Origin of the sequence: Bradyrhizobium sp. AZCC 2230 (assembly GCF_036924495.1) — a bacterium.
Lineage (GTDB): Bacteria > Pseudomonadota > Alphaproteobacteria > Rhizobiales > Xanthobacteraceae > Bradyrhizobium > Bradyrhizobium rifense.
Genome location: NZ_JAZHRS010000001.1, coordinates 5,917,088 through 6,032,430, shown reverse-complemented (window position 1 = coordinate 6,032,430; position 115,343 = coordinate 5,917,088). Strand labels below are relative to the sequence as shown.

Genomic DNA, 115,343 nt, shown 5'->3' with positions numbered 1-115,343 from the left:
GACTGATTATCCGGTGCCTTGCGGTGGATGGACGTCCCGTGAGAAGAGCAGCGCGAATTCCCTGACGGAGAAGGAAAGTGACCAAGAAGAAGAAAACACCCGACCAGCTCCGCAGCGCGCGCTGGTTCGCGCCCGACGATCTCCGCTCGTTCGGCCACCGCTCCCGCGCCATGCAGATGGGCTACGCCCCGGAAGAGTGGAAGGATCGGCCGTGCATCGCGATCATCAACACCTGGTCGGAAGCGCAGCCCTGTCACATGCACTTCAAGTCGCGCGTCGACGACGTCAAGCGCGGCATCCTGATGGCTGGCGGCCTGCCGGTGGAATTGCCGGCGCTGTCGCTGTCGGAGTCGCTGCTGAAGCCGACCACGATGCTCTATCGCAATCTCCTTGCGATGGAAGCCGAGGAGCTGCTGCGCAGCCATCCGGTTGACGGTGTGGTGCTGATGGGCGGCTGCGACAAGACCACGCCGGCGCTGCTGCTGGGTGCGACATCGATGAACATTCCGGCGATCTATCTGCCGGCGGGCCCGATGCTGCGCGGCAACTGGAAGGGCAAGACGCTCGGCTCCGGCTCGGACGGTTGGAAATACTGGGACGAGCGGCGCGCCGGGAAAATCTCCGACAAGGACTGGCTCGACATCGAGGCCGGCATCGCCCGCAGCTACGGCACCTGCATGACCATGGGCACGGCCTCGACCATGACGGCGATCGCCGAAGCGATCGGCATGACGCTGCCAGGCGCTTCCTCGATTCCCGCCGCCGACGCCAACCACATCCGCATGGCCTCCGAATGCGGCCGCCGCATCGTCGACATGGTCTGGGAGGATCTGACGCCGAAGACGATTCAGACCCGAAAAGCCTTCGAGAATGCGATTGCGGTCGCGATGGCGATGGGCTGCTCGACCAACGCGATCATCCATCTGATCGCGCAGGCCCGCCGCGCCGGCCAGGACATCGGGCTTGACGATTTCGAGATCGCGAGCCGCAAGGTACCCGTGATCGCGAATGTCCGCCCGAGCGGCGATGCCTATCTGATGGAAGATTTCTTCTATGCCGGCGGCCTGCCGGCGCTGATGGGCCAGATCAAGCCGCATCTGCATCTCGACTGCATCACGGTGAGCGGCAAGACCCTTGGCGAGAACATCGACGGTGCCGAGGTGCACAATGCCGATGTCATCCGCGGCGTGGACAATCCCATCTACAAGGAGGGCGCGCTCGCCGTGCTCAAGGGCAATCTCGCGCCCGACGGCTGCGTCATCAAGCCGTCCGCCTGCGCGCCACGTTTCCTCAAGCACACCGGGCCTGCGCTGGTGTTCGGCGACTATCCGTCGATGAAGAAGGCGGTGGACGATCCCAATTTGGATGTCACCGAAGACCACATCCTCATTCTGCGCAATGCGGGCCCGCAGGGCGGACCGGGCATGCCGGAATGGGGCATGCTGCCGATCCCGACAAAGCTGGTGAAGCAGGGCGTGCGCGACATGGTGCGCATCTCGGACGCGCGCATGAGCGGCACCAGCTACGGCGCCTGCATCCTGCACGTTTCACCGGAGTCCTATATCGGCGGCCCGCTGGCGCTGGTGCAGAACGGTGACCGCATCACGCTCGATGTCGCCGCACGCACCATCAATCTCGATGTGCCCGAGGCCGAGCTCAACAAGCGCCGCGCCGCCTGGAAGCAGCCCGAGCGCCGCTTCGAGCGTGGCTACGGCTGGATGTTCACCAAGCACATCAAGCAGGCCAACGACGGCTGCGACTTCGATTTCCTCGAGACCGATTTCGGCGCGCCGATCGGCGAGCCGTCGATTTACTGACACTGTCGTTCCGGGGCGATGCGCAGCATCGAGCCCGGAACCCATTTCACCACAGCGCTTGCGGCCCAATGGATTCTCAGGTGCGCAATTGCGCACCGTAGTTCGCGCTACGCGCGCCCCGGAATGACGAGAGAGAACACAATGACCAAACTCAGCGAAGCCACTCGCCACAAGCTCAAATCCGTCTCCACCGCCACCGTCGCGACCGCGCTGTTCAAGCGCGGCCTGCGCATCCAGATGATCCAGGATGTGCACCCCTTGGGCGCCGACCAGCCGACCATGGTCGGCGAGGCCTTCACGCTGCGCTATATGCCGGCGCGCGAGGATCTCAACACCATCGACGTCTTCAGGGATCACTCCCATCCGCAGCGCAAGGCGGTCGAGGATTGTCCGGCAGGCAGCGTGCTTGTGATGGACAGCCGCAAGGACGCGCGCGCGGCCTCGGCCGGCGCGATCCTGGTGACGCGGTTGATGAAGCGCGGTGTCGCCGGCGTCGTCACCGACGGCGGCTTTCGCGATTCCGCCGAGATCGCGAAGCTCGGCATTCCCGCCTACCATCATCGCCCTTCAGCGCCGACCAATTTGACGCTGCATCAGGCGATCGAGATCAACGTTCCCATCGGCTGCGGCGATGCGCCGGTGTTTCCAGGCGACATCATTCTGGGTGATGCCGACGGCGTCATCGTGATCCCCGCGCATCTGGCCGATGAGATCGCGAACGAAACCTTCGAGATGACCGCGTTCGAGGATTTCGTCACCGAGGAGGTCGGCAAGGGCCGCGGCATCTTTGGCCTGTATCCCGCGACCGATCCGCAGACGCTCACCGACTTCGCGGAATGGCGAAAGAAGAACGGCAGGTAGTTTCTTCGCCTCGCCCCGCTTGCGGGGAGAGGCCGGAATTCAAGCGCAGCTTGAATTCCGGGTGAGGGGGACTCTCCGCGAGCCTGACTCGCGCCGTTTACGCGGATACAGCCCCTCACCCCGACCCTCTCCCCGTAAGAACGGGGAGAGGGAGAAAATCACACCCCCGCCTCCGCCATCCCTGTCGCCCATAGCGCAAACGCATAAACGATCGCGACTTCGTCGAGTCGGTCGAAGCGCCCCGACGCGCCGCCGTGGCCGGCGCCCATGTTGGTGCGGAGCAGGACTGGACCGCCGCCCGTCATGGTCGCGCGCAGGCGGGCGATCCATTTGGCGGGCTCCCAGTAAGTGACTCGAGGATCAGTAAGCCCGCCCATCGCCAAAATCGCCGGATAGTCCTTGGCCGCGACATTGTCGTAAGGCGAGTAGGACAGGATGGTGCGAAAATCCTTTTCGCTCGCGATCGGGTTGCCCCATTCCGGCCACTCCGGCGGCGTCAGCGGCAGCGTATCGTCGAGCATGGTGTTGAGCACGTCGACGAACGGCACTTCGGCCACGATGCCGGCGAATAATTCGCCCGCGCGGTTCGCCACCGCGCCCATCAGCATGCCGCCGGCCGAACCGCCATGGCCGACGATGCGTTTGGCGCTGGTGTATTTCGCATCGATCAGCGCGCTGGCGCTGGCGGCGAAATCGTCGAACGAATTGGTCTTCTTCTCGCGCTTGCCGTCGAGATACCAGCCCCAGCCCTTGTCGGCGCCGCCGCGGATATGGGCGATGGCGTAGACGAAGCCGCGATCGACCAGCGACAGGCGGTTGGCGTTGAACGAGGCCGGCATCGCCATGCCGTAGGAGCCGTAGCCATAGAGCAGCAGCGGCGCAGCGCCGTCGAGTTTTAGTCCGCGGCGATAGAGGATCGAGACCGGCACCTCGGCGCCGTCACGGGCTTTCGCCATGATGCGCGTGGTGACGTAGTCGGCCGCATTGTGGCCGGACGGGATCTCCTGGCGCTTGCGCAAGGTGCGCGTGCGCTTGGCCATGTCGTAGTCGTAGACTTCCGACGGCGTCGTCATCGACGAATAGGCGAAGCGCAAATTCGGCGTGTCGAATTCGTAGGAGCCCATCGTGTCGAGCGAATAGGCGGCCTCGTCGAAGGCGATCGCGTGCTCTTCCTTGGTTGCGAGATCGCGGATCACGATCGCCGGCAGCGCGTTGGCGCGCTCCAGCCGCACCAGATGGCCGGCATAGAGATCGAGGTCGATGATGTAGATGCCGGGACGATAGGGGATCAGGTCGCGCCAGTTCTTCCGCTCGGGCTGGCTCAGCGGCGCGGTGACGATCTTGAAGTCGATGGCGTCGTCGGCATTGGTGAGGATGAAGAGCTCGTCGCCGCGATCGGCCAGCGAATATTGCACGCCCTCCTCGCGCGCTGCGACCAGACGCGGCGGCGCTTCGGGATGGGTGAGATCGATCAGCCGCTGCTCGGAGGTTTCGTGGTCGCCACCGGCGATCACGCAGAAGCGGCCACTGGTGCTCTCATGCAGATGGGTGAACCAGCCGGAGTCCGGCTCCTCGTAGACCAGCGTATCGTCGGCCTGTTTGGTGCCGAGCCTGTGCCGCCACACCTGCATCGGCCGGTGATTGTCATCGAGCTTCACATAGAAGAAGGATTTTGCATCCTTGCTCCAGACCACGCCGCCGTCGGTCTCCTCGACGACGTCGTCGAGGTCTTTAGCCGTAGCCCAGTCGCGGATGCGGATCGTGAAATATTCCGAGCCCTTGGTGTCGGCGCTCCAGGCCTGCAGTCTGTGATCGTCCGAGTGCCGGCTGCCGCCGAACTTGAAATATTTGTGGTCTTTTGCGAGCGCATCGCCGTCGAGCACGATATGGCCCTCGCCGCCGTCACGCGGCATGCGGCCGAACAGCTCGTGCTGGCCACCCTCGCGGAATTTGCGGAAATACGCGAACGGTCCGTCCGGCGACGGCACGCTGGAATCATCTTCCTTGATGCGGGCGCGCATCTCGCGCACCAGCGTCTTCTGCAGGCTCGCGGTGTGGCCGAGCAGGCTCTCGGTGTAGCCGTTCTCTTCATCCAGATATTTGCGGATGTCGGGATCGAGCACTTTGGGCTCGCGCAGCACCTCCTGCCATTTCGCGTCCTTCAGCCAGGCATAGTCATCGGTGACGGTGATGCCGTGATAGGTGAAGGAATGCGGCCGGCGCGGAGCGACGGGAGCGGTCGGGGTCGTGCTGGCGGATTTGGGCAAATCGATCCTCGATATAGGCGGAGTGTCTGGCCTCTATATCAGATCGAATGTGGGGGATTTAAAGAAGGCTGATGGGATGAGAACCGCTGTGGCCGCCTCATCCTCCGCCGTCGTCCCGGCGAAAGCCGGGACCCATATGTGGACGGCCCCCGTGGCACAAGAGCTTTGTGATGTTTGATCGGATCGCTTGCATCCATATGTCCGGCCTATTGATGCGGCTTGTCGGAGGACCGCTGGCCAAGATGGTTTTCGCGACACGAGTTCCAATCAACCACGCGACCTTGTTCGGCCAATGGGTCCCACGGATTTACTCGCATCTCGAACGATCGATCGCACCATCTCCTCTGCTCTTGCAGCTCCGGTTCGGCCGGTGGGCTAACCCGCCGGCCGGCCGAATCTCTCGATCACACGGCGGCGGCCGTTTGGGCCTCGGTTCGCGCCTCACGCCGCGCGCTGTCGTAGTGTTCTCCCGTCGTCATCAGCTTCCAGGCGATGCGGGCCATCTTGTTGGCTAGCGCCACCGCCGCCAGCTTCGGTGTCTTGCGCTTCAAAAGCTCGATCAGCCAGCTCGGCCCACGAGCTTTCGATTTGGCTATCTTGACCACCGAGGTTGCTCCAACCACCAGCAGCTGACGCAAGGTCTCATCGCCTGCACGGGTTATCTTGCCGAGCCTGGTCTTTCCCGCGGTGGAATGGTCCTTTGGGGTCAGGCCGAGCCAGGCGGCAAACAGCCGCCCCGAGCGGAAGGCATGTGGATCGGGCGCCTTCATCACCAGCGCTGCGGCGGTGACCGGACCAATCCCCGGGATCTGCGCCAGGCGCCGGCTCATGGCATCGGCACGGTGCCAGGAGAGAAGCTTAGCCTCGATGGCCTTCAGCTCGCCCTGCACCTGCTCATATTGGCGGGCAAGCATTGCAAACAGCTCCCGGGCCAGCGCCGGCACGCCTTTGTCCTGCCCGATCGCTGTCAGGAACGCGGCGAGCTTGTCCAGCCCCTTGGCCGCGATCAGACCGAACTCCGCCGCATGCCCGCGGATCATGTTGGAGAGTTGCGTGCGACGTGCGACCAATTGCTCTCGGACGCCCAGCAGCATCAGCGCGGCCTGCTGCTCGGCCGTCTTCACCGGCACATACCGCATCCGCGGCCGGCTTGCGGCCTCGCACAGCCCGTCCGCATCGCGCCCGTCGTTCTTGTTGCGCGGTATATAGGGCTTCACCAGCTGCGGTGCGATCAGCTTGACCGTGTGTCCCAGCTTGCCAAGCTCTCGCGCCAGGTGATGAGCCGCCCCGCAGGCCTCGATCACCACCACCGTCGGCGGCAGCTTGGCAAAGAAATCCAGCATCGCCTTGCGGCTAAGCCGCTTGCGCAACACGACCTGCTCAGACGCATCAACGCCATGCAGCTGAAAAATATACTTCGACGTATCCATCCCAATGCGGATAATCTGGTTCACGGACGGCTCCTGTGAATGAGTTTCTGACAACCTCATTCTGGCACACTGATGCCGTAGGGGGCCGTCCACACCATCAACCACAGGGAGTGGTTTGGCGAAGACTCGCAGTTAAGAGGACTTCCCGCGATACATTCACCGCGGGCAACCGATAGATCACGCGGTATGGGTCCCGGCTTTCGCCGGGACGACACTGAGTGTGTGGCGCGCAGCTGCGCCTCACGCCGCCACCTGCTCGCCGAGATACGCCACCGCCGCCTCGAGCCCGCCCTTGCCGTGCGGGATCTTCAGCGCGTTGAGGCTGACCTCGATCACCCCCAGCGTGCCGAGCAGCATCGGCGCGTTGACATGGCCCATATGGGCGATGCGGAACGCCTGTCCCGAGAGATCGCCGATGCCGGTGCCGAGCACGACGCCGCACTTCTCCTTGCAATAGCGCTGCAGCACTGCGGGATCGTGGCCGGTGGTCATCGTCACCGTGGTCACGGTGTTGGAGCGCTCGTGCGGTTCGGCAACGTTGAAGCCGAGCACCTGGCCCTCCGTCCATGCACCGACGGCGCGGCGCGTGGCCTCGCCGAGCAGGGCGTGGCGGCGGAACGCGTTCTCGAGCCCTTCCTCGTGAATGAGGTCGATGGCCTGGCGCAGCGCGAACAGCAGATGCACCGGCGCCGTGCCGGCATATTTGCGATAATTCTCGGTGCCCTCGCGCTCGCGCCAGCTCCAATAGGGCGTCGCCATGTTCGCTGTCTTGTTGACTTCCTGCGCGCGCGCGCCGGCAGCTACGAAGCCAAGACCGGGCGGTGTCATCAGGCCCTTTTGCGAGCCGGACATCGCGACGTCGACGCCCCATTTGTCCATCTCGAACGGCATGCAGCCGAGCGAGGCGACGGTGTCGACCATGTACAGTGCGGGATGGCCGGCGGCCTTGATCGCCTTGCCGATTGCCTCGATGTCGTTCTGCACGCCCGAGGCGGTATCGATCTGGACGACGACGACGGCCTTGATCTTGTGCTCGGTGTCGCGGCGCAGCCGCTCCTCGACCTCGTGCGGGCGCACCGCACGGCGCCAGTCGCCCTTGAGCACCTCGACCTCGGCGCCCATCAGCGCGGCCGCATTGCCCCAGCCGATCGCAAACCGTCCGCTCTCCAGCACCAGCACCTTGTCGCCGCGCGACAGCACGTTGCTCAGCGCGGCTTCCCAGGCGCCGTGGCCGTTGGCGATGTAGATGTAGGATTTGCCCTTGGTCGCGAACAGAGCAGAGATGTCGCGGAGCAGGCTTTCAGTCAGGTCGAGCATCTCCTTGGAGTAGATGTCGATCGCCGGACGATGCATCGCCTGCAGCACCGCGTCGGGCATATTGGTGGGCCCGGGGATGGCCAGAAATTCCCGGCCCGCGCGAACGGTCATTGCTAACTTCCTTGTGTCGTGAAGACGGTCTGGTGGGTTGCTTCGTTACGCTTTCTACGCGCCAGCGGCCTGCAAGAAAAGCGCGCAAAACGCAGGTCTGGGGCTCTTATCGCTTGGTCTCGCGGCATCCGGCGGCCTCGGCCTCCTCGACCGAGCAGAACCAGCGGGTGCCCTTGCTGATCTTCATCTTGATCTGGGTGTACCAGCGGCTGGTCGGGGTGTGATAGATGCACTCGCCGGCGGTATTGACGTTGCCCTTGATGGTGCAGTCCGGCGAGGGCGCGACCGGTCCCGAGGCCGAGGCGAGCAGCACCGAATGGGCGCCTTCGGGCGGCTTGGTGGCGCCCAAAATCGTCGTCTTCTTGTTGCGCACGCGCCAGTCCCAGGGCGCGATGAAGGCGCCCTGCCACATGCCGGCCTTGGCCTCACGCGCGGCGGCCTCGTCGGCATCGTAATCGTGGGAGACGCGGGTGTAGGACAGCGCCCAGCCGCTGCGCACCAGCCATTTCTGGATGTCCTCGCCGCCGACCTCGCAGCGCGCCACGGTGCGGCCGCGCCGGTCGATCGCGCGGGTATGGCAGACCCAGCTCTTGCCTTCGGTGTATTTGGCGAGCTCGTCGCGCGCGGCCGCACCGCAAGTCCAGCGCTCGGACTTGTTGTTGAGGCAGAGCTGGTCGCCCGACGGCGCGTCGATGCCGCCGAGCCGGATCCGCGTGCTGCCGATCACAACGGAATCGCCATCGCGGACCTTGGCGGTGCCGGTGATGTCGGCCGCCTGCGCCAGCGACGGGAGCGCGAGCAGAGACAGCGCAATCAGGAATTTTCGCAACATGCCGGTCCGCATTGTTGTCCGCATTGTCTTGGGAACACCTTGATAAGCCGCGCAATTGTGGTCGGCTTTGGGCCATGCGGCCAGCATATGCCTAACGGACAGGCTTTCAACTTCCCGTCATTGCGAGGGAGGTCTCGTAGGGTGGGCAAAGCGCAGCGTGCCCACCATAAGGAGATGGTGGGCACGGCGCGAAGCGCGCCTTTGCCCACCCTACGAGATCGTGTTCGGGGCATGCGACCTCACCGCCCCGCCATCGCCCGCTTCGCCACCGCCAGTCCCATCAACACGAACGCCGACGTCACCTCCGGGCCGCCGACCAAAATCCGCGTCGGGGTCTTCATCTTGTTCCATTCATAGGCGCGGAACGGGCCGCGGCGGCCGCCTTCGCCGATGGCATCGACGATCACGTTCAGTGCGGGTGCAAAGGCGCGCGGGTCGGCGCCGAGATGGCCGAGCGCGATCAGCGCCAGTGCCGCGTCGAACACGTTCATCTCCGCGGCCATCAGCTCGCCCTTGACGTAGGACAGCACGCGATGGCGGATGACATCGAAATCGCCGTCGGGATCGATCGCGGCCTGTGCTGCCAGCGGCAGCGCCAGGAAGGCCGCATAGCAGCGGCCGAAATAGGCGCTGTAGAGCTCCGGCAGATAATAGATGTGCGAGCGCGGATTGGCGAAGGCGCCGCTCGCGGCCAGCCGCTTCTGGAAGCCGATGATGCGATGCACGGTTGCGAGCCGCGCCGGCGTCTCCAGAATCTTCCAGCGCGCCAGGTTGCGAAAGCTCACCTCGAGAATGTCGAGATTGAGCGTCGGATCGAGATCGTTGCCGTAGGGCCGCTCGCCCTTGAGATTATCGATCCAGGTCGCAACCCCGCCGTCGTAGTCGATATTGTCGTTGAGCGGCACCGTCACGCGCGGCTCGTTGACACCGGCATGCACCTGATAGCCGCTGTAGAAATCCAGCAGCGGCTGATCGATGATCGCATCGGTGCAGCCGGCCTGCGTCGCCGCGGAAATCGAGCAGGCCGTCGTGTCGCAGTCGGGCACGTAGACGCCGAAGCCGAGGTCCTGCTTGATCTGCGCGAAATAGCGCGAAAAGCGCGGATGCGGCGGCGGCGCCAGCGCGGTGATGACGTTGAAGCGCTGACCGCCGATGCCCTCGACCTCCTCGCGGCTGATATTGACGCAAAAATCGACCATGTCGGCGATGGCGCGCTCGGCTGCGGTTTTGTCGGCCGGCGTAGCGAGCCCGGTCTCGACATAGCTGAGCAGTGCTTCGATGAAGAACGCGTCGTAATAGGCCGAGCGGTGGCGGATCTGCACCGGCTCCCACATCGGCTCGGCAATCCCGCGCCAGGGCGGATTGACCACCGCGCGCGCCGGCGAGCGCGCGATGAAGACGCGCGCGAGGTTGAACAGCAGTGACGAATTCTTGTAGCCGCGCGCGTTCAGCCCGGTGAGCGCCATGATCAGCTCGCGCCCGCGAAAATCGGGATCGCCGATCAGGTTGAAGGCGGCATAGGTCGGCAGGAAGCCGTTCTTGCGGTACGAGCCGAGCAGATGCTGCGCGCAATCGCGGATCACGCCGTCGATCTGCGATTGTGCCGGCATCGTGCCGACGAACCTGGCCGGCGGCGGTTTCGGATGATCGAGCGCGATGGTGTCGACGAGATCGGCGATGGGTTGGCCGACCGCCGCCCAGTCGGGTTCGGCATCGTCGCGGGCGCGGACCAAAGCTTCGCGCACCCGGGTCAGCCTGGCCTCGTCGCGCAGCTCGCTCAAGCCGGCGCGGCACAACAGCACCCGCAGCGCGGGATTGCCGAGCGCGGTCTTGTAGAATTTCGCCAGATGCGGATCGCCGCTGGCCTGGCCCGACAATACGGGATCGCAGACGTCATAAAGGGAGGGGCCGTCTTTCCGCGCCGTCAGTGCCCGGCACGTGGCTCCTGCGAAATAATGAAAGCTCATGAAATACCTGGGCGCGGGGGACTTATCCGGGGACCAGGTCGGTGACCCACCCCCGCAAGTCTTTGAAAAAGCTACCCGGATTCGCAGGAAATTCAAATGTGACTGAGGTCACGGAAAAACCCGGCACAAGGGCTGCATGATCGAACCCCGGAAGGCTACGGGGGAGCGAAAAAGGCGGAGATCTGGACAGGGGAATTAACCAACATATTCCGAGGCTTAGCTCAAATTTGGAGCGATCTATTGCCGGGCCGGCGATATCCGGTTAAGAGTTTGTTTGGTGCGGTGCCGCAAATTGCGCGCAATTCGGGGGCACTCCCCGGCCAATCCCTCAAACCTAAAGCGGCCATCGCGCTACTCAAACAGTGTGCGCGCGCTTGGCCGGTCTTTGGCAGTGACAGGAATGAAGCGAGATGAATGTTAGGCAGCTCGACATTTCCCGACGCTCGATTGCGCTCGTCGCCGCCCTCATCGGCACGGTGTCGCTGGCGATCGGCGCCCATGCTGCCCTCAACATGCGCGCGCTCGACGCTGCCAAGGCCGTCTCGACCGACCAGGTCACGGGCTCGCTGGGCCAGACCTCGCGTCTCGCGCTCGTCATCGGCAATGGTCATTATCCCGACGCGACCGCGCCGCTGACGCAGTCGATCAACGACGCGCGCGCGCTGTCCTCGTCGCTGCGCAAGAACGGTTTTGACGTCGACATGGTGGAGGACGCGAGCAAGGATGACATGGTCCGCGCCGTCAACCGCCTGAAGTCCCGCATCAAGCACGACACCGTCGTCATGCTGTTCTTCGGCGGCTACGGCGTGCAGGCCGGCCGCGAGAGCTACATGCTGCCGGTCGATGCCGTGATCTGGAAGGAAAGCGACGTCCGCCGCCAGGGCATCTCGATCGAGGGCGTGCTCAACATGATGAAGGAGCAGGGCGCCAAGGCCAAGCTCGTCGTCGTCGATGCGTCCCGCCGCAATCCCTATGAGCGCCGCTTCCGCTCCTATTCGCATGGTCTCGCGCCGATCGGCACGCCCGACAATGCGCTGATCCTCTCCTCGGCCTCGCCCGGCAAGGTCGTCGACGACGGCAAGGGTGAGCACTCGACGCTGGTCAGCGAGCTCCTCACCAATCTCAATGCGCAGGGCAGCGCCGAAAGCGTCTTCAACAAGACCCGCGTCGCCATCTCCCGCGCCTCCGAAGGCGACCAGGTCCCGACGGTTTCGTCCTCGCTGCTCGAGGATGTGCATTTCGACCAGGCCGGCGGCTAGTTTTTCTCGCGAAGTCTCGTGCCCCGGACGCGGCGCATCATGCAATGATGCGACGCTGAGCCGGGGCCCATTGTTTTGAGCTTCTCGTTCGGTGAGAGATGGGTCCCGGCTCTGCGCAGCAGCGTTGCACGCTGCAGCGCGTCCGGGACACAGGGACCGCTACTTCGCCGCTTCGCTCGCCATCACCGGGCGCACGGGATCGCCTTCGCGGAGCAGCGCGCCGGCGCGGGCGACGACGATATCGCCTTCGTTGAGGCCGTCGCGTACCTCGATATTGCCGCCCGACATCAACCCGGTCTCGACGCGCTTGGTCTCGACGCGATTGCGGCGGATCACCTGCACCACGGTGCCGGCGGATGAATATTGCACCGACGTCAGCGGCACCGCGACGTTGCAGCTCTGTCCGGACTTGATCAGCGCACGACCGCTCGCATTCAGCAGCAGCCGCTTCTGCGACGAGATCCCGATATAGACCATGCCCTGCTGGATGTTCGGCTCGACGGTCGGACCGATGCGGCGCACCTTGCCGTCGAGATCGCCGGCGCCGGCAATGCGCACGGTGGCCGGCTGATTGATCGCGAGCTTCCTGATATCGCTGGTCGCGACGAGGGCGACGAGGTCGTATTCGCTGCGCGCCACGATGGTGAACAGCGCCTCGCCCTTGGCCGAGGCGAGGTTGCCGATCTGTGCGGTCGAGGTGGCGATGACGCCGGCGACGGGAGCGGTGACCTGCAGCGTGCCGCCTTCGGGCAACGCCAGCCGTGCCATCACCTGGCCGGCCGTCGTGGTCTCGCCGGCTTCGGCCAGCACCTCCGTCACTTTCAGCCCCGGACGCTCGGGCCGCACCGAGGTTTCCTCGCGCGCGATGATCGAGCCGGTGGCCTCGACGATGTCGGAGAAGCAGGATTTTGCCGCCTTCAGCACCGTGACCGCCGGCCCCTTGGGCGCGTCGTCATCGGCAGCGCGCACGGGCTGGGCGGAGACCAGCGCCAGTCCGGCGAGGGCAACGAAGATCTGGGAAAAGGAACGCGCAGGCAATGAACGCATCGGTCATCCCGGTTGATCGCAAGAAGGCTTCAATCGATAGCAGAAGCGATTGCGGCGGGCCATGGGCTGACCGGATGAGAAATGCCACAGCGCAGGCGGCGCGATGCCGCCTGTTGATTTAGTCGCTACGACAGCAAAGAGGTTCGCCGCCTTTACCCTGCCCGGCAAGAGGGAGGGAACGAAGAGAGAGCGGGCCGCTCACATCCCGCGCTTCGGTCCGATCGCCTCGAAGGCGGCCTTCTGCTCGTCGCTCAGGTCCGCTTCGAAATCATCGAGCGCATCGCCGACACCGCTCGCCGCCTGCTGCATCCTCTCGAGCCGTACCTTCACGGCGGCGAGGCGGGCCTGCGGCGTTGCTGCCGATTTCGACGGACAGGGACTCAGCGTCTCCATGGTGCGCAGCGTGGTGTCCTGGAGCACGTCGAGCCGGGCGCGACCGGTGTCGTCGAGCTTGAGCATGGATGAGATGTCGGCGGCCGGCCATTGCTGCTGCACAAGCTGCTCATACTGGCGCTGGGCCTGCACATCGTAGCGGGGATCGTTGTTCGGATCGCAGGCTGAGGCGGCCTGCGCGTCCTTGTGCAGAGCCGACGCCAGCGCAGCGCGGCGTTCGTTGGCCAGCGAATCGAGCCTTGCTTTCTGGCCGTCATCGAGAAGGTCGACGAATTTGGCGAGCGGCGCCGTCAGCGCGTCCGTCGCCTTGATCATGGCATCAAGCCGGGCCCGCATCACGCCGAGGCGCTCTGGCGCCGTCATTGGCGCGCGCGCCGGGCACGCGGCGCGGATGGTATCGCGCGACGAGGCCCAGGCGGCGCTGAGATCGTCGAGCGCGGTGCGCTGCATCTCGTTCGGCTGCACCGTGGCGGCGATGCGGTCGACCGGCAAGCCGCCGGTGTCGCTGCCATTGCAGACCGCTTCCACCGACGGGACGCGTCGCGCACGACGTCCCTGCGGCGCGGTGTAGGCGGCGAGCTCCGGCGCCGCATAGGGCGCGAAGATCGCCGCATAGATATCGCCATAGCCATAGAGCGAGAGGCTGGTCGTATCGCCGAAGACGATTGCGGTGGTGAGATCGTCATGCGCGAACGGCCAGAACACGGGACCGATCCAGCCATAGCTGCCGTCGGGATGACGCCACCAGCCCTGCGGCCGCCGGCCGCCGTGCCAGCCTGACAGCGCAGCACCTGCCGTGAGCGCGGCACGCATCACGTAGGGATTGGCGGCTTGGCCCCGCTCGGCACCGCGAGGGTCCTGCGATCTCAACGCGGCGTCACGGGTGCGGCCGCTTCGCACCGCCATCCGCGCGTGGCGCAATCGCGACAGACCGATCACGTGGCCGACCGCGAAGCGCGCAACACCGAGCGGCCCGCCGCGTAGCCCGAACTGCGCTTCGGCCGTATTCGGCAACAGCACTGTCAGAAGCACCAGGACAGCGCCGGTAAGCGCCAGTCCCAGGCGTGATCTCGACATGACCACCGAGCCGATCACTTCTTGGCCCTCCTCCAGCGCCAAGCGCGCATCGCGTCGCAGGAAGAAGACGCGCAGGGGAACCAAATGTTCCGCGGCGAGACGGTCAAAGCGTCGCAGAGTGGTGGGGCATCATCGCGGCGCCTTTACCTCGCCCCGCTTCAGGCAGGGCAATCGCATATGGTGTGCACGGATGCGGCGGCATCGGCACTGGGCTCCCTCTCCCGCTTGCGGGGGAGGGCTGGGGTGGGGGTGTCTCCGCGTCGGGATTGTTGAGAATTGCGGAGGACGTCCCTGCGTGGCGAGAGCCCTCACCCGCCGCGCGCGGGACGATGCTTCGCATCGCCCGGGGCGCGTCGGCCTCTCCCGCAAGCGGGAGAGGCGAAGCAAGCCTCACTGCGCCTTTTGCGGCATGACAACAGTCTGCCCGGGATAGATCAAATTGGGATTGCGGATTTTTTCCCGGTTGGCGTTGAAGATCACCGCGTAACGGGCCCCGTCGCCGTAAGCGAGACGGCTGAGCGCCCAGAGGCTGTCGCCACGGGAGACCACCCGGCTGCCGCCGGCCTCCGCCGGTGTCGTGTTGAGGACGTCCGCGGGCGAGGCGGAAGCGACCGTCGCACCCGCCCCAGGCATCCTCGCCATGGACCTGGGCTTGGGCGTGCCCATCATGCGCGGCCGAGCTGCGGACCGATCCGGCGCCGAGGCCAGGCGCGGTGCCGGCAGGGACGCGACGACGTCGGATTTGTCGTCAGGCTTTGCTTCCTGCTTCGGCGACGCTGCGACGCGCGCAGGCGGCGGCGGGACTTCGGCCACCGTCACCGGCATGGTACGGCCGGATTGCGTGACGGTGCCGTCGGGCGCCTTGGCGCGCAGCGTCAGCTCATAGCTGCCGGCGGGAAGCTTTGGCGGGGTCATCACGAACTGGCCCGAGGCATCGGCAACCACGCTGTCGAGCGGCTGGCCATCACGCAGCAGTTCGACCTTCGAACCCGGCGCGGCCTGGCCGGCGATCACCGCGGCCTCGCCATGGTCGTCGACGCGGGCGACGTCGAAGCGGGGACCGGTGTCCGCAACGGATGGCTGCGGCTTGGCCGGCGCGATATCGGCCAGCGCCGCGACCTGCTTCTGGGTCTCGGCGAGCGCGCCCGCCTTCGGCGCTTCGGCCGGCGCCGGCGAGGCGGACGGCGCCGGTGGTGCAACCGCAGCGAGCTTCGGTTCTTCGGCCTTCTCGGTCTTGGCCTCGGCCTTCACCTCCGGCTTGCTCCCAGGCTTGGCGACGACCGCGACCTCGGTGCTTGTCCCGCCCGGCAGCAGACGGCGCAGCTCGGTCGGGCCGATCACCAGCACGGTGCCGGCCACCGCGAGCAGACAGAATGCAATGAAGGCCTTGGATGCGGTGATCATCAGTCCTCAAACCTCAGGTCGCAAATCAGCCCCGGCAAATTGCGCCGTTTTGGCTGCGGCAGCAAGACGGTCAATGGGATGAACCGAGTTACCCCCCTCCGCGTCAAATGGACGAGGCCGCACTGCCGCATTTTTTTAAGGACTTTCCTCGTGACCGCATTTCATCGCGCCGCGCCATGGCTGGTGCTTGCCCTGACGCTCGCCGCCGCCCCCGCGCTCGCCGCCTCCGGCCCGCCGGCGGGTTTCGTCCTCACCGACAATGCCGATCTCGCCTTCACCTCGCCCGACGGCGCCACCAGGCTCGAGCAGTACATGAAGGACGGCGGGGATTTCGACGTCAAATGGCAGGTCTGGGCCCGGCGCGGCGACCAGATGACCGAGCTGAAGCCGGAGCAGGGCTATGGCGCCGGCTTCCGCTTCACCAGCGACTCGCAATGGCTGGTGCGGATGCAGAAGACCGGCTCGGGCGAGCAGGATCTGTTTCTCTACCATGTCGAGAACGGCGCCTTCGCCAGCGCCACCAGGAAGTCGCTCAGCGATCTGGCCTGGGACTATTTTCACAGCCGGCCCGATACGAAGAACATGAAGCTCGACTACCACATCTCGGCCAATCTGATGAAAGGCACCGAGGATGCTTATCGCTGGCTCGGCGTCGACTGGCCCAACAATCGCTACCTCCTGATCTCGCTGTCGGGCGAAATGGACAAACACCCGAAGAACGTCGCCGTGAAGGGGCTGGCCGACTGGAAATGTCGCTATGACCTCAAGACCGGCAAGTTCGACGTGCCGGCGATGTTCGCCAAGGGCAACGCGGAAGCGCTGAACTGGGAGATCAAGCGGTGACGTTTCATCGCCTGTCGGCCGGGGAACCAACCCCCTGATTCCGCTCCGATTCACATTTCCCTAACCCTTACTGGTAACGGGGTCTTGTCGGTTTTGCTGCATCTTGCATCCCACGGGAGGACGGGATGGGCGCTTCAATCCGATGGACCGCGCGACTGCGCGCGCTGCTTCGCCAATGGCGGGGCGCGCCGCTGACGTGGCTGATCGTCGGCGGCTTCGTGCTGATGGCGGCAACCGCCATCGGCACCGGGCTCACCGTCGATCGCTTCCGCCAGAGCGCCATCGAGAGTGGCCGCGACAACCTCGAGAGCGCAGTCCGGCTGCTCGCCCGTCATTTCGACCGCGAATTCGCGGATTTCGCGGTGTTCCAGAAGAGCGTCATCGCGGAACTCGAAAGTCATGGCATCGCTTCCCCGGACGTCTTCCGCAGCGAGATGAGTACGCTCGCCATGCACGAAGAGCTGCGCGCGAAGGCGAGCGGCTGGTCCGACATCGCCGGCGCCAACGTGTTCGATTCCAATGGCGTGCTGATCAACTCGTCGCGGCGTTGGCCCGTCCCCGACGTCTCCGTCGCCGACCGCGGCTATTTCAACCGGCTCAAGAACGATCCGATCGCACAGGAAGAGATCGAGGTCGTGCCCGGCCGGCTCGGCAATGGCCCGGCGATCGTGATCGCGCGCCGCGTGTCCGGCCTGCATGGCGAATTCCTCGGCATGGTCACGCGGGCAATCACGCCGGAGCAGCTCGAATCGTACTTTGCTTCGACAGGGCTCGGCGAAGAGTCCTCGATCGCCATGCACCACCAGAACGGCCAGCTGCTCGCGCGCATTCCCCATGTCGACGACATGATCGGGCAGAACTACCGCACCGGCTCGCCCGAGCAGAGGGCCGTGTTCGAACGCACCTCCGTCACGACGCAGCTCGCAAGCCCGATCGACGGCAAGGACCGCATCGTCGCCTCGCGCCTCCTCACCGGCGAGCCGCTGGTCGTGGTCGCCACCAAATCGCTGGACGCGACGCTCGCCACCTGGCGCACCCAGACCAAATTCTTCGTCACTGTAGCCGTGCTGTCGATCGGCCTGCTCGTGCTGACGCTGTTCCTGATCTTCCGCCAGGTGACGCGCCGCGTCTCGCTGGAGAAGCAGCGGCTCGATACCGCGATGAACACGATGACGCAGGGCCTGCTCATGTTCGACCAGGACGAGCGGCTCATCGTCTGCAATCGCCGCTACATCGACATGTATGGGCTCTCGGCCGCGGTGGTGAAGCCCGGCGCCTATTTCCGCGACGTGATCCAGCATCGCGCCGACACCGGCTCGTTCGACGGCGACGTCGATTCCTATTGCGACGACATCCTGAACAGCGTCGGACGCATCCAGAGCAACATCGTCGAGACCTCCGACGGCCGCCTGATCGAGATCAAGAACCAGCCCGGCGCGGCCGGCGGCTGGCTCGCCACCCATGACGACGTCACCGAGCGCATCCGCGCCGACGAGCGCATCGCGCATATGGCGCATTACGACGCGCTGACCGACCTGCCCAACCGCGTGTTGATGCGCGGCCATCTGGAGCGGCGCGTGGCGGAGCTTGCCCAAGGCAAGCCGTTTGCGATCCTCTATATCGACGTCGATGAATTCAAGGGCGTCAACGATTCGCTCGGCCACGAGGTCGGCGACGAGTTGCTGCGCCAGGTCGCCAACCGCCTGCGCGCCTGCGTCAGCGGCAACGATCTGGTGGCGCGGCTCGGCGGCGACGAGTTCGCGATCATCAAGGCCGGCACCTGCGATCAGGCCGAGCTGAGTGCGCTCGCCGAACAGATCCTGACGTCGCTGCGCACGCCGGTGGACTGCAAGGGCCAGGAGATTGCGAGCGACGCCAGCATCGGCATCGCGATCGCGCCCGATCACGGCGACAATCTCGACGATCTGCTCAAGCGCGCCGATCTGGCGATGTATGCCGCGAAATCCGAGGGACGCGGCACCTTCCGCATCTTCGTGCCGGAATACGACGCCAAGGCCACGCTGCGCCGCCAGCTCGAGCTCGATCTGCGCCAGGCGCTCGCCCGCAGCGAATTCGAGGTGCACTACCAGCCGCTGGTCGATCTCTCCGCCAATGTCGTCACCGGCTGCGAGGCGCTGCTGCGCTGGCATCATCCGGAGCGCGGCATGGTCTCGCCCGCCGACTTCATTCCGGTCGCTGAGGACACCGGCCTGATCAGCGAGATCGGCGAATGGGTGCTGAGGCAGGCCTGCACGGAAGCCGCCTCCTGGCCCGGCGACATCCACATCGCGGTCAACGTCTCGCCGGTGCAGTTCCGGTCCAAGACGCTGGCGCTGAAGGTCGCCGCCGCGCTGGCCGAGTCAGGCCTCGCGCCCGGACGGCTCGAGCTCGAGATCACCGAAACCGTGCTGATCCGCGACGATTCGGAGGCGCTGACCATCCTGCAGCAGCTGCGCGAGCTCGGCGTGCGCATCGCGCTCGACGATTTCGGCACTGGCTATTCGTCGCTGAGCTACCTGCACCGCTTCCCGTTCGACAAGATCAAGATCGACCGCAGCTTCATCAGCGATATCGGCCAGTCCGAAGATTCCTCGCCGATCGTCCAGGCCGTGGTGCATATGGCCGCCGCGCGTCACATGGCAACGACGGCCGAAGGCGTCGAGACCGAGGCCCAGCGCGAGGTGCTGCGGCAGCTCGGATGCAGCCAGATGCAAGGCTGGCTGTTCAGCCCGGCGGTGCCGGCGGCGAAGCTGAAGCAATTGCTGTCGAAGCAGGCGGCCGCGGCGTAAGCGCACGCGAGCGTGCGATCAGGACTCGTCGGGATCGCCGACCAGCCCGCGAAGGTGCTCGAGATCGATCATCGGACCTTCGAAGGTTGAGACGACCGGCTCCAGCGAGCCGTCGTCGCCGAGAAGCTTCTCGACCGTGTTCAGGACGTCCGACGCGCTGCGCGCGACGACCGTCAGCGATCCGACTTTGACGAGGAAGGGCAAGCGCTACTCCGGCGTCCGCGGACCGGGCGAGGTCAGCCATTCGCTCATATGCGAACCGGTTTCGGCCTGTCGGGCCTTCCGCAACAGAGCCTCCCGCTCCAGGCCGAACGGCAAGGATTCCGCGTCCGCGCGCAAACGCTTTGCCTCTGCGGCCAAGCGCTCTTCCAGGGATTGGACTTGTCTAAACCGTCGTCGCTTCTGCATCGGGAGCTTTCCAAACTCCCTGCCCGCCACGACCATAGCCTACTCCGAATGCGATGTAACTCATTGTTTTTATGGAAGTATTTTACTCACAATCCCTCTTTCAGGGGGTTTGTGGAACTTTAGCGAAATGAGTAGATTGAGTAACCTACTAATCCGCCATCCCTCCCACTGCAGCGAGAAAGGCCATGCAGGACCTCCGCGGAGAACGTCTTCAAATCATGCTCACCCCGGAAGAGCTTTCGCTCGTTGACGATTTTCGGTTCGAGCACCGCATGCCGACCAGGGCGGCAGCGGTTCGAGAATTGCTGAAACTCGGACTCGCCGCCGAGCCGGTCCAGGCCGACGGCAGCCGCTCCAGCCATTACGGTCTGTTCGACCGCGGGCCGGATGGACACAAGCCAAGTGGCGAGGGCACCCAGGAGCCGGGTTAGTCCAACCAGGCACGATCATGCCGGGACGCGCGTTCAGCATCCGCTCATACAAAGGCTGTTACGTTCGTCCTGATCGTCCGCACCTTGTATTCGCGCGGCGTTTCCATATCTCACCGGCATGATGCAGCTCACACTCGTCCAGGACCAGGCGATACAGGCGTTGATGGCAGGTGCCGTCGGCGCCGAGACATTCGATCGCCTCTTTGCAGGCATCCGCTTCGACAAGCTCGACGGCACGATGCTCTATGCCTTCGCCAAGGACGAGGAGATCGCCTCCGACATCGAGGACGGCTATTCGATCTATATCGCCGGTGTCGCAGCGCGCGTGTTGAAGCGACAGGTCGATGTCGTCGTCGTGATGCCGAAGGTTCTGCAATAGAGGATGGTCTCCCTGCATGAGGGCGGCCCGGTGCGCGCCGGTGTCTTCAACTTGGGCTTCGGAGAGGCCGGAACGCGTCGCGAACCTCCCTGCTGAAAATCCCGGGCTGCTCCCACGCCGCGAAATGTCCGCCGGCCTCGGCCTGATGGAAGTAGATCAGCTTGTGATAAGCCTTCTCGGCCCAGCTCCGCGGTGCCACGAAACTCTCGGCGGGAAACGCGGTGACGGCGGCCGGTATCTCGACATTCGCCGGCAGATAGAGATTGGTCTTGTTCTCCCAGTACAGCCGCGCCGAAGAGATCGCGCTGTTGGTCAGCCAATACAGCGTGATGTTGTCCAGCACGTCGTCGCGTGTCAGCGCGCCTGCTGAATACCCGTTGATCGCGCGCCCGAGCACCGCGGCCTGCATCGCCGAGGCCGGCTGGGCATAACCGTCGCCGTGGTCGAGCAGCCAGGCCGCAAGACCGGCCGGCGAATCTGTCAGGGCTGCGAGCGTTTGCGGGCGCGTGCCCATGATCTGCGCGTAGGCGCGGCGTTTCGTGAATTGAACCATGAGCTGGGCGAAGGCGTCCTTCTCCTCATCCGACAGATTGGCCGGGGCAGGCTCGCCCGACGCCACGGCCTTGAGAATCTCCGGCGGAACGACGCCGGGCAGATTGACGTGGATGCCGATCAATTCCGGGGCGCCGAGCTTGGCCATCTCGTTCGAGACGGGCGAGCCCCAATCGCCGCCCTGTGCGACGAACTTCTCGTAGCCGAGACGCTTCATCAGCACGACCCAGGCGCGTGCGATCCTCTGCGGATCCCAGCCGGTCGTGGTCGGCTTGCCCGAGAATCCATAACCAGGCATCGAGGGGATCACGAGGTGGAAGGCATCATCCGCGCTGCCGCCATGCGCCGTCGGGTTGGTCAGGGGATCGACGATCTTCATCTGCTCGATGACCGAGCCGGGCCAGCCATGGGTCACGATCATCGGCAGGGCGTTTTGATGCCGGGAGCGAACATGGATGAAGTGGATGTCGAGACCGTCGATCTCGGTGATGAACTGCGGCAGCGCGTTCAGCCGCGCCTCGACCTTCCGCCAGTCGTAATCGGTTTGCCAGTAACGGACGAGATCCCGGAGCATCGCCTGCGGCACACCCTGGGAATCGTCGGTCACCGTCTCCTTGTCCGACCAACGGGTCGCCGCCAGACGCCGGCGAAGGTCGACAAGATCCGCCTCGGGAATATCGATGTGGAATGGACGGATCTCGCCGCCGGTGGCGGCCGGCGCCGGACCTCCCGAAAGGAGGCTCGCGGTACTCGCGGCAGCAAACCCGATGGCGGCGCCGATCAGCAGCTTGCGCCTGTCATTGTCGATCGTATCCCGATCAGATTCCGCAGCGGTGATGGCGGCTGGTGTGTTCGCATGCGTTTTCGTTGGACGGAAAAGCAGCGCGGTCTTGTCGCGCAGATAGCTGGTCTCGGACATTGTCACCTCCTTGAGCCGCCATGCGGCGGGGTGCATGGAATCTATTCGGGCAATTTCCGGCCGGTCCGTTCGCGGATGATGTGGTCGGCGTACCAGTCCGGCCAATTTGCATCGTGTTCGCCGCTCCGTCTTTCATGATCGCCGTGTGCCGTGGCGGCGCGCCGCAGCGCTGCCGGATGAAGAAAACGTGATGTAGCCCGTGAAGGACAATCTAGCTGACCGTTGCGTCGCGAAGAGCTGGTCGCCGAGCAGGCCCTCAAATACCGAGGGGAGCGGGAGGCGCGCTGGGAGGTATTCAAGGCAAACCGCTAGGCGAAATTCAGCCGGCGTGACCTCGCGATCAAACCACGCTACCCTCTTGGGACAAGAACAAGAGGAAACGCCAATCGTGTACGACTACATTATCGTGGGCGGCGGCTCGGCGGGGTCCGTGCTGGCCCACCGGCTCTCCGCCAGGAGCGCCAACAAGGTCCTGCTGTGCGAAGCCGGACAGGACACACCACCCGGCAACGAGCCGGCCGAAATCAGGGACAGCTATCCGGGCACCGCCTATTTCGATCCACGCTTCCACTGGACGGAATTGAAGGTCACGACCCAGGTCGTCAGCCACAACAATCCGAACGAAGCCCGTCCCCCGTTGCGCAAATACGAGCAGGCGCGCGTGCTCGGCGGCGGCTCCTCGATCAACGGCCAGATGGCCAATCGCGGCGCGCCGACCGATTACGACGAATGGGACGCGCGGGGCGCCGAGGGCTGGACGTGGAATGACGTGCTGCCGTTCTTCAAGAAGGTCGAGCGCGACCTCGATTTCGACGGACCGTATCACGGCAAGGATGGCCGGATCCCAGTCCGCCGCATTCCGCGCGAGCACTGGACCCGGCATTCGCAGGCTTTCGCCGACGCCTTCGATCAAGCCGGCCATCCCTTCGTCGCCGACCAGAACGGCGAGTTCGTCGACGGCTATTTCCCGGTGACGCATTCCAACCAGGCCGAGCAGCGCGTCTCGGCCGCGATGGGCTATCTCGATCGCGACACTCGCAAGCGTTCGAACCTGACGATCTCCACCAACACGCAGGTGAGAGAGCTGCTGTTCGAAGGCACGCAATGCGTCGGCGTGAAGGCTGTCGTCGACGGGCGCGAGCAGGAATTCCGCGGACGCGAGATCATTCTCTCCTCTGGCGCGATCCATTCGCCGGCGCATCTGCTGCGCGCCGGCATCGGCCCGGTCGGCCACCTCAAGGATATGGGCATTCCGGTGCTGATGGGGCTCGCGGGCGTCGGCCAGCGCCTGATGGATCATCCCTCGATCTCGCTGTCGTCGTTCGTCCGCCGCGGCGCGCGCATGAACGAGCATACCAGGCGCCACATGCAGCTTGGCCTGCGTTACTCGTCGGGGCTGCCGGGCGTGCCGAAGGGCGACATGTTCGTCATCGTGCTCAGCAAATCGGCCTGGCACGCGGTCGGCACGCAGATCGGCTCGCTGCTCACCTTCGTCAACAAGACCTATTCCGAGACCGGACAGGTCAGGCTCGCCTCGCGCGACCCGGGAGCCGAGCCGATCGTCGAGTTCAACCTGTTGTCCGACCGGCGCGACCTCGAGCGGCTGATGAGCGGCTTCCGCAAGATGGCGGCCATTCAGATGAGCGACATCGTGAAGGCGGTGACCGACAAGCCGTTCCCGGCCGCCTATACCGACAAGGTCCGCAAGATCGGCGTGGTCAACACCAGGAACAGGATTTTGACCCAGATCGCCGCGACCCTGATGGATGGACCGGCGGCGCTGCGCCACTACCTGATCGACAATTTCGTGGTCGAAGGCTTTACCTTCGATGACGTGATCAACGACGACGAAGCGCTGGAAGCCTTCGTGCGCAAGGCCACCATCGGCGTCTGGCACGCCTCATGCTCATGCCGCATGGGCTTGGCCAGCGATCCCATGGCGGTGGTCGATGCCCAGGGCCGCGTCAAAGGCATCCAGGGCCTGCGCGTCGTCGACGCCTCGATCTTCCCGGTGGTGCCGTGCGCCAACACCAATTTTCCGGTGTTGATGTCGGCGGAGAAGATCGCGGCCGCGATGATGCAGTAGTCCCGAACGACTACGCCGCCCGGAGATCGCCGACGAAGCGGTCGACGTCGCGCTTGAGATCGTCCGACAGGCGCGCCAGCATCTTGGCGGAATCCAGCACTTCGCCGGCGGCAGCACCCGTTTGCCCTGCGGCCTGCGACACGCCGGAGATGTGCCGCGAGACTTCGTTGGTGCCTTGCGAGGCCTGCTGCACGTTGCGCGCGATCTCGCGCGTTGCGGCGCCCTGCTCCTCGACGGCGGCGGCGATGGCAGCCGCGATCTCGTTGACGCGCTGGATGGTGGTGCCGATCGACTGGATCGCGGTCACCGACGATTTGGTCGCGCCCTGGATCGCAGCGACCTGACCGGTGATTTCCTCGGTCGCCTTCGCCGTTTGGGTGGCGAGGTTCTTCACCTCGGATGCGACCACCGCAAAACCACGACCGGCGTCGCCCGCGCGCGCCGCCTCGATGGTGGCGTTGAGCGCGAGCAGATTGGTCTGCTCGGCAATGCCCGTGATGAGCGCGACGACATCGCCGATGCGCTGGGCGGCATCGGCCAGCGCCTGCACCTCGGTATTGGTGCGATCGGCTTCACTGGCGGCGGCACCCGCAATGCTGGAAGATTCCGCGACCTGACGGCTGATCTCGGTGATCGAGGCCGACAGCTCTTCCGTGGCCGCCGCAACCGTCTGCACGTTGGAGGAGGCATCGCCCGACAGGCTCGCGACCGAGGCCGCCTTGGACGAGCCCTGCTCGGCGGTCGACGACATCGACTGCGCGGTGGCATTCAGCTCGCCGGAGGCCGAGGCCAGCGTGTGCAGCGATTCCGTGACGGTCTTCTCGAACTGTTGGATCAGCCCGTCGACGGCGAGCTGGCGCCGTTCTTTCCGGCCCTGCTCTGCCGATTGCTCCTCGGCGAGGCGATCGCCGGTCATCATGTTCTCCCTGAACACCGACACCGCGCGCGACATTTCCCCGATCTCGTCGCCGCGCTCGATGCCCGCGAGCTCGATCGCATAATCACGCTCGGCAAGCCGGCGCATCGCCTGCGTCAGCTTGCGGATCGGCGCGCTGACGCGGCGGTTCACCAGGATGAAGCCGAACAATGTGATGGCGAGCGCGACCAGCATCATCCCGCCATTGAGCGCCAGGCTCCATGTCGCCGACGTCATCTGCCGACCGGCGCGGGCGACCATTTCGGCAAGCGCGGCGTGGCCGGCCTCGACGTAGAAATTGAGGATGGCGGTATTGAGCTTGGCGAGCTCCACGCCCTTGATGTCGATCGTCTGGTTGTTGCTCAGTGCCTTGATGAGGCCCTGCTGGCGCTCGATCATGGCGGTGGCGTCGCTCTGCTTCGAGCGCGTGATCACGTCGATGAGGTTCGCGGGGGCATCAGTGCGGCCTGCCGCATCCAGCACCTGGCTCCAGGCTTGCCTGGCACGACCGGTATCCTCGGCCGCCCCGACAATGTCGACGGCAGTCCAGGGCTTTGCGGCGGCGCCCGCGGCTTCCAGGCGAATGGCGACGAGGCCGCCGAAATTGCGCGCGGCCCAGGCCGACTGCTTCACCCCGAGCAGGTGATCGACCACGGGATCGGTCAGTTTCAGTGCGTTCTCCAGCTCGGAGGTCAGCACGAACAGGGAGTCGAGATAGTCCTGCGCTGCTTTGCGAAACTCGTCGGCCGCCTTCGTATCGCGTGCCGCCTTCGGCTGGTGGATGAGGGCTTCGGCCTTCGTCCGCAGCGGCACAAGCGCATCATGGAGCGCAACGAGCTTGCTCAGGGCACCGGTCAGACGGGCATCGGATACACCATCGAGCCGTTCGAGCACGCTCTTATAGGCGGTTTCCGACAATTGCCGGTTGGTGGCGATCCGATCGTCGGCACTGGCGGCGGCCGGCTCTTCGGCAACCAGCGCCGACAGGAAGGTGCCGCGCTCGATGCGGAAGCCGAGCAGGGCCGTGAAAAGCTGCTGGTCGGTGCTGGCGAAGCGCTCGACCTTCTGTGCGGCGCCGTTGCGCTCGATCGCACCGAAAAGTCCGGTTGCGAGCTGCCCGATCAGGAATAGGCCAAGGACGCCGATAATGGCGCCGAGAACCGAGCGGATGGAGGGATTGCCGAACAATGCCATGGGGTGCGCCGGATCGCTGAAAAAGATGCCGAAAAATACCGGCTCGCCCCTAAGATTTGGTTCACCACATGCGCCCTCGGGCGCGTCCGGCGCGCGGCCCGGATCAGTTGAACTACGGTCGTGGAGCACTCAGGCGGCGGGGAGGCTCATTTGCCCTGCCGTGCGGCCTGGATCTCGACGAACTCGGCGTCCGGATGCGTGACGATGGTGGTGAACATGATACCGCTGATGATGAGCGACCAGGCGGTGTCCCAATAAATCCAAAACACTTCCAGCCTCCGTTTGCCAGCCACCGTTTCGGTGTCCTTCACCGGCGAGACCGGGGTAACGGCAGGGCGCGGCTGCCGTTCCCACGCGATCATGCGGCCCGGGTGCCTGCGGCTTGCGCAGGCGAAGCGCAACGTCTCCTGAGTTTGTCAGCAAGACCTTGCGATCGGTTTAACCGGTGTGGCGCTTTGCCACGACATCGCCATACCGAAGGTCCCTGTGAACGAGTTCATAGGGTCGTCGCCGTTTGCAGTGCACGATGGCCGAAGCTTCGACGGACGGATCTGGCCTGATGCGCAAACAACTGGTCGCCTGGACCATCCTGACCTCGGCTCTGGTGGCCGTCGCGGTCTGGACCTTGCTCGGTCCGCCCGACCATCCGGCCGGCACGCATCTGCCCTCGCGCGACCTGACCGCCGCGGTGCGGTAGCTCTCGCACCTGAACCGATACCATTTCAGCATCGATCAATCCCAATTGGAATTTGGTGCAAGGGAACACCAGCCGCTATCCTCCGCCGCAAAACGACAAGCCACACCGGCTCAAGGAGGACGGCCCATGATCAGACCGACACGCCCCGCACCCCGCGCGGCGATCGCCACCACACTCTTCACTGCTCTTGCCCTCATCCTGGGAGTCCGTGCCGGCATGGCCGAAACCTTCGCCTATGTCGGCAATGCCGACAGCAACGACATCAGCGTGTTCAAGCTCGCCGAGAGCGGCGAGATGACGCCGGTGCAGACCGCCGCCTTCACCGGCGTGGAAAAGCCGGGCTCCTCGACGCCGCTCGCGATCACGCCCGACCATCGCGTCCTGATCGCGGGCGTCCGCTCGCAGCCGTTCCTCGCGGTGAGCTTTGCGATCGATCCCAAAACGGGTCTCCTCAGCCATATCGGCAACGGGCCGCTCGCCGACAGCATGGCCAACATCGTCACCGATCGCGGCGGCAAGGTGCTGTTCAGCGCCTCCTATGGCGGCAACAAGGTCGCGCTGAATCCGCTGCAGGCGAACGGCGTTGTCGGCGAGCCGAAGCAGGTGATCCCGACCGGGCTGAACGCACACGCCTTCCTGCCCGCGCCCGACAACCGTTTTGTGTTCGCGACCAATCTCGGCTCCGACCAGGTGTTGAGCTTTGCGTTCGATGCGGCTTCGGGCACGCTGACGCCGAGCGATCCGCCGTCGATCAAGACGCCGGAGAAATCCGGGCCGCGGCACTTCGTGTTCCATCCCAACGGCAAGTTCGTCTATCTCATCCACGAGCTGAACGGCGACGTCGCAGCCTACAGCTATGAAGCCAGGAGCGGGGTGTGGTCCGAGATCCAGCGCACCACCGCGCTGCCTGAGGGTTTTTCCGGAAAAGACTCTGGTCAAAAGCCTTGGGCCGCCGACATCCACATCACCCCGGACGGCCGCTTCCTCTATGCCTCCGAGCGCACCACCAACACGCTCACCGCCTACAAGGTCGACGCATCAAGCGGCAAGCTGACCACGGTCGGCAGCGTGCCGACCGAGAAGCAGCCGCGCGGCTTCAACGTCGATCCGACCGGCCGCTACCTCGCCGCAGTCGGCGAGCTGTCCGACGGCATGACCGTCTACGCCATCGACCAGAGCAGCGGCGCACTCAGCAAGCTGAAATCCTACGCCACCGGCAAGAAGCCGAACTGGGTGGAGTTTTTGACCCTGCAGTGACGGGGCGCTTACCCCCCTTGCCGTGACCCGCAAGGGGGAGGGGCGCACCGCCGTTGTGGCGCTAGGTGAGTCTCATCCCGACACGCGCGAGAGCGCGATGGAGTCAGGTTCGATCGGCGTCCGGGTGAGGGGCCGCGGCACCCAGTGAGACCAGAACCCCTCACCCGGACCGCATCTTCGATGCGATCCGACCTCTCCCTACGGGAGAGGTGATCTGAGCTCTCGGTTCGCATCGATTCAACCAAAATACATTCCGCTTTAGCTGAAGAAATGCCCGCCGGAGGCCTGCGAATAGGCCTGCCACCGATGATCGAGCACGATCGTCTCGTGGCTGCCATGCTTATGGGACCTGAGCGGAATCGGCGGGATGGGCTAAGAGCGGCGGAGAGAAAAGCGATCTACCCGCACGCCCAGTCGAACTTCATGTCCCCAAAATCAAGCTGCGCATTGCCGCCGCCGAAATTGTAACCGCCAAAGTATTCCTCGAACTCGATGTAGAACGGGCTCATCTCCGGCACGGCCTGGCAGGGCCGCATGGTGCCGCCGAGATGATTTGGGGCGTGGTCCTTGCCCCAATCGTGCAGGCGGAAATTGTCGCGACTCGGCACGCCGCCGACATAGTAGTAAAGCGGCTGATAGCCGGTCGGCGCGTTGCGGCGGGTAGGTTCGTCCTGCGGACCTTTGCCGGCGTTGGGATCATCAGCGCGCGGCGCGAGCGCAATCGCGCGGTTCTCGGTAAGATCGGTGCGCGGCGGAGCGGTGAACATCTTCCTCGCGTAAGGCGCGGCGGCCTCGAAGAAGGCGCTGGCGCCGCCGACGTCGAGCCAGCGCGGCCGGTCGGCGGTGGCAAGTGCAAGCGGCGCCGGTGGCGTTGCAAACGCGCCGTCATATTCGCGTGCCGTCAGCAGCAGCGCGGCATATTCGTAATCGAGAATGTCGGTCATGCGGGACAGCCGCGGATGCGCGGGCCGTGCCGCCACCGCCTCGCGGATTTCGGGATCATCGGGCGCGCCGCCGTCATTGTGGTCGGGCGCGGTCGCAAAGAACGACACCGCGACGATGTCCTCGCCATGCACGCGGTAATCCTCCGGCAGGTTCAACGTAAAGCCGTGCATCAGCGGAAATCCGGTCACGGGATCGAGCGGCCATTGCTCGCTCGCGATGCCCGGCGGCAGGCCAAAGACCCAGCCATGGTCGCGCGCCCGCTCAGTGGGACGATCCAGCATCTGCAAATCATACGCACGCGAAGGCAAGCCAAACGCCACGGGTCTCTCCCATCCGAAGTCCGGCCTCGCCGTTGAGGCGAGGGTTAGTCGCGGGGAGGGGGGATGTGGTTCGTGGGAGGGTTGGAGGAATATCCTTCGAGGTCGACGGCAACGCCGTCGCCTCAAACTCCGTTGTCGTCCCGGCGAAGGCCGGGACCCATAACCCCAGGAAGAAATTTGGCGAAGACTCGTCGTTCGGTACCGTTACCTTCCGCAACCGAAAGATCACGCGGTATGGGTCCCGGCGTTCGCCGGGACGACCCCGGGGAGAATAAGTCCTCCACACTCCCCACCAAAGCCGCGCTTCGCTTCCCTCGCCTCATTTGCTAATGCAACCTCCGGCAAGCGCAAATCGAGGCAGGGAATGCTCACAGGCGAACTCCGTTCCAAAATCGACAATGTCTGGAACGCTTTCTGGGCAGGCGGCATCGCCAATCCGATCGAGGTGATCGAGCAAATCACCTATCTCCTCTTCATTCGCGGCCTCGACGAGGCGCATACCCGCGAGGAGAACAAGGCCAACCGCCTCGGCAAGCCAATGGAGCGGCGCATCTTCCCCAAAGGCAAGGATGATGTCGGCAAGGGCGGCGGTGTCGCCTATGAGGAAATGCGCTGGTCGCGGCTGAAGAACCAGGACCCCGCGACGATGTTTGCCATCGTCTCCGAGCATGTCTTCCCGTTCCTGCGCACCATGGCGGAGGAGGGCACCGCACACGCCACCCACATGAAGGGCGCGCGCTTTACCATTCCGACGCCGGCGCTGCTCGCCAAGGTCGTCGATCTCCTCGCCGATATCCCGATGGAGGACCGCGACACCAAGGGCGACCTCTACGAATACATGCTCGGCAAGATCGCGACCGCCGGCCAGAACGGCCAGTTCCGCACGCCGCGCCACATCATCGCGCTGATGGTGGAGATGACCGCGCCGACGCCGAAGGACGTGATCTGCGATCCCGCCTGCGGCACCTGCGGATTTCTGGTCTCGGCCGGCGAATACCTCCGCGACAACCATCCGAAGCTGTTTCACGATCAGGCAAGCCGCGACCATTTCAACAAGGAGATGTTCCACGGCTTCGATTTCGACGGCACGATGCTGCGCATCGGCTCGATGAACATGACACTGCATGGGGTTGATGATCCGGACATTCGCTACAAGGACTCGCTGTCGCAGGAGCATGCCGCCGACGAAGATCGCTATTCGCTGGTGCTTGCCAATCCGCCGTTTGCCGGCTCGTTGGATTATGAGACGACGGCCAAAGATCTGCTCGCGATTGTCAAGACCAAGAAGACTGAGCTTCTGTTCATGGCGCTGTTCCTGAAGCTGTTGAAGCCGGGCGGTCGCGCGGCCGTGATCGTGCCGGATGGCGTGCTGTTCGGGTCGTCCATTGCGCACAAGGCGATCCGAAAAATGCTGGTCGAGGACCACAGGCTCGATGGCATCGTGAAATTACCATCCGGTGTATTGCCGCAAGCGAAAGCGCGGGATCGAGCTGCTTGCCAACCTGTCGCAGTCGATATTTCTGGATATCTTTGGTAGCCCGGAAGCTAACCCCAAGGCTTGGAAACGGGGGCGGGTGGCCGATCTCCTCGATGATACTCAATACGGCACTAGCCAGAAAGCAGGTGAGAAGGGCAAGTACCCGATTTTGAGGATGGGAAATATAACCGACCGAGGAAGGATGGACTTTGAAGACCTCAAATACATCGATCTGAGCGAGCGGGACGTCGAAAAGTTTACGGTGAGGCGCGGCGATATACTTTTCAATCGGACCAACAGTGCGGAACTCGTTGGAAAAACTGCCGTCTATGAACGAGATGAGCCGTTCGCTTTTGCTGGCTATCTTGTCCGTGCGCGACCAAAGAGCGGCGTTAGTCCGCACTACATCTCCGGCTACCTAAACTCCAGCCATGGGAAGGCGACTCTTAGGGGGATGGCGAAAAGCATTGTCGGGATGGCAAACATCAATGCAAAGGAAATGGCAACGATTCCAATATTGCTGCCAGATTTCGGGACCCAAAGGCTCTATGATGAGACAATTTCGTTAATCGAAGGAAATCGTTCGGCGCTTGACCCAGCCGGCGCGCATCAGGAGATCGACCAGCGCGATCACGGTCCGCGTCTTGCCGGAGCCGGTCGCCATGACGAGAAGCGCCTTGCGCTCGCCATCCTCCTCGAAATGTTTGGCGATGGAGCGGATGGCCCGGTGCTGATAGGGCCGTTCGACGATTTTTCGGTTGATCGCCTCCGCGCCGAGCGATCTGCGGCTGGCGCGGCGCTGGATCAGAAGCTCCAGTTCGTCGCGCTTGTAGAACCCGCCGATCTGGCGCGGCGGATAGCGCGTGTCATCCCAAATCCAATGCTCGTATCCGTTCGAATAGAAGATCACCGGTCGCTGGCCGTACACCCCCACCCCAGCCCTCCCCCGCAAGCGGGAGAGGGAGCGCACTTCCTTCGTGACACGCAATCAGGATCACCGCACCGTTGGGCAAGACGATACCCCCTCCTCGTCAGCAGCCCGCCTAGTCGGAAGGCCTCATTGACTCGGGTATCGTTCCATCTGGCCGATCTGGATGCAACCCCTACGGGTTGATGACTTGCCTTCGCGCCATGGCCGTCCTCGGGACCGCTATTTGGCCGCGTCGATCCGCTCGATATCTTCCTTGAGGAGCGTGTTCACGAGGTCGTTCAGCGAGGTCCCCTGGGTGACGGCCAGGTCCGAGAGGTAGGCCAGGACGTCCGGCTCCAGATGGACGGGCGGCACGAGGCGCGCGCCCTTCCGGAAGAACTTGCCGCGCTCAGCGGTCGAGAAATCGTATTCGTCCTTCATCGGATCACCCATCTTCGTAAGATTTGATCTCGCGGCGGGTCGGGTGGCGCGCCGAGATGATGCGGATCAAGGCCCGGTCCGCGGAGAGTTCGACATAGGTATGTACCACAAGGAGCAGGTGGCCAGCCGGGTTCCGGCCCATGGTAACCCATCGTTCCTCCCCTTCGCCAGACTCTTTGTCGAGCAGCGACAGGGCCAGTGGATCGTCGAAAATGCCCATCGCCGACTCGAAGGCGACACCATGCTTGCGCCGATTGCTGTCCGCCTTCGCCGGGTCCCAATCGAACTCGAACTGCATGGTCAGAGCTGCCCGGAGAAGGCGCGGTGTTGGAGGGAGGAGAAAAGGGAATTAAGGGACATCAAGTGGCGTCCAACCCCGAACTGAAGGAGGCGAGCGCGGCGCGCTCGCTCTCCGAGCGCCTCTTCGCGGGACGGGTCGATCTGGTGCGGGCATTGGACGAGAAGCACGCCAAGGCGGGCGGCTTCGCCGCAGGCGAACAGGCTCCCTATGGGGCGGGCGACGAAGCGCCGCCGAGCGAACCGGACATTCGCGCGTCCGCCGCAAAGACGTTGCAAGACATTGTTGGCGGAATGAATGAAGACAATTTCATTGTACGTCAGCACCGCCGCTCCGTTGAGAAATTCCGTGAACCAAAGGCGTGGGAAGTCATCGACGAAGAGAAGCGCAAAGAGCTAGTCGACGAGGTCGCGCCGCTTCCCTCCGGCCACATGCTCGGCACCGAGGACGCCAAGCGCTTCGACCTCCTGATGTTCCAGCTCGAACTTGCGTTGCTCAAAGGTTCGAAGCGCTTCGACACGCTGCGCAAGCAGCTCCTCGAAATTGCGTCAGCGCTGGAAGAGCAGACAGCTATCCCAGCGATAGCGCAGCACGCGGAACTGATCGAGGAGATCCAGACCGACCAGTGGTGGGAGGGCGTCACGGTGCCTCTCCTGGAGCTCGTGCGCCTGCGCCTTCGCGATCTCGTTCAACACATCGAGAAGGGCAAGAAGGCGCTGGTCTATTCAAACTTCGCGGATGAGATCGGGGAGGGCATTGAACTCCAACTCCCGCAAGTCGGAGAAGCCGACTTCGCTCGCTTCAAGACCAAAGCGCGACACTTCCTGCGGGCGCATCAGAGCAACATCGTCCTGCACAAATTGAGGCAGGGCAAACCCCTGACGTCGTCTGACCTGAGCGAACTCGAAAAGCTACTTCTCGACGCAGGCGTTGGCGAAGCCGGCGACATCGAGCGAGCGCGCGAGACGAGCCACGGCTTCGGACGGTTTGTGCGCTCACTCATAGGACTTGATCGCGCTGCTGTCAGCGAGGCATTCGGTGGATTCATCGCCGCGGGCACCGCGACCGCCGCACAAATCGAATTCATCAACATGGTGGTAGAGCATCTGACTGACCAAGGCATGATGGACCCGTCGCTGTTGTACGAACCGCCCTTCACCGCCATCGCGCCGACAGGCCCCGAGCATCTGTTCGACGAAGCCAAGGTCGTCCGTCTCGTCAGCACGATTCGTGAGATCAACGACAGCGCAGTCGCTTGAGCGGGGCGGCAGCAACTCACAGATTCAAAACACATCAGAGCTTGGTGAGATCAGGCGCAAACGTCCGATGATGCCATCATGCCGGTGTTTTGCCCGACGTGTCAAAGGAAATTTCGCTAAATCCGCAAACGCGGAGAAATTTCGCCATGTCACCAGTGCCTTGGCTACCGTGCATGGGGTTGTTTTCGACGTTTGTGTCGGAGCTCACCCTCTCCGTCGGGCAGCAGAGGCGTCCACGACGCTCTCCTCGTCATCGCGCCACGACAAAATCTCCATCGCCAGCACGGGATGATTAAAACCCTTGAGCTGGAGATCGTCGAGTGCGCGGGCTTCGACGGATTGTTCGACCATGCCGTAGACGCGGCGGCTGACCACGATCTGGTTGGCCAGCGCCTCGCCGCAGAGGCGGGAGGCGAGGTTGGTGACGCTGCCGATCGCGGCGTATTCCAGCCGCTGCTCGAAGCCGACCTGGCCGAGCGTGGCGTAGCCGAGCGCGATGCCGATGCCGAAGCCCAGGCTATGCCCGCGGTTGCGCCACCGCTCGGTCAGCGGGCCGATCGTGTCGCGCATCTCCACCGCCATCTTCACCGCACGCGCGGTGTGGTCCTCGAACTGGATCGGCGCGTTGAACAGGATCATCACGCCGTCGCCGGCATATTTGTCGAGCGTGCCCTCGTATTTGAAGATCAGCTTGCCGAGCGCTGCGTGATATTCGCGCAGCACGTTCATTGCCTCTTCCGGCTCGGTCGCTTCCGTGAACGCGGTGAAGCCGCGCAAATCGCAGAACACCACCGTCACTTCGCGGCGCTGGCTGGTGAGCAGCCCCTCGGGGCTGTCGGAGGAGGCGATCAGCTGCGCCACCTGCGGCGCCAGGAATCGCTCGAGCTTGCGGATGCGCTCGATCTCACTGAGCTGGGTCTCGACGCGTTCCTCCAGCGACTTGTTCCAGTCCTTCAGCTGCTCGGTCTGCTCGCGCAGCTTGTCGGCCTGGGCGCGCACGGTCTCGTGCGCGGTCTCGAGCGCATGGCTCTTGTGGTCGACCTCGGTGAACAGGCGCGCGTTGCGCATCGCCAGCACCGCCTGGTTGGCGAAGGTGCGCATCAGGCCGGTGAGGCTGCCCTCGAACGCGCCGCTGGCACGGCGCAGCACCACCAGCGAGCCGAGCGTGCCCTGCTGGTCGACCAGCGGCACCACCAGCACCGAATGGAAGCCGGCATCGACCGCGACGTCGCGCAGCGGCTGTCCGGCGGCGTGATCGATATCGGCAATCGCGATCGGCTCGCCGCGCGCGGCGGCCTCGCTCAAAATGTTCTCGCCTTCGTCGATCGTGACGTGGGTGCCCTCGGCCGATTTGTCGATGCCGTCGGCCTCGACCAGATTGAAGCGATGTCGTTCGGCATCATAGCCGTAGATCAGCACCGCATCGGCGTGGCTGATCTCCAGCGCGCGGGCGGCGATGGTCGGCAGCACGGCATTGAGGTCGAGCGAGGAGGCGACCGCGCGGCCGACCTCTTCCAGCACCTTCAGCTCGTTGATCGACTGCGCGAGGTCGCGGGTGCGCGCTTCGACTTTCGTTTCGAGGTCCGTGTAGGTCTCCTGGAGCTGGCCGGCCATGCGGTTGAACTGGCCGGCGAGCTCTTCCAGCTCGTCGGAAGTGTGCACGTCGATGCGATGGCTGAAGTCGCCTTCGCCGAGCTTGTGTGCGCCGTCGCGCAGCGCCGTGATCGGGATGATCATGCGGCGCGCCAGCAGCGTGCCGGCGAGGATCGCGACCAGCAGGCCCATGCCGATCAACAGCGCGATGCGCACGAGCTGGTCGCGGATCGGCGTCAGCGCCTGCACGGTCGGCTGCTCGAACAGCACGCTCCAGCCGAGTTTTGGTACGGTGCTCGCGGCAGTCAAAACAGAATGGCCGTTGAAGTCGGTGCCTGATGTCTCGGGCTCGCGGCCGGGCGCGATCGCAGCCGCGACCTGCGGCAGCTTCGACAGATCCTTGCCGACATCGGGCCCCTTCGACGAGGCCGCCAGCACGCGACCGCGAGCGTCGACCGCATAGGCGAAGGCGGCCTTGCCGACCTGGGCGTCGGACAGGAGGTCGGAGAGGAAGCTGAGATCGATCTCGGCGACCGTGACGCCGGCATTGAAACCGGAATGCGCCACCGAGATCGACATCACCGGCTTCTGATCGACGAAGCTCGCCGCGGAATAGCTGACCCCGCGCGCCACCGCATCGGTGAAGCGCATGTCGCGGGCGAGGTCGGCATTGCTGCCGGTCGTGGTCGACTGGCGCGAGACGCGCAGCACCTCGTGGCCGTCGCCGTTGAGCTGGAACAGCTGGGAGACGACGGAGACCTGCTGCAGTAGCTGGGCGTAATCGGCGCGGCGCTTCTCCAGCGTGTCCCGGCTTGCCGTCGTCACCCAGCTGATCTGGCGTTCGAGCTCGGAGACGGATTGCTCCATGCGCCTTGCGGCGGCCTGCGCCTTGTCCTCGAGCCCGTCGGTCAGCGAGGTCTTGGTGGCGCGATAGGAGATCCAGGTCTCCATCGCGCCGTTGACGGCGAGCACGAACACGACGAGGCCGACGAGGGAGACGACATATTTGGCGAACAGGCCCTCGCGCAGAAACCAGGTCTTGTCTTTCGCTCCCGCCATCCGGATCCTCTCGCGCGGCGACCGACGCCGGCGCTACGGGCCGTACAGGCCCCGCGGCTGTTCTACCACAATTTGGGCCTTTGGACCGGCAGGGGGCCAGTCAAGGGGCGGGTGTGGTTACCCGCAGGGGACGTGGGTGGCGGCTGGCAGGGTGGTCAATCGTCGCAGCTGGCAGGCCGTCTCCTCCGTTCGGAGGAAGAACCGTGTGACGAGGCGGTGTAAGGCTGCGCGCGGAGTTCGCCGCCTTGGTCTGCCAATCACCGATTAAACAGCTGCCGCATTACGTCGTTCATCGGCTGGCTGTCCTGCTGCGCCTCGGGCGGGTCCTGGGTCGGAGGGGTCGGCGAAGCCTGGGGGGCCGGTGTGGCCGGGCTGCCTGGCAGGCTGCGGCTGCGGGCGGCGCCGTTTCCGGCGCCGCTCGAGAGCCCCTGCTGGATCAGATTGCCGATCGCCTCGCCAAGCTGGCCGCCGAGCGGATTGTTCGGCCCTTGTCCTTGCCCCGGCTGCTGGGCTTGCGGATTGGCATTGCCGGTCGCGTTGCCGCCACCGGGCGCGGCAGCGCCGCCGAGGCCAAAACTGTTCAGGATGTTGCCGAGCCCGGCGCCGTCAGGTCCGAACAGGCCCTTGCCCATCTCGCGCAGCTTCGCATAGGCGGCATCGGGATTGTCGAGCATGCCGGCCATGTCAGGATAGATCCGCGGCTGCGACCACGCGCCGGTAATCATCACGGGAATGCCGAAGCCGACGGGATCGGAGGTGCGGCCCTGGCCTTCGGTCGTCATCACCAGTTTCGGCTCGACGCGAAAACCCATCATCTTGGTGTCGAGCGCGATGGTGCCGGCGCCGGTGACGCGCACCAGCGGCCCGATCAGATTGAGATCGGTCGTCACCGCCTGGCCCTTGTCGATGCGGAAGGACGCCGAGAGCTGCGACAGGTCGGTGCTCTGCTCCTGGCTGCTGTTCTGGCTGTCCTGCCAGCCCGAGAGCGTGCCCGACGTCAGCGAGCGGATCATCTGCGCGACATTGATGCCGCGGATCGCGCCGTCCTGGAAACTGACGAAGGCCGTGCCCTGCATGTTCGCCATCAGCGCGCGCTGGCTGGTGCCGGCGCTGCGCAAAGCGAGCTTGGCTTGCAGCTTGCCGTCGATCCGGTCGAATTCGGCTAGGCCCTGCAGCAGCGGCAGCGCGCGCACGCCGAGGAGGTCGGAATGCATCGCAAAGCTCGGCGCACCGCTGGTCGCATCCAGAATCACCTCGCCCGAAACCTGGCCGCCATAGGCGCCGAGATTCGCGGTGCCCACCTTCAAGATACCGCCGGCGAGTTTTGCATCGAGCGCCAGTGGCGCAAGACGGGCGTCGCCGATGACGGCTTCGTTGGCCGAGATCCTGATCTGCGCGTCGACATAATTGAGTCCGGACACGTCGATCGGCGCATCGCTCCAGGGCTGTCCGGCCGCGCCGTCAGGCGATTTCGCCAGAGGGATCGCGAGCCGCTGGAAGTCGAGATCGACCTTCACCAGCGGCTTGCTCGCGATATCGACCGAGGCCCAGCCGTTGAAGGCGCCGTCGCCGAGCGTGCCGTTGACGCCGTTGACCATCACGACCGAGCCGTTGAGCCGCAGCTCGGCGTGGCCGGCGAGCTGAGACTTCAGCACGTCGGGCATATCGATGGCAAAATCCACCGGGATGGTCTGCCGCTCGACCGGCGTCGCCGGTGTGGTCGCCTTGATGTCGAACTTGGTCGGGTGCTCGCCGACGCGCGCGGTGCCGGCGACATTGACCTTGCGGTCGCGGCCCATGACGGCGTCGGCATTAATCGCGCCGATGCGGCCGTCGACGCGATCGCGCACCCGCGAGAATACGACTTCGCCGTTGATGATCTTGACGCGGTCGATGGTCGCGCCGTCCATGTCGAGCGCAAGCGGCTTCGGCGATGCATCGGCGTTCGGCAGGCGCTCGCGCAGCAGCGGCTGGTACAGCACCGGATGGGTGACGACGATCTCGCTGATCTTCGGGTGGCCCGACCACACGCTTGCGAGCGACATATCGGCCTGCACGCTGTCGATCGTCACGCGCGTGATGCCGCTGCGGTCCTTGGGGTCCTGGAGCGTGAGGTCGTTCAGCGTAACGTTCAGCGTCGGCCACAGGCTGATCTTGGTGGTGCCGTCGATCGACAGGCGATAGCCGCTGGCCTGCTCGACGCGCGAGGCAATCGTCGCAGTCAGGAAGCCCGAGGGGATCCCGATCACCAGCAGGAGTGCGATCACGACGATGACGGCGGCCAAAGCTGCGCCGGCGAATTTCACTGCTCTCATGTCGACCTTCCAACGACGGACGAGCGGCGTCGAATCCGGCAGATTGCCCGTCCTTCACGCCCGAGTTTATCCCGGGACGGGAAGCCGCTCCAAGCGGCTAAAAATAGTCGGGAGGTGCTGCAAAGTTATGTGACTTATGACACACTTCCCCGGCGCGGTTTTACGCGATTCTGACGACGATGCTTCCAAGCGATTTGCCCAGGAAATTGACGAGTAAATTCACAAGGACGTTGAAATGAGCAAGCAGGCCGAATTTGCGGTCATTCTGAAAATGAATGCCATGTTCGCCGATCTCGGGACGGACGAACTCCAGCGGTTGTCCAACCTCTGCCACACTCAGCATCTGGGGAATGGCGAGGTGCTGTTCCAGAAGGGTGATGCGGGCGACGCGCTGTACGGCGTGCGCCGCGGGCAGGTTCGCATCGAGACCGGCGCCTCAGACGGCAGCCGGCTGACGCTGAACTTCATGGGGCCGGGCGATCTGTTCGGCGAGGTCGCGGTGCTCGACGGCCAGAGCCGCACCGCGGACGCGACCGCCGGTGAGGTGAGCGAATTGTTCGTGCTGCGGCGCGAAGACTTCCTCGCCTTCCTCGAGCGCGAGCCCAAGGTCGCGATCAAGATCATCGCGCTCTTGTGCCAGCGCATCCGCTGGCAGAGCGAGCGCATGGAGGAATCCATGCTGCAGCCGCTGCCGGTGCGGCTGGCGCGGCGGCTCTGCGCGCTCGCCGCCGATTTCGGTTCCGAGGTGCACATCTCGCAGGAGCAGCTCGGCGTCTTCGTCGGCGCCGCCCGTGAGAGTGTCAATCGCCAGCTTCAGGCCTGGCGCAAGGAAGCGATCCTGGACCTCCAGCGCGGTCGGATCCTGCTGCGGAACATGACCAAGCTGACGGCGATCGCGCGGAACGAGTAGCGATCGCGGCGAGGGGTTTCAGTTCGCTCGCTTCAGCCGCGCCGGTGGGAACTTACTCCGCCGCCGGATGCACGATGCTCTTCGGCGCCGGCACCGTCTCCGCAGCCTCGTGATGACCGTCGGTCTCCGCGTCCTCGCTGTGCACGATCAGCCGCTTGCCGAAGCGCCAGATCAGGGCGCCGAGGTCGTCCATCACCATGAACATCGCGGGCACGAACACCAGCGACAGGATGGTCGAGAAGATCAGGCCGCCGATCACCGCGAGCGCCATCGGCGAGCGGAACTCGCCGCCGGCGCCGACCGCGAGCGCGCTCGGCATCATGCCGGCGGCCATCGCGATCGTGGTCATCACGATCGGGCGGGCGCGTTTCATGCCGGCGTCGATCATCGCCTCGTCGCGCGGCTTGCCGGAATTGATCGATTCGATGGCGAACTCCACCAGCATGATCGCATTCTTGGTGACGATGCCCATCAGCATCAGGATGCCGATCCACACCGGCGTGGTGAGCTGCTTGCCGGTGACGAGCAGCGCGGCAATCGCGCCGCCGATCGAGAGCGGCAGCGAGAACAGGATGGTGATCGGCTGCAGGAAGGTGCCGAACAGCAGCACCAGCACCGCATAGACCATCATCAGGCCGGCCGTGATCGCGGTGGCAAAGCCGTCGGAGAGCTCGTTGAGACTTTCGGCATCGCCGGAGGGGGAGACCTTCACGCCCTTCGGCAGGCTCTTCATGACAGGCAGGTCGTAGATCTTCTTGGTGGCGTCGCCGAGCGCCGCGGAGCCGACGAGGTCGGCGGCGACGGTTGCCTGCCGCTCGCGGTCATAGCGGTTGATGCTGGTCGGGCCCTGGTCGAGCTTGACGTCGGCGATGACGGAAAGCGGCACGCCGCCTTTCTCGCCATGCTCGCCGAGCGGCACGCGCAGCTGCTCCAGCGTCTTCAGATTGCCGCGCGCGGCGTCCTCGAGCTGCACGCGGATCGGGACCAGACGGTCGCCGACGTCGAACTTGGCGAGCGCCGGACCGACATCGCCGATGGTCGCGACACGGATGGTCTGCGACAGGCTTTCGGTCGAGACGCCGAGTCGCGCGGCAAGATCAGCGCGCGGCTCGATGCGCAGTTCCGGACGTTCCAGCGAGGTTTCCGAGATCACGTCGGAGATGGTTGGAATCCGCTTCATCTGCGTCGCGAGCTCGCTGGCGACGTTGTTGACGATGTTGGGGTCGACACCGGTCACAACCAGCGAAATCGCGCGCAGGCCGTTCTCGTCCAGGAACCAGAAGCGGATATCGGGAACGTTCTCCAGCTCCTGGCTGATCGAGAATTCGAGCTCGCGCTGGGTGATGTTGCGGTCGTTCTTGGGCGTGTAGTTGATGATCAGGGCGGCGCGCCGGACTTCCTGGGTGCCCGGCGGAACGCGCCCGCCGTCCACGAAGATGCTCTTTACCTCGGGCCGCTTGCGTAGGCGTGCGACGATGTCCTCGGTGACTTTTTCGGTATAGGAGAGCTGCGTGCCCGGCGGCAGTTCGAGGGCGAGAAGCGAGCGGGCGCTGTCCTGCGCCGGGAGGAAGCCCTGCGGCAGCAGCGTGATGCTCCAGATCGAGGCCGCGAAGATGCCGAAGCCGATCAGCACGGTGATGAAATAGTGCTTCACCGACCACGAGACGAGGCCGTGATAGGCGCGCAAGATGCGGCCAGGCGGTGGCTCTTCATGATTGCCATGTTTGAGAAAGTAGGCCGCCAGCATTGGCGTCACGAAGCGTGCCGCGAGCAGCGAGAAGAACACCTGCACCGAGACGGTGATGCCGAACTGCTTGAAGAACTGTCCGGCGATGCCCGACATGAAGCTCGCGGGTGCGAAGATCGCGATGATGGTCAGCGAGATCGCGATCACGGCGAGGCCGATTTCATCGGCAGCTTCCAATGCGGCACGATAGGGCGATTTGCCCATGTTCATGTGCCGTACGATGTTCTCGATTTCGACGATGGCGTCGTCGACCAAGATACCCGTCGACAGCGTGATGGCGAGGAAGCTGACGAGGTTGAGCGAGAAGCCGAGGATGTCCATCGCCCAGAACGCCGGGAAGATCGACAGCGGCAGCGAGACCGCGGCAATGATGGTGGCGCGCAGGTCACGCAGGAACAACAGCACGATGACGACGGCGAGGATGGCGCCCTCGAACAGGGTCGAGATCGCCGCTTCGTAATTGCCGTTGGTGTATTCGACGGAGGTGTCGATCAGCTTGAGGTCGACGTCGGGATAGGCGGCCTTGAGCGCGTCGATGCGCTTCTGCACGGCTTCGGCGACCTTCACGTCGCTGGCGCCCTTGGAGCGCTTGATGCCGAGTGCGACCACCGGCTCGCCGTTGAAGCGCGCGAAGGTGCGGCGGTCGGCGATGGTGTCGGTGACGGTACCGAGATCGTCGAGACGGACCTCGCCGCCGCCGAACAGCGGGACCATGGTGCCGGCGAGGTCGCTCAGCGTCTTGGCGCCGGCCAGGGTTCGGATCGCCTGGTCGTTCTTGCCGATTTCGGCGCGGCCGCCGGCGACGTCGACATTGGTGCCGCGCAGGCTCTGGCTGACATTGACGGCGGTCAGCCCCATCGCCTGCAGGCGATCAGGGTCGAGCGAGACCAGGATCTCGCGCTCGACACCGCCGATGCGCTCGACCTGGGCGACGCCGCGCACGCCTTGCAGCGCGCGCTTGACCACGTCGTCGACGAAATAAGAGAGCTGCTCCGGCGTCTTGCCGGGCGAGATCGCGGCATAGGTGACGATCGGCAGGCCGATCACGTCGACGCGCTGGATCAGCGGCTCGGTGACGTTCTGCGGCAGGTTCGAGCGCACGCGCGTCACCGCGTCCTTGACGTCATTGAGTGCGCGGTCGGTGTTGGTCTCCAGCGCGAACTGGATGGTGGTGACCGAAACGCCGTCGGTGATCGAGGAGGTGATGTGCCGCACGCCCTCGACGCCGGAGACGGCGTCTTCAACCGTCTTGGTGACCTGGGATTCGAGTTCTGCCGGGGCGGCGCCGAACTGCGCCACCGCGACCGAGATCACGGGAATGTCGGCAGAGGGCAGTCGCGTGATCGCGAGCTTGCTGAAGGAGGTCCAGCCGAGGATCAGGAGGATGATCGAAAACACCACCGACGGCAGTGGATTACGGATCGACCATGCCGAGATATTGAGAGCCATCAGCGTACCCGCGTGCGATCGAGTTCATCGGCGAACATGGTCTTGATCTGGTCGCCGTCATGCAGCGAAGAGCCGGCGTCGGCCACGACGATTTCGCCGACGTCGACCCCTTCAAGGATTTCGGTTTGGCTGTCGGATGTCAGCCCGACGCGCACCCGGCGTGTCTCGACGGTATTGCCCTTGACCACCTGCACGGTGAGATGGTCGATCGCCGTCTTGGGGACCGCCACGCCGCAGCTTCGCTTGGCGTCGATCGAGGCACGGGCAAACACGCCGACCTTCAGTGATGGATTGTTGGTGACGCTGATGCGGACACGGCCGAGCTGCGTCGCGCGGTCGATCTCGGGTGCAACCAGCCGGACCCGGCCGATCAGGTCGGCGGCGTCATCCCGGCTGATCCGTACCGTTGCGCCGGGGCTGAGTTTTGGCATGTGCACGGCCGGGACCTGCGCATCCAGCTCGATCTCGCCGCTGACGGCGATGCGGAACATCGGTCCGGCCTGCGGCGAGGCCGGCGCACCGACAATGGTCCGCACCTCCGTGATGAGACCAGGCGCGGGGGCCTTCAGCGAGATCGGGCCTTGCGGGCCCGGTCGTTGCGGCTGCCCCGGGATCTGCGGCGGCGCGGTCAGGCGCGCCAGCTCCTGGTTGTCGGTGACAACAGCGCCCTCGGTGACGAAGATGTCGGTGACCTTCGACCCTTCCTGGTCGGCCATCACCACGGCCTCGCGCCGCGGCACGAAGAAGCCGGTGACCCGCACCAGATCGGAGAAGCAGGCATTGGTCGACTTCGTCACGATGACGAGCGCCTCGCCCGGCGTCTCCTTCGCCTCGGGGCGATGCCGATGCTCGAACCAGTAATAACCGACGCCGAGCGCAATGATGAACGCCACGGTTCCCGCAGGCTTGAGATATTCGGAGATGTTCATCGCCGGATCATCCTGGCCTGGCTCGGGGTTGCTGGGATCGCTTCCCTGAAACGAAGCGGCGTCCCGCAGGGCTGCGGGACGCGCGCTGGGAGCAAGACTTTACACCACATCACGACTTGTCACTTCAACGGATTACGTCGTGGTCACTTCGATGCGGTGGTCTTGTTTTCCATATTCACGACCTGCACGCGGCGGTTCACCTCCGCCATCGGCTGGTTCGGATCCTTCAGCTTGCTCTTGCCGTAGCCGACGGTGACGAGGTCGGCGGCGGCAATGCTGTACTTCTCGACGAGGTAGCGCTTGATCGAATCCGCGCGGCGTTCCGACAGCTCCTGATTGTAGCCCTCGCCGCCGGCGGCGTCGGTGTGGCCGGCGACCACGAAGGTCGAGCCCTTCAAATCGGGGCTGGTCAGTGCGCGGCCCAGCGCCTGCACCGAAGGCAGCGATTTGGTGCTGATGTCGGCCGAGTTGTAGTCGAAGGTGATTTCGAGATCGATATTCGGCTTGTCCTTGGCGGCGGAGGCGATCTCCTCACGCTCGGTCGACGACAGCGAGCGCGTGGCGCGGCCGCGGACGGACTGGATCAGCTTGGTTTCCGCCGGGTTCGGCGCCGGATCGGCCTGAGGGGCAATCGAGAGGCCGCGGGTCAGGGGCTTCTTCGGCGCCGGCGCCAACGCGCGGACGATCTCGTCCTCGGTGACGTTCTTGCTGTTGCCGTCGTCGCCGGCAAAGGCGGGCGGGAGCGTCAGTGCGGCACTGATGGTGATGATGGACAGGATCGCGGTCAGTCCCTTTGCAGCCAATCTCATTGCCAGTCCCTCCTGCGCGAGCCCGCGCGGTTCCAAAATTCCTGCAAATGGCCCCACGGCAAGGCCGCCTGCGGCATCCGTTCTGTTAGTCTTGCCGGACCGCCGCGGGTTCGAGGCGCCGCCGGCCTCAAATCAAAAAAATATCAACGCACTCCGTAACTTGCGAATTCTCCAGCGATGTTCGGGTCCATCGCCTTGGCGTTGGCGACGTCGAGCGCGCCCTCCTGGGCCGAGCCGTTGCGCTGCTTCGCCACGCCCCGCCCATAGAGCGAGGAGGTCAGGCGCGGGTTGATCCTCAGCGCGGCGTCAAAATCGGCGATGGCGTTCTTCGCCGCCCCGGATTTGAGGTTCACCAGCCCACGGCTGTCCAGCGCATCGACGAAGTTCGGCCGCAGCCGCAGCGCCTCGTTGCAATCCTTCAGCGCGCCCTGGAGGTCGCCGATCACGGCACGGGTCCAGCAGCGATTGTTCAGCGCCTCGACGTCCTTCGAATTGATCCGGAGCGTGTCGTCAAAATCCTTGATGGCGAGGCTGTAGGCCCCCTTGCTGGCATAGACCTGGCCACGCCGGTACAGCGCATTCACGTCGTCCGGATTGGCGGCGATCTTGGCCGTCAGGCCCTTGATGGTGGGATCCTCAGCAAGCGCGGCCGCGCTCGGCCCACCATCTGCGTTCGGTGCCGGCGCCGGGGCTGGGTCGGCCGGTTTGACCGGCGGTTGCGGTGGAGGCAGCGCGGCCTCGACCTGCGGCTTCGGTGCCGGCGGCGGTGACGGAGGTGCAGGCGGCGCCGGCGGATTGTTCGCAGCCACGGGTGGTGCTGGCGGGACGGGCGGAGCCGGAGGCGGGTTGTTGGCGACCGGCGGCGGTGCGGGAGGCGCCGGTGGCGGCGTGGTCGCCGTCGGGCGCGATCCAGCGGCCCCCGGAATGAACGAGAAATCCTCGGCGAGGGAGGACGAAATCCACGGTACCTGCTCGCCGCGCGAGGCGCGGGTGACGCCCATCTTGGTGCGGTTCAGCGTTTCCTCAGCCATCAGGTCGGGGACGCGGATTTCCTTGAGCAGTTCCTGGACGAACAGGCTGTGGTCGCCGCCGGCGTCCGATACCACCGACGCCAGCGCCGCCGAGTACATCACCAGCGTGCCGTTCGGCGCGATAACGGGGGTCAGGCCCGCCGAGAAGCTGCGGAACCGCCGCTCGAACGGGTTGCGCCTGGAAGCGTCGATCAGCGCGATCTTGACGCCGGCGCCGCGGGTGTTGAGCTCGCCCAGGATCGCTTCGATGCTGAAACCGTCGCGACGGACGTCGGACTCGGTCCAGATCTGCGCGTCGACCGGGATCATGTAGCTCTGGCGCGCCGACTGGATGCCGAACCCGCTATAGAAGATCAGCGCCACCGAGCCCGGCTTGATCTTGCCATAGAGCTTGTCGAAGGCGCGGCGCATGCCGTCGCCGGTGAGGTTCTCGCCGACATCGACCGAGAAGCCGTCGCGCTTGAACTCGTCGGCGACGTCGCGGGTGTCGTTGATCGGCTCCTTCAGCGGGCTGTCCGCGTCCGGATATTTGGCATTGCCGATGACCAGCGCATAGCGGTCGCCGGCCGCGTGCGACGGCGCGGTCGGGATGAACGAGACAAGCAAGGGCAGAAGAAAAAGCAGGCGAATTTTCATAATCAGCGCGGTCCAGCCAAAAAGGCGCCGTTCCCAGCTTGCGCCGCGGCGACCTTAACTTACGCAATGTGCATTATCAAACCGGCGAGTGGGGGCGTCAACCGCTTGGAGATTCGGCACTATCGCGACAATTGACCGCGACGCGCAAGCAGCTCGCAAGGGGAATAAATCTGCGGTCACGGTTCTCCTCGACGCGTTCTCGTTCAGGGTTCCGGCCGTCATGTTAGGCCGGTACTCGCGACGAAAATGTGATTGGTCTCACATTGCACCCTGCGTCCACCGCAGGCTCAGACGTTTGACCTTTACGGCGGGCAATGGCTTGGTGCGCGGCAGGTCCATTCAGAAAAAGCAAAAGCCGGGATCAAAGTCATGGGAAACGCCTACGAAATCTATGCCCTGCGCTATGCGACGATGTCGCCGCGTACCCCCAGCATGAATTTTTTGGCGCCCGACCCGCATGACAGCGCGGCACAGGATCTCGACTACTTCGTTTGGCTGATCCGCGGGCAGGGCCGCGAGATTCTGGTCGACACCGGCTTCAATGCCGAGGAGGCGACCTCGCGCGCGCGCAAGCTGACGCTCAATCCGGTCGATGCGCTGGAGCGCTTTGGCGTCGCCGCGTCGAGCCTTCGCGACATTATCGTGACGCATCTGCATTACGATCACGCGGGCAATCTCGACCGCTTCCCGAATGCGCGCTTCCATCTCCAGGAGCGCGAGATGGCTTACGCCACCGGCCGCTGCATGTGCAACGGACTGCTGCGACATCCATTCTCGGTCGAGCACGTCACCCAGATGGTGCGCCACGTCTATGGCGAGCGTGTCAGTTTCTATTCCGGCGACGGCGAAATCGCGCCCGGTGTCACCGTGCACCGCGTCGGCGGCCATTCAGACGGCTTGCAGGTGGTCAAGGTCGAGACCGCGCGCGGTCCGGTGGTGCTGGCGTCCGACGCCGCGCACTACTACGCCAATCTGCAGCGCCGCAGCCCGTTCCCGATCGTCTACAATGTCGGCGACATGGCCGTGGGCTGGGAGACGATCGAACGTCTCGCCGGCCATCCCGACCGCTATATTCCCGGCCACGATCCGATCGTGACCGAGATCTATCCGCGTGCGAGCGATAAGGTCGATGCCTGGGCGCTGCACTTGCCGCCGACGCAATCATTTGCGAAGTGATCAATACGCCTGCTTGGCGTCGGCCTCTTCGCTGGTCTGGATCAGGTCGAGGCTCCCCTCGATCTTGCCGAGCAGCACTGAAAGCTGCTTGCGCTCCTGCGCGGACAGGCAGGCGAGGATCTCGTCTTCCCGCCGCAGCAATTGCGGGAACAGCTCCTCGTAGAGCGCGCCGCCCTTCTTCGTCAGTTGCAGGCGGAATTCGCGACGGTCGGCTTCGTTCTCGACCCGCTCGATCAGGCCGTCATGCAACAGCGCGGTCACCGCGCGGCTGATGGTGGATTTGTGCGTGCGGGTGCATTGCGAGATGTACTGCGCGCTGCAGGCATCGTTGCGGAAACCGAGCGTGGCAATCACGCGCCAGGCCGGAATGTCGAGGCCGTGACGTTCCTGATATTCGACCGCGAGCGCGGAACTGACCTCCGCCGCGAGCCGGTTGAGGCGAAACGGCACGAATCTGAACAGATCGAGACGCGATTTGGGCCGCGGTGAAGCCGCGTCGGCTTCTCTTGTCTTCAGCGCGATGTTGCTGGATGTCCTCGCCAAGGAGAGCGCTCCGAATTCCAGTTGACGGCCGGCCGGCTCCGGTCCAAAATAGTTGCACGTGAGACTATCTAGCAGATCAGTCCTCTCCTGACCAGAGCCGAGGTTAGTGTATGGCGGGCGCCAATACGCATCAGGCCAAGACCTTTCAAGCGAAGACCCAGTTCGGCTATCGCCGCCAGTCCGACCAGGACCGCCCCGGCGAAAGTCCGGCCGAGCATCCGATCGTGGTCGTCGGCGCAGGGCCCGTCGGGCTGTCGCTGGCGATCGATCTCGCCCAGCGCGGCCAGCGCGTCGTCCTTCTGGATGATGCCGACCGCATCGGCGAGGGCTCGCGGGCGATCTGCTTCTCAAAGCGCTCGCTGGAATATTGGGACCGGCTCGGCGTCGCCGACCGCATGGTCGACAAGGGCGTGGTGTGGAGCGTTGGCCGGATTTTTCACGGCGAGTCCCAGCTCTATCAGTTCAATCTGCTGCCTGAGGACGGCCACAAGCGGCCGGCCTTCATCAACCTCCAGCAATATTACGCGGAAGCCTATCTTGTCGATCGCATCAGCGATCTGCCCGCGATCGACCTGCGCTGGCGCAACAAGGTGACGGCGGTCGAGCAACGCAACGATTCCATTGCGCTGACGATCGAGACACCCGAAGGCGCCTATCGCCTGCACGCGCAATATGTCGTCGCCTGCGATGGTGCGCGCTCTTCGCTGCGGCAGATGGTCGGTGCTGAATTTGCCGGACAGGTGTTCGAGGACCAGTTCCTGATCGCCGACGTCAAGATGACGGCGGAATTCCCGACCGAGCGCTGGTTCTGGTTCGATCCGCCGTTTCATGCGGGACGTTCGGCGCTCTTGCACCGCCAGCCCGACGATGTCTGGCGCATCGATCTCCAGCTCAATCGTTATGCCGATCCCACAGTCGAGAAGAAGCCTGAGAATGTGCGGCCACGGATCGCGCGCATGCTCGGCCACGACAAGTTCGAGTTCGAGTGGATCTCGCTGTACAAATTCCAGTGCCGGCGCATGGACCGTTTCATCCACGGCCGCGTGATTTTTGCGGGCGATTCCGCACACCAGGTCTCGCCGTTCGGCGCGCGTGGCGCCAATTCGGGACTCGAGGACGCCGAAAACCTGTCCTGGAAGCTCGACCGCGTGCTGCGCGGCACCTCGCCGGCAAGCCTGCTCGAAAGCTACCATGTCGAGCGCAGCGGAGCTGCCGACGAGAATATCCGCGAATCCACCCGCTCGACCGATTTCATGGCGCCGAATTCGCATCAGGAATCCCGGCTGCGCCAGGCGGTGTTGGCGCTCGCCAAGGAAACCGAGTTCGGCAAGCGCATGGTCAATGGCGGTCGACTGTCGGTGCCATGCAGCTATGATTCTCCGCTGTCATCGCGCGATGCGGATGCCTGGCGCAGTGGACCATCGCCGGGTTGCTCCATGCTCGATGCGCCGGTTGCAACGCGCGCGGGCGAGCAGGCCTATCTGACAGATGCCTTCCGCAAGGATGGAACGGATTTTACCCTGCTGTCGTTCAGCAATGGCGCTGCGATCGATAGGCCCGATGGCGTGAAGGATATTCGTATCGGCGGCGAGGGCGGGCTTGCCGATTCCTTGGGCCTCATCGCCAAGCGCTATGACGCCGAGCCGGGCTCCGCCTATCTGCTCAGGCCTGACGGCTACGTCGCGGCGCGCTTCCGTCATCCGACGCGTGAGGCGATCGCGGCCGCGCTGTCGCGGGCCGCAGGTCTGAATTGAGGTCTCATATGCCGCTTTCCACCAGCTCCAACTTCGCGCGACCCGACGATGCCTTTCGCGCCATCGTCGAAGCGCATCGCGGCCTCACCGACGAGCAGAGCGCGGATTTCGACGCGGCGCTGGTGCTGATCCTCGCCAACCATATCGGCGATATCGACGTGCTACGGGAAGCGCTCGTGCTGGCGAAACGCCGCATGATCGACGGCCAGCAGCAGCAACAACAGCAACAACAATAACCCCGTTACCTAAGGACGAACTGATGGCGAAGAACTTCGCATCCACCGGCGATCTCTCCGAGAAGAAGATCACCTTCTCCGAGATCGGTACCGATCTCTACGCGTTCACCGCCGAGGGTGATCCGAACACGGCGATCATCGTCGGTGACGACGGCTGCCTGGTGTTCGATGCGCAATCGACGCCGGCGATGGCCAACAAGGTGATCGAGCGCGTCCGCACCGTCACCGACAAGCCGATCAAATATGTCGTGTTGTCCCATTATCACGCCGTGCGCGTGCTCGGCGCCTCCGCCTACAAGGCGCAGGGCATCGTGGCCTCGCAGGAGACCTATCGACTGATCCAGGAGCGCGGCCAGCAGGATTGGGATTCCGAGTATGGCCGCTTCCCCCGTCTGTTCCGGGACGCCCAAAGCATTCCCGGCCTGACCTGGCCGACGCTGACCTTCGAAGGCGAGATGTCGATCTATCTGGGAAAACGCGAGGTGCGGCTGATGCAGCTCGGTGCCGGCCACACCTCCGGCGACATCGTCGCCTGGGTGCCGGATGCCGAGGTGATGTTCTCCGGCGATCTCATCGAATATCACTCGGCCTGCTATTGCGGCGATGCGCATCTGCGCGAGTGGCCGCTGACGCTGAACGAGATTCGCAATTTCAATCCCAAGGCGATTGCGCCGGGCCGCGGCGATGCGCTCAAGGGCACAGCCACGGTGCGCGAAGCCATCGCGATGACGCGTGATTTCGTCACCTCGCTCTATGGCGCGGCCGAAATCTCCGTCGCCAAGGGACGCAGCTTAAAGGAATCGATGGCCGCGACCCGCGAGGTGATGGATCCGAAATTCCACAGTTTTGCCATCTACGAGCACTGCCTGCCGTTCAACGTGTCGCGCGCCTATGACGAGGCATCGGGAATCGACGATCCCGTGATCTGGACCGACAAGCGCGACCAGGACATGTGGGCCGCTTTGCAAGGAGGAGGATAGTCATGAACATCAATACCTCGCCTGATCAGATCATTCGCAGCTCGGCGCAGGTGACGCCGGGCTACATGTCCGGCTTCGGCAACAGCTTTGAGACGGAGGCGCTCCCCGGCGCGCTGCCGATCGGGCGCAATTCGCCGCAGCGCTGCGCTTACGGCCTCTATGCCGAGCAGCTCTCGGGCTCGCCCTTCACGGCGCCGCGCGGCACCAATGAACGCTCCTGGCTCTATCGCATCCGCCCCTCGGTGAAGCATTCCGGCCGCTTCGAGAAGGCTGATGGCGGTCTGTGGCGTTCGGCGCCGTGCCATGAATATGATTTGCCGATCGCACAGCTGCGCTGGGACCCGGCGCCGATCCCGAAGGAAGACATGACCTTCCTCCAGGGCGTGCAGACCATGACGACCGCCGGCGACGTCAACACGCAGGCCGGCATGGCCGCGCATGTCTACCTCATCACCAAGTCGATGGTGGACCAGCACTTCTACAATGCCGATGGCGAGCTGATGTTCGTGCTTCAGCAGGGCAATCTGCGCGTCGTCACCGAGTTCGGCCGCATCGACGCCGAGCCCGGCGAGATCGTGGTGATCCCGCGCGGTGTGAAATTCCGTGTCGAGATTCCAAACGGCCCGGCGCGCGGCTATCTCTGCGAGAATTATGGCGGCGCCTTCACGCTGCCGGAGCGCGGGCCGATCGGCGCCAACTGTCTTGCGAATGCGCGGGACTTCCTGACACCGGTCGCGCATTACGAGGACAAGGACACGCCGACCGAGTTGTTCGTGAAATGGGGCGGATCGCTATTCAAGACGAATTTGCCGCATTCGCCGATCGACGTCGTCGCCTGGCACGGCAATTATGCGCCCTACAAATACGATCTTCGCACCTTCTCGCCGGTCGGCGCGATCGGCTTCGACCATCCCGATCCCTCGATCTTCACGGTGCTGACCTCGCCCTCGGAGACCGCGGGCACCGCGAATATCGACTTCGTCATCTTCCCCGAGCGCTGGATGGTGGCCGATAACACCTTCCGTCCGCCCTGGTATCACATGAACATCATGAGCGAGTTCATGGGTCTGATCTACGGCGTCTACGACGCCAAGCCGCAGGGTTTTGTCCCGGGCGGCATTAGCCTGCACAATTGCATGCTGCCGCATGGCCCCGACCGCGACGCCTTTGAGCACGCCAGCAACGGCGAGCTGAAGCCGGTGAAGCTCACGGGCACCATGGCCTTCATGTTCGAGACCCGCTACCCGCAGCGCGTGACAGCGCATGCCGCGAATGCCTCGACGCTGCAGGACGATTACGCGGATTGCTGGAAGGGACTCGAGAAGCGGTTCGATCCGAACCGACCGTAGTCTTGCTTATCCTCCCCTGGAGGGGGAGGGTCGCTCGCGTTAGCGAGCGGGGCGGGTGACAGTCTCTCCATTGAGGCAGTGCCCGTGTTGAGAGATCACCCCACCCCGTTTCGCATTCCGCTTCGCTTCATGCGAACCGACCCTCCCCCTCCAGGGGAGGGTGAAAGAGGTCAGCATCAGAATTTGTATCGGGAGAAACATGCCCCACCCCAACGATCCCAGCCTCCGCTCCTTCATCGAAATCGACCCCGGCTCCGACTTCCCGATCCAGAACCTGCCCTATGGCGTGTTCTCGACCGTGGCCAATCCGACGCCGCGGGTCGGCGTTGCGATCGGCAACTTCCTGCTCGATCTCTGGGAGCTCGAGCAGGATTCCCGGCTCGATGTTGGCCCGCTCGGCGTGTTCTCCGGGCCCTCGCTCAATCCCTTCATGGCGCTGGGGCCAAAAGTCTGGACGAAGACACGGGCGCGGATCAGCGAGCTGCTGCGTCATGATCATCCGGAGCTGCGCGACAATGAGGAGCTGCGCAAGCAGGCGCTGGTGCCGATGCGCGAGGCAAGGCTGCATCTGCCGTTCGCGGTCTCCGGCTACACCGATTTCTATTCGTCGAAAGAGCACGCCACCAATGTCGGCGTGATGTTCCGCGGCAAGGACAATGCGCTGCAGCCGAACTGGCTGCACATGCCGATCGCCTATAACGGTCGCGCCTCCACCGTCGTGGTCTCGGGCACCAAGGTGAAGCGTCCACGCGGGCAACTGAAGCCGCCGAATGTGGACGTGCCGAGCTTCGGTCCGTGCAAGCGGCTCGATTTCGAGCTGGAGATGGGTGTGGTGGTCGGCCAGCCCTCACCGATGGGTGGCATGCTCACGGAGAGCCAGGCCGAGGAGATGATCTTCGGCTTCGTGCTGCTCAACGACTGGAGCGCGCGCGACATCCAGCAATGGGAATATGTGCCGCTCGGTCCGTTCCTGGCAAAAGCGTTCGCAACCTCGATCAGCCCCTGGGTGGTGACGCGCGAGGCGCTGGAGCCGTTCCGTCTGAAAGGGCCGGCGCAGGAGCCGGTGCCGCTGGATTATCTCAAGCAGGCCAAGCCGCAGAACTACGATCTGGAGCTCGACGTCTCCTTGTGTGCCGCCGGCGCCGACGCGCCTGCGGGCATCAGCCGGACCAACTTCAAATACATGTACTGGTCCTCGGTGCAGCAGCTGATGCACCATGCTTCCTCGGGCTGCGCGATGAATGTCGGCGATCTCCTCGGCAGCGGGACGATCTCCGGGCCGGAGAAGAGCCAGCGCGGCAGTTTGCTGGAGATCAGCTGGAATGGCACCGAGCCGGTCGAGCTGCCCGGCGGCGCCAAGCGCACGTTCTTGGAAGATGGCGACAGCCTCGTGATGCGCGGCTGGTGCCAGGGCAACGGCTATCGCGTCGGGTTCGGCGAGGTCGAGGGGACGATTTTGGCGGCGGAGTGAGCCGAGGGCTCAGTCTCGTAGGGTGGGCAAAGCGAAGCGTGCCCACCATTCGTTGCGATGGAGAAAGGACGTGGGCACGGCGCTAACGCGCCTTTGCCCACCCTACGAGACCTAGCGTTTCTCCGGCGGCACGTCCTTCACCCGCGCGCAATGCGCCGCGACATCCTCCACGCTGTACTTCAAATGCACCCGCTTGTCGGACGGCGCCTGCTTGCTCGTGCACAGGCCCGGACGCCATTCCTGCGTCGGTCTGATCGGGCGCGGGGCAAAGCCGCCGCCGCAGTTCGGGCAGACGTTGGAGAGCTTTGTCTCCACGCAATCCGCACAGAACGTGCATTCATAGGAGCAAATCTGCGCATCAATTGCATCAGGCGGCAGGTCGCGGTCGCAATACTCGCAGTTCGGTCGAAGCTGGAGGGTCATGGTTTAATCTCCGCAAGCTGGCCGGGATCATCGCAGATCGCGCGCACGACGCGAATGGCGTAGTTCCCTCGATTTCAGCCAGGCTTGATCTCCTTCAGCGGCAGCCGTGAGCTTTCCTTCAGCCTGTCTAGCACGATCGAGGAGCGTACGTGTGCCACGCTCTGGTGCGGCATCAGCACATCATTGACGAGGTTGGAGAGCCCCTTCAGGTCGCGCAGTACGGCCTTGAGCACGTAGTCGGCATCACCCGTGAGCGAATACGCCTCCTGGATCTCGTCGATCCGGTTCACCAGCGTGCGGAAACGCTTTGAATTGTCCGGCGAGTGGGTCGCAAGCCCCACCTGGATGAAGGCGATCACGCCGAAGCCCAGCGCTTCGCTCGAGAGGTCGGCGTGGTAGCCGGCGATGACCTTCTCTTCCTCCAGCCGCATCCGCCGCCGCGAGCATTGCGAGGCCGACAGCCCCGCGAGATCGGCGAGCTCCTGGTTGGTGAGGCGGCCGTCATCCTGGAGCGCGCCCAGGATCTTGAGGTCGAAGGCATCCACGGAAAGCATGCGTCGTTGGTCCATTTCGTGCACGGATCGTGCATAAGGTACCCAAAACGCGTCCCGTTTGCACGCTCCTTGCGCGCGCAATGAAGGATAGTCCAAGGCAGCAGCAAATTGGGAGAGCACCATGGGTCCGTTTCCGCACGATGCACCGCCGGCCACGATCACCGCCGACAATCCGATGGGCACCGACGGGTTCGAGTTCGTCGAATACGCGCATCCCAATCCGCAAGAGCTGCATGATCTGTTCAAGCTGATGGGCTACGCGCCCGTCGCGCGCCACAAGACCAAGACAATCACGGTCTATCGCCAGGGCGACATCAACTATCTCGTCAACGAGGAGCCCGGCACCCACGGCTACGAGTTCGTGGCCGCACATGGCCCCTGCGCGCCGTCGATGGCGTTCCGCGTGGTCGATGCGAAGGCGGCCTACGACCGCGCGATCGCGCTCGGCGCGGAGCCTGCCGATGGGCCAACCGCGCAGAAGACGCTCGACGTGCCCGCGATCAAGGGCATCGGCGGCAGCCTGCTCTATTTCGTCGATCGCTACAGCGCCAAGGACTCGGCCTACGATGCCGAGTTCGAGTGGCTTGGCGCGCGCGATCCACGGCCGGTCGGCGCCGGCCTGTTTTATCTCGATCACCTCACCCACAACGTCCATCGCGGCCGCATGGATGTCTGGACGGGCTTCTACGAAAAGCTTTTCAACTTCCGCCAGATCCGCTTCTTCGACATCGAGGGCCGCGCGTCGGGCCTGTTCTCGCGCGCGCTGACCAGCCCGGACGGCAAAATCCGGATTCCGATCAACGAGGACGCCGGCGATTCCGGCCAGATCGAGGAATATCTGAAAATCTATCGCGGCGAAGGCATCCAGCACATCGCCTGCGGCTGCCGCGAGATCCACGGCACGATTGAGGGCTTGCGCGCAGCCGGCTTGCCTTTCATGCCGTCGCCGCCCGAGACCTATTTCGAGAAGATCGACGCGCGACTGCCCAAGCACGGCGAGGACGTCGCACGGCTCCAGAAGAACGGAATCCTGATCGACGGCGAGGGCGTGGTCGACGGCGGCCAGACCAAGGTGCTGCTGCAGATCTTCTCGGCCAACGCGATCGGCCCGATCTTCTTCGAGTTCATCCAGCGCAAAGGCGACGACGGCTTTGGCGAGGGCAACTTCAAGGCCCTGTTCGAGTCGATCGAGGAAGATCAGATCCGCCGCGGGGTGCTGAAGGTGGACACGGCGGCGTAGGGCGCCGAGTTTAGGCCCGAGTTGTACCTACATTACCGGTGTCGTCCTGGCGAACCAGGCTGTGTGAAAACCCAGCGAGTTATGGTGTTTTGGGTTTGGCTTGATTCGAGGCGATGATGGGGCACGTGACGGGACAATCGCGATACCAGACGACGCTTTTTCCGGAGGTTCTGGACGAAGCTGTGGGCCGGGACGATCCGGTTCGGGTGATCGACGCGTTTGTCGCGGGGCTCGAGTTGGAGCAGCTCGGGTTTTCCAAGGCTATTGCGGAGGAGATGGGACGACCGCCCTACGCGCCGGGCGACCTGTTGAAACTGTATATTTATGGGTACTTGCACCGGGTGCGGGCGAGCCGTCGGCTGGAGGCCGAGACGCGGCGCAACATTCAGGTGATGTGGCTGCTCAACCGTCTGACGCCGTCGTTCAAGACGATAGCGGACTTCCGCAAGGACCATGCAGAAGCGATCGTGAAGGTATGCCGCGCCTTCATTGGGTTCTGCGGGGAGCAGTCGCTGTTCGGGGCGGAGTTGCTGGCGATCGACGGGACCAAGATCGCGGCGGTGGCGAGCCGCAAGCAGGTGGTGACGCCGCAACGTATCGCGAAGATGAACGCGGCGATCGACCGCCGGATTGCGGATTATCTGGCGTCGATGGACGACGCCGACCGGACGGAGGCGGGCTCGGTCGGCAAGCCTGTCGATGTTGCGGCTGCGATCGAAGCTCTCAAGGCGCAAAAGGATCAACTACAAGCTCAGGCGCAAGATCTGGCGGCGCGCGGGCTCAAGCAGGAGGTCATGACCGAGCCGGAAGCACGGTTGATGCGCACGCCGCACGGCCACGCGGTCGCCTACAATGCGCAGACCGTGGTCGATGCCGAGCACAAGCTGATCGTGGCGTTCGATCTGACGAACGAGGGCAACGACCTGCAGCAGCTCCATCCGATGGCGGTGCAGGGCAAGGCTGCGGTCGAGGCCGACGAGATCACGGTCGTGGCCGACACCGGCTATTCGAACGGCGAACATGGGGCGCTCTGCGAGCAGGACAGGATCACCGCGATCGTGCCGCGGCCAGAGGTGGTCAATCCGAAGGGCCCCCAATACTTCAGCCGGGATCGGTTCAGCTACGACCATGAGAGCGACACCTGGCGTTGTCCGGCCGGGGAGACGCTGAGCCTGTTCAAGACTTCGCAGACCCAGCAGCAGAAGGAATACGCCAGCCGGGCGTGCGGCGCCTGCGCGCTCAAGGCGCAGTGCACGAACGCTGCGCGGCGGGTGATCGTGCGTCATTTTTACGAGGATGAGCGTGAAGCGATGCACCGGCGGGCCGTCGCCGATCCGAGCTGGATGACGCATCGGCGGGAGACCGTCGAACATCCGTTCGGAACCATGAAATGGCTGATGGCCGGTCCGCGCTTCCTGGTGAAGGGGTTGAAAAAGGCAAAGGCCGAGTTCGCCCTGGGTGTCCTCTGCTACAATCTCAAGCGGGTGGCCAACATCCTCGGCGTGCCGGCCTTGCTGGGAGCGTTGGCACCATCTGCGGCCTGACAGGGGTACTTTTGCCTCCCGCTCAATCGTCCCAGCTTCCAGCGCGACTTCTCGCACGGCCTGGAACGCCGGGACCCATACCGCGGAATCTATCGATTGCGGTCGGCAGAAGTACCGAACTCCGAGTCTTCGCCAAACCACTCCCTGTGGTTATGGGTCCTGGCATTCGCCAGGACGACAGCGGAGCTTGTTGTAACGGCGGGGCTCTAACGCCCCGTCTTCCACGCAGCCGTCACGGCGGCAATCTCCGCGCCTTCCGGCTCGCGAACCGCCGACGGCGTACGCGAGAAGCGCGGCGCGGGCGCGGGCTGTTTCACGCCGTGGCGCTCGATGAAGACATCGCGGGCGACCATGTGCGGATGCTCGGTCGCTTCCGACATGGTCAGCACCGGCGCGAAGCAGATGTCGCTGCCTTCCATGATCTTGCACCAGTCCTCGCGCGTCCTGCCCTTGAATACGGTCTTCAGCTTCTCCTTCAGCGCGGGCCAGGCCTTGGGGTCCATCTGCGCGTCGAAATCGGCGTCGGAGAGGCCCGCATGCTCGCGCAGCAGTGCGTAGAACTGCGGCTCGATCGAGCCGATCGAAACGAAATGGCCGCAGGCGCATTCATAGACGCCGTAGAAATGGGCGCCGCCGTCGAGGAAGTTCCGGTTGCGGCCTTCAGTCCAGCGGCCGAGCGTTTTCATGTCGAAGAAGAACGACATCAGCGATGCTGCGCCGTCGCACATCGCGGCGTCGACCACCTGGCCCTTGCCGGACTTTGATGCTTCCAGCAGCGCGGCGAGCACGCCGACGACGAGGTAGAGCGCGCCGCCGCCGAAATCGCCGACGAGGTTGAGCGGCGGCACCGGCGCTTCGTTGGTGCCGATCGCGGCGAGCGCGCCGGTGATGGAGATGTAGTTGATGTCATGGCCGGCGGCATTCGCCAGCGGGCCTTCCTGGCCCCATCCGGTCATGCGGCCGTAGACGAGTTTTGGATTGCGCGCGAGCACGATATCGGGGCCGAGGCCGAGCCGCTCCATCACGCCGGGCCGAAAACCTTCGACCAGCGCGTCGGCGTTGGCGAGCAGGTCGAGCACCTGTGCGATGGACGCCTTGTCCTTGAGATCGAGCTCGATCACCTTGCGGCCGCGGCCCGCCACCGACTTCATGCTCTTCTTCGTACCGATGCGGTCGAGCGTGACGACATCGGCGCCCATGTCGGCCAGCATCATGCAGGCGAACGGGCCCGGTCCGATGCCGGCGAATTCGACGATCCGGAAGCTCGCAAGCGGGCCGGTGGTGCGGACGGATGTGGTCTGGGCTGGTTTATCGAGCACGTTGTTGTTTCCTCGGGTCGCGGGCGGATGCCGATGGTTCGGCGATCGCCTCCGACGTTCCTCTCTGGGACGAGTTAATTGGCTGATTAACTTTTCTCGCCTTCACGCCAGCGAGGCAAGCGCTTTTCATGCATGGGCGCATAATAAAAGCGGCGCGTATTGCTACGCGCCGCGGAAGATTTGTGTTGAGGCGCTAGAGAAGGATCTCAGCCTGCGGCGGTCACGGCGCGCTGTGCCATCACCTTGACCAGATTGGCGCGGTACTCCGCGGTGCCGTGGATGTCGGCCAGCAGATTGCTCGCCGAAACGCTCACGCCATCGATTGCTGCCGGCGACCAGTTCGCCTTCAGCGCGGCTTCGATTGCAGGCACCCGCATCACGCCGCTTTGCGATGCTCCGGTCGCGGCGACGCGGATCTCGCCCGACTTCGTCTGCGCGACGAAGACGGCGGTTAGCGCGAAGCGCGAGGCGGGATGCCGCATCTTGGCGTAGCCCGCTTTCGCCGGAACCGGGAACGACACGGCGGTGATGATCTCGCCGTCTTCAAGCGCCGTCGTGAACAGGCCCTTGAAGAAATCTTCCGCCGCAATCGACCGCTTGTTGGTCTTCACAGTGGCGCCGAGCGCGAGCAGTGCGGCCGGGTAGTCCGCGGCGGGATCGTTGTTGGCGATCGAGCCGCCGATCGTGCCGCGGTAACGCACGGCGGGATCGCCGATCAGCGACGCCAGGTAAGCAAGCGCGGGGATCGCCTTCTTGGCGGCATCGCTGGACGCGACGTCGTAATGCGGCGTGGCGGCCTTGATGGTTAGCGTGTCGCCGGAGGCCTCGACGCCGATCAGCTCCTTGATCTTGCCGAGGTCGATGACATCGGAGGGGCTGGCGAGGCGCTGCTTCATCACCGGCAGCAGCGTCTGGCCGCCGGCAAGAAATTTCGCCTCAGTGCCCTTGGCGAACAGGCTGGCTGCCTCGTCGACCGAAGAGGCGCGATGATAAGTGGTCTGGTACATCTTGTTGCTCCTCTCAGGCCGCGTGGATCGTGCGCCACACCCGGTCCGGGGTTGCGGGCATTTCCAGATTGTTCTTGCCGATCGCATCCGTGATCGCATTGATCACGGCCGCAGAGGCGCCGATTGCGCCGGCCTCACCGCAACCCTTGATGCCCAAGGGATTGCCCGGGCACAGCGTCGTGGTGTGGGAGAGGTTGAACGAGGGGAGATCGTCGGCGCGTGGCATGGAGTAGTCCATGAACGAGGCCGTGACCGGCTGGCCGTTGGCATCGTAGATGGCGTGCTCGAGCAGCGCCTGCCCGATGCCCTGGGCCAGGCCGCCATGGACCTGGCCTTCGACGATCATCGGGTTGATCAGCCGGCCGAAATCGTCGGCCGCGACGAAGTTGACGAAGGAGGTCTTGCCGGTGCCGGCATCGACCTCGAGCTCGCAGATGTAGGCGCCGGCCGGGAAGGTGAAGTTGGTCGGGTCGTAGAAGGCGCTTTCCTTCAGACCCGGCTCCATCCCGTCGGGCAGATTGTGCGCGGTGTAGGCCGCGAGCGCGACCATCGGGAAGGCGATCGCCTTGTCGGTGCCGGCCACCTTGAACTCGCCGTTCTCGATGACGATGTCGCCTTCGGAAGCTTCCAGCGCATGCGCGGCAATCTTCTTGGCCTTTGACTCCATCTTCTCCATGGCCTTCAGGATCGCGGTGAGACCGACGGCCGCCGAACGCGAGCCGTAGGTGCCCATGCCGAACTGCACCTTGTCGGTGTCGCCATGGACGATCGAGACCTGGCTGATGGGAACGCCGAGACGTTCCGCGACGAGCTGGCAGAACGTCGTCTCGTGGCCCTGGCCGTGGCTGTGCGAGCCCGTGAGGATCTCGATGGTGCCGACCGGGTTGACGCGCACCTCGGCCGATTCCCACAGGCCAACGCCGGCGCCCAGGCTGCCGACGGCCTTCGACGGCGCGATGCCGCAGGCTTCGATGTAGCAGGACACGCCGATGCCGCGCAGCTTGCCTTGCGACTTGGCTTGCGCCTTGCGGGCGGCGAAGCCGGCATAGTCGATCGCCTTCATCGCGGCGTCGAGCGAAGCATTAAAGTCGCCGGTGTCATAGGCCATGATCACGGGTGTCTGGTGCGGGAACTGGGTGATGAAGTTGCTCCGGCGCAAAGCTGCCGGATCGACCTTCAGCTGCCGCGCCGCCGTCTCCATCAGACGTTCGACCAGGTAGCTCGCCTCGGGGCGGCCGGCGCCGCGATAGGCATCGACCGGCGTGGTGTTGGTGTAGACGCCGATCACCTCGGCGTGGATCGCCGGGATGTTGTACTGGCCCGACAGCAGCGTCGCGTAGAGATAGGTCGGCACCGACGACGAGAACAGCGACATGTAGGCGCCGAAATTCGCGTAGGTCTTCACCTTCAGGCCCAAGATCTTATTCTGGGCGTCGAACGCCATCTCGGCATGGGTGACATGGTCACGGCCATGCGCGTCGGTGAGGAAGGCTTCGGTGCGGTCGCCGGTCCATTTCACCGGGCGGCCGACCTTCTTGGAGGCCCACAGCGCCACCATCTCTTCAGGATAGATGAAGATTTTTGAGCCGAAGCCGCCACCGACGTCGGGGGCGATGACGCGCAGCTTGTGCTCGGGGGCGATGTTGTAGAACGCCGACAGCACGAGGCGGGCGACGTGCGGGTTCTGCGAGGTCGTATAGAGAGTAAAGTGCTCCTCCGCCGCGTCGTAGTCGGCGATCGCCGCGCGCGGCTCCATCGCGTTCGGGGCGAGGCGGTTGTTGGTGACGTCGAGCTTCACGACATTGGCGGCCTTGGCGAAGGCGGCATCGGTTGCGCCCTCGTCGCCGATCACCCAGTCATAGACCTGGTTGCCGGGCGCTTCGGGATGTAGCTGCGGCGCGCCAGCCTTGATGGCTGACTGCATGTCGGCGACGGCCGGGAGCTCTTCATAGTCCACGACCACGGATTCGGCTGCGTCGCGCGCCAGATTCTTGCTATCGGCGATCACGACCGCGACGGCCTGACCGACGAAGCGCACGGTCTCCGGCGCCATTGCCGGCCATGCGCCCATTTTCATCGGGGTGCCGTCCTTGGAGGTGATGGCCCAGCCGCAGATCAGGTTGCCGACCTTGTCGTCGACCAGCTCTTGTCCGGTGAGCACCGCGACCACGCCCGGCATCTTCAGCGCGGCGGAAGAATCGATCTTCTTCACCTTGGCGTGCGCGTGCGGGCTCCGGATGAAATGGGCGTGGGTCATGCCCAGCAATTTGATGTCGTCAACGTACCGGCCCTTGCCGGTAATGAAACGCTTGTCTTCCTTGCGCACGACGCGCGCGCCGATGCCTTCAACACCCATGTCTGGTCCTCCCGACCGGAATTGTTTTGACTGCGCTTTCCCTCGAAAGCCGCAGCGGTGGTTCTTTTTTTCGAGGCGAGCCGCTTTACTCGGCCGCCTGCGAGACCTTCATGCGTCCGGCTGCATCCAGCACGGCTTTGACGATGTTGTGGTAGCCGGTGCAGCGGCAGATGTTGCCTTCCAGCTCCTGGCGGACGGTGGCCTCGTCGAGGCCGCCACCATGGCGGTGCACAATGTCGATTGCCGACATGATCATGCCCGGCGTGCAATAGCCGCACTGCAGGCCGTGATTGTCGCGGAAGGCGGCCTGCATCGGGTGCAGTTCGTCGCCCTTGGCGATGCCTTCGATGGTCGTGACGTTGGCGCCGTCGGCCTGTCCCGCCAGCATGGTGCAGGATTTCACCGCCTTGCCGTCCATGTGCACGACGCAGGCGCCGCACTGGCTGGTGTCGCAGCCGACATGAGTTCCGGTGAGGTTGAGGTTCTCGCGCAGGAGCTGGACCAGCAGCGTCCGGTCCTCGACGTCGACAGAAACGGCCTTGCCGTTCACCGTCAGTTTGACTGTAGACACAGAAAGTACCTCCCGGGATTGATTTTGATTGTTTCTAATTAGAGACCTCGGTCCCCGGACTTGGCAACTAGGATTTTGGTCGCCCCGGTCCTGTGGGGGTCGGCCTCTGGCCGACGAAGCCTTGGATTGCGCGAGGCGTGCCGAATTTACCGCCCTTTATTCATTCTGCCCTAGTTTTGCGCATCCGGGTCTGGGGGCGGGGCGCCTCCAGACGTCGGCTGAATAGAAAATGGGGGTTGGAATGTCCGGGCGTACCGCGTCGCCGTCCAAGCGCAGCATATTTCCGACCCTCCGGTTCCGCGCCAAGATCATCCTCGGCTTTGCCGCCGTGCTGGTGATCTCCGCCGGCAGCATGGCGTTCGCCTATTTCGGCTTCGAGCGGGTCTCGCTGGGCGTCGGGTCCTATCGCTCGAGCGTCTCGGAGGCCGATCTCGCCCGGAACATCGACCGCGAGCTGCTCGGCTACCGTTCGGCCGTCAAATATTTCGTCGTCACCGGCAAGGAAGATGATGCCAAGGCGGCGCTCGACGCCGAAGCCAGCCTGAAGAGCGCCATCGATCAGGCCGTCAAGAGCGCCAAGACACCGGCGCGGCAGGACAGCCTCGACAAGCTCGCCAAGGAGTTTGCGAATTTCTCCGCGACTTTCGCCAAGGTCCTCCAGGCCAAGCGTGACAGCACGCTGCTGGTGCAGAACCAGCTCTCGCGCCAGGCCAATCTGCTGAAATACAAGCTCGACGATATCGGCAATAACGCCTCCGATTCCGAGGCGCAGGCCATCGAGTTCGGCACCAAGCAGGTCAACGCCCAGTTCCAGACCGCAAGCGCGGCGGCGACCAATTTCGTGCTGACGTCAGACCAGGCGATCGCGACCAGTGCGCTGGCCCGGCTGAAATTCGTCGAGAACTCGCTCGGCGCGGTCTATTCCATGGACGACAAGATCGTCGCCGGCCTGAAGGATGCCAAGACCATCCTTGTCGCCTATCGCGAAGCGCTTGAGAAGCTGATCGCCAACGCCAAGATGGTCGATGATCTCGTCACCGAGATGAGCGGCTCGGCGGGCGCGATCCTGCGCGGCGCCACTGCCATGAAGGCGGATCTGGTCGCCGAGCAACAGCGGCTCGATTCGGAATCGGAAGCGACCATCGGGAAGACCGAGGAACTGGTGCTGATGCTCGCCGTCGGCGGCACGCTGCTCGGCGCGGTGCTCGCCTTTCTGCTCGGTACCGGCATCTCGCGGCCGATGATCGCGATGTGCAAGGCGATGCGCGAGCTTGCCTCGGGCAATTTCGACGTCGTGCTGCCCGGTCTTGGCCGCAGGGACGAGATCGGCGAGATGGCCGGCGCGGTCGAGGAGTTCAAGGTTCAGGCCGTGGCGAAAGCCGAACGCGACGCCGCTGCCAGCGAAGCCCAGAACAAGGAACTGGCTGCAAGCCGCCGCTCCGAGCTGATTCGTTTTGCCGATGATTTCGAGAGCGCCGTCGGTGCCATTGTGTCGAACGTCTCGGCCTCCGCCGTGCAGCTCGAATCCTCGGCGTCCACGCTGACCCGGACTGCAGAGACCACGCAGACCCTCTCGAGCCAGGTCGCCGGCGTTTCCGAGCAGGCCTCCAGCAACATGCAGTCGGTCGCGACCGCGACGGAGGAGCTCTCGGCCTCGGTCGAGGAAATCGGCCGCCAGGTTCGCGATTCCAGCCGGATCGCCGAAGCCGCCGTGGTGCAGGCCAGGGAGACCGACGGCCGCATCGGAAAACTGTCGCATGCCGCCCAGCAGATCGGCGAAGTCGTCAAGCTGATCACGGCGATCGCCGAACAGACCAACCTTCTCGCGCTGAACGCCACCATCGAGGCAGCCCGTGCCGGCGAAGCCGGCCGCGGCTTTGCGGTGGTTGCGAGCGAAGTGAAGTCGCTGGCGAGCCAGACGGCGAAAGCCACCGACGAGATTTCCTCGCACATTACGGGCATGCAGGGCGCCACGGCCGAATCCGTCGCCGCCATCAAGGAGATCGGAGCGACCATCGGTAAGATTTCGTCGATCTCGACCTCCATCGCCAGCGCGGTGGAAGAGCAGGGCGCGGCGACCCAGGAGATCGCCCGCAGCGTCCAGAACGTCGCGCAAGGTACCCAGACCGCCGCCACCGATATCGGCCAGGTCAACCGTGGCGCCGCCGAAACCGGCTCGGCCTCGGAAGAAGTGCTGAATTCGGCGAAGACGCTATCGAGCGAAAGCACCCGCCTGCGCGCCGAGCTCGATCGGTTCATGGCGAATATCCGGGCGGCGTAGGGGCGGCCACCCCGCGTCACCTAACCGCAAGTTGCGACGCGGTAAATTTACCGCAGCTTATCCTTTGCCATTTACCGTGCATTCGAGTCGGGGAGCGGGCTGCTTCCCGGCTGCGCCTGGTTTTCCGCGAATGGAATGGGGTGGGGGAATGTCCGTGAAGTCGAAGCCGAGCTCGTCGAAGCTCTTCACCTTGCGTTTTCGTGCAAAAATCATCCTCGGCTTCGTGGCGGTGCTGGCCATCCTCGCCGTCAGCATGGCATTTGCCTATTTCGGCTTCGAGCGAATCGCGGGCGCCGTCGCGTCCTACCGGACCAGCGTGGCGGAAGCCGACCTGGCGCGGACCATCGATCGCGAATTGATCAGCTATCAGGGGCTGACCCGGGCCTACACGCTGACCGGCGCCGCGGACGACGAAACCGCGGCCAAGGCGGCCGAAGAGAATCTGAAGGCGGCGATCGCCAAGTCGATGTCTGCCACGACAGGCGCGGCGCGCCGCGAGCAGGTCGGCAAGCTCGAGGCCGATTTCCAGCGCTTCGCAAAGGTTTTCGGCGAGATCATCACGCTGACGCGCGAGAACAACAAGATCGCGACCGATGAGCTGAACAGCGTCGGCAACAAGATCCGCTTCAAGTTCGACGACCTCGCCGATACCGCGGCGCTCGCCGGGCTCGCATCGGTCCAGACCACGGCCAAGGACATCACCTCGCAATATCTCGCGGTCTCCACCTCGGTTAGCGCCTTCGTCGCCAAGCCGGAGCCGAAGACCGCCGACGGCGTGGTCGCCCGCATCAAGTTCCTGGAGACACTGCTGGTCTCGATCTACGCCAACGACCAGAAGATCACCGACCGCGTCACCGAGATCAGCGGTCTGCTGAAGCAGTACCGCACGTCGTTTGCGAAGCTCTCTGACAACGTGAAGATCATCGTCAAGTCGAACGGCGAGATGACCAAGACGGCTGCGTCCATTCTCAAGCTCTCGGGCGAGTTGCGGTCGGACCTGTCGGCCGATCAGCAGCGGATCGAGGCGAGCGCCAATGTGACGATCGGGGAAACCGAGCGGCTGATGCTGATGCTGGCGCTGGGTGGTCTTGCCATCGGCGCCGTGCTGGCCCTGATGCTCGGCAATGGCATCTCGCGGCCGATGATCGCGATGTGCAAGGCGATGCGCGAGCTCGCCTCGGGCAATTTCGACGTCGTGCTGCCGGGCCTCGGCCGCCGGGACGAGATCGGCGAAATGGCCGGCGCGGTCGAGGAGTTCAAGGTTCAGGCCGTCGCCAAGGCCGAGCGCGATGCCGCCGCCAGCGAAGCCCAGAACAGGGAGCAGGCAGCGAGTCGCCGCGGCGAGCTGATCCGCTTTGCCGATGATTTCGAGAGCGCGGTTGGCGCCATCGTGTCGAACGTCTCGGCCTCCGCCGTGCAGCTCGAATCCTCGGCCTCTACGCTGACCCGTACCGCTGAGACCACGCAGGCTCTGTCGAGCCAGGTCGCCGGCGTCTCCGAGCAGGCATCCAGCAATATGCAGTCGGTCGCAACCGCGACGGAAGAGCTATCGGCTTCGGTCGAAGAGATCGGCCGTCAGGTCCGCGACTCCAGCCGCATCGCCGAAGCTGCAGTGGTGCAGGCCAGGGAGACCGACGGCCGCATCGGAAAACTCTCGCACGCGGCCCAGCAGATCGGCGAAGTCGTCAAGCTGATCACGGCGATCGCAGAGCAGACCAATCTACTCGCGCTCAATGCTACGATTGAGGCGGCCCGTGCCGGCGAAGCCGGCCGCGGCTTCGCGGTGGTCGCGAGCGAAGTGAAGTCGCTGGCGAGCCAGACGGCGAAAGCCACCGACGAGATTTCCTCGCACATCACCGGCATGCAGGGCGCCACCGCCGAATCGGTCACCGCGATCAAGGAGATCGGCGCCACCATCGGCCAAATCTCGTCGATCTCGACCTCGATTGCGAGTGCCGTCGAGCAGCAGGGCGCCGCGACGCAGGAGATCGCCCGCAGCGTCCAGACCGTCGCGCAAGGTACCCAGACTGCCGCGACCGATATCGGCCAGGTCAACCGCGGTGCCGCCGAGACCGGCTCGGCGTCGGAAGAGGTGTTGAACTCGGCGAAGACGCTATCGTCCGAAAGCACCCGCCTGCGCGCCGAGCTCGATCGCTTCATGGCGAATATCCGGGCGGCGTAAGGACTATTCTCTCCCAAACGCCCGCTTCAGCTCCACCTTCGCCTTCTCGAGCCGTTCGCGCTGTGCCTTCGGCAACGTCTTGCCGGCGCGGTTGATATAGAAGGTCAACATCGATAGCGCCGAGCGATAGGCTCCGGTCTTGCGGCGGGTGCTGTGCTCGGCGGAACGCTTCAGCGAGGCCGCGATCCGCTTCGGGCTCGTGAGCGTGAACACGCCGCGCTTGAGATCGAGCGCGTCGCTTTCCTTTGTCACGCGCCGTGACCAGCGTTTTGGCGCGGCGCGCTTGGCGCGCTTGGCGCTCTTGCGCGCGGTTGAGCGTCTCGTGCTGGTCTTCTTGCGTGCGGCCGTTTTGCGTGAATGTGTCGTCTTTCTGACATGAGCCATGCGTCAACTCCTTGCGGCTCCAGCGGAAACGGCCGGCGTTCGACCGCGTTCCCATGGGAACCTGCCCTTGCCGCAGACGTTGTCGCAGGTGGCAGGTGAAATGCCGCACCCCCGTGACCCAGCAACGCGATGGAATTGCAGCAGAGCCCAGCGCTGAATGATGGACCTGCAGTCTCGACGGCGGCCGTGACCGATCGCATCGTCGAGACCAGCATTCCCGCACGGCTCGACGCGCTGCCCTGGAGCGGCTTTCACACCCGTGTGGTGCTGGCGCTTGGGATCACCTGGATCCTCGACGGGCTCGAGGTGACGTTAGCCGGCGCGCTCTCGGGTGCGCTGAAGCAGAGTCCGACATTGCACTTCTCCAACCTCGATCTCGGCGTTGCCAACTCGGCTTACCTCGCGGGCGCCGTGCTCGGCGCGCTCGGCTTCGGCTGGCTGACCGATCGTATCGGCCGGAAAAAACTGTTCTTCATCACGCTCGCGCTCTACCTCTCCGCGACGGCCGCGACCGCGCTGTCGTGGAATATCGCAAGCTACGCGCTGTTCCGCTTCCTGACCGGCGCCGGCATCGGCGGCGAATACACCGCGATCAACTCGACAATCCAGGAGCTGGTGCCGGCGCGCTACCGCGGCTGGACTGATCTCGTCATCAACGGCAGTTTCTGGATTGGCGCGGCGATGGGCGCGGTTGCCGCCATCGTGCTGCTTGACCCAGCATTGATCGGTCCCGATCTCGGCTGGCGTCTGGCCTATCTCATCGGCGCGACCCTCGGTCTCGTCGTGCTCTTGATGCGGATGTGGATTCCGGAAAGCCCGCGCTGGCTGATGATCCATGGCCGCCCGGACCAGGCCCACAAGATCGTCGACGACATCGAGCGTTCGGTGATCGGGCATGATCAAAATGCGAGCGATCGACGCTTCGCCAAGATGCGGCTGAAGATGCGCGATCACACCCCGATCAACGAGGTCGTGCACACGCTGTTCGTCACCTATCGCCAGCGTTCGCTGGTCGGCCTGGTGCTGATGGTCGCGCAGGCCTTCTTCTACAACGCGATCTTCTTCACTTTTGCACTGGTGCTGACTGACTTCTACGGCATAAGCGCCGATCATGTCGGCTGGTACCTGCTGCCGTTCGCGGCCGGAAACTTCCTCGGTCCACTGCTGCTCGGCCGTCTGTTCGACACGCTCGGCCGCCGCACCATGATCATGTTCACCTATGGTGTCTCCGGCCTGTTGCTGGCGGTGTCAGGCTATCTGTTCTCGATCGGTGCGCTCAGCGCGCAGGGGCAGACCATCGCCTGGATGGTGATCTTCTTCTTTGCCTCGCCTGCGGCGAGCGCCGCCTATCTCACCGTCAGCGAAACCTTTCCGCTCGAGGTTCGCGCGCTGGCGATCGCAGTGTTTTACGCCATCGGCACCGGCATCGGCGGGGTGGCTGGCCCCGCGCTGTTCGGCGTGCTGATCGACACGGGATCACGCAACAGCGTGTTCGCCGGTTATTTGCTGGGAGCTGCCCTGATGATCGCGGCTGCGATCGTGGCGTGGCGCTACGCCATTTCCGCGGAACGCAAATCGCTCGAAGAAATCGCGCGGCCGCTGGCTTCTATGGAGTAGACTTATGAAATCGGAACTCGCTGAACTGGATCAGAACCACGCCATGCCAGATGAAGAAGCGCCCGACGCCGTGCCGGTGCCGCATGCACTCGTGCCGCATCTCGGCGAGACCGCGATCCTGCTCGACATCGACGGCACGCTGCTCGATTTGATGCCGACGCCGCGCGAGGTGTGGGTGCCGCCGGGCTTGTCGGAAACGCTCAACCGGCTGACGGAGCGCACCGCGGGCGCGCTGGCGATGGTCAGCGGCCGTTCGCTCAACGACATCGACCTGATCTTTGCGCCGGATGTGTTTCGCGCCGTCGCCGGTCACGGCGCGGAGATGCGGTTGTCGATGGACAACGAAGCCGACGATGTGCACGCCCCGCCGATGGACAAGGAGCTGAAGCGGCGGCTGGCCGCGATCGCAAAACTCAGTCCCGGCATTCTGCTCGAGGACAAGGGCTATTCGCTGGCGCTGCATTACCGCCTCGCGCCGCATGCCGAGAAGGCGATCTATGAAGCCGTCTCGCTGATCCGCGCAGATCTGCCCAATGCGCCGATCGAGGTGCTGCCCGGCAAGTTCGTCTGCGAGATCAAGCATTCCGGTTTCACCAAGGCGACCGGCGTGCGCGAGTTGATGAAGCGCGAGCCCTTTAGGGGACGCCGCCCGATCTTCATCGGCGACGACGTTACCGACGAGACCGTGTTCGCGATCATGCCCGATATGAACGGGCTCTCCTTCTCGGTCGGCCGTCGCGCCATCGGCGTCAACGGTCACTTCGATGCGCCGAAAGATGTGCGTGTGTTCCTTGCGCGCCTGCTCGACGACACAAGGCTGGAATAAGGCGCCGTCATCGCAGAGCCACATTATCACGCGCGCAATTCCATTGCGCGCGTAACCTATGCTGCGTGAATTTCACGCCAAGACCCTCTTTCCTGAGTGAAAACGCCGGGTTCCCGCAAAGAAAACTGGTTCCAACGCGCGCGCCTGACTTTGGTTTCATTTCGTAGAAATGATGACAGGAACCATATTGATGAACATCAGTTAAACAGCGTGGAATGAACAGGAGGGGACGACCTGTGAACTTAGTCGTCGTTTCGAATCGAGTTGCGCGCGGTAAACCCAACGAGCCCATGACGGGCGGCCTCGCTGCGGCATTGCTTCCGGTCGTGGAGCATTCGGGTGCCATCTGGGTGGGTTCCTCCGGGCGCGTGCGTGACGGCCATCAGAAGGAACCTTTCGCCGAGATCGAGGCGTTGGGAACTGGCGCGATTGCGACGCTGGATCTGCCGGCAGCGCACTATGGCGGCTACTATGAAGGCTTCGCCAATTCGGCACTGTGGCCGGCGCTGCATTCGCGCAGCGATTTGATCCGCGTCTCGCGCGACGACTATGTCAGCTATCGCGAGGTCAACGCGTTCATGGCGCGTGCCTTGATGCGCTTCCGCAAAGCCCAGACCGCGTTCTGGGTGCAGGATTATCATTTCTTCGCGCTCGGTGCGGAGCTGCGCGATCTCGGCGTCGATGATCCCATCGGCTTCTTCCTGCACACGCCGTGGCCGGTCTCGGCGGTGATGCAGGGCGTGCCCAATCATCGCGAGCTGATCACGGCGATGCTGGCTTATGACCTGCTCGGTTTCCAGACCGAGGTGGATTGTCAGAATTTCCTCGGCTATGCCGACGGCGAGCTCGGCCTCATTGTCGAGGACGGCGTGGTGCTCTCGCAGCACGGCCGGACGCGCTGCGAAGTGTTTCCGATCGGCATCGACGCGGAGAAGTTCGCGGCCTATGCCGCGAAGTCGGTCTCGCACCCGGACGTCTCCCGCCTGCGCCGCAGCCTAAACGGCGAGCGGCTCGCGATCGGCGTCGACCGGCTTGATTATTCGAAGGGTCTCGTCAATCGGATCAGCGCGTTCGATCGGCTCTGGACCGATCAGCCGCAATTTGCGCGCAGCATCTCGCTGCTGCAGATCGCCAACCCGTCGCGTGGCGCGATCGAAGCGTATGGCAATCTCCAGAACGAAGTCGCGCGCCTCGTCACCGACGTCAACGGCCGCCATGGCGAGGTCGACTGGACGCCGATCCGCTATCTCAACAAGGGCTTTAGCCAGGCCGTGCTGGCGGGCCTCTATCGCACCGCGCAGGTCGGCGTGGTGACGCCGCTGCATGACGGCATGAACCTCGTCGCCAAGGAATATGTCGCCGCGCAAAACCCGGCCGACCCCGGCGTGCTGGTGCTGTCGAAGTTCGCAGGTGCCGCCAACGAGCTCGAGACCGCGCTGCTGGTCAATCCGCACGACATCGACGGCATGGCTCGCGCCATCGCGGTCGCCGCCGCGATGCCGCTCACCGAGCGCAAGATGCGCTGGGACGCGATGATGAAGACGCTGCGCGGCCACACCATCCAGCAATGGTCGTCGGATTTCGTCGCCGCGCTGGAGAAGTGCCGCATCGAGAAAGTCGCGGCCGCCCCGCTCGCGGCGCAGCCGCCGCAGGCGCTGCGCTGGCTGAAGTCGGCGATATCGGGTGTGCGGTTGATCTAGTGCGATGCTCTTCCCCTCCCCCTTGCGGGAGAGGGTGGCTCGCCGCGTAGCGGCGAGACGGGTGAGGGGGTCTCCCAACGCGTGAGCCTCTCGCAGTAAGACTCGCTGATGTAACCCCTCATCCGGCGCTTCGCGCCACCTTCTCCCGCAAGGGGAGAAGGAAGAAGGCCTCAATAACAATACGACACGCCATCCAGAATCGCGCATTGCCGCTTGTTCGGCGCGTTCGGATCGTCCATTGGCACCATGCCCTTGCCCTGGCCGACGAACACGCCGGGCCCGACGTGCACCGAGCTTTTGTTGCCGATGATCACGCTCTGATGCGGGGTCGAGCTGGAGCGGGTCCCGTCCGGCCAGAGGATGGCATCGCCCGAAAGCACCCCGCGCCGTCCATCGTCGCAGGTCACATCGACGCCCTGACGGGTGCAGGCCTGTGCGTTGGCCGACGCTGTCAAGGCGGCGCCAAGGACCAGGATCAGGCTCAGTGCGGCAATGGTTTTGCAGATGGTCATGGCGTCCCGGTCGTGTTTGGCGTCCTCGAGTGAATCGTCGCGCCAAACCCGCGACGGGTTCAGCCTGAGGTGGGTTCCGGGCGGTCTTGTGATGCGAGATATTCCCCCGCAAATACAACATGTTGCGGAAAATTCACCTGATTTATCCGCGATCCCTTGCAAAATCGCCGGCTCCCCTTCAAGAGAAGGCGCTCCGGAGAGATGGCCGAGTGGCTTAAGGCGCACGCTTGGAAAGCGTGTGTGCGGGAAACCGTACCGTGGGTTCGAATCCCACTCTCTCCGCCAGCCAACCAAGGTCATTCGCACTTCGATGTGGACAGGCCAAGGTTCAACGCTTTCGCGCGTTGGAGAACGCCTCTGGCCGGTCTGCCAAGCTTTCGATCATGCGAGCGAGCCTGACTTTCGTAAAGCCCGTTGCAAACAAGCCTGGCTCTACACGATCACAAAGTTCGATGCGTGCAATTGGCTGATCGCGGTGTCGATGAAATCGAGAGACCCTGCGCTCGGAGCACTGCCCAGGGCGAGCAGGGTCCCGCCATGCCCATCGCTTCTCAGCGCGCTCATAATGTCGGCGACGGAGTGGTAATTGCCTGCGCCGTTCCCAAGATCGATGACGCTGAGCGGGTCGTTTCCAAATCCGGAGATCGTGTCGATTTGGTTGCTGGAGTTGACAGTGACGGTCAGACCCGTGCTGTGATCACTGATGTTGACATGGGCAGCGCCATTGATGATCGCCTGATTGCCGAACCCGACAAAGTTGAACTGGTCTGATCCGCCATTGGCCGTCATGACGTCCAGGCCAATCTGGTTTGTCGCATTTGCCGTGGACCCGTTGAGCACCACGTGATTGGCGACTCCGCCAAGTGTGATCGTATCGTGGCCAGCGCCGGCAACGACGTTATCCGCTCCGTTGCCGGCGATGATCGTGTTTGTTCCCGAGCCGACGGTGATCTGGTTGACCATCCCGCCGAGATTCACGGTGTTGTTGCCATCGCCGAGAGTGACACTGTTGGCGCCGCCTCCGCCCGTGACGAGATCGTTGCCATTTCCAAGCACGACCGTGTTGCCAAATCCCGAGAGCGTGACCTGGTTGTTGCCGTTGCCAGCCGTCGTTGTGCTCGCGCCGTCACCCGGATGGACAATATTGTTGCCGTTGCCCAGCGTGATGATGTTCCCGTATCCGCCGGCGTCGATGGTGTCGTTGCCATTGCCGAGCGTCATCATGGTGGTGCCAGTCGATCCCGTTACCGTGATATTGCCGTCGCCGCCGGTTACGCGGTTGCCGAACCCCTCCAGATGGACGGTGCTGTCGCCGCTCGGCACATCGACCGTGCCGTATAGCCCGGCGTAGATCGTGTCGTTGCCGCCGTTGCTGTGGATGATATTGAACATGCCATAGGCATGGATGATGTCGTTGCCCGTCGTGCCCTCAATGGTCGCATAACCGGATGCCGGGCCGTTGATCATCGTGGGACCGGCTTGATGCGTGTCTATGACGGACGTATGGGCGTCGCTGACCGTCAAGCCCACACTGCTGGTGTCGCTCAGCGTGAATGTGGTCGCTGCGCTGCCGTCTCCGTGCGGCGAGGCCACAAAGGTGAGGGCGTGCAGTTCGGCGGTCAGCTTGTCAGCGCTGGTCGCTGCAAGTTCGTAGATTCCGTTTCCAAGCGAGATCAGTCCTGTCCCGGACAGAATGCCGGCCGCACCCGCGAGCGTGATGATGAGGCTATTCGTTGCTGCTGCGTTTGGATCTGTGATCGTGACAGTCGCGAATGGATTGATCGCCGCTTCGTTGCTGGTCGTTTGTCCCGATATGGCGCCAGCGATGGAGGCAGCGCCGCGGCTGTCAGCAGAATGCCGCCGGAGCCGTCTTTCGTGATGCCGAAACGCGTAACCGAAGTATCCGCCAGTGTGAAAGTCTCGCTGGCCGTACCGTTGCTGACCGTGAGCTTCGAGCCGGATACAGTCGCCGTTGCGCCGCTGGTATAGGACAGCCCGGAAAGATCAATCTGGTCGCCGAGCGAGATGCCCTTGACCTGGCTTGCAAAGGTTGATGAGCCCGAAGTCAGCTTCTGCTCGATCTTAAGTGTGCCTTGGCCGGAGAAGGTGATCGCGTTGTCGGACACCGCGCCCGCCTTGAGATCAAGAGTACCGCCGCCGATCGTGGTCGCGCCGACAATGCCACCCGCTTCGACGAGTTCGATCGCGCCAAGATGAATTGTCGACGCGTTCGCGGTGCCCTGATCGAGCACATCAAGTGTGCCGCCGTTCAGAGTCGTAGAGGTGACGATGCCGCTGTTGGAGACCGAGAGGCTTCCTGAATTGAGGATTGTTCCGCTCGCCGCGCTGGCGTCGACCGCCGGTACGCCTGGGTTGTTCGTCGGGTCCGCAATGGATCCCGAAACCGTCATCACGCCACCATTGATGGTGGCGCTCTTGGCGATCCCCGCCCCGGTCAGGTGCAACTGGCCGCCGATGCCGACAACGGCCGAATCGACTTCGCTTCTGATGACGGCACCGTATGGGCCTCCCGGAGGATAATAGATCGTCTCTCCCGAAGCATTGATGACTCCGCCAGATTTAACGATGGTGCCGCCGGCAAAGCCCCCATTGGTGAGATTCTGGACACCGCCGGCGTTGACGGTGGTTGACGTCACGTAGCCAGTGTCGACGTCCTGCTCGCCGCCGTTGACAGTGGTGTGATCCGCCAGTCCCGGACCCGGCATATCGTGCATATAAATGCCGGTGACACGCTGAACGCCGCCCATGTTGATCGTGGTGTAGCTCGCGGTGGAGGCAAGCCCGACATCCTGTTCGCCGCCGTTGATAACGGTGTTGCTGGCGGCGCCGCCCAAGTCGGCGAGACCTACGATTTGCTGGCCACCCGCTGATATCGTCGTGTTCGTGGCTGTGCCGTACACCTTAAACACGATGCCGTTCGATACGGTGAAGCCGTTTTCGGTGTAGCCATAGTCGGCAATGAACGTTGCGCCACTCTGGAAGGTCGTATTGGACAGCGTCGCGCCAACTTCAACAATGAGCGTACCGCCTGCGGAAACAATGCTGTTCTTGAGGATACCGCCGTCCAGAACGGCCAGCGTCACGCTCTGAGCAACAGTAAATCCGTTTTCGATCGTGCCGTCGCCGATCTGTAGAGTGCTGCCGGCGTTGAAGACTGTCCCCGAAAAATTGGCGTTACCAAGCACGATAAGAACGCCATAGTGATTGACGGTCGTGTTGGTCGCTGTCGCGCCGGCCGTCAGTTTCACTGTTGCGTCAGTGACTGTCGTGCCGGTTGCTGTGCCACCTGCACCCACATTTAACGTGCCGGAGTCTTGGACTATTGTCCCGGATACCAACGCCCCAGCCGACACCGTTAAAGTTCCAAAAAAGCCTTCGACGGTGGTGCCGGTCGCCGTGCTGGCGTCGACGGCCGGCTGGCCGGGGACGTTGGCGAACGGATCCGGTATCGATCCCGAGACGGTCATGACGCCGCCATTGACGATGGCGTTCACTGCAGTCCCGCCGCCGGTGACGTCGAATTCGCCTTGGTAGTTGATGGTTGCCGCGGTCGCCACGCTTTGGATAACCGGCGGCGGATACACGGGCGCCGTTTCTACAGTTTCACCCGAAACTTTGAGGATACCGCCGGAATTGACAATCGTGCCGCTGGCGCTGCCACCATTCGTCACATTCTGCACGCCGCCGGAATTGACCGTCGTCGTCGTTGCGATGCCCGTGTCGATGTCCTGCTCGCCGCCGCCATTGATCGTGGTGTGATCAACCTCGCCGGGTGTTGGGCCTTCATGGACAAATTCGCCAGTTACGCGCTGGATTCCGCCCTGGTTGATAGTCGTGTAGCTGGCGACGCCATCAAGGATAACGTCCTGTTCCCCGCCAGCGATGACAGTGTGGGTTGCCGTGCTTGTTGAAAAAGACCCGCCGACCGTCTGCAAGCCGCCAGTTTCGATCGTCGTGCTATCGACCGAAGCGCCGTAACTGACAGCCATCGTGTCGCCGTTGTGGATCGTCACGCCACTGGCGGGAGGAATAACCGTCATATGAATGCTCCGCGTTCGGTGCCTGGAAAGTCAAACGAGCAAAGCAAAATCATTCGATGGGTTATTCAACCTAAAACTGCGATGGCTGAGAATGCCTGTCAAGCAGATGCTATTCTTGAACGAAGTTGTGAACGGATGCTCGCGCGATTCCTGCTGTCGAAAATCGTGACGTGTATACGCAATGCATATTGCCGGACGAATTTATCGACAGCGTGACGAAAATTGCGGCGGTCGCGCGTTCTCGAGATTGCGCGAAAACTTTTGCCTCAGATCGTGGCGTGTCGAAAGTTCCATCGCCGTCGAAGCCCTTTGCTCTCCCGCCCCATTTGCCTCATTCCACCAATTTCCACTTCCCATCCTGCGCACGCTTCAGCACGGCGTCGTTCACCCGCACATGTTCGGCCAGAAAATCGATGAAGGCGCGCACGCGCGCGGGCAGCGGCGCTGTGTGGCCGACATAGACGGCATGGATGTCTTCGCGGTCGCCGGGATTGTAGTTTTGAAGAACCGGAACAAGATGTCCGGCTTCGATGTCGGGGCCGATGTGGAAGAGGGCGAGACGGGCAAGGCCAACGCCGCCGAGCGCAAGGCGGCGGGCTATCTCGCCATCGCTGGCGCGGCCGGCCGGCGGAGGCACCGCCTCCTCAGCGTGCTCGCCGCGCTTGAACGGCCAGCCGCGGATCGAGCGCGGGAAGGTCCAGCCGATGCCGCGATGGTCGGCGAGATCCGCCGGCGTCTTCGGCGTGCCCGCGCGGGCCAGATAATCCGGTGCGCCGACCACGACCATGCGGCTGGTGCCGAGTTTTCGCGCGACGAGGCGTGAGGCGCGCAGGGGGCCGACGCGGATGGCGACATCGGCGCGCTCCTGCATCAGGTCGATCAGCGTGTCGGTCAGCACGAGGTCGAGCGTGACGTCGGGGTGCTCTCCGAGAAAGCGCGGGATCAGTGGCATCACATGCAGCATGCCGAAGGGGATGTTGCTGTTGACCGTGAGCCGGCCGCGCGGCGTGGCGCCGGATGCCGCTTCGCGTTCGGCTTCCTCCATCTCGCCGAGGATGCGCAACGAGCGCTGGTAGAAGGCTTGGCCTTCCTCCGTCAGCGTTAGCTTGCGCGTGGTGCGGTTGATCAGTCGCGAGCCGAGCCGCGCCTCCAGCCGCGAGATCAGCTTGCTGACGCCCGACGGCGTCAGGCGCAGTTTTCGCGCGGCCTGGGTGAATCCGCCCAAGTCGACGACGCGGACGAAAACCTCCATCTCCGCGGAACGGTTGGTGTCGAAACGGGCCATGTTGAATTCACGTCACAAATGATTGGATTGCGGACATTCTAATGGTTTTGCCGTGGCGCGGCTATCTGCGTGGATCGTCTCATCCATTGGAGCCACGCATGCCTCCCGCCGTCCTCGCGCTCACCGCCGGTGCCTTCGGCATCGGCACCACCGAATTCATCATCATGGGCCTGCTGCTCCAGGTCGCCGCCGACATGCATGTCTCCGTGCCGGTCGCGGGCCTGCTGATCTCCGGCTATGCGCTCGGCGTGTTCGTCGGCGCGCCCGTGCTGACGCTCGCGACCCGTCGGCTGCCGCGAAAGACCGTGCTGCTGGCGCTGATGGCGATCTTCACGCTCGGCAATGCGGCCTGCGCGCTCGCGCCGAACTACGAATTGTTGATGGCCGCGCGGGTGCTGACCTCGCTGGCCCACGCTACCTTCTTCGGTGTCGGTTCGGTCGTTGCCACGAGTCTGGTTGCCGAGGACAAACGCGCCTCGGCGATATCGACCATGTTCATCGGCCTCACGGTCGCGACACTGCTCGGCGTTCCCTTCGGCGCCTGGTTCGGCCTGATGCTCGGCTGGCGCGCGGCGTTCTGGGCGGTGACGGTGATCGGCGTGATCGCCTTTGCCGTGGTGGCGGCGCTGGTGCCCGGCCATGTCGGCAACGGCGACAAGCCGATCTCGCTGGCCGAGGAAGTTGCCGTGCTCGGGCGAGGACAGGTGCTGCTCGGCCTTGCCATGACCGTGTTCGGCTTTGCCGGCCTGTTCGTCGTCTTCACCTACGTCCAGCCGATCCTGACGCGCTTCACCGGCTTTTCGGAGGCGGCCGTGTCGCCGATCCTGCTGGTGTTCGGCGTCGGGCTTGCGATCGGCAATGTCGCCGGCGGCAAGCTCGCCGATCGTGGTCTCGCGCGTGCGCTGATCGGAACGCTCGCCGCGCTCGCCATCGTGTTGCTTGGTCTCTCCGCCGTGCTGTCGATCAAGATCCCCACCATTGGGCTGATCCTGCTGCTCGGCATCGCGGCGTTTGCAACGGTCGCGCCACTGCAGCTTCGCGTGCTGGAAGCAGCCGGCCCGAGCGGCCGCACGCTCGCCTCGAGCCTCAACATCGCTGCGTTCAATCTCGGCAATGCGCTCGGTGCCTGGGCCGGCGGCGTCGCCATCGATCGCGGGCTTGGCCTCTCCGCGCTGCCGCTGGTCGCGGCCGGAATCACGGCGATCGGACTCGTGCTGGCGCTGTGGAGCCTCCAACTCGACCGCAGGCAGGCCGCAGTCGCGGCGTGCCCGGCGGAATAGGGGGAGGCGCACATGGAATACCGCAATCTCGGCGCTTCCGGACTCAAAGTGCCCGTTCTCAGCTTCGGCACCGGCACCTTCGGTGGCGAGGGCCCACTGTTCTCGGCCTGGGGCCGCAGCGGCACTGACGAGGCACGCCGGCTGGTCGACATCTGCCTCGAGGCCGGCGTCAATCTGTTCGATAGCGCCGACGTCTATTCGAACGGCGCCTCCGAGCAGATTCTCGGCGCCGCCATCAAGGGTCGGCGCGACAAGGTGCTGATCTCGACCAAGATGAGCCTGCCGATGGGCAACGGGCCGCTCGATGCCGGTTCGTCGCGGCATCGGCTGCTCGCCTCGGTGGAATCGGGGCTGCGGCGGCTTGGCACGGATTATATCGACTTGCTCCAGCTCCATGCCTTCGACGCCTTCACGCCGATCGAGGAGGTGCTGTCCACGCTCGATACGCTCGTGCGCGCCGGCAAGCTGCGCTATGTCGGCGTCTCCAATTTCGCCGGCTGGCCGTTGATGAAGTCGCTCGCGATCGCCGATCGTCACGGCTTGCCGCGCTATGTCGCCCATCAGGTCTATTACTCGCTGCTCGGCCGCGACTATGAGTGGGAGCTGATGCCGCTCGCACGCGACCAGGGCGTCGGCGCGCTGGTCTGGAGCCCGCTCGGCTGGGGCCGGCTCACCGGCAAGATCCGGCGCGATCAGCCCTTGCCGCAAAACAGCCGCCTGCATGCGACTGCGCAGTTCGGCCCGCCCGTGGACGAGCAGCGGCTCTATGCCATCGTCGATGTGCTCGACGCGATTGCGATCGAGACGGGCCATACTGTGCCGCAGGTCGCGATCGCCTGGCTGTTGTCACGCCCAACGGTATCGTCCGTGATCATCGGTGCTCGCGACGAGGCGCAGTTGCGCGACAATCTCGGCGCGGTCGGCTGGTCGCTGAGCGCGGATCAGCTCAAGCGCCTCGATGAGGTCAGCGCGGTGATGGCACCCTATCCCTATTATCCCTATCGCATCTAGGACGGATTTGCGCGGCTGAATCCATCGCTGGTCTAAGGGCTGACGACAATCCGTTCGCATCGTCTGTCGCGCCAATGCGCCATGCAGAAACGCCGCTGTACAGGCCTCAACGCCGTCCGTAACCTCCGCGCCGCAATTTCAGGAGATGCGACGTGGCGAAGAAGACGGCGACCAAGAAGAAAAGCGCTGCAAAGAAAGTAGCGAAGACCTCGAGCAGGAAGGCTGCCGTCCGCAAAGGGGCTGCCGCGAAGCCGGCCAAGAAAACGGTCAAGAAAGCCGCCGCACGCCGCCCCAAGGGGCCGGCCTGGCAATGGTCGGCGGTTGACACTGCGGCCGCGATCCGCTCAGGCGCAATCTCCGCAGTGGAGACCGTCGAGGCGCATCTGGAGCGCATGCATGCGGTCAATCCGCGGCTGAATGCAGTCGTTGTCGATCTCGGCGAGGACGCGCTGAAGGCCGCGCATGCGGCCGACAAGCAGCGCGCCAAGGGCGGCGAGCTCGGTCTCCTGCACGGCGTGCCCATCACCATCAAGGAGAACGTCGACTTTGAAGGTCGGCCGAATTTCAACGGCGTTCCCGCCAACAAGGACCTCATCGCGCCGTCGGATTCGCCGGTGGTGCGTAACCTGAAGAAGGCCGGTGCGATCGTGCTGGGCCTCACCAACACGCCGGAGTTCTCGTTCCGCGGCTTCACCGACAATCCGCTGCACGGATTGACGCTCAATCCCTGGGACCCGAACATCACCTGCGGCGGCTCCTCGGGCGGTGCGGGGTCGGCCGTGGCCGCCGGCATCGGCACCATCGCGCATGGCAACGACATCGGTGGGTCCTTGCGCTGGCCGGCGCATTGCAACGGCGTTGCTACCATCAAGCCGACGCAGGGGCGCATCCCGGCCTTCAATGGAAGTGCCACCGCCGAACGGCCGATGCTGGCGCATCTGATGTCGGCGCAGGGACCGCTCGCCCGCCACGTTGGCGACGTCCGTCTTGCGCTGGAGGTGATGAGCCAGCGCGATCCGCGCGATCCCTGGTGGGTGCCGGCGCCGCTCAACGGGCCGAAGCCGAAGGGCCCGATCAAGGTCGCGCTGGCAAAAATCCCGGAAGACATGGCCGTCGATCCGGCGGTCAGCGCGGCGCTACGCCAGGCCGCCGATCATTTGGAGCGCTCCGGCTATCGCGTCAGCGAGGTCGAGGTGCCCGACATCAACGGCGTCTGGCAGACCTGGTGCGACATCATCACCAACGAGACGGTGGTGATGCAGGAGGCCGGCATGTTGAAGGTCACGACGGAAGACTTCCACAAGGCGTGGGGCGGCATGAAGGCCAAGGCGAGCACGCTCGATCTCAAGGCCTGGATGCAGGCGACGGCCGCCCGCAATGGCCATATCCGTGCCTGGCAATTGTTCTTCGAGGAGTATCCGGTAGTGCTGGCGCCGACCACGGTGAAGCCGACGCCGGGGCCGCGTGACGACACCGTCAGTGCCGAACGCGTGCAGGAAATCTTCTGGGGCGAAATCCGCTTCATCTCGGCGATCAACGTGCTGGGGCTGCCTGGCGCCGTGGTGCCGGTGGCCGTCCACGACGGCAAGCCGATCGGCGTGCAGCTCATCGCGGGCCGCTATCGCGAGGATCTGGCGCTGGATGCTGCCGCCGCGATCGAGAAGCGCGCCGGCGTGCTAACCCACCGCCTCTGGGAGACGATGGCCGCGCGCGGGATTTCTGGTGAGTAGTTAATCCAAATTGACTCAAATTTGAGCCAATTCACCAATAATCATTAGGGTTACTTCCTCGATCTCTAAGCGAATTATTGTCCGCTTTACCGCCCGCCTCTAACAGAGAGACGGCGGACAACGCACATGCCTCATACAGGCCAATAAGTGCGGCCCGCGTCCCACGCGGAGGTGGTACGATGCGCAACGAGACGATTGCTATCCACGCCGGCTACGAGCCCGAAGCCACCACGCACGCTGTTGCCGTGCCGATCTACCAGACCGCGGCCTACGCCTTTGACAGCGCCGATCACGGCGCGGCCCTCTTCAATCTCGAGGCCGAAGGTTTCCGTTACAGCCGCATCGCCAATCCGACCAGCGCGGTGCTGGAGAAGCGCATCGCCGAGCTCGAAGGCGGCGTCGGCGCGCTCGCGGTTGCGACCGGCCAGGCTGCGCTGCATTTCACCTTCGTCAACGTCGCCGACCACGGCGGCAACATCGTGTCCGTGCCGCAGCTCTATGGCACCACCCACACGCTGCTCTCGCACATCCTGCCGCGGCAGGGCATCACCGGTCGCTTCGCCGAGAGCGACAAACCCGAGGCGATCGAGAAGCTGATCGACGAGAACACCCGTGCGGTGTTCGCCGAGACCATCGGCAATCCGGCCGGCAATGTCTGCGACATCGAGGCGCTGGCCAGGATCGCGCATGCCCATGGCGTGCCGCTGATCGTCGACAACACCGTCGCCACGCCCATCCTGCTCAAGCCGTTCGACTATGGCGCCGACATCGCCGTGCATTCGTTGACCAAGTTTTTGGGCGGCCATGGCACCACGCTCGGCGGCGCCATCGTCGATTCCGGAAACTTCCCCTGGGCCAAGCACGCCGACCGCTTCCCGGCCTACAACAAGCCGGACGCCTCCTATCACGGTCTCGTCTATGCCGAGCGCTTCGGCAAGACCGCCTATATCGAGCGCGCGCGCAGCGTCTATCAGCGCACCATGGGTTCGGTGCTGTCGCCGTTCAATGCCTTCCTGCTGCTCCAGGGCATCGAGACGGTGGCGCTGCGCATGGAGCGCCATTGCGAGAACGCCCGCAAGGTCGCCGAATTCCTGCGCAACGATCCGCGCGTCGCCTGGGTCAACTACACCGGCTTCCCGGACAGCCCCTATTATCCGCTGGTCCAGAAGTATCTCGACGGCAACGCCTCCTCGCTGTTCACCTTCGGCATCAAGGGCGGCATGGAGGCCGGCAAAAACTTCTATGACGCGCTGAAGCTGATCACGCGGCTCGTCAATATCGGCGATGCCAAGTCGCTGGCCTGCCATCCGGCCTCGACCACGCACCGGCAAATGTCGCCGGAACAGCAGCGCATAGCCGGTGTGCTGCCGGAAACGATTCGCCTCTCGATCGGCATCGAGCATGCCGCTGATATCATCGAGGACATCGACCAGGCGCTGGAAAAGGCCTGTCCGGCCGCGCGTCTTCAGGCCGCGGAGTAGGCAATCGGGCCGATGAGCGTCTTGATCGACAGGGATCAAGGTTTCGCAAGCCCGGCGCTGGTGCCGGCCGAAGGCGACTTCGCGCGCAATCATGCCGGCGCCGAGCTCAACATCGGGCTGATCAACAACATGCCGGATACGGCGCTAAAGGCGACCGAGCGGCAGTTCATGAAGCTGCTTCAGGCCGCCGCGGGGCCGCGCCGCATCCGCTTTCATTGCTTCTCGCTGCCATCGGTGAAGCGTTCGCCGGAAGCGAAGTGGCACGTCGAGAGCGAATATTCCGATCTCTCCGATCTCAAGCGCGAGAGGTTCGACGGGCTGATCGTGACCGGTGCCGAACCGGTCGCGCCCGAGCTCGATCAGGAGCCGTACTGGCGCGATCTCGTCGAACTGATCGACTGGGCCAGAACCAATACCCGTTCGACGATCTGGTCATGCCTTGCCGCACATGCGGCGGTGCTGCACCTCGATCGCATCGAACGACAGCGTCTGCCGTCCAAATGCCATGGCATCTTCGACTGCGAGACTGTCACCGGCGACGCGCTCACGCGCGATGCGCCGGCGCCGCTCAAGGTCTCGCATTCCCGCCTCAACGAAGTCACCGAGGCAGATCTCGCGCAGGCCGGCTATCAGGTGCTGACCCGGTCGGCCCAGGCCGGCGTCGACGTCTTCGTCCGGCAGTATGACAGCCGCTTCGTGTTCTTCCAGGGGCATCCCGAATATGACGCGCTGTCGCTCCAGCGCGAATATTTGCGCGACATCGGCCGCTTCCTCGCGCGCGAACGGGAGGCTTATCCGGCGCTCCCCGTGAGTTATTTTGACGCAGCGACGGAGGCGAGGCTGGTTCGCTTCGAAAAGCGGGCGAGGCATCAGCGGCATCCGGCACTGACCAATGAATTGCCCGCACTGACTTTGCGCACCGACATCGCGGCCGGCAGCGCCGCGGCGGCACTTTTTCGCAACTGGCTGCAATTTCTCGGCGCGGACACTGAAGTTCCGCTGCTCGCGCGTTAACCCAGCACTTTTGAACCCAGGACTTTTGGTCCTGCGTTAGGATTACCCAAGCGTTAAGCTTGCCTCAGACCGCGCGCAAATGTTTCAGTCGAGACATATAGAATCACAGGGAATGCACCCGTGCTGTCGACTCTCAATGGACGCTTGAGCAATCGGCTGGCCCGGCATTTCCGCGCCGCGCCGCACCGCTTGCCGGCGCATGCGCCGATGGTAAGCTTCACCTTCGATGACGCCCCCGACAGCGCCGCAGGCGAGGGCGCCTCGCTGCTGGAAGCGCATGGCGGGCGCGGTACGTTCTATCTCGCCGGCAGCCTGGTCGATCAGCCCGGAGACCATTGGCACGGCCTGTCGAACGAAGCGATCGTTCGGCTGCATCGCGGCGGCCACGAGATCGGCTGCCACACGTTTTCGCATTTGCGCGCGGTCGATCTCGACGAGAGCGCGATGGCGCGCGAGATCGAGCGGAACCGCAGCCATTTTCTCGGTATCGACTCCTCGATCCGGCTCGAGAATTTCGCCTATCCGTATGGTCTCGCCTCGGTCTGGCGCAAACCGCAGCTTGCCCAGAATTTTCGCTCGGCGCGCGGCATCCTTCCCGGCGTCAACAGCGACGTCATCGATCTCCAGTTCCTGCGCGCTTCGCCGCTGGTCAATTGCGAGATCGATACGGCGGACGTGGACCGTTATTTCGACGAGGCGGTCGCAAGCGGCGGCTGGCTGATCTTCTACAGCCATGACGTCGTGGACGCGCCGAGCCCCTATGGCTGCACGCCGGCCCTGCTGCGTCACGCGCTGAACGCTGCGGACAAGCGCAACATGCCGATCGTGACGGTTGCCGAAGCGTTGCGCCGAATCGGGGCGTAGCTCTTTCTTCCTTCTCCCCTTGCGGGAGAAGGTGGCGCGAAGCGCCGGATGAGGGGTATCTCTCCGCAAACTCCAATGTCGGACGTGATTCGCGGAGAGATACCCCTCACCCGTCTCGCCGCCAGGCGGCGAGCCACCCTCTCCCGCAGGGGGAGAGGGAAAGACATCGCCATCGCCGCGCAAACAGTCTTGCAACGCCAGCGCCGTCATGCGACTGGCGTTGTGACGAATCTCGCAAACCCCCGACACGCCCATGTCCGCCCCTTCCACCGCTCCGCTGCCAGCGCCGGCCGATGGCCGCGATGCGCTGTCGGTGCTGCATTCGGTGTTCGGCCTGCCGGGGTTCCGGGGCGCGCAAGGCGAAATCATCCGGCACGTCACCGACGGCGGCAATTGCCTGGTGCTGATGCCGACCGGCGGCGGCAAGTCGTTGTGTTATCAATTGCCGTCGCTGTTGCGCGAAGGCTGCGGCATCGTGGTCTCGCCGCTGATTGCGCTGATGCGCGACCAGGTCGCGGGCCTGCTCGAAGCCGGCGTCAACGCCGCCGCGCTGAACTCGTCGCTGACATTGCAGGAGGCCTCCGACATCGAGCGCCGCCTGATCGCAGGCGATCTCGACCTGCTCTATGTTGCGCCGGAACGCCTGGTGACGCCACGCTGCCTGTCGATGCTGGCGCAGGCCAAGGTGGCGCTGTTCGCGATCGACGAAGCGCACTGCGTCTCGCAATGGGGTCACGACTTCCGGCCCGAATATGTCGGTCTCTCCATCATCGCCGAGCGCTTTCCAAATGTGCCGCGCATCGCGCTGACTGCGACCGCCGACGATCTGACGCGGAGAGAAATCGTCCAGCGGCTTCAACTGACGGACAGCCCGCAATTCGTCTCGAGCTTCGACCGGCCCAACATCCGCTACGAGATCGTCGACAAGCGCAATGCGGTGTCGCAGCTGAAGGAGTTCATCCGCGAGCGCCATGAGGGCGATGCCGGCGTGGTCTATTGCCTGTCGCGCAATCGCGTCGAGGAGGTCGCTGCCGCACTCGCCGAGGCCGGCATTGCGGCGCTGCCTTATCACGCCGGGCTCGATGGCAGCGTGCGTTCGCGCAATCAGGACCGCTTCCTGAACGAGGACGGAATCGTCATCGTCGCGACCATCGCCTTCGGCATGGGCATCGACAAGCCCGACGTGCGCTTCGTCGCCCATCTCGATCTGCCCAAGAGCATCGAGGCCTATTACCAGGAAACCGGGCGTGCGGGGCGCGACGGCAAGCCGTCGGCGGCGTGGATGGCCTACGGCCTCTCCGACATCGTGCAGCAGCGCCGCATGATCGACGAGTCCAGCGGCTCCGATGACTTCAAGCGCGTGTCGATCGGCAAGCTCGATGCGCTGGTCGGGCTCGCCGAGACCGCGCAGTGCCGGCGCAAGCGACTGCTCGGCTATTTCGGCGAGACCTCGCATGGCGAGACTTGCGGCAATTGCGACAATTGCCTGGCCCCGCCGAAAATGCGGGAGGGCAAGGTGCTCGCGCAGAAGCTGCTGTCCTGCGCCTATCGCACGGGGCAGCGTTTCGGCGCCATGCACCTGATCGATGTGCTGATCGGACGCCTGACCGAGAAGGTGACCCAGTTCGGCCACGACAAGCTCTCCGTGTTCGGCATCGGACGCGAGCTTAATGAGAAGCAGTGGCGCACCGTGCTGCGGCAGTTGGTGGCGATGGGTCATTTGCAGAGCGACAGCGAAGCCTTTGGCGCGCTGAAGCTGACGGAGACCGCGCGCGGCGTGCTGCGCGGGGAGACCGAGGTGTGGCTGCGCGAGGAGGCGCCGGGCACCCGGGTCCGGTCAAGCCGCGCAAAATCCCGGCGCGGCGATCTCGCGCCTGCGGCCAGCGCAGCGCAGGGCGACGTCGATCCCGAATTGCGCGCGCGGTTGCGTGCCTGGCGCTCGGACATCGCGCGCGAACGCGGCGTGCCCGCCTATGTCGTGCTGCACGATGCCACCATCGATGGCATCGTCCGGGCCTGGCCGACTACGCTGGACGAGCTGCGCAACGTCCCCGGCATCGGCGACAAGAAGCTCGAGCATTATGGCGAGGAGCTGCTGCAGATCGTCAAGACGCGGTAGGGCCGTCTCGTCATCCCGGACAAGCGGAGCGCAGATCCGGGATCCATACCGCGTGATCTGTCTTGAGGCACGCGGGACGACGTTCTTCGCCAAACGCCTCCCTGGGGTTATGGGTCCCGGCGCCCCGTGCGCAATTGCGCACTAGGCCGGGACGACACCGGTGTATGAGGCGAGAGTCGGGCAACCTTACCCGTTCCGGAAAGCATATCCGTAGCCGTTGAGCGCCGGCGCACCGCCGAGATGGGCGTAGAGAATCTTCGCGCCCTTCTCGAAATGGCCCTTCTGGGTCAGGTCGATCAGGCCCTGCATCGATTTGCCTTCATAGACGGGGTCGGTGATCATCGCCTCTAACCGCGCGGTGAGGCGGATCGCCTCCTTGGTCTCCTCCGACGGCACGCCATAGGCGGGATAGGCGTAGTCCTCGATCAGCACGACGTCATCTGCAACGATGTCCTTGCCGAGCTCGACGAGCTTTGCGGTGTTCTGCGCGATCGAGAGCACCTGCGCTTTCGTTTGCGCCGGGGTGAAGGAGGCGTCGATCCCGATCACCTTGCGCGCACGGTCGTCGGCGGCGAAGCCGACCAGCATGCCGGCATGGGTCGAGCCGGTCACGGTGCAGACCACGATGTAGTCGAACTTGAAGCCGAGCTCCTTCTCCTGCATGCGCACTTCCTCGGCGAAGCCGACATAGCCGAGCCCGCCAAATTTGTGCACGGAGGCGCCGGCGGGAATCGCGTAAGGCTTGCCGCCCGCTGCCTTCACGTCCTCGATCGCCTGCTCCCAGCTCTTGCGGATGCCGATGTCGAAGCCGTCGTCGACCAGGCGCACGTCGGCGCCCATGATGCGCGAGAGCATGATGTTGCCGACGCGGTCATAGACGGCGTCCTCGTGCGGCACCCAGGCTTCCTGGACCAGGCGGCACTTCACGCCGATCTTGGCGGCGACCGCCGCGATCATGCGGGTGTGGTTCGATTGCACGCCGCCGATCGAGACCAGCGTGTCGGCGTTCGACGCGATCGCGTCGGGGATGATGTATTCGAGCTTGCGCAGCTTGTTGCCGCCATAGGCGAGGCCGGAATTGCAATCCTCACGCTTGGCGTAGATCTCGACATTGCCGCCGAGGTGCTTCGACAGCCGCTCCAGCTTCTCGATGGGCGTCGGGCCGAAGGTCAGCGGATAACGCGCGAATTTGTCCAGGTTCATTGGATCATCCCGATTGGCGTTGGTGTCTGGGATGTGGCTAGCATTGCGACGCAAAAAGGTGCTCTCGAATATTGCGCCCATATTGCGCGTAATCTTGCGAAGATCATGAGATTAGCTAATATTCCTTCCGTAATGTCACTAATTTACGGAAGCTTCTTCCATGTCCGCTCGTCTCGATCGTATCGACCTCAAGATGTTGAGATTGCTGCAGAATAACGGCCGGCTCAGCAACGCCGAGCTGGCCGAAACCGTCGCGATCAGCCCCGCCACCTGCCACCGTCGCACCCAGCGCCTGTTCGAGGACGGCTTTATTGCCACGGTCCGCGCCATGGTGGCGCCGAAGAAGGTGGCCAAGGGCACGCTGGTGATGGTCGGCGTCGTACTGGACCGCTCGACGCCCGAGAGCTTCGCCATCTTCGAGCAGGCCATCGCAAAACTGAAATTCGTGCTCGACTGCCACCTCGTCGCCGGCGATTTCGACTACTTCCTGAAGATCCGCGTCGGCGACATGGAGGATTTCAACCGCATCCATGGCGAGCTGCTGATCGCGCTGCCCGGCGTGCGACAGACCCGCACCTTCTTCGTGATGAAGGAAGTCGTCGACAACGCGCCGCTGGAGTTTTGAGCGGGCAGACACTCGATCGGCCGATCAGGGGCGATGCCTGTTCTGGGCCGCTCGGGGTCCACCTACACGAGTACAGTAGAGCAGATAGCTCCCGTCTTCGTGCCATGCATCGGTCTTGGCAACTTCTTTCCAACCGCGCTTTTCGGGATCTCGTTCGAAGTGCTTTGGCTTCGTTTCAATTAGAGGACCTATCTCCATCTCGATCTTGTTGATTGTCCAATCGTAGACTATGGCGGGTGCACCTGGTTGGTGCGCATGACTTTCGAAGTAAAAGAATGGGTCTACTCCGATGGAGACTAGTCCTCCCAACCACGTGCCTGGGCGAGCATTGTCAGGAGGCTTTCCGTCGCAATACATGAGAAGGCCGGCGTCCAACACCCACCAGTCATCTTGTGCATGCACGACTTGAGCAGCAATTTCGTAAGCGCTCTCGAACAGGTGAGTGATTGACGGCGCTTTGTGGTCAGGTCGACCGTACTTGGGAAGCGGGACTACTGGCCAGAATTCGAGCGCGAATGAGGCGTTTGTCGCTTGCGCGAAATCACCATAGTTGCCGTCCTGAACAACCCAGCTATCGAGTCCGACGATTAGATCGGCCATCGCATGCCCCGCCAAAGAATGACGGGACATAACATGGTTGTGTTCGCATCTCCATCCCGCTTGCCAAATTGCACGGTCGTCACGGCAACTTCACTTGCCATGCGCGCGCACGCGGGAGAGCCTTCGCCCTTCTCAACGAGGAGGTCCTGCCGTGCGCCTTCCCATTCTCGATCCGAAAGAGCTGAGCGACGAACAGAAGCCGCTCTATGCCGACATGCAAGCGGGCATCAAGGACCACTTCAAGGGCTTTGTGAACATGCGCGACGACGGCGCGCTGCTCGGCCCCTGGAATCCCTGGATCCGCGAGCCGCGCTTCGGCGGGCCTGTGTGGGAGCTGGTCAAGGCGATCGCGTCGAATCCGCTGCTGCCGGCGCCAGTGCGCGAGGTCGCGATCCTCGTCACCGGCTCGCATTTCCGCTCCGGCTACGAGCTCTATGCCCATGTGCTGGTGGCCGAGCAGCGCGGTCTCTCCGACGAGAAGCTTGCGACCATCGTCGCCGGGCAGCGGCCGGTCGATCTCACCAAGCAGGAGGCGGTTGCCTACGACATGGCATCTGCCCTGGTCAGTGGCGGCGTGCTGCCCGAGCTGACCTATCGGGCTGCCGTGAAGGAATTCGGCGAGCACGGCGCGGCCGAGCTGTCCTATCTCGTCGGCGTCTACTGCATGGTCTCGGTTACGCTGAATACGTTCGACGTGCCGGTGCCGGAGTAGAAGCGTCTCGCCACGATCACTCCGCCGCCCTGCTTGCAGGCGGCGGGGGCGTCCAGGCGATGCAGCGATTGCGGCCCTCGGCCTTGGCCTGGTAGAGCGCCTGATCGGCCGCGCCCATCAGCGCATCGATGCCGGACATGCTGACGCTGGCCTCGGCAATGCCGATGCTCACGGTGACCCCGAACTGCACCTGATGAGCGTTCAGCCGCGTCGCCATCGCGCGCTTGCGGATTCGTTCGGCGACGAGCTTGGCACGCGACAGGCTGGTCTCGGGCAACAGAACCGCGAACTCCTCGCCACCGATGCGGCCGACGAGATCGGACTTGCGCTTGCCCTCGTTGCATGCGGCGGCGATAGCCTTGATCGCTTCGTCGCCGACCGCGTGAACGTAGCGGTCGTTGACCGACTTGAAGTGGTCGATGTCGAGCATCAGGACGGAGACCGAGCGGTAGTAGCGCTGGAAGCGGCTCCATTCCGCATCGAGCGAACCCAGGAAATGTCGGCGGTTGTACAGGCCGGTGAGCGGATCGGTGGTCGCGAGCCGCTCCAGCATGTTGGCCTTGTCGTTGAGATCGGTGATGTCGACATAGGTCAGCATGCGGCCGCCGTTCGACATCGTGGTGCAATGGGCCCTGATCTGTCGCCCGTCGGGCGTCCGGAGGTCGCGCACGTGATCGCCCGCCTTGACCTCGGCAAGGCGCTTGCCGGGGAATTTCGCCAGCTCGTTTGCCGCAAGGTCCGGCGCGCTCGCGCGCTGCGCGCGGCTCACCAGCGAAGCATAGGCCGGGCGGGCCGCGGCTTCCTCCTCGCTCACCTCCCAGAACCGCCGCATGGGTGTCGGATCGCCCGCCTCGATCACGCGGACACGCTCTTTCACATGGGCACCTCGTAGGCCCCGATGTCGCGCCCGTGATGAAGCAGCGTGAGAATGGATGGATTGCTGTCGGCGACCTGGTCAGGCAGGTGCCACATCTGCCGAAACGACCGGTTGATGAGGCGGGCCCTGAGGTGGGTGTCGAGCAGCACGATGCCGGTTGGCACATGATCCAGGGCCGCGCGCAGGGCCAGCATCTGGGCGCGCATCAGCGAGTCGGGCGAACGCTGCTCGTCGCTGGCGGGGCGCTCGACGCTGCCCGGCCGTTCGAGGCCGACCCCCACCTGACGGTCCGATCGCCAGATCACGCGGCTGCTCAGGATATCGCGTCCCGCAAGTCTGAGCTGGAAGCGGTCGGGCACGCCGAGGCCGCTCTGCATCTCGAGTGTCGCGGCCTCTTCAGACAGCCTGCGCACGACGCAGTCGATTGACGACTGGCCGAAATTGAAGATGATCTTCCCAGAAAGGAACGTCCGTTCCGGCACCAAGCGGGACATTCGCAGTCGCCAACGCTGAACACGATGCGAAAAGGCCTCTGAGTGTCGCGCAAGGTTCCTTGCGGCGATGTAACGCGATCGATGTTTTCGCATCAGGATTAACGATCGGTTGACACGGAATGCGAACGGCTCGCAGAGGTCGGCCTTCACGCCGATGTTCCCGCTCATAAGCGCAACCGGCGATGGACGATACCGCTGTGCGCGGTTACCCTGCCGTGATCGCACTGACACACTCGCCCGCCACAGTGCAGGGCCGGACAACGGAGACGACAGCCATGAACACGTCACGCCGCATCCTGCTCGCTGGAATGGCGGGGCTCGCCGTGGCTCCGACCGCAATGGCCGCCGCGCCGGCACCGGCTATTGGCGATGCGACGGTTGCCGAAGAACGCTTCGCGCGCATGATTGCCGCTGCGCATGCGCCCGACGTCACCTGCGCACATCAGGCCGAACGTTATGCGGACGCGCATTGGCCGGACTATGTCGTGGCAGCCAGGGCCGTGCTCGAGGCGCGCGGGTGATTCGCGCCTTTATGTCTCCACCGCGCGCCTGACCTGCTCGCCGAGCTGCGACAGCACGAGCTGCGCCTGCGGCAGGATCGCGCCCATGGCGTGGAAATTGTGGACCATGCCGTCATGGCAGACGTGCTCGACCGCGACGCCCGCGGCGAGCAGCTTGCGCGCATAGGCATTGCCCTCGTCGCGCATCGGGTCGAACTCGGCGGTGTGGATGATGGCGGTCGGCAGGCCCGAGAGCCGCGTCGCGCGCAGCGGGGAGATGCGGGGATCGGCTGTATCCAGGCCCTCGGGCAGATAGTCGGCGAGATCCGCCTCGATTGTTGCGCGATCGATCAGATGTCCTTCGGCAAACGCCTCGCGCGAGGGCGAGGTCTCCTCGAAATCCAGCACCGGGCAGATCAGGCATTGCGCGACGATGGAGAGGCCGGCGCTCTGCGCCGCCTCCTGGCATACGATCGCAGCCAGCGTCGCACCGGCGGAATCGCCGCCGACCACCAGCCGCTCGGCGTCGATGCCGAGAGATGGAGCTTCGCGCGCCACCCACTCGGTGGCTCCGATCGCGTCGTCGACGGCAGCAGGAAATTTGTGCTCGGGCGCGAGGCGGTAGTCGACCGAAACGAGGCGGCAGCCGGTCGCATGCGCCAATGCCGCCGCGACACGGTCATGCGTCGCAATGCTGCCGGCGACGAGCCCGCCGCCATGAAAGAACACGAAGCCCGGCGCGCGCGCGCCGGCAGACGCCGGCGAATAAAGCCGATAGGGCAGCTCTCCGCCAGGACCCGGCAACTTGCCGTCGGAGGCCGTCACATCCGGCGCCTCAGTGCGCGCGAACTGCATCAGCTTCGCCAGCGACTGCCGCCGCGCCTCGACGCTCGGCCGGCCCCGCGCCTGCGGTGCAGCCGCAGCCATCATGGTCAACAAGCGTTTTGCGAGCGGATCGAGCGGCATGGGAAGCTCCGTGACGTGCCCGACACTATAGCCGGTTTGGTCGCGCTTTTGTCTCAACCTCCCGGGAGGGGAGAGTTGGTGCTTCCCCGCAGCAAATCGTTTAGAAATTGGGACAATAGTGCCCGGATATTTTTTGAGGGGAGGCCGGTCATGGCCGAGATCAGGAAGCCGATCGAATATTCGCCGAGCTGGACCTTCTTCGAGGACAAATGGCATGACGGCAACGTGCCGATCATGGGGCCGCGCACGCATGCGGCCTGGCTCGGCTCGGTCGTGTTCGACGGCGCGCGCGCGTTCGAAGGCGTCGCGCCCGATCTCGACCGCCACGTCGCCCGCGCCAATCAGTCCGCGATCAATTTTGGGCTGAAGCCGGTGGTCGATGCCGGCACCTGGCTCACGCTCGCCAACGAAGGCATCGCGCGCTTTGCGCCGAATGCCGAGCTCTATGTCCGTCCGATGTACTGGGCGCAGAACGGCGTCGGCGGCGGCGTGCTGTTCGACCCCGAGACCACCAATTGGTGCCTGTGCATCTACGAGGCGCCGATGCCGAAGCCGGTCGGCAACGCGATCACGCTGTCGCCGTTCCGCAGGCCCACCGCCGAGTGTGCGCCAGTCGAAGCGAAGGCCGCGTGTCTCTACCCGAACAATTCGCGGGCGCTGGCGGAGGCCGCCTCGCGCGGCTTCCAGAACGCGCTGATGCTCGACATGCTCGGCAATGTCGCGGAGTTCGGCAATTCAAATGTGTTCATGGCGAAAGACGGCGTCGTCTTCACGCCGGTGCCGAACGGCACCTTCCTCAACGGCATCACGCGCCAGCGCGTGATCAGCCTGCTCCGCGGCGATGGCGTCACCGTGGTCGAGAAGACGCTGCGCTATGCCGATTTCCTCGCCGCCGACGAGATCTTCTCCACCGGCAATTTCGCCAAGGTCGCGCCGGTGATTCGCATCGACGCGCGCGAATTGAAGCCGGGCCCGCTCTACAGCAAAGCGCGAAAACTCTATTGGGATTTTGCGCATGCGGTGAAGCTGGCGGCGTAGCCTCCTCAGTTTCTCCGTCATTGCGAGCGCCAGCGAAGCAATCCAGGCTGCCTCTGCGGAGGGATTCTGGATCGCTTCGCTGCGCTCGCAATGACGATGGAGAAACAGTCGGGCAAAGCAGCCGAGGGCTCGCCCGCGGCTGGCGCGCTTTACGAAAGACCTACTCGTCCTTCTTCGACATCTTTTCGAGACGTTCCTGCATGTCCTTCATCTGCTGGCGCAGGTCGTCGATGTTGGTGTCCTTGGCCGGCTCGGCGCTCGCATCGGGCTCCGGCTCGGCGCGGCCCGGCGTGGGGACAAACGGCTTGAACATCGAGAAGGTCTGCTGAAACAACTCCATATTGCGGCGGACCTGTTCCTCCAGTGGCGCAAACGGAGTTCCGGACAGCGAGTTGGCGATCTGCTTGCGGAACTTCTCCTGCTCCTGGGTCAGCGTCGCGATCGACTGCTCCAGATATTTCGGCACCACCATCTGCATGCTGTCGCCGTAGAAGCGGATCAGCTGGCGCAGGAAGGTGGTCGGCAAGAGGTTCTGGCCGGCCTTGTTCTCCTGCTCGAAGATGATCTGGGCGAGCACGGAGCGGGTGATGTCGTCGCCGGACTTGGCGTCGTAGACCAGGAAATCTTCGCCGTCCTTGACCATGGCGGCGAGGTCTTCCAGCGTCACGTAGGTGCTCGTTCCGGTGTTATAGAGCCGGCGGTTCGCGTATTTCTTGATGGTGGTGGGTTGGTCTGATTTCGCCATGGGCTCTCACTTCAAAGACGCTGAGAACGGGAACCTGCAGGGCAAATGCCGCAGGGCGGGAAGAGTACGCAACGCAACAAAATAAGCATTTTCAAAGGGGTCACGCTACCGTTTTGTGCGGCACGGTTAATTGCACAGCAAAAACGTGCTTGCGAAATCGCCAAGAACGCTATTTTGAATGCGTTGCGGCATGAATTCGGCCAGCTGCCGATTGACATGCCGCAACGACGTTAACAGGATGCCATTCGAGACTGGCGAGCCGTTTCCCAGCCCCGTCTGCCCCCCTTTCAACCCCAGGAGATGCCCATGTCAGACGATGTCGTCATCGTCAGCGCCGCCCGCACCCCGGTCGGCAGCTTCAACGGAGCCTTCGCGACCCTTCCCGCCCACGATCTCGGCGCGATCGCCATCAAGGCCGCGCTGGAGCGCGGTGGCATCGAACCCGGCCGGGTCTCCGAAGTCATCATGGGCCAGATTCTGACCGCCGCTCAGGGCCAGAACCCGGCCCGCCAGGCCTCGATCATGGCCGGTATTCCCGTGGAGAGCCCGGCCTGGGGCGTCAACCAGCTTTGCGGCTCGGGCCTGCGCACGGTTGCGCTCGGCTATCAGGCGCTGCTCAACGGTGATTCCGAGATCGTGGTTGCCGGCGGCCAGGAGTCCATGAGCATGGCTCCGCACGCCCAGTATCTGCGCGGCGGCGTCAAGATGGGCCCGGTCGAGTTCGTCGACACCATGATCAAGGATGGCCTGTGGGATGCCTTCAACGGCTACCACATGGGCAACACCGCCGAGAACGTCGCGCGGCAGTGGCAGATCACCCGTGCCCAGCAGGACGAATTCGCGGTCGCCTCGCAGCAGAAGGCCGAAGCGGCGCAGAAGGCCGGCAAGTTCAACGACGAAATCGTCCCCGTCACCATCAAGGGCCGCAAGGGCGATGTCGTCGTCAGCGCCGACGAATATCCGCGCCATGGTGCCACGCTCGACGCGATGGCGAAGCTTCGTCCCGCCTTCGAGAAGGAAGGCACGGTCACCGCAGGCTCGGCCTCGGGCATCAATGACGGCGCTGCCGCCGTGGTGCTGATGACGGCCAAGCAGGCCGCCAAGGAAGGCAAGAAGCCGCTCGCGCGCATCGTGTCCTGGGCACAGGCCGGCGTCGATCCGAAGATCATGGGCTCGGGCCCGATCCCGGCCTCGCGCGCCGCGCTGAAGAAGGCCGGCTGGAGCGTCGGCGATCTCGATCTGATCGAGGCCAACGAAGCCTTCGCGGCGCAGGCTTGCGCCGTCAACAAGGACCTCGGCTGGGACACTTCCAAGGTCAACGTCAACGGTGGCGCGATCGCGATCGGCCATCCGGTCGGCGCTTCCGGCGCGCGCGTGCTGGTGACGCTGCTGCACGAAATGCAGAAGCGTGATTCGAAGAAGGGCCTCGCGACGCTGTGCATCGGCGGCGGCATGGGTATCGCGATGTGTCTGGCGCGCGACTGAACTTACACTTAACTGACGCGTGCGCTGCACGCGTCAGTTAGTGCGTTGCACGCGACTAAAAAGGCAGCGGTTGCAAATCAAATATTCTTCGCAACTGCGCTAGCCTCGACTAAATACAAACGCCCGGCTCAACGCCGGGCGTTTTGTTCTTGATGTCCGTCAAACCAACCGCATAATCCACCACCAAAAACCATCACTCAGAAACGTCCGAAGAGTCCAAGGGAAGGAATACGATATGGCACGAGTTGCATTGGTGACGGGTGGTACGCGGGGCATCGGAGCTGCGATCAGCAAGGCGCTGAAGGCGGCCGGCTACAAGGTCGCGGCGAGCTATGCCGGCAATGATACGGCGGCGGAGAAGTTCAAGGCCGAGACCGGCATCGCCGTCTACAAATGGGACGTCAGCAATTTCGATGCCTGCGCCGACGGCGTGAAGAAGGTCGAGGCCGAGCTCGGCCCGGTCGATGTACTCGTCAACAATGCCGGCATCACCCGCGACACCGCCTTCCACAAGATGACGCTCGAGCAGTGGAACGCGGTGATCAACACCAATCTCGGCTCGCTGTTCAACATGACCCGTCAGGTGATCGAAGGCATGCGCGCGCGCAAGTTCGGCCGCGTCATCTCGATCTCGTCGATCAACGGCCAGAAGGGGCAGTTCGGTCAGGTCAATTATTCCGCGGCAAAGGCCGGCGACATCGGCTTCACCAAGGCGCTCGCCATCGAGAATGCCAAGGGCGGCATTACCGTCAACGCCATTGCACCTGGCTATATCAACACCGAGATGGTGCAGGCCGTGCCGAAGGACGTTCTGGAAAAGAACGTGATCCCGCAGATTCCGGTCAACCGGCTCGGCGAGCCCGAAGAGATCGCGCGCGCGGTCGTGTTCCTCGCGGCCGACGAGGCCGGCTTCATCACCGGCTCGACCCTGACCATTAATGGCGGTCAGTATCACGCCTGATATGGCGTCAAGCCTGTAGCGTTGGGCGTGACAAGGCGATAGTGAAGACGCAAATGCCCGGCCCCGTGCCGGGCATAAGCGTCCTCAGAGCCCTTTGATCCATGACCCCGCGCACCGCCACACTGATCGGACTGACCGCGATCCTGATGTGGTCGCTGCTCTCCGTGATGACGGTGGCGACCGGAAAGATCCCGGCGTTCCAACTCGCTGCGATGACCTTTGCCATCGGCGGTCTCGTCGGCCTCCTCACCTGGATTGGCCGCGGCGACGCCGCGAAAAGCCTGCGTCAGCCGCTCGTCGTGTGGCTCGTCGGCGTCGGCGGCTTGTTCGGCTATCACGCGCTCTATTTCCTCGCACTGCGCTTCGCGCCGCCGGCCGAAGCCGGCCTTCTGAACTACATGTGGCCGCTGCTGATCGTGCTGTTCTCGTCGTTCCTGCCGGGCGAGCGGCTCGCCGTGCATCACATCGTCGGCGCCGTGCTCGGCCTTGTCGGGACCGTGCTGCTGTTTGCCGGCAATACCTCCGGCTTCGCGCCGGGCGCGGTGCCGGGATTGATCGCGGCCTTCATCGCCGCCTTCGTCTGGGCGACCTATTCGGTGCTGTCACGGCGATTGAAGGCGGTGCCGACCGACGCGGTCGCAGGCTTCTGCCTCGCCACATCCCTGCTTGCGGCGCTGATGCATGGTCTGCTCGAAACCACGGTGTGGCCCGAGACGAATTTGCAATGGCTTGCCGTGATCGCACTCGGCATCGGTCCCGTCGGTGCTGCATTCTACGCCTGGGACATCGGCATGAAGCGCGGCGACATCCGCGTGCTCGGCGCCGCCTCCTACGCGACGCCGCTGCTCTCGACCGGCTTCCTCATCGCCGCCGGCTTTGCCAAAGCCAGTGCCAACATTGCGATCGCCGCAATTCTGATCGCCGGCGGCGGCCTGATCGCGGCAAAGGACATGGTGCTGAAGAAGCGGTGAGAGTCCGGGGTTAAGGCTCCCAGCCCTTCGGCGCGAGTTCGAATTTTGCGAACTCGAAGGCGGGCGCCACGGTGCAGCCGACCAGCGTCCACTCGCCGGTGGTTTCCGCCATCTGCCACGCATCCGCCGGCACGATGGCCTGCGGCCGCTCGCCGCTCACAAGGTCCGTGCCGAGCCGTACCTCGTGCTGGGAGCAGCCCTCATGGGCGATGCGCAGCGTCAGCGGGCTGCCGGCATAATAGTGCCAGGTCTCGACCGCATCGATGCGATGCCAGTGCGAGCGCTCGCCGCGCGCAAGCAGGAAGTAGATCAGGGTCGAGCGCGAGCGGCCGTTGGCGTCGGTGGTCTGGTCGCGAAAGGTCTCGCGATAATGTCCGCCCTCGGGGTGCGGGCGGAGCTCAAGGCGCGCGATGATCTCGGCTGCAGTCGGCATCGATCCCCGTCAGGACTTGGTCGTCAGAACTCGGTCTTCAGGACTTGTGCTTCAGGATTTGTTCTTGCGCTCGCGCAGCTCGCCGAACACTGCGGCGGCATCCGCGCCCTTCATGTGTAGCCTGGCTGCGACCGACGGTTCATCAGCGCGCAGGAACACGTTTGCTCGCTTCTCATCACCAAGCAGTGAGGGAATGGTCGGCTTGTTCTCCGCCCGCAGCCTCGTCACGTCAGCCGCGCGCGCCTGGAGGGCCGCATTGTCGGGATCGACGGTCAGCGCGAACTTGACGTTGGAGGCCGTGTATTCGTGGCCGCAATAGAGCTTGAAGTCGTCGGGCAGGGCCCGCAGCTTCAACAGCGAGTCCCACATCATCGGGTAGTTGCCCTCGAACACGCGGCCGCAGCCGATCGAGAACAGCGTATCGGCGGCGAACAGCGTCTTCTCGGTGTCGAACACGTAGGAGATATGGTCGAGCGTGTGGCCGGGCGTTTCCAGCACGCGCCCGAGCAGCGTGCCGACCTTGACCACGTCGGCATTGGCGACACGCAAATCGACATCGGCAATTTTCGTCGTCTTGTCATGCGGCGCGACGACGCGGCAATTGTATTTCTGCTTGAGTTCGGCGACCCCGCCGACATGATCGCCATGATGATGGGTGATCAGGATATCGGTGAGCTGCCAGCCCTCGCGCTCCAGCGCCTTGATGATGGGACCGGCTTCCGGTGCGTCGATCGAGGCGGTTGCCTTGGTTTCCGCATCGTGGATCAGATAACCGAAATTGTCGTTTAAACAGGTGAAAGTACGAATTTCGGCGGCCATGACATCTCCATTGCGCTCAGCCCCGTCAGACAAATATGGCGTTAACGTTGCGCAGGCAATGCAATATTCCGCGCGCGGCCGCCGCCTTGTGCATGTTACATTGCCGTCATGACCATCGATGTCGTCGACCTTCGCGAGTTCTATTCCCGCCGCCTCGGGATTGTGGCGCGGCAGATGATCAATCGCGGCATCCGGGAGCGCTGGCCGAACGCCGAGGGCCAGCGCGTGCTCGGCATCGGCTATCCGACGCCCTATCTCGGCCTGTTCCGCGAGGACGCGGAGCGCTGTATCGCCTTCATGCCGGCGGCCCAGGGCGTGTTGAAATGGCCCACGGGCCGGCCCGCGCTGGCTGCGCTGGTCGATGAGTTCTCGCTGCCGCTTCCCGACGCCGCGGTCGACCGCATCCTGCTGGTCCATGCGCTCGAGATGTCGGACGATCCGGCCGCGCTGTTGCGGGAGGTCTGGCGGGTGCTGTCGCCGTCCGGCCGCGTCATGGCGGTGATCCCGAACAGGCGCGGCGTGTGGACGCGCAGCGACAACACGCCGTTTGGCCACGGCCGTCCCTATTCGCGCTCCCAGATCACGGACCTGTTGCGCCAGACCTGGTTCACGCCGACCGGCTGGGGCGAGGCCTTGTTCATGCCGCCTTACGCGGGCCGCTGGGTGCTGAAATCGGCGCAGATGTGGGAGCGCGCTGGTGCTGCGCTGTCGCTGCCGTTTGCCGGCGTCCACATCGTCGAAGCGACCAAGCAGGTCTATCGCGCGATCCCCGCCAAGCGCGAACGGGCGCGGCTGATTCCCTCATTGAAGCCGGTGCTGGTGCCGTCCTCGACGACGGTGAGGCGGAGCTGAAAACAAATCGTCCCGGCGAGGCCGGGACGATCATGCATCGTCAATCCAGGATTTGGTTGCAGCTTACTCGCTGGGGGCGAGATCGTCGCCGGAAGCGGCAGGAGCAGCCTCGCGCTCGGGGCGCGGGCCGTTATGCGGCCGGCGGCGCCGCCGCGGGAAACGTTCGCCACCGCCGCCATTGCCAGCTTCGAAGCCGCCCGGAGCGCTGTTCGTCTGCGGTGGCTGCGCGCCGGTGATGAAGGACGGCAGGCGGTCGACATTGCCGGCGTCGGCGATGACAGGCTGCGGCTGGTTCGGCGGTTGCGGCTGCTGATATTGCGGCTGCGGACGATGGTCGCGTTCGCGGTGCTCGCGCGGCTGCTGGTCGCGAACATAGGGCTGCTGGTTATTGTCGCGCTGCTGATAGTCGCGATTGTGATCGCGCTGGCCGTCACGCTGATAGGGCTGTTGCTGCTGCGGAGGCTGCGGAACGAAGCCCGGCTCCTGGCCGAAATTCGAGAAATTCTCGCCGTCGTCCTCGCCGTCGTCACCGCTGCTGGTGCTGATGGGCTCGTCGCCGCGCGGCTGCTGGTTCTGGCGGAACTGTTCCTGCGCCGCCGCGATCAGGCGGAAATAATGCTCGGCGTGCTGGTAGTAGTTTTCGGCGGCGACCGGGTCGCCCGAGGAGCGCGCGTCACGCGCAAGCTGAAGATATTTTTCGGCGATGTGCGAGGCGGTGCCGCGGATCTTGATGTCGGGGCCGTTCGATTCGTAGACCCGGGTCATCGGGTTCTGGCCGCGCCGGTTATTGTTGTTGTTATTGTTATTGTTGTTGCGGTTGCGCATCCGCTGCTTGTTCTGACCGTTTCTCATGTCCTGCCTTTAATTCCAGCCCTAAAGGTTGCACGCATTACTGATTGCTCGGAGTGACCTGATGACAGCGGTTCACATGCCTCACGCGCACCGCGCGCAAGAGCGGATTGAACCCTGCCGATGTTCGTCGACCGTCGCGTTCAACAAAGACGCGTTCCCCACCCGCCAGCAGTCATTGCCAGCGAACCCATTCATATCGCCTGCCGAAACAAGCCCTGCTTTGCTGCGTAAGTCTTCAAGCGCAATATCAGGCTTTCGTTCACGTTGCGGTCGGAAAGCAGCGTACCTCAATGGGCCATCGCGCTTCACAGGACCTGCGGCTTGGAACCTTAAATCAGTGAAGCTCTCGTCTGAGAGCCCGGCTTTCGCCCGTAGGTCTACGGGGCCGACACCGATGTGCTGACGGGAAGGTAGTCGTTCCCAAGGGATATTCCAAGAGGTTTTTTCGAGCCCAATCCGGCTTTTATGAGGGCATTTTTCGGGCCGAGACGGCCCGCAGGATACCCGCCAGGTCGGCCCTGGGCGGCCTGTCGATCGATAACGCGGCGGCCGCCATCAAGGCCTGGATATCGCCGGCCTGGCCCTGTCCGGCCTCGACGATCAGGGCGCCGCCCGGCACGAGCCGCTCGGCCGCCTGCGGAATCAGGGCGCGATACGCGTCATAGCCGTCATTGCCGCCGTCGAGCGCCAAATGCGGATCGTGCTCGCGGACCTCGATGCTCAGTTTCGGAATTTCCCCGGCAGGAATATAGGGCGGGTTCGACACGATCAGATCGAACGGACCGCGAAGCGCCGATGCATAGGAGCAGGCGACGAACGCCGCGCGATCGGCAAGGCCGAGCGCGGCGGCATTGCTCCTGGCGGTATGAAGCGCGGTCATGCTGAGATCGGTGCCGACGCCGAACGCATCGGGAATCTCGTGCAGCAGTGCGAGCAGGATGGCGCCGGACCCGGTGCCGATGTCGGCGATACGCGGCGGATGAGACAAGCTCTGCTCGCGAAACATTTCGAGCGCGCGCTCGACCACGGTCTCGGTGTCGGGTCGTGGGACCAGGGTTGCTTCCGACAATCGAAACGGCAGGCCCCAGAATTCCCGCGTGCCGAGAATGCGCGCAACCGGCTCGCCGCTGATGCGCCGCTGCGCATAGCCCGCGAGCTGCGTCGCCTCGGCTTCCGTGAGCGGACGGGCGGCCTGCGAGATCAGGCCGGTCAGATCGAGGCTGAGAACCGCGCCGAGCAGGATGCGCGCGTCGAGCTCGGCTTCGTCGAGCCCCGCCGATCTCAGCCGTGCTGCGAGCGCGCGCCGCGCGCTTTCGATCGAGTGTGCGGTGAGGGGATTGCTCACGCGCCCGTCACGCGGCTGCGCCTTGTGCGGCGAGCTGCGCGGCCTGGTGCTCGGTGGTCAGCGCATCGGTCAATTCGCCGAGCGCTTCGCCGGCGATCACCTGCGGCAGCTTGTAGAGCGTCAGATTGATGCGGTGGTCGGTGACGCGGCCTTGCGGGAAATTATAGGTACGGATGCGCTCGCTGCGGTCGCCGGAGCCGACCTTCTCTTTGCGCTCGGCCGAGCGCGCGGCATCGACGCGCTGCTGTTCGGCGTCGTAGATGCGCGAGCGCAGGATGTTCATGGCGGAGGCACGGTTCTTATGCTGCGAGCGGCTGTCCTGCATCATCACCACGATTCCGGTTGGGATGTGCGTGATGCGGATCGCCGATTCGGTCTTGTTGACGTGCTGGCCGCCCGCGCCCTGCGCGCGCATGGTCTCGATGCGCAGATCGTCGTTCTTGATCTCGACGTCGACATCCTCGACTTCGGGCAGCACCGCGACGGTTGCAGCGGAGGTGTGGATGCGCCCCTGCGTTTCGGTGTCGGGCACGCGCTGCACGCGGTGCACGCCGGACTCGAACTTCAGCTTCGAGAACGCGCCGCGGCCCTGCACTTCCGCGATGATTTCCTTGAAGCCGCCGACGGTGCCTTCGCTCGCGGAGATCACCTCGACCTTCCAGCCCTGCAGGGCGGCAAAGCGCTCGTACATCCGGAACAGATCGCCGGCAAACAGCGAGGCCTCGTCGCCGCCGGTGCCGGCGCGGATTTCCAGCACGACGTTGCGGTCGTCCATGGCGTCCTTGGGCAGCAGCGCGACGCGGATCTTCTGGACCAGATCGTCGATCTTAGGATTGAGCTCGTCGCGCTCGGCTTCCGCCATGCTGCGCATCTCGGCATCGGTCGCGGGGTCCGCGATCAGCGCCTCGGTGTCGGCGAGCTCCTTCACGGCAGCGCGATAAGTCTTCACCGCCTCGATCAGCGGGGTGATCTCGGCGAGCTCGCGCGTCACCTGCACATAGCGTTCGGAGGAAAGCTGTCCCAGCGATTCGGCCTCGAGCGAGGCGTGATGCGCGAGCAGGACGTCAAGTTTGGCTTCGGGGAGTGACGACATCGGTTTGGTCTCAAAAGGCGGAGGGAGGCGAGGCGGCGAAGACGGGCGGCAGGCCCGCTACAACGCCAGGCCTTCGGCCTCGGCAAATTCCGTCAGCTTCTGCCGGATCGAGACGCTGCCGGCCGGCGCATCCAGCAGCGGCCCAAGCATCGCTTCGGCCTTCTTGGCATCGAGGTCGATCACCATCGCCTTGACCGGGCCGAGTGCGGTCGCCGACAGCGACAGCGAACGGTAGCCCATCGCGATCAGCGCCAGTGCGCCGATCGGCTTCGAGGCCATCTCGCCGCAAAGCGACAGCGATTTCTTCGCGTCCAGCGACTTGCGCGCGATGTCGCGCAGCGCCCGCAGGATCGGCGTCGACATGGTGTCGAAGCGCTCGGAGACCTTGGCATTGCCACGATCGACCGCGAACAGGAACTGGAATAGATCGTTGGATCCGACCGAGATGAAGTCGACCTTCTTCAGGAGCTCGTCGAGCTGGTAGAGCAGCGCCGGCACCTCGACCATGGTGCCGATGTCGATGCGCTCCGGCAGCGTGTGGCCGTGCTGGCGCAGATAGGTCAGCTCGCGCTCGACCAGGGCCTTCGCCGAATCGAACTCGGCGACCTCCGAGATCATCGGGAACATGATGCGCAGCGCGCGGCCGCCGCCGGCGCGCAGCAGCGCGCGGATCTGGCCGCGCAACAGGCCGGGACGGTCGAGCCCGAGCCGGATCGCGCGCCAACCGAGCGCGGGATTTTCCTCGATCACCGTCTCCATATAGGGCAGCGCCTTGTCGCCGCCGATGTCGAGGGTGCGGAAGGTGACGGGCTTGTGGCCTGCCGCATCCAGCACGGTGCGATAGAGCGCAAGCTGGTCGCTGGTGCGCGGCAGGCTCTGGCCGACCATGAATTGCAGCTCGGTGCGGAACAGGCCGATGCCGGCGCTGCCGGTGTCTTCGATATGCGGCAGGTCGATGGCGAGACCCGCATTGATCATCAGCTCGACCGTCTGGCCGTCCTTGGTGACGCAGGGCCGGTCGCGCAGCGCCAGATATTGCGCCTGGCGGCGGGCGCGGAAGCGCACGCGCTCGGCATAGGCCGCCTCGACTTCCTGCGAGGGCCGCACATAGATCGCGCCCGAGGTGCCGTCGACGATGATGGCGTCGCCGGGGTCGGCGATGCCCGTCGCGTTCGGCACCTCGCCGACCGCAGGGATTCCGAGCGCGCGCGCCACGATCGAGACGTGGGAGTTGGCCGTGCCTTCCTCCAGCACGATGCCGCGCAGGCGCTTGCGATCATAATCGAGCAGCGCCGCCGGTCCCATCGCGCGTGCGATAACGATGGCGTTGTCGGGCATCTGCTCGCGCGAGGGCGCATGGTCCTGGCCGACCAGCTGCCGCATCAGGCGGTAGCCGAGATCCTCGAGATCGTGCAGCCGATCGCGCAGATAAGGATCGGTGACGCGCAGCATGCGGGCGCGGGTGTCGGACTGGACGCGTTCGACCGCGGCTTCCGCCGTGAGGCCGGTGGCGACCGCCTCGTGCAGCTTGTGCGACCAGCCCTGGTCGTTGGCGAACATGCGGTAGGCTTCGAGCACGTCGCGGTGCTCGCCGCCCTCGGCGACGTCGCCGCGCTCGAGCATCCGGTCGAGATCCGAGCGCAGCTTGGCGAGCGCGGTGTCGAGCCGCTTGATCTCCTTGGGCAGGTCCTCGGCGATGTAGTCCTTGATGACGACGCGCGGCTCGTGCAGCACGACATGGCCGAGCGCGATGCCTTCCGAGAGGATTGCGCCGGCCTTCTGGGTGGAATGGCGCGCGGCCGGCTCGGCGCCGGGCTGAGCGAGCGCGGACAATTCGCCCGACGCAATCAGCTCCGCCAGCACCATGGCGGTGGTCTGCAGCGCCTCGAGCTCTTCCTCGACATAGGTGCGCTTGGCGCGGTTCTGCACCACCAGCACGCCGAGCGTATTGCCGGCGCGCAGGATCGGCACGCCCAAGAACGAGTGGTAAATTTCTTCGCCGGTCTCCGGGCGGAACGAGAAGGCCGGATGGCTTTGGGCGTCGTTCAAATTGAGCGGCGTTGCCTCGCTGGCGACAAGGCCGACCAGGCCCTCATGGGCGCTCAGCACCGTATGGTGCACGGCCTCGCGGTTGAGGCCTTCGGTGGCGTAGAGCTCGAGGGTATTGTCGATGCGCAGCACATAGACCGAGCAGACCTCGGCCACCATGTTGGCGGCGATCAGCACCACGATCTTGTCCAGCCGCTCCTGGGCCGAGACCTGCTCCGCCATGGTTTCGCGGAGCCGTCTCAACAAGACGCGGGGACCTCCCGACGCGCTCCGCATGAACCGTCAATCTCCTCCGTCTGCCCGACCCGGCGATATTGGCCGGCGGCTGGCCTAAAATTCCAGAAAAACAATCAAATTGTCTGTCCGGCGCAGGCGCAAACAACCGCTTGCACCGAATCAGCAGCCTGAACTGGGACACAGTCTGCGGCAGCCCACCCTCTTCGCCGTATAGCGAATTGAGGCTTGTTTTGCCAAGCAAAACGCCTGCCAAACGCGAAGGTGTGTACACCTTCGCGTTTGCTGCGACCGCTAAGAGAAAATTAGCCTAAGCATGGTCCGGAAAAGTGCGAAGCGGTTTTCCGGAAAGACCATGCTCAAACAGCAACCTGAAGCGCGACGACAGTCGCGCTTTAGGCCTGATCGAGGTCGTAGAGCGTGTGCAGCGTGCGTACCGCAAGCTCGGTATAGGCGGTGTCGATCAAAACCGAGAACTTGATCTCGGAGGTTGTAATGGCCCGGATGTTGATATTCCGTCCGGCGAGGGCCGAAAACGCCTGGGCGGCGACGCCGGCATGGCTGCGCATGCCGCTGCCGATCACCGAGATCTTGGCGACGTCGGTCGCGGTATCCAGCCTCTTATAGCCGATCGTGGCCTTGGCGGCGGTAATCGTGTCCTTGGCGCGGTTGTAGTCGGCCGCCGGCACCGTGAAGGTGAGGTCGGTGGTCTTGCCGTCCTCGGACACGTTCTGAACGATCATGTCGACGTTGATATTGGCATCCGCGAGCGGGCCGAAGATCGACGCCGCCACGCCGGGCTTGTCCTCGATCTGGCGCACCGAGATCTGGGCCTCGTCCTTCGAAAAGGCGATGCCGGTGACGACGTGGTTTTCCATGATCTCCTCCTCGCCGCAGATCAGCGTGCCGGGCGGCTGGTTGGCATGCGGGTCGATATCCTCGGGCTTGTCGAAGCTCGAGCGCACGAAGATCGGCATGTTGTGGACCATGCCGAGTTCCACCGAGCGCACCTGGAGCACTTTCGCGCCCTGGGAGGCCAGTTCCAGCATGTCTTCAAATGCGATCTTGTCGAGCCTCTTGGCCTTCGGCACGATTCGCGGGTCGGTGGTGTAGACGCCGTCGACGTCGGTGTAGATGTCGCAGCGGTCGGCCTTGACGGCGGCGGCGATCGCCACGGCCGAGGTGTCGGAGCCGCCGCGGCCGAGCGTGGTGATGCGGTTGGTCTTGGGATCGATGCCCTGGAAGCCGGCGATGACCGCGACCTCCTTGCGATCCCTGAAGCGGGTGATGATCTCGCTGCCGTCGATGTCCTCGATCCGGGCCGAGGCATGGGCGTCGCTGGTCTTGATCGGGATCTGCCAGCCCTGCCAGGAGCGGGCCTGGATGCCCATGCCCTGCAGCACGATGGCCAGCAGGCCCGAGGTCACCTGTTCGCCGGAGGCGACGACGGCGTCATATTCGCGCGCGTCATGCATCGGCGATGCCTCGGTGCACCAAGCCACCAGCTCGTTGGTTTTGCCCGACATCGCCGAGACGACCACAGCCACTTCGTGGCCGGCGTCGACCTCACGCTTCACATGGCGTGCGACGTTGCGGATACGTTCGATGTTGGCGACGGACGTGCCGCCGAATTTCATCACGAGGCGGCTCATGACGACGCGTGCATTCCCTCATAAGGATCAGTATGGTGACCCGCAATGGACGGGTGCCTGCGGACACCGACCGCGCGTATACATAGCGGCGGGGCCGGGGGCAAGCGGGTTCCTGCGGGGGCAGGCTTCAGGTCCAGCAGGCTTCAGGTCCAGCCGGGGGTATGGGTTAACCGAGATCATGGCGCGCTACATCGACGAGATCCTGCAGCCCGGCGAGCGGGTGCTGTATTCGACCAATGCGCACTGGATCTTCTATTTTCCGGCCATTCTGGCCTGGATCGTGGCTCTCGCCCTGTTCGTGGCCTCCCGCCAGATGATCGATATTTATAGCGTGATGATCCTCTGCCTGTTCGGCTCCGGCCTGGTGGCGCTGGCCGCCCTGTTCTGGACCCTGAAGGGCTGGTTCCATCGCTTCACCACCGAGACCGACGTCACCAACCTCCGGGTTGTCCACAAGACCGGCTTCATCAAGCGCCGCACCTTCGAGATGGCGCTGGACAAGGTCGAGAGCGTCGATGTTGATCAGACCATTCTTGGACGAATTCTCAACTACGGCGACGTGACCATTCGCGGCGTCGGTGAGGGGATCGAGACGATCAAAACCATCGCCTCGCCACTGGCCTTCCGTAGTTCGATCACCACGCGGTAGGACCGCGCCCAACCATGAGCATGCAGCAAGATACTTCCGCAACCGCGAGCCCCCCGCCGGGCTCGACCGTCGACGCCGCCGAGATCGCGAAATTCTCAAAACTCTCGGCCGAGTGGTGGGACCCCAAGGGCAAGATGGCGCCGCTGCACCGGATCAATCCGTTGCGGCTCGGCTATATCCGCGACGCCGCCTGCCGCAAGTTCGAGCGCAATGTGCGCAGCCTCAACTGCCTCGGCGGCCTGCGCGTGCTCGACATCGGCTGCGGTGCCGGCCTGTTGTGCGAGCCGCTGTCGCGGCTGGGTGCGCAGGTCATCGGCGTCGATCCCTCGGCCAGCAACATCGCGGCGGCGAAGCTGCATGCCGACAAGAGCCATCTGTCGATCGACTATCGCTGCACCACGGTGGAGGAGATCGACCCGCGCGAGCGCTTCGACATCGTGCTGGCGATGGAGGTGGTCGAGCACGTCGTCGACGTCGGCGTCTTCCTGAAGCGCTGCGCCGCGATGCTGAAGCCCAACGGCCTGATGGTCGTGTCCACCCTCAACCGCAATTGGAAGAGCTTTGCGCTCGCCATCGTCGGCGCCGAATACGTCCTGCGCTGGCTGCCGCGCGGCACCCACGAGTGGAACAAGTTCGTCACCCCCGACGAGCTGACCAAATATCTCCTCGACAACCGCCTCGTCATCACCGAGCAGACCGGCGTCGTCTACTCCCCCTTCGCCGACAAATGGACGCTCTCGTCGGATATGGACGTGAACTACATGGTGGTGGCGGAAGGGATGGTGTGAGGGCGCTGCGAGTAGGATGCGAGCATTCGCCTCTCGGACAGTGTCGTCCCTGCGAACGCACTAGTGGATGCACATATCTTCCAGAGTCTTATCAACGACTTGGCTCATCAACGCAGTAAAATGGCGAATTCTTGCGAAGCTGCCTTCGCGAATTTTCGTCATTGAGTAGCGACCAAGTCATCGATTACGAGTCGATTTTTCGGCTCGAAAAGATATGTGTATGCCCTAGTGCGAACGCAGGGACCCATACCGCGGAATCTATCGGTGGGCGGACGGTGTAAGATGCGCGGGTTGGCGGCCCTCGCAAAACTGCTCCCTGGGGTTATGGGTCCCTGCGTTCGCAGGGGACGACAGCGGAGTTTGTGGTGCGGGCATCGCTCCCATGACATTCGTGTGGTTGACCGCGCTGGTCTCAGCTTGCAGGTTGGCTGCAATCTCTGTCCTGCGTTAGCACTCCCACCCCATGTTCACCATCACCAGCCTCTGGATTCCCTTCACCGTCGTTGCTGCGCTCGGCCAGGTCGCGCGCAATGCGATGCAGCGATCGCTGACGAAGCCGCTGGGGACGTGGGGCGCGACCAATATTCGCTTTCTGTTCGGCTTCCCGTTCTCGCTGCTGTTCTTGGGCGTTGTGCTGGTCGCGACCGGCGATCACATCGGCATGCCGCCGACCGTGTTCTGGCCGTGGCTGCTGCTCGGCGCGCTCAGCCAGATCGTCGCCACCGGGCTGATGCTGCTCGCGATGAACGACCGCTCCTTCGTGGTGACGACGGCGTATCTGAAGACCGAGGCGATCCAGACCGCGATCTTCGGCTTCGTCTTTCTCGGCGATCATCTGACATGGCTGAAGGTGCTGGCGATCGTGATCGCGACCGTCGGCGTCGTCATCACCGCGCTGCGGCCAGGCGGCGAGAAGAGTTTTGCGGAATTGAAGCCGACGATCACCGGCCTGGTTGCGGCCGCGGCCTTCGCGCTCTCCGCCGTCGGCTTCCGCGGCGCCATCATCAACGTGCCGGGCGTGTCGTTCGTGACCGCGGCCTCGTTCACGCTGGTGCTCGGCCTGTTCGTGCAGACGCTGATCCTGACGATCTACCTGCTCTGGCGTGCGCCAAAGGTGCTGCAGTCGATCCTGGGGCTCTGGCGACCGTCGCTGCTCGCGGGCTTCATGGGCGCCTTCGCCTCGCAATTCTGGTTTCTGGCGTTTGCGCTGACGGCCGCCGCCAATGTCCGCACGCTCGCGCTGATCGAGGTGCTGTTCGCGCAAGCCGTGGCGTATTACTCCTTCAAGCAGCCGATCGCGCCGCGCGAGATCTTTGGCATCGTGCTGATCGTGGTCGGCGTGGCGCTGCTGGTTGGCTTCTGACGCGCTTCGCGCCTCAGTTCCTGTCTTCCGGCAGCGTCGGCAGCGGCGACACTTCGATGCCCTCGTCGATCAGCGATTTTGCCTCGTCGGGCGAGGCCTCGCCGTAGATCGGGCGGTGCTCCTTGTCGCCGTAATGCATCGCGCGGGCTTCGTTGGCAAAGCGCTCGCCGACATTGTCGGCGTTCTTGACGATGTGGTCGCGCAGCTCTTTCAGCTTGGCACGGAGCTCGCGCTCCTGCGCCATCATCAGCGAGGTGGATCCGGGCTGCGCAGCCTCGGGCGCGGGCGTCGCGGTCGGCTCCGGCGGCGGTGCCGCGCGCCCCTTCTTGCCGACGATGCGCGGCGCCATGATCGCCTTGTCGACCTTGGCCGAGCCGCAGATCGGGCAGGTCACGAGCTTGCGCTTCACCTGCGAATCGTAGGCCGACGAGCTCTGGAACCAGCTCTCGAACGCGTGCTTGCGGTCGCAATGGAGCGCGTAGCGGATCATGCCGATCCCCGCACCAGATGCAGATGATCCGGCCCGGCCTTGGGATCGGAGACGCCGAAGCGGCGGCCGTGCTGGAGCGAGGGGATCGCGCGGCGTGCGGTCTCGACCTTGGCCGGGTCGATCTTGGCCATGATGATGCCGGGCTCGACATCGCCTTCGGCGAGAATCTCGCCCCAGGGATCGATGATCAGCGAGTGGCCATAGGTCTCGCGCTTGTTCTCGTGGGTGCCTGCCTGGGCAGCTGCGAAGATGAAGCAGCCGGTCTCGATCGCGCGTGAGCGCAGCAGGATGTGCCAGTGCGCCTCGCCGGTCTTGCGGGTGAAGGCGGAGGGCACGGTGATGAAATACGCGCCGCTCTCGGCGAGTGCGCGGTAGAGCGCGGGGAAGCGCACATCGTAACAGATCGTCAGCCCGACGCGGCCCCAGGGCAGGTCGGAGATCACCGCGGTCTCGCCCGGCTGGTAATTGGCGGATTCGCGATAGCTCTCGCCGTCGGGCAGCTCGATGTCGAACATGTGGATCTTGTCGTAGCTCGCGAGCACGTTGCCCTCGGGCCCGATCAGGAAGGAGCGGTTGACCGCCTTCTCCGGCGAGAAGCGCAGCGCCAGCGAGCCGACATGGATGTGGATCTTCAGCTCGGCCGCGAGCGCGCGATACGCCTTCAGCGAGGAATCGTCCTCTTCGCTCTGCAGATGCTCGAACAGCGCCTTGCGGTTCAGCTGCATCATGTTGCTGACTTCGGGTGTCTGCACGTAGTCGGCGCCCTTGGCAGCCGCTTCCCGGATCAGCTTGGTTGCCTGCGCAAGGCTCGGCTCGGGCATCAGCCCGGTGCGCATCTGAATCATGGCCGCGGTGAAGGTGCGATCCTGAGCTTGATCTTGGCTCATGAGACCGCCTTGACGCTCTCGAGTATGCCGTCGAGCTTGCCTTCGCGGTCGAGCGCGTAGAGGTCGTCGCAGCCGCCGATATGGGTTCCGCCGATCCAGATCTGCGGGAAGGTCGAGCCCTCGCCGGCGCGGTCGTACATCTCGTCGCGCCAGGACGGGTTCTGGGCAACGTCGAATTCCGTGAAGGTCGCCTTCTTGCGGGTCAGAAGCGACCTGGCAGCGGAACAGTAGCCGCATCCCGGCCTGGTGTAGATCTCGACAGCAGCGGTCATGGCGTCCAGCGCTCTCATGTCATGAATTTGTTGAATTATATGGGAGTTTACCGGCTCTCGACAACCCGGGCAAAGACCAGCACGTCGACCCGGGCCGCCTTGGCGCGAAGAAGCGCACGTGCGCAGGCATCCAGCGTCGCACCTGATGTCAGGACATCATCGACCAGGATGATGCGCCGGCCCTGGACGTCGGCCTGGCGGTCTTGGGATACCTGGAATGCGCCCTGCACATTGGTGGCGCGCTGGGCCCGCGACAGGCCGATCTGCTGCTCGGTGGCGCGCACCCGACGCAGCACCTCGCCCCGCACCCTGACCCCGCTCTGTCGCGCGATGATGTGCGCCAGCGCGCCGGACTGGTTGTAGCGGCGGCGCCAGGCCCGGCGCCAATGCAGGGGCACCGGCACCAGCATGTCGGCGCCGGCAAGCAGTTCGCCGCCCGCGCGCGCCATCCAGCGGCCCATGGCGGGCGCGAGATCCGTGCGGTCCTGGTATTTCAGCGCATGGACCAGCGTGCGCGCGACATCGTCATAGCGCACCGCCGCGCGTGCCCGCTGATAGGCAGGCGGACTCGCGATCGCCTCCATCGACAGCATGTCGGGGCCGGGATCATAGACGAAGGGAATGCCGAGCCGCGGGCAGTAGGGCCGTTCAATGAACGACAGCCTTGCCCAGCACGCCGCGCACACGCCCTCGCCATCCACCGGCTCGCGGCAGGACACGCACAGCGTCGGCAGCGCAATGTCGAGCGCAAACCTTGGTAGATGCGCCAACACGTCGCGACAGGCCCCGAGCGCGCCGCGCAGATGGCTGGAAATGGAGCGTGGTGGTGATGCCTCGGCGTCCATTGGGCAAGGCTAGCGCCGTCTTGCGCCACGCTCAAGCCAATGGGCAGCTCTTGTCCGTGCCCGGCCTATGGCTCTTTCGGGAGCACTGGCCGGAAGAATGATCGCTCATAACGGCGGAAGCAGCGCGTTTGCTTTGCGAAGGCGATCGCTTTCTGAACATCCGGATCTTCGGCGCTGTCTTTCCGGTACTGTTCGTAGGCCGCGAAGCTCGGGAAGCTGAACATCGCGAGCGCGACGTCGCTCGCCCCTTCCGACGGCAGGAAGTAGCCGTGGTGGACGCCGCCGAATCTTGGCACCAGTTCCAGCCACATCCTGCTGTAAGCTTCGAATTCGGCGAGCTTGTCCGGAGGGACCTCGTATCGCAGGTAACAGGTGATCATCGTCGGATGCTCCGGCGCGCCGCGAACCTGGCGCGCGTTGTCAGCTTGGAACGCGAGAGGCCGGTGTCGGCTTTCATGAGAGGAGGCTAGCGCCACACGCAACGGATTGCCAGAACCAGCATGATCGGCGTAACCAGCGCCATGGCCACAAACCCGCAAACCCCGCCTGCCTTGTTCGATCGTGCCTTGCTGCGCGCGCGGCAGCGCCGTGCTCAGGCGCAAGGTGCCGTGAGCTTCCTGCTCGATCGGGTCGCCGAGGACATGTCCGACAGGTTGGCGGCGGTTATGCGTGAATTTCACGCGCCGGCTGATCTCTGGACGCCCGGTGAGGGGCTCGCAACGCTGCGCGCGCGGCTGCCGTCCATCGAACGGATCGCGCTCGATGCGGCGGGCTCGGAGAAATTGCCCTTCGCGCCGGAAAGCCTCGATCTTGTCGTCACCGCGCTGGCGTTGCAATTTGTCAACGATCTTCCGGGCGTGCTCGCGCAGGTTCGCCGTGCGCTGAAGCCGGACGGGCTGCTGCTTGCCGCGATGATCGGTGGCGACAGCCTGACCGAGCTGCGGCAAGCGTTCGCCGCGGCGGAGGCCGAATGCGAGGGTGGCGTGTCGCCGCGGGTGGCGCCGTTCGCCGATCTGCGCGACATCGGCGCACTGTTGCAGCGGGCGGGCTTTGCGCTGCCGGTCACCGATGTCGACCGCGTCGTGGTGCGTTATTCCAGCGCGTTTGCGCTGATGCAGGATCTCCGCCGCATGGGCGCGGCCAATGTGCTGATCGAACGGCGGCGCATGCCGAGTCGCCGCGCGACATTGCTGCGCATGGCCGAAATTTATGCTGAGCGCTTTGCCGATGCCGACGGCCGCATTCGTGCGACGTTCGACATCATCTGGCTCTCCGGCTGGGCGCCGCATGCAAGCCAGCAGCAGCCGCTGAAGCCGGGATCGGCGAAAGCGAGCCTGGCGGAGGCGGTGAAGAAGGCGGGGAAGGAGTAATCCCCAGGATGAGGTCCGGCCTCACATCAGCAGATCAATCAAATGCGGGATCAGCGGAATGTCCGCCGGCGGCATCGGATAGTCGCGCAGCTTGTTGGCGCGGACCCAGGCCAGCTTCTGGCCTTCGCGGGCCTCGACGATCCCTTCCCAGCGCCGGCAGATATAGAGCGGCATCAACAGATGAAAGGTCTCGTAGCCGTGGCTCGCAAAGGTCAGCGGCGCCAGGCACGGCTCGGCGACGGTGATGCCGAGTTCCTCGTTGAGCTCGCGGATCAGGCTCTGTTCCGGGCGCTCGCCCGGCTCCAGCTTGCCGCCGGGAAATTCCCACAGGCCGGCGAGCGTCTTGCCTTCGGGGCGCTGCGCGATCAGCACGCGCTTGTCGGCGTCGACCAGCGCGCACGCCACCACCAGTGTCAGCTTCAGGTCGGCCATGACCTAGGACCGATAATCGCCGTTGATCGCGACATATTCCTTGGTGAGGTCGCAGGTCAGCACGCGGTCGCGGCCCTTGCCGAGGCCGAGTGACACCTTGATCGCAATCTCCGGGGCCTTCATCGCCTCCGACACCTGCGCCTCGTCATAGGACGGATCGCGCGCGCCGCTCTTGGCGACGCGGATGCCGTTGAAGGCGATCGAGAGCTTGTCGCGATCGGCCGGCTCGCCAGCCTTGCCGACCGCCATCACCACGCGGCCCCAATTGGCGTCCTCGCCGGCGATTGCGGTCTTCACCAGCGGCGAGTTGGCAATCGACATGGCGATCTTGCGTGCGGAGGCCTTGGTCTTGGCGCCCTCGACGGTGATCTCGACCAGTTTTCGCGCGCCTTCGCCGTCGCGGGCGACCTGCTCGGAGAGGTTGGCGAGGATCTGGTTGAAGGCCTTGGTGAAGGCCTTCAGGCGCGGATCGCTGGCGCGGCTGATCTTC

General features: G+C 64.3%; 99 protein-coding genes, 1 tRNA gene and 2 pseudogenes (1 of these 102 cut by a window edge). 47 read left to right on the top strand and 55 right to left on the bottom strand.

Going from position 1 to position 115,343, the window contains the following annotated elements; translation table 11 throughout:
- Positions 1-77 precede the first annotated feature (77 nt).
- Both araD and V1280_RS28860 read left to right on the top strand, forming a co-directional pair.
- On the top strand, positions 78-1,817 hold the full coding sequence (araD, locus tag V1280_RS28865; RefSeq protein WP_334532189.1) for an L-arabinonate dehydratase: 1,740 nt from the start codon (positions 78-80) through the stop codon (positions 1,815-1,817).
- 141 nt (positions 1,818-1,958) lie between these two features.
- Entirely contained in the window at positions 1,959-2,678 is a 720-nt protein-coding gene (locus V1280_RS28860) for a ribonuclease activity regulator RraA (protein ID WP_334532186.1), read from the top strand.
- A 158-nt stretch (positions 2,679-2,836) separates the two neighbouring features.
- Here V1280_RS28860 and V1280_RS28855 read toward each other — a convergent pair whose 3' ends face one another.
- From V1280_RS28855 to V1280_RS28835, 5 genes are all read right to left on the bottom strand, one after another.
- Positions 2,837-4,945: a S9 family peptidase gene (locus V1280_RS28855; RefSeq protein WP_334532183.1), complete on the bottom strand. Its 2,109-nt coding sequence runs from the start codon at positions 4,943-4,945 to the stop codon at positions 2,837-2,839.
- Between the two features lie 404 nt (positions 4,946-5,349).
- The gene (locus tag V1280_RS28850; RefSeq protein WP_334520477.1) at positions 5,350-6,399 is read right to left on the bottom strand and encodes an IS110 family transposase; all 1,050 of its coding nucleotides are present in this window, start codon (positions 6,397-6,399) and stop codon (positions 5,350-5,352) included.
- 216 nt (positions 6,400-6,615) lie between these two features.
- Positions 6,616-7,803, bottom strand: coding sequence for a pyridoxal-phosphate-dependent aminotransferase family protein (locus tag V1280_RS28845; protein WP_334532180.1), 1,188 nt, complete (start codon positions 7,801-7,803; stop codon positions 6,616-6,618).
- Between the two features lie 106 nt (positions 7,804-7,909).
- A complete protein-coding gene (locus tag V1280_RS28840) occupies positions 7,910-8,635 on the bottom strand; it encodes a thermonuclease family protein (RefSeq protein WP_334532177.1) in 726 nt (241 codons plus the stop codon).
- 239 nt (positions 8,636-8,874) lie between these two features.
- Positions 8,875-10,602, bottom strand: a complete 1,728-nt coding sequence (locus V1280_RS28835) for a hypothetical protein (RefSeq protein ID WP_334532174.1) — start codon at positions 10,600-10,602, stop codon at positions 8,875-8,877.
- Positions 10,603-11,012: 410 nt separating this feature from the next.
- On the opposite strand from V1280_RS28835, the gene V1280_RS28830 reads away from it, so the two are divergent.
- Positions 11,013-11,861: a caspase family protein gene (locus V1280_RS28830; RefSeq protein WP_334532171.1), complete on the top strand. Its 849-nt coding sequence runs from the start codon at positions 11,013-11,015 to the stop codon at positions 11,859-11,861.
- A gap of 159 nt (positions 11,862-12,020) precedes the next feature.
- Here V1280_RS28830 and V1280_RS28825 read toward each other — a convergent pair whose 3' ends face one another.
- The 3 genes from V1280_RS28825 to V1280_RS28815 form a co-directional block, all read right to left on the bottom strand.
- Complete coding sequence (locus V1280_RS28825; protein ID WP_334532168.1) at positions 12,021-12,908, bottom strand: efflux RND transporter periplasmic adaptor subunit; 888 nt, start codon at positions 12,906-12,908, stop codon at positions 12,021-12,023.
- Between the two features lie 198 nt (positions 12,909-13,106).
- Positions 13,107-14,378 (bottom strand): Spy/CpxP family protein refolding chaperone, encoded by a 1,272-nt coding sequence (locus V1280_RS28820; protein ID WP_334532165.1) that lies wholly within the window; start codon positions 14,376-14,378, stop codon positions 13,107-13,109.
- A gap of 390 nt (positions 14,379-14,768) precedes the next feature.
- Positions 14,769-15,782, bottom strand: a complete 1,014-nt coding sequence (locus tag V1280_RS28815) for a LysM peptidoglycan-binding domain-containing protein (protein ID WP_334532162.1) — start codon at positions 15,780-15,782, stop codon at positions 14,769-14,771.
- Positions 15,783-15,932: 150 nt separating this feature from the next.
- Here V1280_RS28815 and V1280_RS28810 point away from each other — a divergent pair, with 150 nt between their 5' ends.
- The gene (locus V1280_RS28810; RefSeq protein WP_334532159.1) at positions 15,933-16,625 is read left to right on the top strand and encodes a hypothetical protein; all 693 of its coding nucleotides are present in this window, start codon (positions 15,933-15,935) and stop codon (positions 16,623-16,625) included.
- Positions 16,626-16,750: 125 nt separating this feature from the next.
- On the top strand, positions 16,751-19,414 hold the full coding sequence (locus V1280_RS28805) for a bifunctional diguanylate cyclase/phosphodiesterase (RefSeq protein WP_334532156.1): 2,664 nt from the start codon (positions 16,751-16,753) through the stop codon (positions 19,412-19,414).
- 18 nt (positions 19,415-19,432) lie between these two features.
- Here the strand turns inward: V1280_RS28805 and V1280_RS28800 are convergent, their stop codons facing one another.
- Together V1280_RS28800 and V1280_RS28795 are read right to left on the bottom strand one after the other, a co-directional pair.
- Positions 19,433-19,618, bottom strand: a complete 186-nt coding sequence (locus V1280_RS28800; protein ID WP_334532153.1) for a hypothetical protein — start codon at positions 19,616-19,618, stop codon at positions 19,433-19,435.
- Between the two features lie 3 nt (positions 19,619-19,621).
- The gene (locus V1280_RS28795) at positions 19,622-19,822 is read right to left on the bottom strand and encodes a hypothetical protein (RefSeq protein ID WP_334538443.1); all 201 of its coding nucleotides are present in this window, start codon (positions 19,820-19,822) and stop codon (positions 19,622-19,624) included.
- 185 nt (positions 19,823-20,007) lie between these two features.
- Between V1280_RS28795 and V1280_RS28790 the strand changes: the two genes are divergently transcribed.
- Both V1280_RS28790 and V1280_RS28785 read left to right on the top strand, forming a co-directional pair.
- Entirely contained in the window at positions 20,008-20,253 is a 246-nt protein-coding gene (locus V1280_RS28790) for a hypothetical protein (protein ID WP_334532150.1), read from the top strand.
- A 118-nt stretch (positions 20,254-20,371) separates the two neighbouring features.
- Entirely contained in the window at positions 20,372-20,632 is a 261-nt protein-coding gene (locus V1280_RS28785) for a hypothetical protein (RefSeq protein WP_187437604.1), read from the top strand.
- A gap of 46 nt (positions 20,633-20,678) precedes the next feature.
- On the opposite strand, the gene V1280_RS28780 is transcribed toward V1280_RS28785, so the two are convergent.
- Positions 20,679-22,103, bottom strand: coding sequence for an epoxide hydrolase family protein (locus V1280_RS28780; protein WP_334532147.1), 1,425 nt, complete (start codon positions 22,101-22,103; stop codon positions 20,679-20,681).
- 388 nt (positions 22,104-22,491) lie between these two features.
- Between V1280_RS28780 and V1280_RS28770 the strand changes: the two genes are divergently transcribed.
- The gene (locus V1280_RS28770; RefSeq protein ID WP_334532144.1) at positions 22,492-24,189 is read left to right on the top strand and encodes a GMC family oxidoreductase; all 1,698 of its coding nucleotides are present in this window, start codon (positions 22,492-22,494) and stop codon (positions 24,187-24,189) included.
- Between the two features lie 10 nt (positions 24,190-24,199).
- Here V1280_RS28770 and V1280_RS28765 read toward each other — a convergent pair whose 3' ends face one another.
- Complete coding sequence (locus V1280_RS28765) at positions 24,200-26,299, bottom strand: methyl-accepting chemotaxis protein (RefSeq protein WP_334532141.1); 2,100 nt, start codon at positions 26,297-26,299, stop codon at positions 24,200-24,202.
- A 146-nt stretch (positions 26,300-26,445) separates the two neighbouring features.
- Positions 26,446-26,661: a hypothetical protein gene (locus tag V1280_RS28760; protein ID WP_334532138.1), complete on the bottom strand. Its 216-nt coding sequence runs from the start codon at positions 26,659-26,661 to the stop codon at positions 26,446-26,448.
- 197 nt (positions 26,662-26,858) lie between these two features.
- Here V1280_RS28760 and V1280_RS28755 point away from each other — a divergent pair, with 197 nt between their 5' ends.
- Complete coding sequence (locus V1280_RS28755; RefSeq protein ID WP_334532135.1) at positions 26,859-26,996, top strand: hypothetical protein; 138 nt, start codon at positions 26,859-26,861, stop codon at positions 26,994-26,996.
- Between the two features lie 126 nt (positions 26,997-27,122).
- The gene (locus V1280_RS28750) at positions 27,123-28,253 is read left to right on the top strand and encodes a lactonase family protein (RefSeq protein WP_334532132.1); all 1,131 of its coding nucleotides are present in this window, start codon (positions 27,123-27,125) and stop codon (positions 28,251-28,253) included.
- A 398-nt stretch (positions 28,254-28,651) separates the two neighbouring features.
- On the opposite strand, the gene V1280_RS28745 is transcribed toward V1280_RS28750, so the two are convergent.
- On the bottom strand, positions 28,652-29,479 hold the full coding sequence (locus tag V1280_RS28745; protein WP_334532129.1) for a hypothetical protein: 828 nt from the start codon (positions 29,477-29,479) through the stop codon (positions 28,652-28,654).
- Between the two features lie 403 nt (positions 29,480-29,882).
- On the opposite strand from V1280_RS28745, the pseudogene V1280_RS28740 reads away from it, so the two are divergent.
- Both V1280_RS28740 and V1280_RS46900 read left to right on the top strand, forming a co-directional pair.
- A pseudogene (locus V1280_RS28740) lies at positions 29,883-30,980 on the top strand (type I restriction-modification system subunit M); the annotation flags it as partial.
- Positions 30,976-31,527, top strand: a pseudogene (locus V1280_RS46900) (restriction endonuclease subunit S); the annotation flags it as partial. The pseudogenes V1280_RS28740 and V1280_RS46900, both read left to right, overlap by 5 nt.
- 33 nt (positions 31,528-31,560) lie before the next feature.
- Here V1280_RS46900 and V1280_RS28735 read toward each other — a convergent pair.
- The 3 genes from V1280_RS28735 to V1280_RS28725 form a co-directional block, all read right to left on the bottom strand.
- A complete protein-coding gene (locus V1280_RS28735; RefSeq protein WP_334532126.1) occupies positions 31,561-31,929 on the bottom strand; it encodes a DEAD/DEAH box helicase family protein in 369 nt (122 codons plus the stop codon).
- Between the two features lie 216 nt (positions 31,930-32,145).
- Complete coding sequence (locus tag V1280_RS28730) at positions 32,146-32,346, bottom strand: hypothetical protein (protein WP_334532123.1); 201 nt, start codon at positions 32,344-32,346, stop codon at positions 32,146-32,148.
- A 4-nt stretch (positions 32,347-32,350) separates the two neighbouring features.
- Entirely contained in the window at positions 32,351-32,644 is a 294-nt protein-coding gene (locus V1280_RS28725; protein WP_334532120.1) for a BrnT family toxin, read from the bottom strand.
- A gap of 65 nt (positions 32,645-32,709) precedes the next feature.
- On the opposite strand from V1280_RS28725, the gene V1280_RS28720 reads away from it, so the two are divergent.
- Entirely contained in the window at positions 32,710-33,903 is a 1,194-nt protein-coding gene (locus V1280_RS28720; RefSeq protein WP_334532117.1) for a type I restriction-modification enzyme R subunit C-terminal domain-containing protein, read from the top strand.
- A 204-nt stretch (positions 33,904-34,107) separates the two neighbouring features.
- Here V1280_RS28720 and V1280_RS28715 read toward each other — a convergent pair whose 3' ends face one another.
- Both V1280_RS28715 and V1280_RS28710 read right to left on the bottom strand, forming a co-directional pair.
- Entirely contained in the window at positions 34,108-36,555 is a 2,448-nt protein-coding gene (locus V1280_RS28715) for an adenylate/guanylate cyclase domain-containing protein (RefSeq protein WP_334532114.1), read from the bottom strand.
- A gap of 257 nt (positions 36,556-36,812) precedes the next feature.
- Complete coding sequence (locus tag V1280_RS28710) at positions 36,813-38,870, bottom strand: AsmA family protein (protein ID WP_334532111.1); 2,058 nt, start codon at positions 38,868-38,870, stop codon at positions 36,813-36,815.
- A gap of 235 nt (positions 38,871-39,105) precedes the next feature.
- On the opposite strand from V1280_RS28710, the gene V1280_RS28705 reads away from it, so the two are divergent.
- Positions 39,106-39,780, top strand: coding sequence for a Crp/Fnr family transcriptional regulator (locus V1280_RS28705; protein ID WP_148778951.1), 675 nt, complete (start codon positions 39,106-39,108; stop codon positions 39,778-39,780).
- Between the two features lie 52 nt (positions 39,781-39,832).
- On the opposite strand, the gene V1280_RS28700 is transcribed toward V1280_RS28705, so the two are convergent.
- The 4 genes from V1280_RS28700 to V1280_RS28685 form a co-directional block, all read right to left on the bottom strand.
- The gene (locus V1280_RS28700) at positions 39,833-42,976 is read right to left on the bottom strand and encodes an efflux RND transporter permease subunit (protein WP_334532107.1); all 3,144 of its coding nucleotides are present in this window, start codon (positions 42,974-42,976) and stop codon (positions 39,833-39,835) included.
- Entirely contained in the window at positions 42,976-43,905 is a 930-nt protein-coding gene (locus V1280_RS28695) for an efflux RND transporter periplasmic adaptor subunit (protein ID WP_148778949.1), read from the bottom strand. The genes V1280_RS28700 and V1280_RS28695 overlap by 1 nt, the downstream gene beginning before the upstream one ends.
- 143 nt (positions 43,906-44,048) lie before the next feature.
- Entirely contained in the window at positions 44,049-44,714 is a 666-nt protein-coding gene (locus tag V1280_RS28690; protein WP_334532102.1) for an OmpA family protein, read from the bottom strand.
- Between the two features lie 143 nt (positions 44,715-44,857).
- Entirely contained in the window at positions 44,858-46,381 is a 1,524-nt protein-coding gene (locus V1280_RS28685; protein ID WP_334532099.1) for a caspase family protein, read from the bottom strand.
- A 369-nt stretch (positions 46,382-46,750) separates the two neighbouring features.
- Here V1280_RS28685 and V1280_RS28680 point away from each other — a divergent pair, with 369 nt between their 5' ends.
- The gene (locus tag V1280_RS28680) at positions 46,751-47,557 is read left to right on the top strand and encodes an N-acyl homoserine lactonase family protein (protein ID WP_334532096.1); all 807 of its coding nucleotides are present in this window, start codon (positions 46,751-46,753) and stop codon (positions 47,555-47,557) included.
- On the opposite strand, the gene V1280_RS28675 is transcribed toward V1280_RS28680, so the two are convergent.
- Positions 47,558-48,100 (bottom strand): MarR family winged helix-turn-helix transcriptional regulator, encoded by a 543-nt coding sequence (locus tag V1280_RS28675; protein WP_334532095.1) that lies wholly within the window; start codon positions 48,098-48,100, stop codon positions 47,558-47,560.
- Positions 48,101-48,210: 110 nt separating this feature from the next.
- On the opposite strand from V1280_RS28675, the gene V1280_RS28670 reads away from it, so the two are divergent.
- The 5 genes from V1280_RS28670 to fahA all read left to right on the top strand — a co-directional run bounded on the left by V1280_RS28670 (position 48,211) and on the right by fahA (position 53,890).
- Positions 48,211-49,854 carry an FAD-dependent oxidoreductase gene (locus tag V1280_RS28670; RefSeq protein ID WP_334532092.1) on the top strand — a complete coding sequence of 548 codons (1,644 nt, stop codon included), beginning with the start codon at positions 48,211-48,213 and terminating at the stop codon, positions 49,852-49,854.
- A gap of 8 nt (positions 49,855-49,862) precedes the next feature.
- Positions 49,863-50,090, top strand: coding sequence for a DUF2783 domain-containing protein (locus tag V1280_RS28665; protein WP_234684658.1), 228 nt, complete (start codon positions 49,863-49,865; stop codon positions 50,088-50,090).
- 23 nt (positions 50,091-50,113) lie between these two features.
- Positions 50,114-51,070, top strand: coding sequence for an MBL fold metallo-hydrolase (locus V1280_RS28660; RefSeq protein WP_334532086.1), 957 nt, complete (start codon positions 50,114-50,116; stop codon positions 51,068-51,070).
- A gap of 2 nt (positions 51,071-51,072) precedes the next feature.
- Positions 51,073-52,419: a homogentisate 1,2-dioxygenase gene (gene hmgA / locus V1280_RS28655; protein ID WP_334532083.1), complete on the top strand. Its 1,347-nt coding sequence runs from the start codon at positions 51,073-51,075 to the stop codon at positions 52,417-52,419.
- Positions 52,420-52,618: 199 nt separating this feature from the next.
- A complete protein-coding gene (gene fahA / locus V1280_RS28650) occupies positions 52,619-53,890 on the top strand; it encodes a fumarylacetoacetase (protein ID WP_334532080.1) in 1,272 nt (423 codons plus the stop codon).
- 111 nt (positions 53,891-54,001) lie between these two features.
- Here the strand turns inward: fahA and V1280_RS28645 are convergent, their stop codons facing one another.
- Both V1280_RS28645 and V1280_RS28640 read right to left on the bottom strand, forming a co-directional pair.
- The gene (locus V1280_RS28645; RefSeq protein WP_334532077.1) at positions 54,002-54,313 is read right to left on the bottom strand and encodes a DUF1272 domain-containing protein; all 312 of its coding nucleotides are present in this window, start codon (positions 54,311-54,313) and stop codon (positions 54,002-54,004) included.
- Positions 54,314-54,387: 74 nt separating this feature from the next.
- A complete protein-coding gene (locus tag V1280_RS28640; RefSeq protein ID WP_334532074.1) occupies positions 54,388-54,867 on the bottom strand; it encodes an Lrp/AsnC family transcriptional regulator in 480 nt (159 codons plus the stop codon).
- 121 nt (positions 54,868-54,988) lie between these two features.
- On the opposite strand from V1280_RS28640, the gene hppD reads away from it, so the two are divergent.
- Both hppD and V1280_RS28630 read left to right on the top strand, forming a co-directional pair.
- Complete coding sequence (hppD, locus tag V1280_RS28635) at positions 54,989-56,107, top strand: 4-hydroxyphenylpyruvate dioxygenase (protein ID WP_334532071.1); 1,119 nt, start codon at positions 54,989-54,991, stop codon at positions 56,105-56,107.
- A 125-nt stretch (positions 56,108-56,232) separates the two neighbouring features.
- The gene (locus V1280_RS28630) at positions 56,233-57,651 is read left to right on the top strand and encodes an IS1182 family transposase (protein WP_334532068.1); all 1,419 of its coding nucleotides are present in this window, start codon (positions 56,233-56,235) and stop codon (positions 57,649-57,651) included.
- 206 nt (positions 57,652-57,857) lie between these two features.
- On the opposite strand, the gene V1280_RS28625 is transcribed toward V1280_RS28630, so the two are convergent.
- The 4 genes from V1280_RS28625 to V1280_RS28610 all read right to left on the bottom strand — a co-directional run bounded on the left by V1280_RS28625 (position 57,858) and on the right by V1280_RS28610 (position 62,904).
- The gene (locus V1280_RS28625) at positions 57,858-58,970 is read right to left on the bottom strand and encodes a CaiB/BaiF CoA transferase family protein (RefSeq protein WP_334532065.1); all 1,113 of its coding nucleotides are present in this window, start codon (positions 58,968-58,970) and stop codon (positions 57,858-57,860) included.
- Positions 58,971-59,176: 206 nt separating this feature from the next.
- Positions 59,177-59,977 (bottom strand): FAD binding domain-containing protein, encoded by an 801-nt coding sequence (locus V1280_RS28620; protein ID WP_334532063.1) that lies wholly within the window; start codon positions 59,975-59,977, stop codon positions 59,177-59,179.
- Positions 59,978-59,990: 13 nt separating this feature from the next.
- Positions 59,991-62,333 (bottom strand): xanthine dehydrogenase family protein molybdopterin-binding subunit, encoded by a 2,343-nt coding sequence (locus V1280_RS28615; protein WP_334532058.1) that lies wholly within the window; start codon positions 62,331-62,333, stop codon positions 59,991-59,993.
- Between the two features lie 85 nt (positions 62,334-62,418).
- A complete protein-coding gene (locus V1280_RS28610) occupies positions 62,419-62,904 on the bottom strand; it encodes a (2Fe-2S)-binding protein (RefSeq protein ID WP_334532055.1) in 486 nt (161 codons plus the stop codon).
- 241 nt (positions 62,905-63,145) lie between these two features.
- On the opposite strand from V1280_RS28610, the gene V1280_RS28605 reads away from it, so the two are divergent.
- Together V1280_RS28605 and V1280_RS28600 are read left to right on the top strand one after the other, a co-directional pair.
- Positions 63,146-65,185 (top strand): methyl-accepting chemotaxis protein, encoded by a 2,040-nt coding sequence (locus V1280_RS28605; protein ID WP_334532053.1) that lies wholly within the window; start codon positions 63,146-63,148, stop codon positions 65,183-65,185.
- A gap of 148 nt (positions 65,186-65,333) precedes the next feature.
- The gene (locus V1280_RS28600; protein ID WP_334532051.1) at positions 65,334-67,367 is read left to right on the top strand and encodes a methyl-accepting chemotaxis protein; all 2,034 of its coding nucleotides are present in this window, start codon (positions 65,334-65,336) and stop codon (positions 67,365-67,367) included.
- A gap of 3 nt (positions 67,368-67,370) precedes the next feature.
- Here the strand turns inward: V1280_RS28600 and V1280_RS28595 are convergent, their stop codons facing one another.
- Entirely contained in the window at positions 67,371-67,751 is a 381-nt protein-coding gene (locus V1280_RS28595; protein ID WP_334532048.1) for a DUF3175 domain-containing protein, read from the bottom strand.
- A gap of 129 nt (positions 67,752-67,880) precedes the next feature.
- On the opposite strand from V1280_RS28595, the gene V1280_RS28590 reads away from it, so the two are divergent.
- From V1280_RS28590 to V1280_RS28580, 3 genes are all read left to right on the top strand, one after another.
- Positions 67,881-69,368, top strand: coding sequence for an MFS transporter (locus V1280_RS28590; RefSeq protein ID WP_334532045.1), 1,488 nt, complete (start codon positions 67,881-67,883; stop codon positions 69,366-69,368).
- Positions 69,369-69,372: 4 nt separating this feature from the next.
- A complete protein-coding gene (otsB, locus tag V1280_RS28585) occupies positions 69,373-70,194 on the top strand; it encodes a trehalose-phosphatase (protein ID WP_334532042.1) in 822 nt (273 codons plus the stop codon).
- Between the two features lie 236 nt (positions 70,195-70,430).
- Positions 70,431-71,894: a trehalose-6-phosphate synthase gene (locus V1280_RS28580; protein ID WP_334532039.1), complete on the top strand. Its 1,464-nt coding sequence runs from the start codon at positions 70,431-70,433 to the stop codon at positions 71,892-71,894.
- A 170-nt stretch (positions 71,895-72,064) separates the two neighbouring features.
- Here V1280_RS28580 and V1280_RS28575 read toward each other — a convergent pair whose 3' ends face one another.
- On the bottom strand, positions 72,065-72,406 hold the full coding sequence (locus tag V1280_RS28575; protein WP_334532036.1) for a hypothetical protein: 342 nt from the start codon (positions 72,404-72,406) through the stop codon (positions 72,065-72,067).
- Positions 72,407-72,601: 195 nt separating this feature from the next.
- Between V1280_RS28575 and V1280_RS28570 the strand changes: the two genes are divergently transcribed.
- A tRNA-Ser gene (locus V1280_RS28570) sits at positions 72,602-72,691 on the top strand.
- A 147-nt stretch (positions 72,692-72,838) separates the two neighbouring features.
- Here the strand turns inward: V1280_RS28570 and V1280_RS28565 are convergent.
- From V1280_RS28565 to V1280_RS28555, 3 genes are all read right to left on the bottom strand, one after another.
- Positions 72,839-73,930, bottom strand: a complete 1,092-nt coding sequence (locus V1280_RS28565; RefSeq protein WP_334532033.1) for a calcium-binding protein — start codon at positions 73,928-73,930, stop codon at positions 72,839-72,841.
- Positions 73,931-74,079: 149 nt separating this feature from the next.
- Positions 74,080-76,467, bottom strand: a complete 2,388-nt coding sequence (locus V1280_RS28560) for a hypothetical protein (RefSeq protein WP_334532030.1) — start codon at positions 76,465-76,467, stop codon at positions 74,080-74,082.
- Positions 76,468-76,798: 331 nt separating this feature from the next.
- Entirely contained in the window at positions 76,799-77,752 is a 954-nt protein-coding gene (locus tag V1280_RS28555; RefSeq protein ID WP_334532026.1) for a LysR family transcriptional regulator, read from the bottom strand.
- A gap of 98 nt (positions 77,753-77,850) precedes the next feature.
- On the opposite strand from V1280_RS28555, the gene V1280_RS28550 reads away from it, so the two are divergent.
- The 7 genes from V1280_RS28550 to recQ all read left to right on the top strand — a co-directional run bounded on the left by V1280_RS28550 (position 77,851) and on the right by recQ (position 87,251).
- Positions 77,851-79,032 (top strand): MFS transporter, encoded by a 1,182-nt coding sequence (locus V1280_RS28550; RefSeq protein WP_334532023.1) that lies wholly within the window; start codon positions 77,851-77,853, stop codon positions 79,030-79,032.
- Positions 79,033-79,044: 12 nt separating this feature from the next.
- Positions 79,045-80,043 carry an aldo/keto reductase gene (locus tag V1280_RS28545; protein ID WP_334532021.1) on the top strand — a complete coding sequence of 333 codons (999 nt, stop codon included), beginning with the start codon at positions 79,045-79,047 and terminating at the stop codon, positions 80,041-80,043.
- A 152-nt stretch (positions 80,044-80,195) separates the two neighbouring features.
- Positions 80,196-81,773, top strand: a complete 1,578-nt coding sequence (locus tag V1280_RS28540; protein ID WP_334532018.1) for an amidase family protein — start codon at positions 80,196-80,198, stop codon at positions 81,771-81,773.
- A gap of 179 nt (positions 81,774-81,952) precedes the next feature.
- Complete coding sequence (locus tag V1280_RS28535; protein WP_334532015.1) at positions 81,953-83,254, top strand: O-acetylhomoserine aminocarboxypropyltransferase/cysteine synthase family protein; 1,302 nt, start codon at positions 81,953-81,955, stop codon at positions 83,252-83,254.
- 12 nt (positions 83,255-83,266) lie between these two features.
- Complete coding sequence (gene metA, locus V1280_RS28530) at positions 83,267-84,268, top strand: homoserine O-succinyltransferase MetA (protein ID WP_334532012.1); 1,002 nt, start codon at positions 83,267-83,269, stop codon at positions 84,266-84,268.
- Between the two features lie 120 nt (positions 84,269-84,388).
- Positions 84,389-85,132, top strand: a complete 744-nt coding sequence (locus V1280_RS28525; RefSeq protein ID WP_334532009.1) for a polysaccharide deacetylase family protein — start codon at positions 84,389-84,391, stop codon at positions 85,130-85,132.
- Between the two features lie 253 nt (positions 85,133-85,385).
- Positions 85,386-87,251, top strand: a complete 1,866-nt coding sequence (gene recQ / locus V1280_RS28520) for a DNA helicase RecQ (RefSeq protein ID WP_334532006.1) — start codon at positions 85,386-85,388, stop codon at positions 87,249-87,251.
- 186 nt (positions 87,252-87,437) lie between these two features.
- Here recQ and V1280_RS28515 read toward each other — a convergent pair whose 3' ends face one another.
- On the bottom strand, positions 87,438-88,454 hold the full coding sequence (locus tag V1280_RS28515) for a 1-aminocyclopropane-1-carboxylate deaminase (protein WP_334532003.1): 1,017 nt from the start codon (positions 88,452-88,454) through the stop codon (positions 87,438-87,440).
- Positions 88,455-88,614: 160 nt separating this feature from the next.
- On the opposite strand from V1280_RS28515, the gene V1280_RS28510 reads away from it, so the two are divergent.
- Positions 88,615-89,079, top strand: a complete 465-nt coding sequence (locus V1280_RS28510; RefSeq protein WP_334532001.1) for an Lrp/AsnC family transcriptional regulator — start codon at positions 88,615-88,617, stop codon at positions 89,077-89,079.
- A gap of 24 nt (positions 89,080-89,103) precedes the next feature.
- Here V1280_RS28510 and V1280_RS28505 read toward each other — a convergent pair whose 3' ends face one another.
- A complete protein-coding gene (locus V1280_RS28505) occupies positions 89,104-89,679 on the bottom strand; it encodes a hypothetical protein (RefSeq protein ID WP_334531999.1) in 576 nt (191 codons plus the stop codon).
- Positions 89,680-89,830: 151 nt separating this feature from the next.
- On the opposite strand from V1280_RS28505, the gene V1280_RS28500 reads away from it, so the two are divergent.
- Positions 89,831-90,391, top strand: coding sequence for a carboxymuconolactone decarboxylase family protein (locus V1280_RS28500; protein WP_148777843.1), 561 nt, complete (start codon positions 89,831-89,833; stop codon positions 90,389-90,391).
- Positions 90,392-90,407: 16 nt separating this feature from the next.
- On the opposite strand, the gene V1280_RS28495 is transcribed toward V1280_RS28500, so the two are convergent.
- The gene (locus tag V1280_RS28495) at positions 90,408-91,268 is read right to left on the bottom strand and encodes a GGDEF domain-containing protein (RefSeq protein WP_334531992.1); all 861 of its coding nucleotides are present in this window, start codon (positions 91,266-91,268) and stop codon (positions 90,408-90,410) included.
- Positions 91,265-91,930 carry a PAS-domain containing protein gene (locus tag V1280_RS28490; RefSeq protein ID WP_334531989.1) on the bottom strand — a complete coding sequence of 222 codons (666 nt, stop codon included), beginning with the start codon at positions 91,928-91,930 and terminating at the stop codon, positions 91,265-91,267. Before V1280_RS28490 ends, V1280_RS28495 begins: the two co-directional genes overlap by 4 nt.
- 107 nt (positions 91,931-92,037) lie before the next feature.
- Here V1280_RS28490 and V1280_RS28485 point away from each other — a divergent pair, with 107 nt between their 5' ends.
- Positions 92,038-92,283: a hypothetical protein gene (locus V1280_RS28485; protein WP_334531986.1), complete on the top strand. Its 246-nt coding sequence runs from the start codon at positions 92,038-92,040 to the stop codon at positions 92,281-92,283.
- 9 nt (positions 92,284-92,292) lie between these two features.
- Here the strand turns inward: V1280_RS28485 and V1280_RS28480 are convergent, their stop codons facing one another.
- On the bottom strand, positions 92,293-93,228 hold the full coding sequence (locus tag V1280_RS28480) for an alpha/beta hydrolase (protein ID WP_334531982.1): 936 nt from the start codon (positions 93,226-93,228) through the stop codon (positions 92,293-92,295).
- Positions 93,229-93,378: 150 nt separating this feature from the next.
- Between V1280_RS28480 and V1280_RS28475 the strand changes: the two genes are divergently transcribed.
- A complete protein-coding gene (locus V1280_RS28475; protein WP_334531979.1) occupies positions 93,379-94,266 on the top strand; it encodes a branched-chain amino acid aminotransferase in 888 nt (295 codons plus the stop codon).
- A gap of 160 nt (positions 94,267-94,426) precedes the next feature.
- Here V1280_RS28475 and phaR read toward each other — a convergent pair whose 3' ends face one another.
- On the bottom strand, positions 94,427-95,011 hold the full coding sequence (phaR, locus tag V1280_RS28470) for a polyhydroxyalkanoate synthesis repressor PhaR (protein ID WP_334531976.1): 585 nt from the start codon (positions 95,009-95,011) through the stop codon (positions 94,427-94,429).
- Between the two features lie 306 nt (positions 95,012-95,317).
- Here phaR and V1280_RS28465 point away from each other — a divergent pair, with 306 nt between their 5' ends.
- The 3 genes from V1280_RS28465 to yddG all read left to right on the top strand — a co-directional run bounded on the left by V1280_RS28465 (position 95,318) and on the right by yddG (position 98,428).
- Positions 95,318-96,496, top strand: coding sequence for an acetyl-CoA C-acetyltransferase (locus tag V1280_RS28465; RefSeq protein ID WP_334531973.1), 1,179 nt, complete (start codon positions 95,318-95,320; stop codon positions 96,494-96,496).
- Positions 96,497-96,731: 235 nt separating this feature from the next.
- Entirely contained in the window at positions 96,732-97,457 is a 726-nt protein-coding gene (gene phbB, locus V1280_RS28460; protein ID WP_334531970.1) for an acetoacetyl-CoA reductase, read from the top strand.
- 101 nt (positions 97,458-97,558) lie between these two features.
- A complete protein-coding gene (yddG, locus tag V1280_RS28455) occupies positions 97,559-98,428 on the top strand; it encodes an aromatic amino acid exporter YddG (protein WP_334531967.1) in 870 nt (289 codons plus the stop codon).
- 10 nt (positions 98,429-98,438) lie between these two features.
- On the opposite strand, the gene V1280_RS28450 is transcribed toward yddG, so the two are convergent.
- Positions 98,439-98,861: a cupin domain-containing protein gene (locus V1280_RS28450; protein WP_212303588.1), complete on the bottom strand. Its 423-nt coding sequence runs from the start codon at positions 98,859-98,861 to the stop codon at positions 98,439-98,441.
- A 51-nt stretch (positions 98,862-98,912) separates the two neighbouring features.
- Positions 98,913-99,680 (bottom strand): hydroxyacylglutathione hydrolase, encoded by a 768-nt coding sequence (gene gloB / locus V1280_RS28445; protein ID WP_334531959.1) that lies wholly within the window; start codon positions 99,678-99,680, stop codon positions 98,913-98,915.
- Positions 99,681-99,788: 108 nt separating this feature from the next.
- Here gloB and V1280_RS28440 point away from each other — a divergent pair, with 108 nt between their 5' ends.
- A complete protein-coding gene (locus tag V1280_RS28440) occupies positions 99,789-100,532 on the top strand; it encodes a class I SAM-dependent methyltransferase (RefSeq protein ID WP_334531956.1) in 744 nt (247 codons plus the stop codon).
- 63 nt (positions 100,533-100,595) lie between these two features.
- Here V1280_RS28440 and V1280_RS28435 read toward each other — a convergent pair whose 3' ends face one another.
- The 5 genes from V1280_RS28435 to V1280_RS28415 form a co-directional block, all read right to left on the bottom strand.
- Complete coding sequence (locus V1280_RS28435; protein WP_334531953.1) at positions 100,596-101,384, bottom strand: DUF4167 domain-containing protein; 789 nt, start codon at positions 101,382-101,384, stop codon at positions 100,596-100,598.
- 463 nt (positions 101,385-101,847) lie between these two features.
- Positions 101,848-102,729: a peptide chain release factor N(5)-glutamine methyltransferase gene (prmC, locus tag V1280_RS28430; RefSeq protein WP_334531950.1), complete on the bottom strand. Its 882-nt coding sequence runs from the start codon at positions 102,727-102,729 to the stop codon at positions 101,848-101,850.
- Between the two features lie 7 nt (positions 102,730-102,736).
- Entirely contained in the window at positions 102,737-103,822 is a 1,086-nt protein-coding gene (prfA, locus tag V1280_RS28425) for a peptide chain release factor 1 (RefSeq protein ID WP_334531947.1), read from the bottom strand.
- A gap of 57 nt (positions 103,823-103,879) precedes the next feature.
- The gene (gene ptsP, locus V1280_RS28420) at positions 103,880-106,147 is read right to left on the bottom strand and encodes a phosphoenolpyruvate--protein phosphotransferase (RefSeq protein ID WP_334531945.1); all 2,268 of its coding nucleotides are present in this window, start codon (positions 106,145-106,147) and stop codon (positions 103,880-103,882) included.
- Positions 106,148-106,500: 353 nt separating this feature from the next.
- Positions 106,501-107,757, bottom strand: a complete 1,257-nt coding sequence (locus V1280_RS28415; protein WP_334531942.1) for an aspartate kinase — start codon at positions 107,755-107,757, stop codon at positions 106,501-106,503.
- 178 nt (positions 107,758-107,935) lie between these two features.
- On the opposite strand from V1280_RS28415, the gene V1280_RS28410 reads away from it, so the two are divergent.
- From V1280_RS28410 to V1280_RS28400, 3 genes are all read left to right on the top strand, one after another.
- On the top strand, positions 107,936-108,406 hold the full coding sequence (locus tag V1280_RS28410) for a PH domain-containing protein (protein ID WP_334531938.1): 471 nt from the start codon (positions 107,936-107,938) through the stop codon (positions 108,404-108,406).
- Between the two features lie 14 nt (positions 108,407-108,420).
- Positions 108,421-109,194 (top strand): bifunctional 2-polyprenyl-6-hydroxyphenol methylase/3-demethylubiquinol 3-O-methyltransferase UbiG, encoded by a 774-nt coding sequence (gene ubiG, locus V1280_RS28405; protein ID WP_187437479.1) that lies wholly within the window; start codon positions 108,421-108,423, stop codon positions 109,192-109,194.
- Positions 109,195-109,657: 463 nt separating this feature from the next.
- Positions 109,658-110,557 (top strand): EamA family transporter, encoded by a 900-nt coding sequence (locus V1280_RS28400; RefSeq protein WP_334531933.1) that lies wholly within the window; start codon positions 109,658-109,660, stop codon positions 110,555-110,557.
- 13 nt (positions 110,558-110,570) lie between these two features.
- Here V1280_RS28400 and V1280_RS28395 read toward each other — a convergent pair whose 3' ends face one another.
- From V1280_RS28395 to V1280_RS28375, 5 genes are all read right to left on the bottom strand, one after another.
- Positions 110,571-111,047 (bottom strand): DUF1178 family protein, encoded by a 477-nt coding sequence (locus tag V1280_RS28395; protein ID WP_334531930.1) that lies wholly within the window; start codon positions 111,045-111,047, stop codon positions 110,571-110,573.
- Positions 111,044-111,934 carry a carbon-nitrogen hydrolase family protein gene (locus V1280_RS28390; RefSeq protein WP_334531927.1) on the bottom strand — a complete coding sequence of 297 codons (891 nt, stop codon included), beginning with the start codon at positions 111,932-111,934 and terminating at the stop codon, positions 111,044-111,046. Before V1280_RS28390 ends, V1280_RS28395 begins: the two co-directional genes overlap by 4 nt.
- Positions 111,931-112,206 (bottom strand): glutaredoxin 3, encoded by a 276-nt coding sequence (grxC, locus tag V1280_RS28385; RefSeq protein WP_334531925.1) that lies wholly within the window; start codon positions 112,204-112,206, stop codon positions 111,931-111,933. The genes V1280_RS28390 and grxC overlap by 4 nt, the downstream gene beginning before the upstream one ends.
- Positions 112,207-112,253: 47 nt before the next feature.
- Positions 112,254-113,051 carry a ComF family protein gene (locus tag V1280_RS28380; protein WP_334531923.1) on the bottom strand — a complete coding sequence of 266 codons (798 nt, stop codon included), beginning with the start codon at positions 113,049-113,051 and terminating at the stop codon, positions 112,254-112,256.
- A gap of 65 nt (positions 113,052-113,116) precedes the next feature.
- A complete protein-coding gene (locus tag V1280_RS28375; RefSeq protein ID WP_334531921.1) occupies positions 113,117-113,431 on the bottom strand; it encodes an NIPSNAP family protein in 315 nt (104 codons plus the stop codon).
- Positions 113,432-113,551: 120 nt separating this feature from the next.
- Between V1280_RS28375 and V1280_RS28370 the strand changes: the two genes are divergently transcribed.
- Positions 113,552-114,421: a methyltransferase domain-containing protein gene (locus V1280_RS28370; protein WP_334531918.1), complete on the top strand. Its 870-nt coding sequence runs from the start codon at positions 113,552-113,554 to the stop codon at positions 114,419-114,421.
- Between the two features lie 21 nt (positions 114,422-114,442).
- On the opposite strand, the gene V1280_RS28365 is transcribed toward V1280_RS28370, so the two are convergent.
- Together V1280_RS28365 and argJ are read right to left on the bottom strand one after the other, a co-directional pair.
- Positions 114,443-114,853, bottom strand: coding sequence for a (deoxy)nucleoside triphosphate pyrophosphohydrolase (locus V1280_RS28365; protein ID WP_334531915.1), 411 nt, complete (start codon positions 114,851-114,853; stop codon positions 114,443-114,445).
- 3 nt (positions 114,854-114,856) lie between these two features.
- Positions 114,857-115,343 carry the end of a bifunctional glutamate N-acetyltransferase/amino-acid acetyltransferase ArgJ gene (gene argJ / locus V1280_RS28360; protein ID WP_334531913.1) on the bottom strand. The gene runs 755 nt beyond the window's last position, so only the last 487 of its 1,242 coding nucleotides appear in the window; the start codon falls outside the window, past its right edge; it ends in the stop codon at positions 114,857-114,859.

Coding starts and splice junctions, on each gene's coding strand:
- V1280_RS28725 (WP_334532120.1), bottom strand. CDS start 32,644: ATGCAGTTCGAGTTCGATTGGGACCCGGCGAAGGCGGACAGCAATCGG.
- V1280_RS28705 (WP_148778951.1), top strand. CDS start 39,106: ATGAGCAAGCAGGCCGAATTTGCGGTCATTCTGAAAATGAATGCCATG.
- V1280_RS28375 (WP_334531921.1), bottom strand. CDS start 113,431: ATGATCACCTGTTACCTGCGATACGAGGTCCCTCCGGACAAGCTCGCC.
- V1280_RS28390 (WP_334531927.1), bottom strand. CDS start 111,934: ATGAGCCAAGATCAAGCTCAGGATCGCACCTTCACCGCGGCCATGATT.
- V1280_RS28825 (WP_334532168.1), bottom strand. CDS start 12,908: ATGCGTTCATTGCCTGCGCGTTCCTTTTCCCAGATCTTCGTTGCCCTC.
- V1280_RS28380 (WP_334531923.1), bottom strand. CDS start 113,051: ATGGACGCCGAGGCATCACCACCACGCTCCATTTCCAGCCATCTGCGC.
- V1280_RS28480 (WP_334531982.1), bottom strand. CDS start 93,228: ATGCCGCTCGATCCGCTCGCAAAACGCTTGTTGACCATGATGGCTGCG.
- yddG (WP_334531967.1), top strand. CDS start 97,559: ATGACCCCGCGCACCGCCACACTGATCGGACTGACCGCGATCCTGATG.
- V1280_RS28785 (WP_187437604.1), top strand. CDS start 20,372: ATGATGCAGCTCACACTCGTCCAGGACCAGGCGATACAGGCGTTGATG.
- V1280_RS28830 (WP_334532171.1), top strand. CDS start 11,013: ATGAATGTTAGGCAGCTCGACATTTCCCGACGCTCGATTGCGCTCGTC.
- V1280_RS28730 (WP_334532123.1), bottom strand. CDS start 32,346: ATGAAGGACGAATACGATTTCTCGACCGCTGAGCGCGGCAAGTTCTTC.
- V1280_RS28485 (WP_334531986.1), top strand. CDS start 92,038: ATGAACACGTCACGCCGCATCCTGCTCGCTGGAATGGCGGGGCTCGCC.
- V1280_RS28765 (WP_334532141.1), bottom strand. CDS start 26,299: ATGGCATTGTTCGGCAATCCCTCCATCCGCTCGGTTCTCGGCGCCATT.
- V1280_RS28805 (WP_334532156.1), top strand. CDS start 16,751: ATGGGCGCTTCAATCCGATGGACCGCGCGACTGCGCGCGCTGCTTCGC.
- V1280_RS28645 (WP_334532077.1), bottom strand. CDS start 54,313: ATGACCCTCCAGCTTCGACCGAACTGCGAGTATTGCGACCGCGACCTG.
- V1280_RS28475 (WP_334531979.1), top strand. CDS start 93,379: ATGGCCGAGATCAGGAAGCCGATCGAATATTCGCCGAGCTGGACCTTC.
- V1280_RS28415 (WP_334531942.1), bottom strand. CDS start 107,757: ATGAGCCGCCTCGTGATGAAATTCGGCGGCACGTCCGTCGCCAACATC.
- phaR (WP_334531976.1), bottom strand. CDS start 95,011: ATGGCGAAATCAGACCAACCCACCACCATCAAGAAATACGCGAACCGC.
- V1280_RS28620 (WP_334532063.1), bottom strand. CDS start 59,977: ATGTACCAGACCACTTATCATCGCGCCTCTTCGGTCGACGAGGCAGCC.
- V1280_RS28790 (WP_334532150.1), top strand. CDS start 20,008: ATGCAGGACCTCCGCGGAGAACGTCTTCAAATCATGCTCACCCCGGAA.
- V1280_RS28690 (WP_334532102.1), bottom strand. CDS start 44,714: ATGAGATTGGCTGCAAAGGGACTGACCGCGATCCTGTCCATCATCACC.
- V1280_RS28745 (WP_334532129.1), bottom strand. CDS start 29,479: ATGCTGGATCGTCCCACTGAGCGGGCGCGCGACCATGGCTGGGTCTTT.
- gloB (WP_334531959.1), bottom strand. CDS start 99,680: ATGGCCGCCGAAATTCGTACTTTCACCTGTTTAAACGACAATTTCGGT.
- V1280_RS28660 (WP_334532086.1), top strand. CDS start 50,114: ATGGCGAAGAACTTCGCATCCACCGGCGATCTCTCCGAGAAGAAGATC.
- V1280_RS28600 (WP_334532051.1), top strand. CDS start 65,334: ATGTCCGTGAAGTCGAAGCCGAGCTCGTCGAAGCTCTTCACCTTGCGT.
- V1280_RS28615 (WP_334532058.1), bottom strand. CDS start 62,333: ATGGGTGTTGAAGGCATCGGCGCGCGCGTCGTGCGCAAGGAAGACAAG.
- V1280_RS28815 (WP_334532162.1), bottom strand. CDS start 15,782: ATGATCACCGCATCCAAGGCCTTCATTGCATTCTGTCTGCTCGCGGTG.
- V1280_RS28680 (WP_334532096.1), top strand. CDS start 46,751: ATGGGAAACGCCTACGAAATCTATGCCCTGCGCTATGCGACGATGTCG.
- V1280_RS28370 (WP_334531918.1), top strand. CDS start 113,552: ATGATCGGCGTAACCAGCGCCATGGCCACAAACCCGCAAACCCCGCCT.
- V1280_RS28835 (WP_334532174.1), bottom strand. CDS start 10,602: ATGAGCTTTCATTATTTCGCAGGAGCCACGTGCCGGGCACTGACGGCG.
- V1280_RS28860 (WP_334532186.1), top strand. CDS start 1,959: ATGACCAAACTCAGCGAAGCCACTCGCCACAAGCTCAAATCCGTCTCC.
- V1280_RS28560 (WP_334532030.1), bottom strand. CDS start 76,467: ATGACGGTTATTCCTCCCGCCAGTGGCGTGACGATCCACAACGGCGAC.
- V1280_RS28760 (WP_334532138.1), bottom strand. CDS start 26,661: ATGATCGCGTGGGAACGGCAGCCGCGCCCTGCCGTTACCCCGGTCTCG.
- phbB (WP_334531970.1), top strand. CDS start 96,732: ATGGCACGAGTTGCATTGGTGACGGGTGGTACGCGGGGCATCGGAGCT.
- V1280_RS28440 (WP_334531956.1), top strand. CDS start 99,789: ATGACCATCGATGTCGTCGACCTTCGCGAGTTCTATTCCCGCCGCCTC.
- hmgA (WP_334532083.1), top strand. CDS start 51,073: ATGAACATCAATACCTCGCCTGATCAGATCATTCGCAGCTCGGCGCAG.
- V1280_RS28595 (WP_334532048.1), bottom strand. CDS start 67,751: ATGGCTCATGTCAGAAAGACGACACATTCACGCAAAACGGCCGCACGC.
- V1280_RS28365 (WP_334531915.1), bottom strand. CDS start 114,853: ATGGCCGACCTGAAGCTGACACTGGTGGTGGCGTGCGCGCTGGTCGAC.
- V1280_RS28410 (WP_334531938.1), top strand. CDS start 107,936: ATGGCGCGCTACATCGACGAGATCCTGCAGCCCGGCGAGCGGGTGCTG.
- otsB (WP_334532042.1), top strand. CDS start 69,373: ATGAAATCGGAACTCGCTGAACTGGATCAGAACCACGCCATGCCAGAT.
- V1280_RS28665 (WP_234684658.1), top strand. CDS start 49,863: ATGCCGCTTTCCACCAGCTCCAACTTCGCGCGACCCGACGATGCCTTT.
- V1280_RS28545 (WP_334532021.1), top strand. CDS start 79,045: ATGGAATACCGCAATCTCGGCGCTTCCGGACTCAAAGTGCCCGTTCTC.
- V1280_RS28490 (WP_334531989.1), bottom strand. CDS start 91,930: ATGAGCGGGAACATCGGCGTGAAGGCCGACCTCTGCGAGCCGTTCGCA.
- metA (WP_334532012.1), top strand. CDS start 83,267: ATGAGCGTCTTGATCGACAGGGATCAAGGTTTCGCAAGCCCGGCGCTG.
- prfA (WP_334531947.1), bottom strand. CDS start 103,822: ATGTCGTCACTCCCCGAAGCCAAACTTGACGTCCTGCTCGCGCATCAC.
- V1280_RS28640 (WP_334532074.1), bottom strand. CDS start 54,867: ATGCTTTCCGTGGATGCCTTCGACCTCAAGATCCTGGGCGCGCTCCAG.
- V1280_RS28670 (WP_334532092.1), top strand. CDS start 48,211: ATGGCGGGCGCCAATACGCATCAGGCCAAGACCTTTCAAGCGAAGACC.
- V1280_RS28700 (WP_334532107.1), bottom strand. CDS start 42,976: ATGGCTCTCAATATCTCGGCATGGTCGATCCGTAATCCACTGCCGTCG.
- V1280_RS28450 (WP_212303588.1), bottom strand. CDS start 98,861: ATGCCGACTGCAGCCGAGATCATCGCGCGCCTTGAGCTCCGCCCGCAC.
- V1280_RS28840 (WP_334532177.1), bottom strand. CDS start 8,635: ATGTTGCGAAAATTCCTGATTGCGCTGTCTCTGCTCGCGCTCCCGTCG.
- hppD (WP_334532071.1), top strand. CDS start 54,989: ATGGGTCCGTTTCCGCACGATGCACCGCCGGCCACGATCACCGCCGAC.
- V1280_RS28715 (WP_334532114.1), bottom strand. CDS start 36,555: ATGGCGGGAGCGAAAGACAAGACCTGGTTTCTGCGCGAGGGCCTGTTC.
- V1280_RS28710 (WP_334532111.1), bottom strand. CDS start 38,870: ATGAGAGCAGTGAAATTCGCCGGCGCAGCTTTGGCCGCCGTCATCGTC.
- V1280_RS28820 (WP_334532165.1), bottom strand. CDS start 14,378: ATGTCGAGATCACGCCTGGGACTGGCGCTTACCGGCGCTGTCCTGGTG.
- V1280_RS28400 (WP_334531933.1), top strand. CDS start 109,658: ATGTTCACCATCACCAGCCTCTGGATTCCCTTCACCGTCGTTGCTGCG.
- V1280_RS28695 (WP_148778949.1), bottom strand. CDS start 43,905: ATGAACATCTCCGAATATCTCAAGCCTGCGGGAACCGTGGCGTTCATC.
- V1280_RS28605 (WP_334532053.1), top strand. CDS start 63,146: ATGTCCGGGCGTACCGCGTCGCCGTCCAAGCGCAGCATATTTCCGACC.
- V1280_RS28575 (WP_334532036.1), bottom strand. CDS start 72,406: ATGACCATCTGCAAAACCATTGCCGCACTGAGCCTGATCCTGGTCCTT.
- V1280_RS28505 (WP_334531999.1), bottom strand. CDS start 89,679: ATGGCCGATCTAATCGTCGGACTCGATAGCTGGGTTGTTCAGGACGGC.
- V1280_RS28780 (WP_334532147.1), bottom strand. CDS start 22,103: ATGTCCGAGACCAGCTATCTGCGCGACAAGACCGCGCTGCTTTTCCGT.
- fahA (WP_334532080.1), top strand. CDS start 52,619: ATGCCCCACCCCAACGATCCCAGCCTCCGCTCCTTCATCGAAATCGAC.
- V1280_RS28555 (WP_334532026.1), bottom strand. CDS start 77,752: ATGGCCCGTTTCGACACCAACCGTTCCGCGGAGATGGAGGTTTTCGTC.
- recQ (WP_334532006.1), top strand. CDS start 85,386: ATGTCCGCCCCTTCCACCGCTCCGCTGCCAGCGCCGGCCGATGGCCGC.
- V1280_RS28755 (WP_334532135.1), top strand. CDS start 26,859: ATGCGCAAACAACTGGTCGCCTGGACCATCCTGACCTCGGCTCTGGTG.
- V1280_RS28590 (WP_334532045.1), top strand. CDS start 67,881: ATGGAATTGCAGCAGAGCCCAGCGCTGAATGATGGACCTGCAGTCTCG.
- V1280_RS28395 (WP_334531930.1), bottom strand. CDS start 111,047: ATGATCCGCTACGCGCTCCATTGCGACCGCAAGCACGCGTTCGAGAGC.
- V1280_RS28510 (WP_334532001.1), top strand. CDS start 88,615: ATGTCCGCTCGTCTCGATCGTATCGACCTCAAGATGTTGAGATTGCTG.
- ptsP (WP_334531945.1), bottom strand. CDS start 106,147: ATGCGGAGCGCGTCGGGAGGTCCCCGCGTCTTGTTGAGACGGCTCCGC.
- V1280_RS28435 (WP_334531953.1), bottom strand. CDS start 101,384: ATGAGAAACGGTCAGAACAAGCAGCGGATGCGCAACCGCAACAACAAT.
- V1280_RS28535 (WP_334532015.1), top strand. CDS start 81,953: ATGCGCAACGAGACGATTGCTATCCACGCCGGCTACGAGCCCGAAGCC.
- V1280_RS28550 (WP_334532023.1), top strand. CDS start 77,851: ATGCCTCCCGCCGTCCTCGCGCTCACCGCCGGTGCCTTCGGCATCGGC.
- V1280_RS28795 (WP_334538443.1), bottom strand. CDS start 19,822: ATGCAGAAGCGACGACGGTTTAGACAAGTCCAATCCCTGGAAGAGCGC.
- ubiG (WP_187437479.1), top strand. CDS start 108,421: ATGAGCATGCAGCAAGATACTTCCGCAACCGCGAGCCCCCCGCCGGGC.
- V1280_RS28685 (WP_334532099.1), bottom strand. CDS start 46,381: ATGAAAATTCGCCTGCTTTTTCTTCTGCCCTTGCTTGTCTCGTTCATC.
- grxC (WP_334531925.1), bottom strand. CDS start 112,206: ATGACCGCTGCTGTCGAGATCTACACCAGGCCGGGATGCGGCTACTGT.
- V1280_RS28465 (WP_334531973.1), top strand. CDS start 95,318: ATGTCAGACGATGTCGTCATCGTCAGCGCCGCCCGCACCCCGGTCGGC.
- V1280_RS28515 (WP_334532003.1), bottom strand. CDS start 88,454: ATGAACCTGGACAAATTCGCGCGTTATCCGCTGACCTTCGGCCCGACG.
- V1280_RS28750 (WP_334532132.1), top strand. CDS start 27,123: ATGATCAGACCGACACGCCCCGCACCCCGCGCGGCGATCGCCACCACA.
- V1280_RS28845 (WP_334532180.1), bottom strand. CDS start 7,803: ATGACCGTTCGCGCGGGCCGGGAATTTCTGGCCATCCCCGGGCCCACC.